Source organism: Brevundimonas sp. UBA4553 (assembly GCF_002387245.1).
Taxonomy (GTDB): Bacteria; Pseudomonadota; Alphaproteobacteria; order Caulobacterales; family Caulobacteraceae; genus Brevundimonas.
The window spans coordinates 1-112,474 of sequence record NZ_DGLD01000010.1 but is presented as its reverse complement, the minus strand read 5'-3'; the positions used below and the strand labels follow the sequence as shown (position 1 = coordinate 112,474).

The 112,474-nt window shown below is 68.6% G+C and carries 108 protein-coding genes and 1 pseudogene (1 of these 109 cut by a window edge); 71 read left to right on the top strand and 38 right to left on the bottom strand.

The window, feature by feature from the left end; all coding sequences use genetic code 11:
* Positions 1–622 carry the 3' portion of a ribokinase gene (locus B4A39_RS06505; RefSeq protein ID WP_292034534.1) on the top strand. It extends 221 nt beyond the left edge of the window, so the window shows 622 of its 843 coding nt (coding positions 222–843); the start codon falls outside the window, past its left edge; its stop codon occupies positions 620–622.
* A 184-nt stretch (positions 623–806) separates the two neighbouring features.
* Here the strand turns inward: B4A39_RS06505 and B4A39_RS06500 are convergent, their stop codons facing one another.
* Positions 807–1,166, bottom strand: a complete 360-nt coding sequence (locus B4A39_RS06500) for an endonuclease domain-containing protein (protein WP_292034532.1) — start codon at positions 1,164–1,166, stop codon at positions 807–809.
* A gap of 8 nt (positions 1,167–1,174) precedes the next feature.
* Positions 1,175–2,314, bottom strand: a complete 1,140-nt coding sequence (locus B4A39_RS06495; protein WP_292034530.1) for a zinc-dependent alcohol dehydrogenase family protein — start codon at positions 2,312–2,314, stop codon at positions 1,175–1,177.
* 62 nt (positions 2,315–2,376) lie between these two features.
* Here B4A39_RS06495 and B4A39_RS06490 point away from each other — a divergent pair, with 62 nt between their 5' ends.
* Positions 2,377–2,805: an acyl-CoA thioesterase gene (locus tag B4A39_RS06490; RefSeq protein WP_292034528.1), complete on the top strand. Its 429-nt coding sequence runs from the start codon at positions 2,377–2,379 to the stop codon at positions 2,803–2,805.
* A 3-nt stretch (positions 2,806–2,808) separates the two neighbouring features.
* Here the strand turns inward: B4A39_RS06490 and B4A39_RS06485 are convergent, their stop codons facing one another.
* Entirely contained in the window at positions 2,809–3,015 is a 207-nt protein-coding gene (locus tag B4A39_RS06485; RefSeq protein WP_233190139.1) for a hypothetical protein, read from the bottom strand.
* Between the two features lie 126 nt (positions 3,016–3,141).
* Between B4A39_RS06485 and B4A39_RS06480 the strand changes: the two genes are divergently transcribed.
* The gene (locus B4A39_RS06480; protein ID WP_292034521.1) at positions 3,142–3,915 is read left to right on the top strand and encodes a YebC/PmpR family DNA-binding transcriptional regulator; all 774 of its coding nucleotides are present in this window, start codon (positions 3,142–3,144) and stop codon (positions 3,913–3,915) included.
* Between the two features lie 18 nt (positions 3,916–3,933).
* Here B4A39_RS06480 and B4A39_RS06475 read toward each other — a convergent pair whose 3' ends face one another.
* A complete protein-coding gene (locus B4A39_RS06475; RefSeq protein WP_292034518.1) occupies positions 3,934–4,596 on the bottom strand; it encodes a hypothetical protein in 663 nt (220 codons plus the stop codon).
* 127 nt (positions 4,597–4,723) lie between these two features.
* Between B4A39_RS06475 and B4A39_RS06470 the strand changes: the two genes are divergently transcribed.
* From B4A39_RS06470 to B4A39_RS06365, 22 genes are all read left to right on the top strand, one after another.
* Positions 4,724–5,242, top strand: a complete 519-nt coding sequence (locus B4A39_RS06470; RefSeq protein ID WP_292034516.1) for a hemerythrin domain-containing protein — start codon at positions 4,724–4,726, stop codon at positions 5,240–5,242.
* Between the two features lie 59 nt (positions 5,243–5,301).
* On the top strand, positions 5,302–5,853 hold the full coding sequence (locus B4A39_RS06465; protein WP_292034514.1) for an energy transducer TonB: 552 nt from the start codon (positions 5,302–5,304) through the stop codon (positions 5,851–5,853).
* Positions 5,854–5,888: 35 nt separating this feature from the next.
* Positions 5,889–6,587 carry an MgtC/SapB family protein gene (locus tag B4A39_RS06460; RefSeq protein ID WP_292034512.1) on the top strand — a complete coding sequence of 233 codons (699 nt, stop codon included), beginning with the start codon at positions 5,889–5,891 and terminating at the stop codon, positions 6,585–6,587.
* A 74-nt stretch (positions 6,588–6,661) separates the two neighbouring features.
* Entirely contained in the window at positions 6,662–7,378 is a 717-nt protein-coding gene (locus B4A39_RS06455) for an MgtC/SapB family protein (protein ID WP_292034511.1), read from the top strand.
* Positions 7,379–7,531: 153 nt separating this feature from the next.
* Positions 7,532–8,368 carry an outer membrane protein gene (locus B4A39_RS06450; protein WP_292034510.1) on the top strand — a complete coding sequence of 279 codons (837 nt, stop codon included), beginning with the start codon at positions 7,532–7,534 and terminating at the stop codon, positions 8,366–8,368.
* A gap of 118 nt (positions 8,369–8,486) precedes the next feature.
* Positions 8,487–9,005: a crossover junction endodeoxyribonuclease RuvC gene (ruvC, locus tag B4A39_RS06445; protein ID WP_292034508.1), complete on the top strand. Its 519-nt coding sequence runs from the start codon at positions 8,487–8,489 to the stop codon at positions 9,003–9,005.
* A complete protein-coding gene (ruvA, locus tag B4A39_RS06440; protein WP_292034506.1) occupies positions 9,002–9,625 on the top strand; it encodes a Holliday junction branch migration protein RuvA in 624 nt (207 codons plus the stop codon). Before ruvC ends, ruvA begins: the two co-directional genes overlap by 4 nt.
* A gap of 148 nt (positions 9,626–9,773) precedes the next feature.
* Positions 9,774–10,802, top strand: coding sequence for a Holliday junction branch migration DNA helicase RuvB (gene ruvB, locus B4A39_RS06435; RefSeq protein ID WP_292034504.1), 1,029 nt, complete (start codon positions 9,774–9,776; stop codon positions 10,800–10,802).
* Between the two features lie 69 nt (positions 10,803–10,871).
* Positions 10,872–11,273, top strand: a complete 402-nt coding sequence (locus tag B4A39_RS06430) for a hypothetical protein (RefSeq protein WP_292034502.1) — start codon at positions 10,872–10,874, stop codon at positions 11,271–11,273.
* A 2-nt stretch (positions 11,274–11,275) separates the two neighbouring features.
* On the top strand, positions 11,276–11,731 hold the full coding sequence (gene ybgC, locus B4A39_RS06425) for a tol-pal system-associated acyl-CoA thioesterase (RefSeq protein ID WP_292034500.1): 456 nt from the start codon (positions 11,276–11,278) through the stop codon (positions 11,729–11,731).
* Between the two features lie 124 nt (positions 11,732–11,855).
* A complete protein-coding gene (tolQ, locus tag B4A39_RS06420; RefSeq protein ID WP_292034497.1) occupies positions 11,856–12,608 on the top strand; it encodes a protein TolQ in 753 nt (250 codons plus the stop codon).
* Positions 12,609–12,611: 3 nt separating this feature from the next.
* A complete protein-coding gene (locus tag B4A39_RS06415; RefSeq protein ID WP_292034495.1) occupies positions 12,612–13,076 on the top strand; it encodes an ExbD/TolR family protein in 465 nt (154 codons plus the stop codon).
* A 4-nt stretch (positions 13,077–13,080) separates the two neighbouring features.
* The gene (locus B4A39_RS06410) at positions 13,081–13,953 is read left to right on the top strand and encodes a hypothetical protein (RefSeq protein ID WP_292034494.1); all 873 of its coding nucleotides are present in this window, start codon (positions 13,081–13,083) and stop codon (positions 13,951–13,953) included.
* 344 nt (positions 13,954–14,297) lie between these two features.
* Complete coding sequence (tolB, locus tag B4A39_RS06405; RefSeq protein WP_292034492.1) at positions 14,298–15,686, top strand: Tol-Pal system beta propeller repeat protein TolB; 1,389 nt, start codon at positions 14,298–14,300, stop codon at positions 15,684–15,686.
* Between the two features lie 154 nt (positions 15,687–15,840).
* A complete protein-coding gene (gene pal, locus B4A39_RS06400) occupies positions 15,841–16,395 on the top strand; it encodes a peptidoglycan-associated lipoprotein Pal (RefSeq protein ID WP_292034489.1) in 555 nt (184 codons plus the stop codon).
* Positions 16,396–16,504: 109 nt separating this feature from the next.
* Positions 16,505–17,656, top strand: a complete 1,152-nt coding sequence (locus B4A39_RS06395; RefSeq protein WP_292034488.1) for a DUF3667 domain-containing protein — start codon at positions 16,505–16,507, stop codon at positions 17,654–17,656.
* Between the two features lie 56 nt (positions 17,657–17,712).
* Entirely contained in the window at positions 17,713–18,555 is an 843-nt protein-coding gene (locus tag B4A39_RS06390; RefSeq protein ID WP_292034486.1) for a tol-pal system protein, read from the top strand.
* A gap of 80 nt (positions 18,556–18,635) precedes the next feature.
* Positions 18,636–19,862, top strand: a complete 1,227-nt coding sequence (gene tilS / locus B4A39_RS06385; protein WP_292034484.1) for a tRNA lysidine(34) synthetase TilS — start codon at positions 18,636–18,638, stop codon at positions 19,860–19,862.
* A gap of 54 nt (positions 19,863–19,916) precedes the next feature.
* A complete protein-coding gene (gene ftsH, locus B4A39_RS06380; RefSeq protein WP_292034483.1) occupies positions 19,917–21,893 on the top strand; it encodes an ATP-dependent zinc metalloprotease FtsH in 1,977 nt (658 codons plus the stop codon).
* A 150-nt stretch (positions 21,894–22,043) separates the two neighbouring features.
* The gene (locus B4A39_RS06375) at positions 22,044–23,258 is read left to right on the top strand and encodes an acyltransferase family protein (RefSeq protein ID WP_292034481.1); all 1,215 of its coding nucleotides are present in this window, start codon (positions 22,044–22,046) and stop codon (positions 23,256–23,258) included.
* Between the two features lie 64 nt (positions 23,259–23,322).
* On the top strand, positions 23,323–23,961 hold the full coding sequence (locus B4A39_RS06370) for a hypothetical protein (RefSeq protein WP_292034479.1): 639 nt from the start codon (positions 23,323–23,325) through the stop codon (positions 23,959–23,961).
* A 4-nt stretch (positions 23,962–23,965) separates the two neighbouring features.
* On the top strand, positions 23,966–24,268 hold the full coding sequence (locus B4A39_RS06365) for a winged helix-turn-helix domain-containing protein (RefSeq protein ID WP_292034477.1): 303 nt from the start codon (positions 23,966–23,968) through the stop codon (positions 24,266–24,268).
* A 48-nt stretch (positions 24,269–24,316) separates the two neighbouring features.
* Here the strand turns inward: B4A39_RS06365 and B4A39_RS06360 are convergent, their stop codons facing one another.
* Both B4A39_RS06360 and B4A39_RS06355 read right to left on the bottom strand, forming a co-directional pair.
* On the bottom strand, positions 24,317–24,748 hold the full coding sequence (locus B4A39_RS06360) for a GreA/GreB family elongation factor (protein ID WP_292034475.1): 432 nt from the start codon (positions 24,746–24,748) through the stop codon (positions 24,317–24,319).
* A gap of 33 nt (positions 24,749–24,781) precedes the next feature.
* On the bottom strand, positions 24,782–24,934 hold the full coding sequence (locus B4A39_RS06355) for a hypothetical protein (RefSeq protein WP_292034473.1): 153 nt from the start codon (positions 24,932–24,934) through the stop codon (positions 24,782–24,784).
* A 244-nt stretch (positions 24,935–25,178) separates the two neighbouring features.
* Between B4A39_RS06355 and folP the strand changes: the two genes are divergently transcribed.
* Positions 25,179–26,003: a dihydropteroate synthase gene (gene folP, locus B4A39_RS06350; protein ID WP_292034472.1), complete on the top strand. Its 825-nt coding sequence runs from the start codon at positions 25,179–25,181 to the stop codon at positions 26,001–26,003.
* Between the two features lie 60 nt (positions 26,004–26,063).
* Here the strand turns inward: folP and B4A39_RS06345 are convergent, their stop codons facing one another.
* The 4 genes from B4A39_RS06345 to B4A39_RS06330 are packed head-to-tail and all read right to left on the bottom strand — an operon-like array spanning position 26,064 to position 27,815.
* Entirely contained in the window at positions 26,064–26,498 is a 435-nt protein-coding gene (locus B4A39_RS06345; RefSeq protein ID WP_292034470.1) for an SRPBCC family protein, read from the bottom strand.
* Complete coding sequence (locus tag B4A39_RS06340; RefSeq protein WP_292034468.1) at positions 26,495–26,974, bottom strand: SRPBCC family protein; 480 nt, start codon at positions 26,972–26,974, stop codon at positions 26,495–26,497. The genes B4A39_RS06345 and B4A39_RS06340 overlap by 4 nt, the downstream gene beginning before the upstream one ends.
* Positions 26,971–27,507 (bottom strand): SRPBCC family protein, encoded by a 537-nt coding sequence (locus B4A39_RS06335; RefSeq protein WP_292034465.1) that lies wholly within the window; start codon positions 27,505–27,507, stop codon positions 26,971–26,973. Before B4A39_RS06335 ends, B4A39_RS06340 begins: the two co-directional genes overlap by 4 nt.
* Positions 27,504–27,815 carry an ArsR/SmtB family transcription factor gene (locus tag B4A39_RS06330; RefSeq protein ID WP_292034463.1) on the bottom strand — a complete coding sequence of 104 codons (312 nt, stop codon included), beginning with the start codon at positions 27,813–27,815 and terminating at the stop codon, positions 27,504–27,506. Before B4A39_RS06330 ends, B4A39_RS06335 begins: the two co-directional genes overlap by 4 nt.
* Positions 27,816–27,896: 81 nt before the next feature.
* Between B4A39_RS06330 and B4A39_RS06325 the strand changes: the two genes are divergently transcribed.
* From B4A39_RS06325 to B4A39_RS06310, 4 genes are all read left to right on the top strand, one after another.
* Positions 27,897–28,241 carry a DMT family transporter gene (locus B4A39_RS06325; RefSeq protein WP_292034461.1) on the top strand — a complete coding sequence of 115 codons (345 nt, stop codon included), beginning with the start codon at positions 27,897–27,899 and terminating at the stop codon, positions 28,239–28,241.
* Positions 28,238–29,038 (top strand): bifunctional hydroxymethylpyrimidine kinase/phosphomethylpyrimidine kinase, encoded by an 801-nt coding sequence (gene thiD, locus B4A39_RS06320; protein ID WP_292034459.1) that lies wholly within the window; start codon positions 28,238–28,240, stop codon positions 29,036–29,038. Before B4A39_RS06325 ends, thiD begins: the two co-directional genes overlap by 4 nt.
* Positions 29,039–29,141: 103 nt before the next feature.
* Positions 29,142–30,953, top strand: a complete 1,812-nt coding sequence (locus B4A39_RS06315) for a sensor domain-containing diguanylate cyclase (protein WP_292034457.1) — start codon at positions 29,142–29,144, stop codon at positions 30,951–30,953.
* Between the two features lie 25 nt (positions 30,954–30,978).
* Positions 30,979–31,551 (top strand): nucleotidyltransferase family protein, encoded by a 573-nt coding sequence (locus B4A39_RS06310; protein WP_292034456.1) that lies wholly within the window; start codon positions 30,979–30,981, stop codon positions 31,549–31,551.
* An 83-nt stretch (positions 31,552–31,634) separates the two neighbouring features.
* Here B4A39_RS06310 and B4A39_RS06305 read toward each other — a convergent pair whose 3' ends face one another.
* Positions 31,635–32,009: a hypothetical protein gene (locus tag B4A39_RS06305; RefSeq protein ID WP_292034455.1), complete on the bottom strand. Its 375-nt coding sequence runs from the start codon at positions 32,007–32,009 to the stop codon at positions 31,635–31,637.
* Between the two features lie 264 nt (positions 32,010–32,273).
* On the opposite strand from B4A39_RS06305, the gene B4A39_RS06300 reads away from it, so the two are divergent.
* From B4A39_RS06300 to B4A39_RS06285, 4 genes are all read left to right on the top strand, one after another.
* A complete protein-coding gene (locus B4A39_RS06300) occupies positions 32,274–32,612 on the top strand; it encodes a hypothetical protein (protein WP_292034454.1) in 339 nt (112 codons plus the stop codon).
* Positions 32,613–33,293 carry a response regulator transcription factor gene (locus B4A39_RS06295; protein ID WP_292034452.1) on the top strand — a complete coding sequence of 227 codons (681 nt, stop codon included), beginning with the start codon at positions 32,613–32,615 and terminating at the stop codon, positions 33,291–33,293. It abuts the gene before it with no gap.
* A 6-nt stretch (positions 33,294–33,299) separates the two neighbouring features.
* Entirely contained in the window at positions 33,300–34,748 is a 1,449-nt protein-coding gene (locus B4A39_RS06290; RefSeq protein ID WP_292034450.1) for an ATP-binding protein, read from the top strand.
* A gap of 80 nt (positions 34,749–34,828) precedes the next feature.
* Entirely contained in the window at positions 34,829–35,002 is a 174-nt protein-coding gene (locus tag B4A39_RS06285) for a hypothetical protein (protein WP_292034447.1), read from the top strand.
* Between the two features lie 183 nt (positions 35,003–35,185).
* On the opposite strand, the gene B4A39_RS06280 is transcribed toward B4A39_RS06285, so the two are convergent.
* Positions 35,186–36,709 (bottom strand): arylsulfatase, encoded by a 1,524-nt coding sequence (locus tag B4A39_RS06280; protein ID WP_292034446.1) that lies wholly within the window; start codon positions 36,707–36,709, stop codon positions 35,186–35,188.
* Between the two features lie 263 nt (positions 36,710–36,972).
* Between B4A39_RS06280 and B4A39_RS06275 the strand changes: the two genes are divergently transcribed.
* The 13 genes from B4A39_RS06275 to B4A39_RS06215 all read left to right on the top strand — a co-directional run bounded on the left by B4A39_RS06275 (position 36,973) and on the right by B4A39_RS06215 (position 51,248).
* Positions 36,973–38,337, top strand: a complete 1,365-nt coding sequence (locus tag B4A39_RS06275; RefSeq protein WP_292034444.1) for a hypothetical protein — start codon at positions 36,973–36,975, stop codon at positions 38,335–38,337.
* A 17-nt stretch (positions 38,338–38,354) separates the two neighbouring features.
* Positions 38,355–39,170 (top strand): c-type cytochrome biogenesis protein CcmI, encoded by an 816-nt coding sequence (ccmI, locus tag B4A39_RS06270; protein WP_292034443.1) that lies wholly within the window; start codon positions 38,355–38,357, stop codon positions 39,168–39,170.
* A gap of 33 nt (positions 39,171–39,203) precedes the next feature.
* Positions 39,204–39,695 carry a cytochrome c maturation protein CcmE gene (gene ccmE, locus B4A39_RS06265; RefSeq protein WP_292034440.1) on the top strand — a complete coding sequence of 164 codons (492 nt, stop codon included), beginning with the start codon at positions 39,204–39,206 and terminating at the stop codon, positions 39,693–39,695.
* Complete coding sequence (locus tag B4A39_RS06260) at positions 39,692–41,680, top strand: heme lyase CcmF/NrfE family subunit (protein WP_292034723.1); 1,989 nt, start codon at positions 39,692–39,694, stop codon at positions 41,678–41,680. Before ccmE ends, B4A39_RS06260 begins: the two co-directional genes overlap by 4 nt.
* A complete protein-coding gene (locus B4A39_RS06255; protein WP_292034438.1) occupies positions 41,677–42,180 on the top strand; it encodes a cytochrome c-type biogenesis protein in 504 nt (167 codons plus the stop codon). The genes B4A39_RS06260 and B4A39_RS06255 overlap by 4 nt, the downstream gene beginning before the upstream one ends.
* A 136-nt stretch (positions 42,181–42,316) precedes the next feature.
* Positions 42,317–43,882, top strand: a complete 1,566-nt coding sequence (locus B4A39_RS06250; protein ID WP_292034437.1) for a Do family serine endopeptidase — start codon at positions 42,317–42,319, stop codon at positions 43,880–43,882.
* Between the two features lie 66 nt (positions 43,883–43,948).
* A complete protein-coding gene (locus tag B4A39_RS06245) occupies positions 43,949–44,620 on the top strand; it encodes a response regulator transcription factor (protein ID WP_248117903.1) in 672 nt (223 codons plus the stop codon).
* A gap of 21 nt (positions 44,621–44,641) precedes the next feature.
* Positions 44,642–46,057, top strand: coding sequence for a sensor histidine kinase (locus tag B4A39_RS06240; protein WP_292034435.1), 1,416 nt, complete (start codon positions 44,642–44,644; stop codon positions 46,055–46,057).
* Complete coding sequence (locus tag B4A39_RS06235) at positions 46,057–48,954, top strand: bifunctional [glutamine synthetase] adenylyltransferase/[glutamine synthetase]-adenylyl-L-tyrosine phosphorylase (RefSeq protein ID WP_292034434.1); 2,898 nt, start codon at positions 46,057–46,059, stop codon at positions 48,952–48,954. Before B4A39_RS06240 ends, B4A39_RS06235 begins: the two co-directional genes overlap by 1 nt.
* A gap of 65 nt (positions 48,955–49,019) precedes the next feature.
* On the top strand, positions 49,020–49,652 hold the full coding sequence (locus B4A39_RS06230; protein ID WP_292034432.1) for an EF-hand domain-containing protein: 633 nt from the start codon (positions 49,020–49,022) through the stop codon (positions 49,650–49,652).
* A gap of 63 nt (positions 49,653–49,715) precedes the next feature.
* Positions 49,716–50,288, top strand: coding sequence for an RNA polymerase sigma factor (locus tag B4A39_RS06225; RefSeq protein WP_292034430.1), 573 nt, complete (start codon positions 49,716–49,718; stop codon positions 50,286–50,288).
* Between the two features lie 16 nt (positions 50,289–50,304).
* The gene (locus B4A39_RS06220; protein ID WP_292034427.1) at positions 50,305–50,733 is read left to right on the top strand and encodes a hypothetical protein; all 429 of its coding nucleotides are present in this window, start codon (positions 50,305–50,307) and stop codon (positions 50,731–50,733) included.
* A complete protein-coding gene (locus tag B4A39_RS06215) occupies positions 50,730–51,248 on the top strand; it encodes a periplasmic heavy metal sensor (RefSeq protein WP_292034426.1) in 519 nt (172 codons plus the stop codon). Before B4A39_RS06220 ends, B4A39_RS06215 begins: the two co-directional genes overlap by 4 nt.
* A 162-nt stretch (positions 51,249–51,410) precedes the next feature.
* Here the strand turns inward: B4A39_RS06215 and B4A39_RS06210 are convergent, their stop codons facing one another.
* From B4A39_RS06210 to B4A39_RS06190, 5 genes are all read right to left on the bottom strand, one after another.
* Positions 51,411–52,043, bottom strand: coding sequence for a hypothetical protein (locus B4A39_RS06210; protein ID WP_292034424.1), 633 nt, complete (start codon positions 52,041–52,043; stop codon positions 51,411–51,413).
* 577 nt (positions 52,044–52,620) lie between these two features.
* Entirely contained in the window at positions 52,621–52,947 is a 327-nt protein-coding gene (locus B4A39_RS06205; protein ID WP_292034423.1) for an energy transducer TonB, read from the bottom strand.
* A gap of 1 nt (position 52,948) precedes the next feature.
* Positions 52,949–55,339: a PAS domain-containing sensor histidine kinase gene (locus tag B4A39_RS06200; RefSeq protein ID WP_292034421.1), complete on the bottom strand. Its 2,391-nt coding sequence runs from the start codon at positions 55,337–55,339 to the stop codon at positions 52,949–52,951.
* A gap of 113 nt (positions 55,340–55,452) precedes the next feature.
* Positions 55,453–56,031 carry a hypothetical protein gene (locus B4A39_RS06195; protein WP_292034419.1) on the bottom strand — a complete coding sequence of 193 codons (579 nt, stop codon included), beginning with the start codon at positions 56,029–56,031 and terminating at the stop codon, positions 55,453–55,455.
* 90 nt (positions 56,032–56,121) lie between these two features.
* Positions 56,122–56,535, bottom strand: a complete 414-nt coding sequence (locus tag B4A39_RS06190; RefSeq protein WP_292034417.1) for a CBS domain-containing protein — start codon at positions 56,533–56,535, stop codon at positions 56,122–56,124.
* Between the two features lie 140 nt (positions 56,536–56,675).
* Between B4A39_RS06190 and B4A39_RS06185 the strand changes: the two genes are divergently transcribed.
* Positions 56,676–57,764 carry a flavodoxin family protein gene (locus tag B4A39_RS06185; RefSeq protein WP_292034415.1) on the top strand — a complete coding sequence of 363 codons (1,089 nt, stop codon included), beginning with the start codon at positions 56,676–56,678 and terminating at the stop codon, positions 57,762–57,764.
* 1 nt (position 57,765) lies between these two features.
* On the opposite strand, the gene B4A39_RS06180 is transcribed toward B4A39_RS06185, so the two are convergent.
* The gene (locus B4A39_RS06180; protein WP_292034413.1) at positions 57,766–59,676 is read right to left on the bottom strand and encodes a vWA domain-containing protein; all 1,911 of its coding nucleotides are present in this window, start codon (positions 59,674–59,676) and stop codon (positions 57,766–57,768) included.
* A gap of 185 nt (positions 59,677–59,861) precedes the next feature.
* Between B4A39_RS06180 and B4A39_RS06175 the strand changes: the two genes are divergently transcribed.
* The 3 genes from B4A39_RS06175 (at position 59,862) to B4A39_RS06165 (ending at position 63,680) form a co-directional block, all read left to right on the top strand.
* Positions 59,862–61,718, top strand: coding sequence for a monovalent cation:proton antiporter-2 (CPA2) family protein (locus B4A39_RS06175; RefSeq protein ID WP_292034412.1), 1,857 nt, complete (start codon positions 59,862–59,864; stop codon positions 61,716–61,718).
* A 2-nt stretch (positions 61,719–61,720) separates the two neighbouring features.
* Entirely contained in the window at positions 61,721–63,031 is a 1,311-nt protein-coding gene (locus B4A39_RS06170) for a nicotinate phosphoribosyltransferase (protein WP_292034410.1), read from the top strand.
* Between the two features lie 76 nt (positions 63,032–63,107).
* Positions 63,108–63,680, top strand: a complete 573-nt coding sequence (locus B4A39_RS06165) for an NADPH-dependent FMN reductase (protein WP_292034408.1) — start codon at positions 63,108–63,110, stop codon at positions 63,678–63,680.
* 6 nt (positions 63,681–63,686) lie between these two features.
* Here B4A39_RS06165 and B4A39_RS06160 read toward each other — a convergent pair whose 3' ends face one another.
* Positions 63,687–64,343, bottom strand: a complete 657-nt coding sequence (locus B4A39_RS06160) for a class I SAM-dependent methyltransferase (protein ID WP_292034406.1) — start codon at positions 64,341–64,343, stop codon at positions 63,687–63,689.
* A 133-nt stretch (positions 64,344–64,476) separates the two neighbouring features.
* On the opposite strand from B4A39_RS06160, the gene B4A39_RS06155 reads away from it, so the two are divergent.
* From B4A39_RS06155 to B4A39_RS06145, 3 genes are read left to right on the top strand one after another with little or no spacing between them, the layout of a single operon-like run.
* Entirely contained in the window at positions 64,477–64,881 is a 405-nt protein-coding gene (locus tag B4A39_RS06155; RefSeq protein ID WP_292034404.1) for a hypothetical protein, read from the top strand.
* The gene (locus B4A39_RS06150) at positions 64,881–65,078 is read left to right on the top strand and encodes a helix-turn-helix transcriptional regulator (RefSeq protein ID WP_105562402.1); all 198 of its coding nucleotides are present in this window, start codon (positions 64,881–64,883) and stop codon (positions 65,076–65,078) included. The genes B4A39_RS06155 and B4A39_RS06150 overlap by 1 nt, the downstream gene beginning before the upstream one ends.
* A 35-nt stretch (positions 65,079–65,113) precedes the next feature.
* Positions 65,114–66,037 (top strand): alpha/beta fold hydrolase, encoded by a 924-nt coding sequence (locus B4A39_RS06145; RefSeq protein WP_292034394.1) that lies wholly within the window; start codon positions 65,114–65,116, stop codon positions 66,035–66,037.
* Between the two features lie 40 nt (positions 66,038–66,077).
* On the opposite strand, the gene B4A39_RS06140 is transcribed toward B4A39_RS06145, so the two are convergent.
* Positions 66,078–66,908, bottom strand: coding sequence for an RsiV family protein (locus B4A39_RS06140; protein ID WP_292034392.1), 831 nt, complete (start codon positions 66,906–66,908; stop codon positions 66,078–66,080).
* A gap of 20 nt (positions 66,909–66,928) precedes the next feature.
* The gene (locus B4A39_RS06135; protein ID WP_292034390.1) at positions 66,929–67,948 is read right to left on the bottom strand and encodes a UbiA family prenyltransferase; all 1,020 of its coding nucleotides are present in this window, start codon (positions 67,946–67,948) and stop codon (positions 66,929–66,931) included.
* 127 nt (positions 67,949–68,075) lie between these two features.
* Here B4A39_RS06135 and B4A39_RS06130 point away from each other — a divergent pair, with 127 nt between their 5' ends.
* Positions 68,076–68,291 (top strand): DUF4287 domain-containing protein, encoded by a 216-nt coding sequence (locus tag B4A39_RS06130; RefSeq protein WP_292034389.1) that lies wholly within the window; start codon positions 68,076–68,078, stop codon positions 68,289–68,291.
* Between the two features lie 3 nt (positions 68,292–68,294).
* Here B4A39_RS06130 and nagA read toward each other — a convergent pair whose 3' ends face one another.
* From nagA to B4A39_RS06115, 3 genes are read right to left on the bottom strand one after another with little or no spacing between them, the layout of a single operon-like run.
* Positions 68,295–69,452: an N-acetylglucosamine-6-phosphate deacetylase gene (gene nagA, locus B4A39_RS06125; RefSeq protein WP_292034387.1), complete on the bottom strand. Its 1,158-nt coding sequence runs from the start codon at positions 69,450–69,452 to the stop codon at positions 68,295–68,297.
* Positions 69,452–70,483 carry an SIS domain-containing protein gene (locus tag B4A39_RS06120; RefSeq protein ID WP_292034385.1) on the bottom strand — a complete coding sequence of 344 codons (1,032 nt, stop codon included), beginning with the start codon at positions 70,481–70,483 and terminating at the stop codon, positions 69,452–69,454. The genes nagA and B4A39_RS06120 overlap by 1 nt, the downstream gene beginning before the upstream one ends.
* Complete coding sequence (locus tag B4A39_RS06115) at positions 70,483–71,223, bottom strand: GntR family transcriptional regulator (protein ID WP_292034382.1); 741 nt, start codon at positions 71,221–71,223, stop codon at positions 70,483–70,485. The genes B4A39_RS06120 and B4A39_RS06115 overlap by 1 nt, the downstream gene beginning before the upstream one ends.
* Before the next feature lie 249 nt (positions 71,224–71,472).
* Here B4A39_RS06115 and B4A39_RS06110 point away from each other — a divergent pair, with 249 nt between their 5' ends.
* The 6 genes from B4A39_RS06110 (at position 71,473) to B4A39_RS06085 (ending at position 82,260) form a co-directional block, all read left to right on the top strand.
* Positions 71,473–74,217, top strand: coding sequence for a TonB-dependent receptor (locus B4A39_RS06110; protein ID WP_292034380.1), 2,745 nt, complete (start codon positions 71,473–71,475; stop codon positions 74,215–74,217).
* Positions 74,218–74,341: 124 nt separating this feature from the next.
* Positions 74,342–76,480, top strand: coding sequence for a family 20 glycosylhydrolase (locus B4A39_RS06105; RefSeq protein WP_292034379.1), 2,139 nt, complete (start codon positions 74,342–74,344; stop codon positions 76,478–76,480).
* Positions 76,480–79,020 carry a phosphoenolpyruvate--protein phosphotransferase gene (gene ptsP, locus B4A39_RS06100; RefSeq protein WP_292034376.1) on the top strand — a complete coding sequence of 847 codons (2,541 nt, stop codon included), beginning with the start codon at positions 76,480–76,482 and terminating at the stop codon, positions 79,018–79,020. The genes B4A39_RS06105 and ptsP overlap by 1 nt, the downstream gene beginning before the upstream one ends.
* Positions 79,017–80,693, top strand: coding sequence for an N-acetylglucosamine-specific PTS transporter subunit IIBC (nagE, locus tag B4A39_RS06095; RefSeq protein WP_292034374.1), 1,677 nt, complete (start codon positions 79,017–79,019; stop codon positions 80,691–80,693). The genes ptsP and nagE overlap by 4 nt, the downstream gene beginning before the upstream one ends.
* 131 nt (positions 80,694–80,824) lie before the next feature.
* Positions 80,825–81,544 (top strand): cytochrome c oxidase assembly protein, encoded by a 720-nt coding sequence (locus tag B4A39_RS06090; RefSeq protein ID WP_292034372.1) that lies wholly within the window; start codon positions 80,825–80,827, stop codon positions 81,542–81,544.
* On the top strand, positions 81,541–82,260 hold the full coding sequence (locus B4A39_RS06085; protein WP_292034371.1) for a cytochrome b: 720 nt from the start codon (positions 81,541–81,543) through the stop codon (positions 82,258–82,260). The genes B4A39_RS06090 and B4A39_RS06085 overlap by 4 nt, the downstream gene beginning before the upstream one ends.
* Before the next feature lie 10 nt (positions 82,261–82,270).
* Here B4A39_RS06085 and B4A39_RS06080 read toward each other — a convergent pair.
* Positions 82,271–82,729, bottom strand: a pseudogene (locus B4A39_RS06080) (c-type cytochrome); the annotation flags it as partial.
* 243 nt (positions 82,730–82,972) lie between these two features.
* Here B4A39_RS06080 and B4A39_RS06075 point away from each other — a divergent pair.
* The 6 genes from B4A39_RS06075 (at position 82,973) to B4A39_RS06050 (ending at position 88,996) form a co-directional block, all read left to right on the top strand.
* Positions 82,973–83,371 (top strand): c-type cytochrome, encoded by a 399-nt coding sequence (locus B4A39_RS06075; protein WP_292034369.1) that lies wholly within the window; start codon positions 82,973–82,975, stop codon positions 83,369–83,371.
* Entirely contained in the window at positions 83,361–84,338 is a 978-nt protein-coding gene (coxB, locus tag B4A39_RS06070; protein WP_292034366.1) for a cytochrome c oxidase subunit II, read from the top strand. Before B4A39_RS06075 ends, coxB begins: the two co-directional genes overlap by 11 nt.
* Positions 84,335–86,881 (top strand): cytochrome c oxidase subunit I, encoded by a 2,547-nt coding sequence (gene ctaD / locus B4A39_RS06065; RefSeq protein ID WP_292034364.1) that lies wholly within the window; start codon positions 84,335–84,337, stop codon positions 86,879–86,881. Before coxB ends, ctaD begins: the two co-directional genes overlap by 4 nt.
* A complete protein-coding gene (locus B4A39_RS06060; RefSeq protein WP_292034362.1) occupies positions 86,878–87,186 on the top strand; it encodes a hypothetical protein in 309 nt (102 codons plus the stop codon). Before ctaD ends, B4A39_RS06060 begins: the two co-directional genes overlap by 4 nt.
* A gap of 92 nt (positions 87,187–87,278) precedes the next feature.
* Positions 87,279–87,704 carry a DUF2231 domain-containing protein gene (locus tag B4A39_RS06055; protein ID WP_292034361.1) on the top strand — a complete coding sequence of 142 codons (426 nt, stop codon included), beginning with the start codon at positions 87,279–87,281 and terminating at the stop codon, positions 87,702–87,704.
* On the top strand, positions 87,701–88,996 hold the full coding sequence (locus B4A39_RS06050) for a PQQ-dependent sugar dehydrogenase (RefSeq protein WP_292034359.1): 1,296 nt from the start codon (positions 87,701–87,703) through the stop codon (positions 88,994–88,996). Before B4A39_RS06055 ends, B4A39_RS06050 begins: the two co-directional genes overlap by 4 nt.
* Positions 88,997–89,017: 21 nt before the next feature.
* Here the strand turns inward: B4A39_RS06050 and B4A39_RS06045 are convergent, their stop codons facing one another.
* Positions 89,018–91,267 (bottom strand): glycoside hydrolase family 88 protein, encoded by a 2,250-nt coding sequence (locus B4A39_RS06045; RefSeq protein ID WP_292034357.1) that lies wholly within the window; start codon positions 91,265–91,267, stop codon positions 89,018–89,020.
* Positions 91,268–91,418: 151 nt separating this feature from the next.
* On the opposite strand from B4A39_RS06045, the gene B4A39_RS06040 reads away from it, so the two are divergent.
* Positions 91,419–92,795 (top strand): glycoside hydrolase family 28 protein, encoded by a 1,377-nt coding sequence (locus tag B4A39_RS06040; protein WP_292034355.1) that lies wholly within the window; start codon positions 91,419–91,421, stop codon positions 92,793–92,795.
* A gap of 150 nt (positions 92,796–92,945) precedes the next feature.
* Here the strand turns inward: B4A39_RS06040 and B4A39_RS06035 are convergent, their stop codons facing one another.
* The 8 genes from B4A39_RS06035 to rhmD all read right to left on the bottom strand — a co-directional run bounded on the left by B4A39_RS06035 (position 92,946) and on the right by rhmD (position 104,888).
* Positions 92,946–95,675 (bottom strand): TonB-dependent receptor, encoded by a 2,730-nt coding sequence (locus B4A39_RS06035; protein WP_292034354.1) that lies wholly within the window; start codon positions 95,673–95,675, stop codon positions 92,946–92,948.
* Positions 95,676–96,036: 361 nt separating this feature from the next.
* Positions 96,037–97,515 carry an oligogalacturonate lyase family protein gene (locus tag B4A39_RS06030; protein WP_292034352.1) on the bottom strand — a complete coding sequence of 493 codons (1,479 nt, stop codon included), beginning with the start codon at positions 97,513–97,515 and terminating at the stop codon, positions 96,037–96,039.
* 25 nt (positions 97,516–97,540) lie between these two features.
* Positions 97,541–99,835: a hypothetical protein gene (locus tag B4A39_RS06025; protein ID WP_292034351.1), complete on the bottom strand. Its 2,295-nt coding sequence runs from the start codon at positions 99,833–99,835 to the stop codon at positions 97,541–97,543.
* The gene (locus tag B4A39_RS06020) at positions 99,835–101,097 is read right to left on the bottom strand and encodes a sugar MFS transporter (RefSeq protein ID WP_292034349.1); all 1,263 of its coding nucleotides are present in this window, start codon (positions 101,095–101,097) and stop codon (positions 99,835–99,837) included. The genes B4A39_RS06025 and B4A39_RS06020 overlap by 1 nt, the downstream gene beginning before the upstream one ends.
* A gap of 62 nt (positions 101,098–101,159) precedes the next feature.
* Complete coding sequence (locus B4A39_RS06015; protein WP_292034348.1) at positions 101,160–102,062, bottom strand: amidohydrolase family protein; 903 nt, start codon at positions 102,060–102,062, stop codon at positions 101,160–101,162.
* 10 nt (positions 102,063–102,072) lie between these two features.
* Positions 102,073–102,822, bottom strand: coding sequence for an SDR family NAD(P)-dependent oxidoreductase (locus B4A39_RS06010; protein WP_292034347.1), 750 nt, complete (start codon positions 102,820–102,822; stop codon positions 102,073–102,075).
* A complete protein-coding gene (locus tag B4A39_RS06005; RefSeq protein ID WP_292034346.1) occupies positions 102,819–103,682 on the bottom strand; it encodes a fumarylacetoacetate hydrolase family protein in 864 nt (287 codons plus the stop codon). The genes B4A39_RS06010 and B4A39_RS06005 overlap by 4 nt, the downstream gene beginning before the upstream one ends.
* A 12-nt stretch (positions 103,683–103,694) precedes the next feature.
* Positions 103,695–104,888, bottom strand: coding sequence for an L-rhamnonate dehydratase (rhmD, locus tag B4A39_RS06000; protein WP_292034344.1), 1,194 nt, complete (start codon positions 104,886–104,888; stop codon positions 103,695–103,697).
* 150 nt (positions 104,889–105,038) lie between these two features.
* Between rhmD and B4A39_RS05995 the strand changes: the two genes are divergently transcribed.
* The 3 genes from B4A39_RS05995 to lldD are packed head-to-tail and all read left to right on the top strand — an operon-like array spanning position 105,039 to position 107,772.
* Entirely contained in the window at positions 105,039–105,836 is a 798-nt protein-coding gene (locus tag B4A39_RS05995) for an IclR family transcriptional regulator (protein WP_292034343.1), read from the top strand.
* 24 nt (positions 105,837–105,860) lie between these two features.
* The gene (locus B4A39_RS05990) at positions 105,861–106,622 is read left to right on the top strand and encodes an SDR family NAD(P)-dependent oxidoreductase (protein WP_292034342.1); all 762 of its coding nucleotides are present in this window, start codon (positions 105,861–105,863) and stop codon (positions 106,620–106,622) included.
* 10 nt (positions 106,623–106,632) lie between these two features.
* Complete coding sequence (gene lldD, locus B4A39_RS05985) at positions 106,633–107,772, top strand: FMN-dependent L-lactate dehydrogenase LldD (RefSeq protein WP_292034340.1); 1,140 nt, start codon at positions 106,633–106,635, stop codon at positions 107,770–107,772.
* A 9-nt stretch (positions 107,773–107,781) separates the two neighbouring features.
* Here lldD and B4A39_RS05980 read toward each other — a convergent pair whose 3' ends face one another.
* The 4 genes from B4A39_RS05980 to B4A39_RS05965 form a co-directional block, all read right to left on the bottom strand.
* A complete protein-coding gene (locus B4A39_RS05980) occupies positions 107,782–109,197 on the bottom strand; it encodes an amino acid permease (RefSeq protein WP_292034339.1) in 1,416 nt (471 codons plus the stop codon).
* Between the two features lie 110 nt (positions 109,198–109,307).
* Positions 109,308–109,841: a PadR family transcriptional regulator gene (locus B4A39_RS05975; protein WP_292034338.1), complete on the bottom strand. Its 534-nt coding sequence runs from the start codon at positions 109,839–109,841 to the stop codon at positions 109,308–109,310.
* Between the two features lie 20 nt (positions 109,842–109,861).
* The gene (locus tag B4A39_RS05970; RefSeq protein WP_292034337.1) at positions 109,862–110,293 is read right to left on the bottom strand and encodes a nuclear transport factor 2 family protein; all 432 of its coding nucleotides are present in this window, start codon (positions 110,291–110,293) and stop codon (positions 109,862–109,864) included.
* A gap of 13 nt (positions 110,294–110,306) precedes the next feature.
* Entirely contained in the window at positions 110,307–112,319 is a 2,013-nt protein-coding gene (locus B4A39_RS05965; RefSeq protein WP_292034335.1) for an NADPH-dependent 2,4-dienoyl-CoA reductase, read from the bottom strand.
* Between the last annotated feature and the right edge of the window lie 155 nt (positions 112,320–112,474).

The following is a 112,474-nucleotide window of genomic DNA, read 5'->3' as shown; positions in this document are numbered from 1 at the left end:
GGCGCACGGGGTGGATCTATCGGGGCTTGAGACGGACATCGCGGCGCCGACGGGGGTGGCCCTGATCGCGGTCGATCCCTCGGGCGAAAACCAGATCGTGGTCGCCGCCGGGGCCAATCACTTCGTCACGCCTGAGCAGCTGCCCTCGCGCATCGAGACGCCGCTGATCGTCCAGCTGGAGCTGCCGATCGAGACGGTCGAGGCGGCGGTGGGGCGGGCGACGGACTTCGTCTGCGCCAACCTGGCGCCGGCCGCTCCGGTGTCGGAGGCCCTGCTGCGACGGGCCGACCTGATCGTGGTCAATGAGACGGAGGCCGCCTTCTATGGCGACGCCCTGCACGTCGGCGGCGGACTGGTGGCGGTGACCAAGGGGGCGCGTGGGGCGGTCATGTACCGGCGCGGCGTCGAGATGGCCTGGGCCACGCCGCCGCGCGTCGAGGCGGTCGATGCGACGGGGGCGGGCGACGCCTTCGTCGGGGCCGTCACCGTCGCCCTGCTGGACGGGATGACGCCGGACGCCGCCCTGCACTTCGCCTGCGCGGCGGGGGCGCTGGCGGCGACGCGGCCCGGCGCGCAGTCGTCGCTGGGCACGCGGGAAGAGGTTCAGGACCTGCTGGCCTAGTCCGATCCTCCCCTGCGAAGCGGGGAAGGGGGACCATCCGAAGGATGGTGGAGGGGGCGAGGCCGGGCGTTGCGGTTTGAAGCTCGGTAGGCGGTCGAGAGGGTCTTTGAAGGCTGGCGGATGTGCCCGCCCCCTCCACCGCTGCGCGGTCCCCCTCCCCCGTGAACGGGGGAGGATTGAGGGCTCAGCGGGTTCGGGACATGACCAGGGTCCAGATAGAGCCCGCCACTTCATCGGCGTCGGACAGGACATCAGCGGCAGGGTAGCGGAGGATTTCGAGGCCCTGTGAGCGCAGCCACGCGTCACGACGGGCGTCATGAGCGGGCGCGTCGCAAGTGCCGTGGATCAGAACGTCGATCTCGACCGCCAGACCCAGGCGGGCGCAATAGAAGTCGAGAACATAGGGACCGAAAGGGTGCTGGCGCCGAAACGCAGGCAAACTGGGTCGCCTACCGCGCAACCGCACCCAGAGCGCCGCCTCGGGCGGGGTCATGGCGCGGCGCAGATGGCGAGCGCGTTTCGAGGTGAGGACTGAGGCTCTCATCGGCGCTTCTAGAACCGGATCACCTGCCGCACCGCCTGACCGTCGGCGAGGGCGTCGAAGGCGGCGTTGATGTCGTCCAGCGCCAGGGTTCCGCTGAGCAGGCGGTCGACAGGCAGGCGGCCCTGACGGAAGAGGGCGACGTAGCGGGGGATGTCGCGGGTCGGGACGCAGGTTCCGATGTAGGAGCCCTTCAGCGTGCGCTCCTCGCCGACCAGGGACACGACGTTGACGGCCAGGGCGGCCTCTGGCGGGGGCAGGCCGGCGGTGACGGTGGTCCCGCCGCGCCGGGTCATGCGCCAGGCGCTGTCGAGGGCGCGGACGGAGCCGGCCATCTCGAAGACGAAGTCGGCGCCGCCTCCGGTCAGGGCGCGGACCTGATCGACGGCGTCGGGATCGGCGGCGTTGACGGTCTGGACCACGCCCTGCGGCCCGAGCGTGCGGGCGAGGGCCAGCTTGTCCTCCGACAGGTCGACGGCGACGATGGGCGAGGCACCCGAGGCCAGGGCGCCAAGGACGCTGGCCAGACCCACGCCGCCGAGGCCGACGACCACCATCGACTGGCCCGCGCGGACGCCCGCCGTGTTCACCACGGCCCCCACGCCGGTCAGGACGGCGCAGCCGAACAGGGCGGCATGCTCGAACGACAGAGCGGGGTCGATCTTCACCAGGGAGCGGCGCGAGACCACGGCGTGCTCGGCGAAGGCGGAGCAGCCGAGGTGGTGGTTGAGGGGTTCGGGTCCGGCGTGCAGGGCGCGACGGCCGGTCAGAAGCTCGCCCTTGCCGTTGGCGGCGGCGCCCGGTTCGCACAGGGCGGGACGACCCTCGGCGCAAGGGTTGCAGTGGCCGCAGGACGGCATGAAGACCATGACGACGTGGTCGCCGACGGCCAGATCGGCGACGCCCTCGCCCAGGGCCTCGACCACACCCGCCGCCTCGTGCCCCAGGGCCATGGGCAGGGGGCGGGGGCGGTCGCCGTTGATGACGGAGAGATCCGAATGGCACAGACCCGCCGCCTTGACGGCGACCCGCACCTCGCCCGGACCAGGGTCGTCGAGGGTGACGGTCTCGAGGCTGAGCGGGCGGCTGTCGGCGTAGGGGCGGGCGGCGCCCGTGTGGCGCAGGACGGCGGCGCGGGTGGCGGTCGGCATGGTCAGGGCTCCCATCTGCTGGCAGGCTAGGCGCATGACGTAGCGGAGGCCAAGGGGCGAGGATGGCGGAGCGAAGCAGGGGGAGGCGCGGCGACTATCGGCGGTTCGTGCGGCTGACGACGCGCTGGGCGGACAACGACGCCTATGGCCACGTCAACAACGTCGCCTATTACGCCTTCATCGACACCGCGGTGAATCAGGTGCTGATCGAGGCTGGCCTGCTGGACGTGACGGGGTCGGAAGTGATCGGGGTGGCGGCGGAATCGGGCTGCCGGTTTCACGCCTCGGCCGCCTATCCGGACGTGATCCACGCCGGGGTGCGGGTCGGGCGGCTGGGATCGTCCAGCATCCGCTACGAGGTCGGGCTGTTCCGCAACGACGAGGACGAGGCGACGGCCGAGGGATTCTTCGTCCACGTCATGGTGAGGCGCGACACGATGCGGCCCGCAGCCATCCCCGAGGCGCTGCGGGCGTTTCTGGAAGGGCTCTGAGCCCTAGCGTTCGTCGTACTGGCGCAGCAGGAACAGGGTTCCGACGGCGGTCAGGGCGCCCAGGGCGAAGGCGGCGACGATGGAGCCGGTGGCGGCGGCGGTGGACACCGTGACGGGGCGTTTGGCGTACCATTCGACGATCTCGCCAGCGTGGGCGTGGTCGAGGCCTTCGTCATAGGCGTCGTCCAGATAGGTGTCGTCGGCGGCCATCTGCGTCTCCCGATATTTGGTCTGCGCTAAATCCCCGGCGCAGTCGGGCGGTTCCCTGTCGTGACAGAGGATCGCACATCCAGTAAAGGCCTCGCCTCACGTTTCAGAAATCTGGCAGCGAGATTCATGGCCGGCCACTCGAAATTCAAGAACATCATGCACCGCAAGGGGCGCGCCGACGCCCAGCGGTCGAAGCTGTTCTCCAAACTGTCCCGCGACATCACCGTCGCCGCAAAGTCCGGCATGCCCGACGTGGCGCTGAACCCGCGCCTGCGTCTGGCGGTCAACAACGCCAAGGCCGAAAGCCTGCCCAAGGACGTCATCCAGCGCGCCATCAACAAGGCCGCAGGCGGCGACGTCGATACGATGGAAGAGGTCCGTTACGAGGGCCGGGGTCCGGGCGGCGTGGGCATCATCGTCGAGGCCCTGACCGACAACCGCAACCGCGCGGCGTCGAACATCGGCGCGGCCTTCAAGAAGAACGGCGGCGCCCTGAGCGAGATGAACTCGGTCGCCTTCATGTGGGATAAGGTCGGCCAGATCATCTACAAGGCCGAGGCCGGCACCGAAGACGCCGTCATGGAAGCCGCCATCGAGGCCGGCGCTCAGGACGTCGAGAGCGATCTGGTCAAGCCGGACATCTATGAGGACGCTCCGGGCCACACCATCTGGACCGCCTTCGAGGACCTGAACGAGGTGGCCGAGGCCATGTCCAAGGTTCTGGGCGACCCGAAGTCGACCGCCATCGTGTGGAAGCCGCAGTCGGAAGTGCCGGTCACCGGCGAGGCCGTCGGCACCCTGTTCAAGCTGCTGGACGCGCTGGACGCCGAGGACGACGTGTCGTCGGTCTATTCCAACGAAGACATCTCGGACGAAGACGCCGCCAAGTACGCGGGCTGATCGTCCTGACCGGTCCCTCTAGCGGGGGCAGGTCTCCATCCAGTCCTGATCCGGCTCGGCGGCCCTGAGGTCGCCGAGCGCGGGGATGTTGCGTTCCGCATCCGCGCTGACGGTGATGTAGGAGAGGGCTGAAGCCGTGGGCGCCTCGCGGTTGTAGACGCTCAATGCGAAGGGCGCATGGCCCGGGGCCTCGACACGCCAGACGCTGTTGCTCTCGCCTGCGCCATAGGCGTAGCAGCCGATGGGATCGACGCGGGCGCCGCGCACGCGCAGACCCTCGACCGGATCAAAGGGCACAGGCTCGCCGGTCGCCGACCAGTTGAAGATGATCCGGGTGGTCGGGACGCGCGTCGTCTCGACGTTCAGATCCGCCAACTGGCCCTGCGAGGCCGAACGCCAGCGGACCATGGAGGCGCGACGCTGGACGTCGGCCGGATCGAGCGCCGCAGGGGTGTCCGCGACAAACACCGACAGCAGCGCGTCGATCATCTGGTTGGCGCGCGTGATCTTCGGCCACTGTTCGAGGCAGGCGCCTTCGGCGTAGCTGGCCATGTTGGCGGTTTCGGCCAGGTCCCGGGTGCAGCGCTCCATGAACTGGGCCTGGGTTTCCTGGGCGGCGGCGGGCGTCGCGGCGAGCGGCCACAGGCCGACCAGAGAGGCAACGAAGAGGGCGGCGCGCATGGCGGCTTCCTTTCGGAGATCACGGATCGGCAAAATGCGCCCGATGGCCGGCGCGGGCAAGCGGGAACCCGTCCCGCCGGGGCGGGTTGAGGCGAAACCCCGCCATTGCCGAAAGCAAGCCTGACTGATGGACATCACCCAGCTGATCCTTGACGACCACGCCGAGCAACGGCGGCTGTTCTCGATCATCGAGCAGATCGACCCGGCCGAGGTGGAGGCGCTGGATGCGGTGTGGGGGCGGCTGTCGGCCTTTCTGGACGCCCACGCCGAAGCCGAGGAGCAGCATTTCTATCCGCAGCTGCTGAAGCTGGGCGAAGGCGCCAACGACGCCGAGGACGGAACCGTCGAGGGCGAGACCGAGGACGCGATCGAGGATCACAACAAGCTGCGCGACGCGGTCAAGGCGGTGGCGGGCCATCGGGTGGGATCCCCGGAGTGGTTCGCCGCCGTGGGCGAGGCCAATGTGGTCAATTCCAAGCATATGGGCGAGGAGGAGCGGCAGGGCCTGACGGACTTCCGGCTGAACGCCGACCTGGCGACACGTCATGCGCTGGGCGTGCGCTTCGCCGCCTTCACCGCGCGACACATCACAGGGGTCAAGCCTGTGAACAAGGACCCGGAAGCCTATGTCGAGAAGCATGGCTGACGTTCAGCTTCCTCCACGGTCCTGCTAGGCTGTCGACGCGCGACGCCGGGGAGGGCTGGATGACGGACGATATGGACCCGCGGCTTGATCTGCCGGGCGCGACGACGCCGCCGGTCGAGGGTCGCCGCTGGCTGTGGGTGAAGCTGGGCGTCTGGGGCGTGGCCCTGGCGCTGATCATCGGCGCGGCCTGGAGCGTGGCCTGGGTGTTGTCGAACGTCAGGGTGCGGCTGGACCTGCCGCCGGCGGCCGAGGCGCCGCCGGCCGAGACCCTGCCGTCCTACACCGCGCCGCCGGAGGCCGCGCCGGCGTCCTATGAGACTGACGAGGGAGAGGTGATCACCCGCCCCGTCTGGCTGCAGGCGCCCCGGCCTGAGTATCCGGAGAGGGCCCAGCGGGCCGGGGCGGAGCGCGGCATGGCGCGACTGGAGTGCCAGGCGGGCGCCGACGGCCACATCCGAAGCTGCCGGATCGTCGAGGAGTCGCCGGTCGGCGTCGGTTTCGGCCAGCAGGCGGTGGCGGCGACGATGAGGGCGCGGGTCCAGCCAAGACTCGTCGACGGCCATCCTGTCGAAAGCCGGGTGGCCTTCACCGCTCGCTACCGTCTGGAATAGGGGAACGGGGCGGCGGGCCTGACCGTTGCCGTGGGATGAATCTGTCCGAGATCGAGAGTTTCGCCCTGCCGATCGTGGGCGCGGTCGTCGCCGGCGGCCTGATCGGGCTGGAGCGGGAGTGGCGGGGGCGTGCGGCCGGGTTTCGCACCCACATCCTGGTCAGTCTGGCCTCGGCCCTGCTGATGCTGGCGGCCATGGGGCAGGCGGACTGGGCGTTTCGCGCTCTGCCGGATGAGAACATCGTCACCGACCCGACGCGTATGGCGCACGGGGTGCTGACGGGCATTGGCTTTCTGTGCGCGGGAGTGATCTTCCGAACCGGCTTTTCCATCCACGGCCTGACGACGGCCGCCAGTCTGTGGATCACCTCCGCGCTGGGGCTGCTGTTCGGAGCGGGGCTGTTCACCCTGGGCGTGGTGGGGACGGTGGTGACCGGGGTGATCCTGATCGCATTGCGACTGGTGAGCGTGAGGCTGCCGGCGCGGGTGCTGACGGACGTGGAGGTGCGCTGGCGCCGCGACGGACCCTCGCCCGAGGCCGAGGTCGAGGCGGCGCTGAAGGCGATTGATCCCTCGCCCCGGCATGACCGCTTCGAGCTGATCGACGGCGGGGCGGTGGTGCGGCGCAGCTGGCGCATCAAGGCGGGCGGCGAGGTCGAGCTGAAGGGACTGGCGGCGCGGCTGTGCGCCCTGCCGGGGGTCACCGACTATGTGCTGGACCCGCGCGACGACTGAGGCGGGCCGGGCCTCTTGTCCCCAGGCGCGGCGCGGTCCACCGTGAACGGTCCTGTGCAGCTTGAGGGTCGGACATGACGGTAGGCGGGGCGTTGGCCGGAACACTGGATCTGGCCCTGATCGGGCCGGTGGCGGCTGCGATGGTCGCGGGCGGCCTGATCGGGATCGAGCGGACCTATCACGGCCATCCGGCGGGGTTCCGCACCCATATACTGGTCTGCATGACCTCGTGCGTGCTGATGCTGGCGGCCATGCACCAGGCGACCTGGGCTTTTGTCGCCCTGCCGGACCAGCGGCTGGTGATCGACCCGACGCGGATGTCGCACGGCATCCTGACCGGCATCGGCTTCCTGTGCGCGGGGGTGATCTTCCGCGAGGGCTTCTCGGTGCATGGGCTGACCACGGCGGCTTCGTTGTGGACCACCTCGGCGGTGGGGGTGATGTTCGGGATCGGGATGTGGGACCTCGGCTTCATCGCCGGCGGGGCCACCCTGCTGGTGCTGGCCATCCTGCGCTTTCTGGACGCCCGCCTGCCGCACGTCGGGGTGGTGGACGTCACCCTGCGCTGGACGCGGGCCTCGGTCCCGGGCGAGGCGACCTTACGCGACCTGCTCTCGGACAGCGGGTTGAAGCCGGTGCGCATCGGCCATGTGGTCAGCCACGACGGCCAGATTCACGAACACCACATCAAGGCGCGCGGGCCGATGCCGCTGAACGTCGCCGGCCTGTCGACACGCCTGGCGGAGCAGGGCGGGCTGGCCGGTTTTTCAGTCATGCCGAGGGACGACTGAGGCAAGGCGCAACCGGTATTTTGGCCGCCGGTACGTTCCAGATGCGGTTCTGGATGTGCGGCATCTGGCCGCCCGGTGCGGCCGGAACGTCGGGGAGGCTGGAGGCTTTTCGGGGACAGGCGGCCTGGCCGCGTCATCCGAAAAGGTCGCTTCATGATCCGCACAGCCCTGCTTTCCGCCGTCGCCCTGACGGCGCTGGCCGCCACCCCCACGCTGGCCCAGTCGGACCGGGAGGCCTGGACCGGTCCCTATGTCGGGATCTTCGGCGGCTACGCCACGGCCAATGACGACGATGACGAGCGGTTGGGCTTCGACCGCAATCTGGACGGTCGCTACGGCGACACGGTCGCCACGGCGGCGGGGGCGGACGCCTTCAGCCCCGGCTTCTGCGGCGGCGCCGCCAACAATCCCACGGCGGCCGGCGGTTGCGACAAGGATTCCGGCGGGGCCGAGGCCGGCGTGCGCGTGGGCTACGACTGGCGCTTCGGCAACATCGTCGCCGGCGTCCTGGGCGAATACAGCGTGACCAGCGTCGAGGACTCGGCGACCGGGTTCAGCACAACCCCCGCCAACTACACCTTCACCCGCGATCTGGAGCAGGTGGCCGCGGCGCGCCTGCGGCTCGGCTACGCCATGGGGCCGACCCTGATCTATGGCACGGGCGGCTATGCCTACGGCAAGTTCGACAACCGCTTCCGCAGCAGCAACACCGCCAACAGCTTCACCGTCACCTCGGACGCCGATGACGGCGACGGCTGGCAGGCCGGGGGCGGCGTTGAATACGCCCTGGGCGGCGGTCTGACGGTCAACGGCGAATACCTCTACACCTCGTTGGAAGCCGACAGCCCCGTGGTCCGCGTGGGCCAGGGCACGGCCCCGGCGACCAATCCCTTTGTCCTGGCGCCCAATACGACGGGCACGGACATGATCCGCAGCAACGGCCGCTTCGGCGCGCACCAGGTGCGGATCGGGATGAACTACCGCTTCTGATCGTCCTCACCGGAAGCGGTGGAGCAGCGAAGGCCGGTCGCCCTGCGATCGGCCTTTTCCGCGCGTCGGGCGGTCCGGTCATTGTTCGTCAACCTCGTTTGGGGCATGACTGGAACGAATGACGAACGTAACGACTCGAATCCTGGGCCTGGACCCCGGTTTGCGGCGCACCGGCTGGGGCGTGATCGAAAGCGAGGGCAGTCGCCTGCGCTGGATCGCGCACGGGGTGGTGACGCCTGCCGAGAAGGCGCCCTTCTCGGAACGGCTGTTGCATCTGCTGGAGGAGGTGGGCTCGATCTGCGCCTCATATTCCTGTGACGAGGCGGCGATCGAGGAGGTCTTCGTCAACATGAACGGGGCCTCGACGCTGAAGCTGGGCCATGCGCGGGCGGCGGTCATGCTGGCCCCGGCAAGAGCGGGCTTGAGCGTGGCGGAATACGCCCCCAGCCTGGTCAAGAAGGCGGTCGTCGGCGCCGGGCAGGCGGACAAGAGCCAGGTGGCCTTCATGATCAAGCGGCTGCTGCCGGCGGCGGGCGAGGTGAAGGCGGACGCGGCGGACGCCCTGGCGGTGGCCGTCACCCACGCGCACCATCGGCGTTCCCTGAGTCTGGGTGCGAGCCTGAGGGGGGCGGCATGATCGGTCGTTTGCGCGGGGTTCTGGCCGAGGTCGGGGAGGCGGAATGCCTGATCGACTGCGGCGGGGTGGGCTATGTGGCGGCCTGCGGGGCGCGGACCTTGGGGCGGTTGCCGGCGCCGGGCGACGAGACGACCCTCTATATCCATAGCCAGTGGAGCGAGGACGCGGGGCCGCGTCTGTATGGCTTCCTGTCCCGCGACGAGCGGCGGGCCTTCACCCTGCTGCTGGCCATTCAGGGCGTGGGGCCGAAGGCGGCGCTGGCCGTGCTGGACGTCCTGCCGCCGGGGGAACTGGCCAGCGCCGTGGCGCGTGAAGACAAGGCGGCGGTGGCGCGCGCCAATATGGTGGGACCGAAACTGGCGCTGCGCATCGTCACCGAACTGAAGGGCAAGGCCCTGGGCGACGGGCATTTCGCGCCGAGCGCGCCGGGCGTCCACGCCGAGGTCGCCGCCGCCCCGCCGCCGCCGAGCGTGACGGGCGAGGCGGTCGCCGCCCTGCTGGGGCTGGGCATAGCCGAGGTCAATGCGCGCCGGGCGGTGGATCAGGCGCTGATCCGGCTGGGGGATGAGGCGGAGCTGTCGGCGGTCATCCGCGCGGCGCTGCAGGAGCTGGGGCGGTGACTTTTCACATCCGCTCATCCCCGCGGAGGCGGGGACCCAGTGCTTTGGCTTTCGGCGCCGTCGCCCGGTATGAAGATGCAATGACTGTGACCGTGCGTCGTGTTGCTCAAACCTGGGTCCCCGCCTCCGCGGGGATGAGCGGTCAATCATGAGCGAGCGTCTGGTGACCGGCGACGCCGCGCCGGGCGAGCAGCACGACCGCGCGCTGCGCCCGCAGACGCTGAACGAGTTCGTCGGTCAGTCGGCGGCCAAGGGCAATCTGAAGGTCTTCATCGACGCGGCGCGCGGGCGCTCGGAGGCGCTGGACCACGTCCTGCTGTTCGGGCCGCCGGGGCTGGGCAAGACGACGCTGGCGCAGATCGTGTCGCGCGAGCTGGGCGTGGGGTTCCGGGCGACGTCGGGGCCGATCCTGGCCAAGGCGGGCGATCTGGCGGCGATCCTGACCAATCTGGAGCCGCGCGACGTCCTGTTCATCGACGAGATTCACCGCATGTCGCCGCTGGTGGAGGAGATCCTCTATCCGGCGATGGAGGATCATGTGCTGGACCTGATCATCGGCGAGGGGCCGTCGGCGCGCAGCGTGCGCATCGACCTGGCGCCCTTCACCCTGGTCGGGGCGACGACGCGGGCGGGGCTGCTGGCCACGCCGCTGCGGGACCGGTTCGGCATTCCGCTGCGGCTTGAGTTCTATTCGCCCGAGGAACTGACGGCGGTGATCCGGGGCGCGGCGCGCAAGATGGGCGCGGCCATCACCGAGGACGGGGCGATGGAGATCGCGCGCCGGGCGCGGGGCACGCCGCGCATCGCAGGGCGTCTGTTGCGGCGGGTGCGCGATTTCGCCGACGCCGAGGGCGGCACGATCGACCGGCTGGCGGCGGCGCGGGCGCTGGCGCGGCTGGAGGTCGACGAGGCGGGGCTGGACAGTCTGGACCGGCGCTTCCTCAAGGCCCTGATCGAGAACTACGGCGGTGGGCCGGTGGGCATGGACACGCTGGCGGCTGCGATCGCCGAGGCGCGCGACGCGGTCGAGGACGTGATCGAACCCTATCTGCTGCAACAGGGCTTCATCATGCGCACGCCGCGCGGGCGGGTGGCCTGCGCGCGGGCCTATGAGCATCTGGGACTGGAGGCGCCGAAGGTTCAGGCCGCGCCGCCGCCGGACCTGTTCGGGCCGTAGGAGGGGCTCGCAAAGGGACTTCACCCGTGCGCCAAACCCGGCCATGCTCGCGCCTGAAGGAGACGGGCGATGGCGCGACGCGGGATCGGGACGGACCAGAAGATCGCGGTGCTGGGCGCAGCCGTGCTGCTGCTCGGTGCGCTGAGCCTGGTCGCCTTGAACCAGGGCGCGCGTTTCGGGCCGAAGCAGGCGACGCCGGCGGAACGGGCGCTGAGCCAGGTGAAGGCGCAGATGGGGCCGGGCGCCGAGGTGCGCTATCTGGAGACGGGCAAGCGCCGCGCCGTCTGCGGCTATGCCGGGATCGCCGGACAGAAGCCGGCCGTGGCCTTCGTCTCGCGCCCCAACCGCATTCTGATGGGCGACGATCCCCTGGGCGCCGAGTTCGCGGAAATGAAGGCGCAGTTCTGTCCCGGCTTCAATGCGGCCGCATCGACGGCTAAGGCTTCGGTGACGACGACCGTTCAGGGCTGACGATGACCGATCAACCGACCGCCGGCCGATTCGACGGGCTGGATCACCTGCTGCCCGTGCGGGTCTATTACGAGGACACCGACTTCACCGGGCTGGTCTATCACGCCAACTATGTCCGTTATTTCGAGCGCGGGCGGTCGGACTTCCTGCGGCTGGCCGGGGTGGGTCACGCCGAACTGCTGGAGCAGGACGAGCCGCTGGCCTTCGTGGTGGCCACGCTGAACCTGACCTACGTCAAGCCGGCCCGGATCGACGACGCCCTGGTGGTGCGGACCCGCTATGAGGCGATCAGGGGGCCGCGCCTGATCATTCGCCAGACGGTCGAGCGCGACGGCGAGGTCCTGTGCCGGGCCGATGTGGTCGCGGTCTGCATCCATCTGGACGGCCGACCTCGACGACCGACAAAGCGGCTGGTCGAGCTGGTGACGCCGTGGCTCTCCGGTGAAGCTTCGCAATAACGAGGTTGTCAGATGCGGCCCCCGTGACGCGGGACGCGACGACGGCTAGACCCGCCGCCATGAAACCGCCACGTCCGCCCGCTCGAAAAGGGTAGACGACACCGGACCCATCCAAGGACGCCGCATGACCGCCCCAGTCGACGCTTCGCTACTGAATCCCATCGCCCTGTTCAACCAGGCGGATCTGGTCGTGAAGGTGGTGATGATCGGCCTGGCCGCGGCCTCGGTCTGGTCGTGGACCATCATCATCGACAAGGCCGTGCGCTTCACCCGCATGAACGCCCGCGCGACTGAGTTCGAGAAGCAGGTCGAGAGCGGCCGGTCGCTGGAAGATGTCGCGGCGCAGGCCGGGGCGCAGCCGGTCGATCCCCTGCCGCGCATGCTGGTGCTGACCTTGCAGGACTGGCGCGAGGCGCGGTCGCGCGGGGCCATGACCGACACCCAGGGTAATATGCTGATCGCCCGCATCGACCGCGCCCTGGATTCGGTCATCGCCCGCGAGAGCCAGAAGATCGAGAACGGCCTGGGCGTGCTGTCGGTGGTAGCCACGGCCTCGCCCTTCATCGGCCTGTTCGGCACGGTCTGGGGCATCATGAACGCTTTCGGCAACATCGCTAAGGCGGGCAACACCAATCTGACGACCGTGGCGCCGGCCATCGCCGAGGCCCTGTTCGCCACGGCTATCGGTTTGGCGGCGGCCATCCCGGCCTACATCGCCTTCAACGCCTTCTCGGTGTCGGCGGGCAAGTTCACGGGCCGTCTGGAAGCCTTTGCCGACGATCTGCAATCGGCCATCGCCCGGCGCCTGGGCGCGCCCTCGGCTCCGCCGCCGCCGCCGGTCCCTTCGTCCGACCTGAACCTGCGTCGGGGCGCCTGATCCATGGCCCTGGGTGGAGGAGGGGGCGGAAGCGCGGGCGGGCGCGGTCGTCGCCGCGCGCGCAAGCGGCCGCTGAGTGAAATCAACGTCACGCCGCTGGTCGACGTCATGCTGGTCCTGCTGATCATCTTCATGATCTCGGCGCCGCTGCTGACGGTCGGCGTCCCGGTGGAGCTGCCCAAGACCGAGGCCAGCGCGGTCGAGACGACCGACAAGCCGATCACGGTCTCGATCGATCAGAACGGGGCCATCTTCATCGGCGAGGGCGAGGTCCGCTGGGAACAGCTGGCGATCCGCGTGGCCGAAGAGGGCGGGGCGGATGCGCGCGACAAGGCGGTCTTCATCCGCGCCGACGGCCGCGCGCCCTATCAGGCCGTGGCCCGCGTGATGGCCCGCCTGTCGGCCTCGGGCTTCACCAAGCTGAACCTGATCACCGACACGGCCGCCGACGAGACGGCGGAGGGCTGACGGCTTGCGTCGACCCAGTCCCGCCATCGCCGGATCGCTCGCGCTGCACGCCGGCGTGGTGGCGCTCGCGCTTGTGTCGTGGTCGTCGAAGGACGAGCCCAAGCCGCTGGTGAACTCGGTGCCGGTGTCGATCGTCTCGGACATCGAGATCGCCGCCGCGCCAGCCGACAATCCGCAACCGGAGCCCTCGCCCGAGGACGGGGCGACGGCGCCGGTCGAGACGCCGCCGGAAACGGTCCCGCCGGAGCCGACGCCGTCTCCGCCGCCGCCCGCCCCGCGTCCGACGCCGCCGGCCCCGCGTCCCACGCCGAGGCCGCCGGAAAAGGCGCCCGCGCCGCGCCCGACGCCTGCGCCGACGCCGCGTCCGACCCCGCCGCGTCCGACCCCGCCCGCGCCCGAGAAGGCGCGCCCCACGCCGCCGGCCCCCGCGCGGCCGACTCCGCCCGCACCGGCCCGTCCGGCGCCCGCCAAGCCTGCGCCCGGTCTGGACCTGGACGCTCTGGCGGGCCCGCCGCGCCCGACCCCGAACCGGGGCCGTCCGGCCACGGGGCAGCAGGGATCGGGGACAGCCTCGCGCGCCACCGGCCCGCAGTTGGCGGCCCTAGGCGGACAGGTGACGCCGAACTGGAACCTGAATTGCGATATGCCGGGGATGGATGATCTGGTGATCCGCGTCACCGTGCGGTTGAGCGCCGACGGGGACATCGTCGGGTCGCCGCGCCTGCAGGACACGCGCAGCGACCCGACCTGGCGGGCGGCTTCGGAAGCCATGTTGCGGGCGCTGCGGGCGACGTCGCCGTTCACGGTTCCTGCCGGTTTCCAAGCTCAGGACGTGCCGTTCCGATTTGAAACCGCGCGTCAGTGCGGCGGCCGCTAAGGCAGGGGCGAGAACTGGACAATGAACCCTCTCCCGGCGGGAGAGGGCTTGAGCCTCCAAGAGCGAAGCGATTGGGTCAGGCGAAAGGGTGAGGGGCTAATGACTGCCTTCGGCGTAAGCCGTTGCGCGGCGCCTGTCGCCGACTTCAACGAACGACCCTCATCCGGCCCTTCGGGCCACCTTCTCCCATCGGAGAAGGGATCGAGGGGGCAGCGCCGCAGGAAAGCGTGCCTCCAAGTCTGAAAGTCGCCCCATTCCGGGGCAAGCTTGTCTTTCACAAGCTGGTTTTTGTCATACGGTCTGGCGATAAGGACCGACGATCCGTCCAACTCTGGGAGCCCTTCATGCGTCTGCACCTTCTCCTCGCCTCGGCCGCGGCGGTCGTCATGGCGGCCCCGGCGATGGTTCAGCCCGCTTCGGCCCAGACCCAGCCACAGGCGACGGCGGCGGCTGCGCCGATGCAGGATGTGGTGGTGGACGAGGGCGTGCTGCGGCCGCTGCAGATCGCCGTGGTGCCCTTCGCCGGGCAGAACGGGCCGCAGATCTCGAACGTCATCAGCGGCAACCTGAAGCGCTCGGGCTTCTTTGACCCGCTGAACCCGGCGAGCTTCATCGAGACGGGGCTGACCCTCGCCAATGCGCCGAACTTCCCGCAGTGGACCTCGATCGGGGCGCAGGCGGTGCTGTACGGCGGCGTCACGCCGCGCGCCGATGGGCGGGTGGACGTGGGCTTCCGCCTGTACGACCCGTACCGCCAGTGCCAGCTGGTCAGCTATCAGTTCACCGCCACGAGCGAACAGTGGCGTCGGATCGCGCACAAGATTTCGGACGTCATCTATCAGCGCATGACGGGCGAGGCGGGCTTCTTTGATTCGCGCGTCCTGTTCGTGTCCGAGAGCGGCACCCAGTTGAACAAGCTGTCGCGCCTGACCATCGTCGATCAAGACGGCTACAACCCCGTCTTCCTGACCCAGGGCGACGAGATCATCATGTCGCCGCGCTTCTCGGCGTCCAACCCGGACGAGGTCACCTATGTGGCCCTGGGCAAGGACTACAGCCGCATCTACCTCTACAACCTGTCGACGGGCCGCCGCGAGAGCCTGGGCGAGTTCGACGGGCAGGTGCTGGCGCCGCGCTTCTCGAACGACGGGTCCAAGATCGCCTTCTCGATCATTCGCGGCGGCAACACCGACGTCTATGTGATGAACCTGCGCACGCGTCAGCTGTCGCGTCTGACCAGCGACCCCGGCATCGACACCTCGCCGTCGTTCAGCCCGGACGGCAACCAGATCGTCTTCACCTCCGACCGCTCGGGTTCGGCGCGCCTTTACACCATGCGGGCGGACGGCTCGGGCCAGCGCCCGATCTCGCGTGGCGGCGGCATCTATACGGCCCCGGCCTGGAGCCCGCGCGGCGACATGATCGCCTTCACCAAGCAGTCGGGCGGCCGCTTCCACATCGGAGTGATGAAGTCGGACGGGACAGGCGAGCGCATCCTGTCGTCCAGCTATTTCGAGGAAGGCCCGTCCTGGGCGCCGAACGGCCGCTACATCGCCTTCGCGCGCCAGAGCCCGGGCGGCGACACCCGCCTGTGGACCGTCGACCTGTCGGGTCGCGTGGTGGCGCAGGCGGGCTATGACGGACGCGGTTCGGACCCGGCGTGGTCGGGTCTGCTGGACGCCCCGCCGGCCAGCCTGGGCATCGGTCAGGGCGCGGATTCCTGCCCCGCCTGACGGGGGTTACGGCTTCGTGAGATCACGAGCGGAGCCATTCCCATAAACTGTGCGTTATCGCGTCTGGCGCGGCTGGATGCCGCGGTCTAGCAGAGCCGGATAAAGCCAAGCTTGAGGCCGCCGTCCTCAGACTAGAATACAAGGAGACGACCCAATGAATTCCTCGACCCTGATCAAGCTGGCCGCCGTCAGCGCCGCCGTCGCCGCCCTGGCCGCCTGCGCGCCCAAGCCCAAGGTGGAGCCGGCCGTGCCGGTGGAACCGGCCCAGCCCACCGGCCCGCAATACCCGACCGCCCCGACCGGCCCCGTGACCGGCGGCAACGTCGGCGCCGCCGCGCCGGGCTCGGAGCAGGACTTCGTCGTCAACGTCGGCGATCGCATCTACTTCGATCTGGACTCCTATTCGGTGCGCCCGGAAGCCCAGCCGCGTCTGGACGCCCAGGCCGCCTGGCTGCAGCGCTATCCGCAGGTCACGGTTCGCATCGAGGGCAACGCCGACGAACGCGGCACCCGTGAATACAACCTGGCCCTGGGCGCCCGTCGCGCCGAGGCCGTCCGCACCTATCTGATCCAGCGCGGCGTGCCGGCTGGCCGTATCGACACCATCAGCTTCGGCAAGGAGCGTCCGATCGCCGAGGGTTCGAACGAGTCCGCCTGGGCCCAGAACCGCAACGCCCACACCGCGATCGTGTCGGGCGCCCCCCGCTAAACCGGGCGACAGCGTCAGAATGACGGGAGGCGTCGGCTTTGCAGCCGGCGCCTCTTTTCTTTGCGGGCGCAGCGGATCAAAGTCCGCGCCGAATCCGGGGGGAAGCGGAATGATTGATCTGGAAGCAGCGGGCGGCGCCATGACGGGCGGCATCATCGCAGGGGCCATCGAGAAGCCGACCGGAAAGTCGGGCGAGCATCATGCGGTCTGCGCCGACTGCGGCGCCGAGGTGACGGGCCGCTTCTGCGCCAACTGCGGTCAGGCGGCCCATGTGCACCGCACCCTGCTGCATCTGGGCGAGGAACTGCTGCACGGGGTCATGCATTTCGACGGCCGCTTCTGGCGGACCCTGCCGCTGCTGATCGTCAACCCCGGGCGGCTGACGCGTGAATGGGTGCAGGGCAAGCGGACGCGCTACGTCTCGCCTCTGGCCATGTTCCTGTTCACCCTGTTCGTCATGTTCTTCGCCCTGAGCTTCATGCCGCATTCGGAGATGAAGCTGCAGGGGCTGCCGGAGCAGATCGCCGCCCAGCGCGAGGCGATCGCGGAGGCCGAGGTGGTCGTCGCCGCCGCCCAGAGGGAGGTCGATGCGGCCACGGCGGCGATGGAGCCGGCCGGCGACGCGCCTCCGCCGGTCAACAGCGGCGCGCGGGCGGGCGTGTCCGCCGGCGTTCTGGCCGCGGCCCAGGCCGGAGTGATCAACGAAAAGGCCAAGCTGGCGCGGCTGGAGCACGACGCTCTCGAGGGGCGCAAGGACGGGCTGTCGCCGGGCTCCTGGCAGGCGCAGGTGGCCGATATCGCCGCCGACGTGGGCAAGAACGGCGAGACCAACGGCCTGACCAAGACCGTGGCCAAGAAGCTGAAGAACCCGGACCTGGCGCTCTACAAGCTGCAGCAGACCATCTACAAGTTCGCCTTCCTGCTGGTGCCGCTGTCGATCCCCTTCGTGGCCCTGATGTTCCTGTGGAAGCGGGGCTTCACCCTGTATGATCACGGGGTCTTCGTGCTGTATTCGCTGACCTTCATGTCGCTGCTGCTGATGGCGGTGGTGGTGCTGGCGACGACGGTGAAGGGGGCGGGGGCTGTCGCGGGACTGGTGGCGAGTTTGATTGTCCCGGTCCACATGTTCGCCCAGTTGAAGGGCGCCTACAGCCTGAAGATCTTCTCGACCCTGTGGCGGACGGTGGCCCTGCTGATCTTCTGCGAGATCGCCGCCACCCTGTTCATCGTGTCGATCATCTACCTGGGGCTGGGACACTGACCCGGGCCTGGATCTCGGCCTTGCGAGCGCCGCAAATCGGTGGGACGACTTGAGACATGCTTAAGCTGACTTTTTCCAAATCCGCCGCCATGACGGCCATCGGTCTGACCCTGATCGGAGGCGCGGTCGTCGCCCAGGTCGCGCCGATGGAGCCAGTCCAGTGGGACAAGCGCCGTCTGGACCAGCTGGACCGCAATGTCCGCCGTCTGGAACGCGCTCTTACCCAGAGGAACGCCGCCGGCCAGCCGGTGCTGGTCGAACCCGATCCCGAGGTCGTGGCCATGCAGGGCCAGCTTCAGATCATGGAGCGTCGCTTGTCGGATCTGGAGCAGACCTTCCAGCGGGTGAACGCGGACGGCGAGCGCCTGACCTTCCAGCTGGACGAGGCCACGCGCGACAACGCCGCCCTGAGCCGTCGCCTGCGCGATCTGGAAGGCCGGGTCGAGCGCGCCGAGAAGGCGGCCGAGGAAGAGGCGGAGTTGAACGGGCCGATCGTCGCCCACTCGCCGACCGGCGACGCCGCCCAGGACTTGACGGCGGCGCTGCGTTTGTTGGGGACCGACGGCGTGCGCGGGCAGCGCGCGCTGGAGACGGTGATCGTCACCTGGCCCAATACGCCGCAGTCGCGTGAAGCGAATTCGCGCCTGGGCGACGTCTATGTCGCCGCGCGCGAAAACGCCGCCGCCGTGCCGGCCTACGCCGCCGCCCTGAACGGCTGGCCGCGCACGCCCTGGGCGCCGGAGACGACGCTGAAACTGGCCGAGGCCCTGCGCGCCACCGACCGGGCCACCCAGGCCTGCGGCGCGCTGACCGAGTTCACCCGCCGCTACGCCGAGACGGCGACGGCGGCGCAGAAGACCCGCGCCACGCAGCTGCGCACGCGGGCGAACTGCAGCTGACGCCAGCCGACGCCGACGGCCTGACCGGCCGGGCGTTCGCCCGGCTGGATGCGCGGCTGGATGCGGAAAGGGCCGAGCCGGTGGCGGTGGCCCTGTCGGGCGGGGGCGACTCCATGGCCCTGCTGCATCTCGCCGCCGACTGGACCAAGGCCCACGGACGGCGGCTGCTGGCCCTGACAGTGGATCACAATCTCAACGCTCTGAGCGCGGACTGGACCCGGTTCGCGGGCGAGGCGGCGCGGGCGGTCGGGGCTGACTGGCGATCCCTTCGCTGGAACGATGCGGCGAGCGGGCCAGGGCTGACGGCGCGGGCGCGGGCGGCGCGACATGGATTGATCGCCGAGGCGGCCCGCGACGCGGGCGCGCGGGTAGTGCTGCTGGCCCATACCGCCGACGACGTGGCCGAGGCTGACTGGATGCGGGCGCGGGGCTCGACCCTGGGCCGCGTGCGCGAGTGGTCGCCGTCGCCGGTCTGGCCCGAGGGGCGGGGGCTGATGCTGTTGCGGCCGCTATTGAACGAGCGGCGCGAGGTCCTGCGGGACTATCTGACCGGGCGGGGGCAGGCCTGGATCGAGGATCCGGCTAATGCGGATGCGCGGTTCGGGCGCAGTCGGGCGCGGGCGGCGTTGGCGAGCGCCTTGGCGGGAGACGTGGATCGCGCGGCCTTCCCCCCCCGGTTGCTGCGCGACCACCCTCCCCAGCAAGGGGAGGGTGAGGCAGGGCTGATGGCCTGGGCCGGCGTGCTGGAAATCCCGCGGGGCGCTCCGGCGGCCAGGTTGGCGGCGGCGCTGGTTTGCGCAGGCGGCGGGGCGGTTCCGCCGCGCGGGGATCGGCTGGCGGGACTGATGGCGCGTCTAACGGCGGGCGAAGACTTCACGGCGGGACTGACGGGAGCGCGGATCGAGGCGGAGGGGACGAGAGTCCTGCTGATGCGCGAGCCCGGCGAGATGCGTAGGCGAGCGCCCGAGGCGATGATGCTGACGCCGGGCGTGGGGGCCGTCTGGGACGGTCGGTTCGAGATCACGGCGCGCGCTGCCGGCTGGCGCGTGACGGTGGCGGAAGGACGTCTGGCGCGGCTGTCGGCCGGGGATCGGCGGGTGCTGGCGGGACTTCCGCCCGCGGCGCGGGGCGGGCTGCCCGTGCTGATCCGAGACGGCGAGGATGCGCCGGTTCTTGCATGGCGAGCGGCGACGGTGCGGATGTTGGCGCCGCAGCGTCTGAGGCTGGCCTTGGGCGAAACGACGCAGGAAGCCGACCTCTTTCACCCCATGCATGGCGAAACGCCGCCGACTGACCTATTTTCGTAGAAAGACTGCCGATCGGCGGAGCCCGAGGGCGTTCGCCGAGAAACCGAGGATCGAATGAATCTGCGTAATTTCGCCATCTGGGGCGTGATCCTGCTGGGCCTGGTCGCGGTCTACGCCGCCATCGGGCCGAACGCAGGCGGGGCCATGCCGGGCGCCAAGGCCGCGGCGGCGGGCCGTCCCGACCCCATCACCTATTCGCAGTTGATCACGGCCATCAACGGTCAGGAGATCAAGACGGCGACGGTGCGCGGCGACACGGTGAACGGCGTCTACAAGAACGACACCAAGTTCACGACCGTGACGCCCCTGCCCAACGCCGACATCATCGACAAGATGCAGGCCGCCGGCGCGACGGTGGACGTCAAGAGCACGCGCCAGCCCTGGTGGTCAGGCCTGCTGGGCCTGCTTCTGCCGGTGGCCCTGATCATCGCCTTCTGGTTCTTCATCATGAACCGGATGCAGGGCGGGGCGAAGGGCGCCATGGGCTTCGGCAAGTCCAAGGCCAAGCTGCTGACCGAGCACAAGGGCCGCAAGACCTTCGAGGACGTCGCCGGCGTGGACGAGGCCAAGGAAGAGCTGCAGGAGGTCGTCGACTTCCTGAAAGATCCGGGCAAGTTCCAGCGTCTGGGCGGCAAGATCCCCAAGGGCGCCCTGCTGGTGGGGCCTCCGGGCACCGGCAAGACCCTGCTGGCGCGCGCGGTGGCGGGCGAGGCGGGCGTGCCCTTCTTCTCGATCTCGGGTTCGGACTTCGTCGAGATGTTCGTCGGCGTCGGCGCCAGCCGCGTGCGCGACATGTTCGAGCAAGCCAAGAAGAATGCTCCGTGCATCATCTTCATCGATGAAATCGACGCCGTGGGTCGCCATCGTGGCGCGGGACTCGGCGGCGGCAACGACGAGCGCGAGCAGACCCTGAACCAGCTGCTGGTCGAGATGGATGGCTTTGAGTCCAACGAAGGCATCATCCTGATCGCAGCGACCAACCGTCCCGACGTTCTGGACCCGGCCCTGCTGCGTCCCGGCCGCTTCGACCGTCAGGTCGTAGTGCCGAACCCCGACGTTTCAGGCCGCGAGCGTATTCTGCGCGTGCACATGAAGGACGTGCCGCTGGCCGCCGACGTGAATGTGAAGACGATCGCGCGCGGCACGCCGGGCTTCTCGGGCGCCGACCTGGCCAACCTGGTCAACGAAGCCGCCCTGATGGCCGCCCGCAAGGACCGCCGCATGGTCACGCACCGCGACTTCGAGGACGCCAAGGACAAGGTCATGATGGGCGCCGAGCGCAAGTCCATGGCCATGAACGAGGAAGAGAAGCGCCTGACCGCCTATCACGAAGGCGGCCACGCCATCGTCGCCATCAACGTCAAGATGGCCGACCCGGTGCACAAGGCGACCATCGTCCCGCGCGGACAGGCTCTGGGCATGGTGATGCAGCTGCCGGAAGGCGACCGCTATTCCATGAAGTACCAGCAGATGGTCGACCGCATCGCCATCATGGCGGGCGGCCGCGTGGCCGAGGAGCTGATCTTCGGCAAGGAGAACATCACCTCGGGCGCCAGCTCCGACATCCAGCAGGCGACCAAGCTGGCCCGCCGCATGGTGACGCAGTGGGGCTTCTCGGACGTGCTGGGCACCGTGGCCTATGGCGAGAACGAGCAGGAGGTCTTCCTGGGCCACTCGGTCGCGCGCAGCCAGAACATCTCCGAGGAGACCGCCCGCCTGATCGACAGCGAGGTCAAGAAGCTGGTCACCTCCGGCTGGGACGAGGCGCGCCAGATCCTGACCGACAAGGCCGACGATCTGGAGAAGCTGGCCCAGGCCCTGCTGGAATACGAGACCCTGTCGGGTCACGAGATCACCGACCTGCTGGAAAAGGGCGTGACCCCGAACCGCGACGACGCCAACTCGCCCGTGCCGGGACCGTCGGTGTCCGTGCCGGTGACGCCGGTGTCCGACGGCACCGACATCGAGACCGGCAAGGCTTCGGAGCCGGAGCCGGCGGCTGCGCCGTCGACCAGCGTGCCGACCGTCTGATCCGTTCAGGCAGGCCGAAATAAAAGGAGGGGCGGGCCGCAGGGTCCGCCCCTTTTTCGTGGTCGCAACGGGCGCGCGACATTCTGGCAGACAAGTTTGTATTTTAGACTAGTCTGTGCGATATGGCGTTATCCGAAACAGGAGGGCGCCATGACGGCATCCGCATTCGATCAAAACGAGCGACTGCACGGCCTTGACGGCCTGCGGGGCGCGGCCCTGTTGCTGGGGGTGGTGCTGCACGCGACCCTGTCCTTTTTCCCGAGCCAGATCTGGATCGTGGGCGATGATCAGACCTCGGTCTGGGCCAGCGGCCTCTTCTTCGTCATCCACCTGTTTCGCATGGTCAGCTTCTTCCTGATCGCCGGCCTGTTCGGCCACATGATGCTGAAACGGCGCGGGGCGGTGGGCTTCCTCAAGAACCGGCTGGTCCGCATTGCTGCGCCTCTGGCGGTCTTCTGGGGGCCGGTGATGGCGGGGATCGTGGCGGTGCTGGTGTGGAACGCCTCGCTGCATGGCCTGACCGCGGCCGATGCGCCGCCGCCGCCGACCTATGACTGGACCAATATCCCGCTGACCCATCTGTGGTTTCTCTGGGTGCTGCTGTGGTTCTATGCGGCCCTGGTGATCGGGGGCGCTGTCGTCACGCGGCTGGACAGGGCGGGGCGTCTGGGGCGAGGGCTGGACCGATTGGCGGGCGGACTGGTCGGGCCGTTGGGGCCGCTGGTGCTGGGCGCGCCTTTGGCCCTGGCTCTGTGGTTCGAACCCAACTGGATCGCCTTCTTCGGCATTCCGACGCCGGATGCGGGACTGATCCCCGAGGCCTCGGCCCTGGTCGGTTTCGGGCTGGCCTTTGGCATGGGGGGGCTGCTGGACCGTCGCCGCGACCTGCTGGCGCGCATTGCAGCCTGGACGCCTGTCTATCTGGGGCTGGCGCTGGGAGCGGGGACGACGGCGCTGATGTTGTCGGGCGGGCCGACGCCGGTGCTGACGCCGATGACCGATCCCGCGGCCAAGGCCATGGCGGCGGCGGCCTTTGGCGTGGCCACCTATGCCTCGATGTTCGCCGTCGTCGGGCTGGCGCTGAGGTTCTGGTCGGGCCACAGCGCGGTGCGGCGCTATCTGGCCGACGCCTCCTACTGGATCTACATCGTTCACCTGCCGCTGGTGATGGCGGCGCAGGTGGTGGTGCAGGACTGGGCCCTGGCCTGGCCGGTCAAGCTGGCTATCGTCGTGGTCGGCGTCAGCGCCGTGTGCCTGGCCAGCTACGAGCTGATGGTCCGTCACGGCTTCATGGGGCGCTGGCTGAACGGGCGTCGCACGCCGTGGCGTCGGGCCCGCGTCAACGTCCCCGTCGCCGCCGAATAGCTTGCCAACCTTGGCGGCTGCGTCCATCCGAAGGGGGCAGCCGCGTCGCGCCAGGAATCACCCGATGACCGACAAGTCCCGCACGCCCGAAGCCGACCTCGCCTTCATGCGCTCCATCGTCGAGGGCGGCGGGCGACCGCCGATGACCCTGGCGATCTGCTATCTGGCGGGCGGGTTGCTGTATGGCCTGCAGTGCCTGTTCCATGTCGGGCAGGTGATCGGACTGATCCGCTGGCCCGATCTGGCCAATCTGGTGTTTGTGGTCGGGATCACCGTGGCCTTTCTGGCGATCCTGACCTGGGCCATCCTGACGGACCGCAAGGCCGGGCCGTCCAACCGGGGGCCGCTGGCGACGCGGGTGACGAACGCCGCCTTCAGCGCCACCGGCATGGCCAACGCCGCGGTGGTCATCGTCTTCGCCGTAGGGGCGATGCGGGATCAGGATTTCGCCGTCTGGCTCTATTACGCCGCCATCGTCTTCGCGCTGCAGGCGGCGGCCTGGTATGTGGCGTGGGTGCTGAAGAAAAAGGGTTGGATGCTGGCGGTGTCGCTGGGCGGATGGGTCACGGCGGTGGCGCTGGGTCTGCTGGTTCGCCAGCCGGTCGCCTATCTGGGCGTCTGTACCGTGGCGCTGTTCCTGCTGTTCGCCCTGCCGGGCTGGGTGATGTTCCGCGACGCCCGAGCGGGCGGGAAGGCCGGCTGACGCCATGGGTCTGGCGGACGATTTTGGACGGATCGACGAGGTTATCCACGGCCGCATGCGGCTGGGGATCATGGTCTATCTGGCCGATGTCGAGGCGGCGGACTTCACCGAGCTGAAGACGGTGCTGGAGGCGACCCAGGGCAACCTGTCGGTCCATCTGAAGAAGCTGGAAGAGGCGGGCTATGTCGCCATCAGCAAGAGCTTCGTGAACAACAAGCCCCTGACCCGCATCGCCATCACGCCCGAGGGGCGGGCGGCGTTTGCAGCCTATCTGGACGCCCTGGGCGGATTGATCGGGCGGAAGTAGCCGCCCTTCTCCCGGAAGGGGAGAAGGGGGTTACCAGCGCAGCAGCTTTCAGTGGGCGACAGCCGCGATGGGGTCTTCGTCCTCGATCAGGACGGCCGTCAGCTTGCGGGTCTCGCCTGCGGGGTCGGGCCAGGCGATGGACTCGCCTTCCTTGAGGCCGATCAGGCCGGCGCCGACGTGCGACAGGATGGAGACGCGGCCCGCGTCGATGTCGGCCTCGCGCGGCAGGACCAACTGGACACGACGGACCTCGGGGTGACGGTCGTCGGCGTAATGCAGCCAGCGGTTCAGACCGACCACGTCGCGGGGCATTTTGGCGTCGTCGCAGACCTCGGCGCGATCCAGCTCCTGTTGCAGCAGGCCGGCGGGGCCGGTTCCCGGCAGGTCGCCGACCAAGCGGTCCAGGGCGTCGAAGTCGGCGCGGCTGAGGAGGATGGCGGGCAGGGCCGGAGGGCGGCCGCGAGGCTTGGCGGTGGTCATGTCGGTTCTCGATGTGAAGGAAGGAAAAAGGGGTCAGGCGGCCGAGGGGCCGTCGTCGTCGTCCTCGCCGTCGTCGGCAGGCGACGCGGGATCGGGCGCGGGCGCTGTCAGGGGGCGTCGGCTCGGGAAGGGGATGATGTCGGCGCCGCGGTCGGGCGTGCGGGTATCGTCAGAAGGAAGGGTCATGGCAGGCGTGTTCACGGGCGCCGGTGCGGCGAACGCGATCCTGATGCGAGGAAACTGGGGAAAAAGCGAAGCGACGCGCCCCGTAGCGGACGACAGCAAGCTGGCCGCTACGGGTTAGATGCCTTCGACGCGGCGACCCGCGTGGGTGAGGCGTCGAGCCTGGCTGACGAAACGTTCCATAGTGGGTAGAGGCTGAGCCTCGGCGCGCGGAAAGTCAAACCGGCGCTCTGGGAGTTCTTGTCGCATGAACCTTCAATCCCTCGTGAAGCCGCCTCTGGTGATGGGCATCGTCAATGTGACGCCGGACAGCTTTTCCGACGGCGGCCGGCACGACACGCGCGAGGCGGCGCTGGCTCATGCGATGCGGCTGATCGCCGAGGGGGCGGACGTGCTGGACATCGGCGGCGAGAGCACGCGGCCGGGGGCGGCTCCGGTGAGCGAGGCGGCGGAGATCGCGCGGACTCTGCCGCTGATCGCGGCGATCCGGGCGCGCTGGGACGGGGTGATCAGCATCGACACCATGAAGCCCGGCGTGGCGCGGGCGGCCGTGCAGGCGGGCGCGACGATGTGGAACGACGTGACGGCGCTGACGCATGAAGCCGAGAGCCCGAAGACCGCCGCCGACCTGGGCTGCGAGGTGGTGCTGATGCACATGAAGGGCGAGCCCAGGACCATGCAGGACGATCCGCGCTATGACGACGTGGTCGGCGAGGTGGTCGCGCATCTGGCGGCGCGGGCCGAGGCGGCGATGGCGGCGGGGGTGGCGCGCGACAAGATCTGGCTGGACCCCGGCATCGGCTTCGCCAAGACGACGGCGCACAATCTGGCGCTGACGGCGCGGCTGCAGGTCCTGGTCGATCTGGGGTTTCCGGTGCTTTACGCCGCCAGCCGCAAGCGGACGATCCTGGGGGTCGATGAAGGCGCGGTCGAGGCCACGGATCGGCTAGGCGGCTCGCTGGCCCTGGTGCTGGAGGGGGCGCGGCGCGGGGCGCGGATGGTGCGGGTCCACGACGTGCGCGAAACCGTGCAGGCGCTGAAGCTGCAGGCGGCGGTGGCGAACGCCGGCTGACCTGCTCCAGTTTCAGCCGGGAGGAGGCGCTGAAGCGGTCGCTGGCTTCTGACGGTTGGTTCAGACCTCGGTCAGGCGATGCAGGTTGTCGAGGATCAGGGTCCAGCCCGCCGTGGTGCGCTCGGCGTAGTCCGCCCATTCGGGCGCCAGGACGTGGGTCAGGACAAGGCGACAGGCGTCGCCCGCAGCCTCGAACTCGACGGTGACGCGCGTCCTGTCGTCGGGGGCTTCGTCGACCCAGAAGTCGAAGACGATGCGATCAGGCCGGGCGATTTCGACGAAGCGGCCGAAGTGGTGGGCGAGGGCGTCGCCGCGTTTTTCGACGATGGTGAATTCGCCGCCGGGACGGGGATCGAAATCGGCGCGTTCCAACAGGCCGCCGGGGGTGCGGAAGAGCCACTGACCGGCGCGCGCCGGATCAAGGAAGGCGTCGAAGACCCGTTCGCGCGGGTGGCGAAAGACGCGTTCGACGCGGATGCCGACGGGCCCAGTCATGGGCGCGGCTCCCAGTTTTCGACGTGGTGATCGGGGTGCCGATCGACGACGAAACGGGGGTCCAAGCCATGCTCCAGCCAGATCTTGGCGCCGGCCAGGACCAGAGCGAAGCCGCCTGTGGAATCGAGAGCGGCGGCGAGGCCCTTTGCGTCATCCGGGAAGCCGCGGTTCTCGACCGTGACCCAGGTGTCGTCGCCGCGAGCGTCGAAGCGCCATTCGACCTCGGTGGGATCGGCGGCCAGGTCCCAGTCGATGAGAATGCGGCGGTTCGGCTCCAGCGCCTTGACCTGAACCGTGGTGGTTGCGCCGTACATGGCCCAGGTCCAGGTCACGCGAGCGCCGGGCGTCAGGGGCGCGTCGCTGTGGGTGAACCAGAAGCGGGCGGTGACGGCGGGATCGACGAAGGCGGCGAAAACCTCGGCCGCCGGGCGACGGATCAACATGCCGGCAGAGGCGGCGGGCGTGACGACGGTCATCGGGCGGCCTCCTGCGCATAGCTGTCGCGCAGGGCGGTCCACCGGGGCCAGCTCCACGGATGGGCGACGCCCTGGGCAGCCGCGTCCAGCCCCTCCATGTGATGGTGCCAGCCGGCCAGGGTGTTGGCGACGTTGCTTTCCCAGTCGCGGCCCATGCGGTGGATCAGGGTCAGATGCGTGCCGTCGCCGTCGGCCGACAGTCGCCAGCAGACGACCGAGTCGACGGCGCCGAAGGTGTGCTCGAACCGGGTGAAGGGCTGGAAGACCAGGACCTCGTTGGCCTGTTCGCGGACGCCGGGCGTGTCGGGGAATTTCTCGGTCGCCGGCTGACGGAAGTCGAGGCTCATGCGGCCGCCGGAGACCGGCTCGATCTCGGCCTCGGCCAGCCAGCATGCGAGGCCTTCGGGCGTGGTCAGGGCCGCCCAGACGCGCTCGGGTGAATGGCGCAGGCGACGTTCGAAGCGCACCTCCCAGCCGCCGTCGATCTCGGTCGCCCGGCCCAGCTCATGGGCCGGCGTCAGGGTGTCGGTCATTGCGGAAACTCCTTGTCGAGGTGGCGTTCAAGGGCGTCGAGACGATCAACCCAGAAGCGGCGATAGGGCTGCAGCCAGGCGTCCAGTTCGGCCAGGGGGGCGGGGTTGAGGCGATAGAGCCGGCGCTGGGCGTCCTTGCGGACCGTGACCAGACCCGCCTCACGCAGGACAGACAGGTGTTTCGACACGGTCGGCTGGCTGATGGGCAGGGCGTCGACGAAGTCCCCGGCGGGGCGTTCGCCCTCGGCCAGCATGGCGACGATGGCCATGCGGTGCGGTTCGGACAGGGCTTGCAGGGCGAGGTTCATGAGTATCGTCTATCAACAATATAGCTATATGTCTATATAAAGGACATTGCCTCAATCGGCGCCTTGGGTCATGCAGCCGTCATGTCCGGGCTTCTGTCTCTCAATCCGTGGTTGGTGCTCGTCGTGGCGGGCCTGTTCGAGGTCATGTGGGCTTCGGGGATCAAGTATGTGGGCGTGCAGCGGCCGCTGATCTCGCTGGGCGTGGTCGTCGCTCTGATCGCCAGCATGGTCGGACTGTGGATCGCCACGCAGAAGCTGCCGGTGGGCACGGCCTATGCGGTGTGGACCGGCATCGGCGCCGTGGGCGCGGCGGCGGTCGGGATCGTTGCTTATGGCGAGCCGGCGACGGCGGTGCGGGCGGTCTGCATCCTGCTGATCGTGGCGGGCATTGTCGGGCTGAAGCTGTTTTCGGGAGCGGCGGCGTGAGCGGGCGCAAGGGCAGGGTATTGATTCTCGCCGGATCGGATTCCGGCGGCGGCGCGGGCATCCAGGCCGACATCAAGGCGGTGACCATGCTGGGCGGGTTCGCCGCTACGGCGATCACCGCGATCACGGTCCAGAACACGCTCGGCGTTCACGGCGTCCATCCCTTGCCGCTCGACGTGATCGAGGCTCAGGCCAAGGCGGTGCTGGACGACATCGGCGCCGACGCGCTGAAGACCGGGATGCTGGGCTCGGTCGAGGTGGTCGAGGCGGTGGCGGGGCTGATCGACTACGCCGACGGCGTGCCGACGGTGGTGGACCCGGTGATGATCGCCAAGGGCGGCTCGCCCCTGCTGGAAGATCGCGCGGTCGAGGCGGTGCGGCGGCTGATGGTCCCTCGCGCGGCCCTGCTGACGCCCAATGCGCCAGAGGCCGAGGCCCTGACCGGGGTCGCGGTGGCCGATCTGGACGGACAGCGCCGGGCGGGCGAGGCCTTGCTGGAGATGGGCGCCCGGGCGGTGCTGATGAAGGGCGGTCACGTGCCGGGCGAGACGGTCATCGACCTGTTGATGACTCGTGACGGCGAGACGGTGCTGGAAAGTGAAAGGGTGGAGACGCGCCACACCCACGGCACCGGCTGCACCCTGGCCAGCGCCTGCGCCGCCGGGATCGCCAAGGGGCTGCCCCTGCAGACGGCGGTGGCCGAAGCCTGGGCCTATGTCGCCGAGGCTATCCGTCGCGCGCCGGGTTTGGGTCAGGGGCATGGACCGCTGGATCACGGCTGGCCGATCCGGAGATGACCCAGGGGCGGGCTTAACGGCCTGCTAAGAAGGGCGGGCCTAGCCGTGGGGGCTGGCCTGGCTCGGCGGATGTGCGCGCGAGCGGGCCGACTGGACCGACGAAATGCGTATCGCCACGATCACCAACTGGGCCTATGGCGCGACCGTCCTGCTGACGATCGTGTCGGGCGCGACCATGCTGATGGCCTCGCGAGCTGAGGAGGGCGAGCGCGCTGCGGTCCAGCAGAGGACGCGTTTCGACCATCTGACCGAAGCCCTGATCGAGGACACCTATCGGCTGACCGAGCAGGCGCGGTTGTTCACCATCAGCGGCGATCCCAGCCACCTGATCGTCTATCAGCGCGAGGCGGCGAACCTCGACAGCGTCGAGGCCAGCCTGGCCAAGCTTGAGGACGCGGGCGCGCAGCCGGCGGAGCTGAAGGCGCTGGAGGACGGCCTGCGCTGGGCCGACACCCTGCGCGAGGAGCAGGCCGCCGCCATCCAGGCCAAGCAGGCGGGGCAGGATCAGACGGCGCAGAAGATCATCTTCGGCCCGGAATACGAGCGCGAGCTGGAGCGGGTGTCCAACCTGATCGGGCGTTTCCGCTACATGCTGGACGAACGGACCCAGGATGCGGTCGAGCAGGCGGAGCGGGCGTCGCGGCTGTTCCGCCTGACGTCGGAGATCATGCTGGCGATCACCGCCCTGCTGTTCCTGTTCGTGCTCTATTTCATCTTCATGCGGCGCGTGCTGCGGCCCGTGGGACGGCTGAGCGACGTAGTGACGCGCCTGGCCGCGCAGGACTTCGCGGTCGAGCCGCCGGAATATTCGCGCATCGACGAGATCGGGGACATGACCCAGGCGATCCGCATCTTCCGCGAGAACGCGCTGGAGCGGCAAAGGCTGGAGGCCCTGCGCGACGCCGATCTGAACATGCGCGAACTGCTGGCGCGCATGACGCAGCGGCTGCAGGGCTGCGACGCCATAGACGACGTGATGAACGTGGTGCGGCTGTTCGCGCCTCAGATCGCCCCGGCCTTCGCCGGGCGGCTCTATGTTCACGACGAGGCCACGGGGACGATGACCTCGGCGTGCGAGTGGCGGTCGCCGCAGGGTTCGACCGCGCAGTTCCGCTTCACCGACTGCTGGGCGCTGCGACGGGGGCAGATGCACCGGCCCGACGGCGCCATGATCGACGTGCCGTGCGGTCATCTGCAGGCCGACCAGGCTGTAGGCTCCATCTGCATTCCGCTGATCGGGCAGGGCGAGACGATCGGCCTGATCTATTTCGAACAGGCGGCGGGGACAGAGGGACCGCTGTCGGAGAGTGAAGAGGTGTATCTGGTGCTGCTGGCCGAGCGGGTCGGCCTGGCGCTGGCCAATCTGCGGCTGCACGAGGCCTTGCGCGAACTGGCCCTGGTCGATCCGCTGACGGGCCTGTCGAACCGGCGTCAGCTGGACACCATGATGAAGCTGCACTTCGAGCACGCGGAGCAGAGCGGGCGGCCCGTAAGCTGCCTGCTGCTGGATGTGGACCATTTCAAGAAGTTCAACGACGATTTCGGCCATGACGCCGGCGATGCGGTGCTGCGCGCGGTAGGCGGCGTTCTGTCGAGCAGCGTGCGCGGCGAGGGCAACGCCTTCCGCTATGGCGGCGAGGAGTTTCTGCTGCTGATGCCGGGGATGGGCATGGAACAGGCGCGCGAACGCGCCGAGACGATCCGCCAGAAGATTTCGGCGCTGCAGCTGCAACATGAAGGACGGCCGCTGGGCCGGATCACCGCCTCCTTCGGGCTGTCGACCTATCCGGACCACGGCGGGGCCGGAAGCCTGGTGTCCGTGGCCGACGCGGCCCTGCTGCGCGCCAAGGCCGAAGGGCGCGATCGGATCGTCGTGGCGGCGGTGCGCGAGGCTGACGCGCCGGGTGTCCGTTAGGGCCGAATCGGCGTCAGACGACCTCATGACCCTGGAAAACCGACTGATCGAGATCGTCCGCGCCGACCCGGCGTTGATGCACGTGCTGACCGTGATGCGGGATCTGGACCTGCCGGACTGGCGGCTGTTTTCCGGCGCCGTCTATCAGGGCGTGTGGAACGACCGGACCGGGCGGCCGGTCGGCTATGGCATCAAGGACTACGACATCGGCTATTTCGACCCCGATGTGTCGTGGGACGCCGAGGACGTGATCATCAAGCGGGTGGCCGCCGCCTTCGAACCGCCGTTCCGCGATCTGGTCGAGGTGCGCAATCAAGCGCGGGTTCATCTGTGGTTCGAGAGCAAGTTCGGGGAGCCCTATGCGCCTCTGACCTGCACCGACGACGCCCCGGCCCAGTTCGTGGCGCCGGCCTTCGCCCTGGCCGTGCGGCTGGAGAAGGACGACGCCATCAGCGTGGCGGCGCCCTATGGGCTGGAGGACGTCTTCGACATGGTGATCCGGCCCAATCCTGTGCGAGGCCTGGCCAGGGGCTGGGACAAGGTGGTCGCCAGCGCACGGGGGCGGTGGCCGGAGCTTACGGTGGTCGATCCCGCATAGGGCAAAGGGCGCGACCCTTGCGGATCGCGCCCCTCGGTCGGGCCTCGGACAGGGAGGGATGAGGCCCGGTTCTCGGTCAGCCGTTAGTGGCGGCGGCCGTTGTAGTCGTTGCGCTCGTAGCGGACCTTGGACGACAGGCTGTCATAGCGACGGTCCAGGTCCTGGCGCTCCCAGCGGGTCAGGCCGCCGCGCATATAGCTGCGCTCCAGACGGACCAGGCTGTTCAGCTCGTCCTTCAGGCGCGAGGCCTCGCGGTAGCTGAGCTGGCGGTTGCGGACGCCCTGGTCGATACGGCGGTCCAGGTTGTGCTTGCGCTGGGAGATGGCGTTCCAGCCGTTGTAGTTCTGCTCATAGGACGGGCCGCGCGAGGGACCGTGGCGGTCATACGACTGGGCGGCGGCGGGCAGGGCGGCCGAGGCGACAGCGACGGCCAGGGCGGGGATCAGCAGCTTCTTCATGGTCTTGCTCCTTTGGATCGTCGCAACCGGGTGGGCTGCGTTGATCCCAAAAGACCACCCGGCGGCTGAGCCGCACCTGAACACCGCGTTTCAGACAGCGTTCATCTGCATGAGAAGTTCTTCATCTTCATGCTCATGAGCTCCGCAAGTCTCAAAAGAGCGACAGCGACGGAGAATCCGCGCGCATGCGTTCCTTGTCCGGATGAACGGCGGTAGACTATCCGTTCAGCCGCTGTTCAGAGGCCCCTGTCTAGAAGACGACCCATGATGCGTATTCGAGCCCTCCTGCTGGCCGGCCTGATCGCCCTCGTCCCCGTTGCGGACGCGGCGGCCCAGTCGCGCGGCCGTGACCGGGATCGCGATGAAGACCGCCGCGAGCAGCCCCGGACCTATCCGGGCCAGGGGCTGCGCGACGCGCCCCGCTCGGCCCCTCGCGCCGATCCTGGCGATGTCGCCCGACGGGTCCAGTCCAACCGTCCCGGCCGAATGCTGGGCGTGCGCGAGCGCGGCGGCGACTATGTGGTGCGCTGGGAGTATCCGGGCGGGCGCGTGTCGGACATACAGGTTGACGGCCAGTCCGGCCGGGTTCGCGGAGACGACTGAATGCGGGTGCTGCTTGTCGAGGACGACGTCGATCTGTCGCGCCAACTGAAGACCGCCCTGGGCGACGCCGGCTACGCCGTGGATCACGCGCCCGACGGCGAGGAGGCCTGGTTCCTGGGCGACACCGAGCCCTATGACGTGGTGGTTCTGGACCTGGGCCTGCCCAAGATCGACGGCGTCTCGGTGCTGGAGCGCTGGCGCCGCGAAGGCAAGACCACGCCGGTGCTGATCCTGACGGCGCGCGGCGCCTGGTCGGACAAGGTGGCGGGCTTCGACGCCGGGGCCGACGACTACCTGACCAAGCCCTTCCACACCGAGGAACTGCTGGCCCGTCTGCGCGCCCTGCTGCGCCGCTCGGCCGGTCATGCGGCGGCGACCCTGACCTGCGGCGGCCTGCGCCTGGACCCGCGTGCGGCGCGGGCGACGGTCAACGGCGAGCCGCTGCGGCTGACCAGTCTGGAATACCGGCTGCTGCACTACATGATGATGCATCAGGGCCGGGTCATCAGCCGCACTGAGCTGGTCGAGCACCTGTATGATCAGGACTTTGATCGCGACTCCAACACCATCGAGGTGTTTGTCGGACGCCTGCGCAAGAAGATCGGATCGGATCGAATCGAGACGGTGCGGGGTCTGGGCTATCGCCTGTCGCCGCTGGCCGGCGAGAGCGAAGCGGCCTGATTTCGGATGAGCGACGCCGGGGCGGCTGAGACGCCCGCCAAGCCTGACAGCAAGGAATGGGGCCGCTGGTTCGGCCGACCGGGCAAGTCGCTGACGCGGCGCCTGATCTGGCTGGCCTCGGCCTGGATCCTGGTGGCCCTGCTGGTGACGGGCGTGGTGCTGACCTCGGTGTTCCAGGAATCGGCGCTGCGGCGGCTGGGCAACATGCTGGGCGACACCATCGACGAGGCGGTGGTCGCCGCCAGCATCACGCCTGAAGGCGAGGTCTTTGTCGGCGAAATCCAGGATGCGCGCACCCAGCGCCTGCTGTCAGGCAAATACTGGATGGTGGCCGAGCCCACCGCCGAGGGACGCCTGCAGGTGCTGGCGCGCTCGGCCTCCCTGGGGCGGGCCGATCTGGAGCACGCGGACGACCTGGACGACCGGCTGAAGGCCGCTTTTGGCCAGACGATCAGCTATAACGCCGAGGACGGTCCCAAAGGCGAGCCGCTGCGCATCGCCGCCAGCATGAAGCAACTGCCCGGGCGGGCCGAGCCCGTGGTCTTCTTCGCCGGGGTCGACCGCTCCGACATCGACGCCGACACGCGCCAGTTCGCGACGGTGACCTGGGTGGCCATGCTGCTGCTGGGCGCCGGTCTGGTCTCGGCGGTCTTCATCCAGGTGCGGGTCGGCCTGCGTCCGCTGTTTGATCTGCGCAACGAGATTTCGGACGTCCGCAAGGGCCGCTCGCACCGGATCGAGCGCAACTATCCGCTGGAGATCCAGCCCCTGGCCGAACAGGTCAACCGGCTGCTGGCCCACAATCAGGAAACGGTCGAGCGTCAGCGCACCCACGTCGGCAACCTGGCCCATGCGCTGAAGACGCCGCTGGCGGTGATGCAGGCCGAGGCGGGGAGCCGCGACGGCGTCCTGCCTGACATGGTGCGCAAGCAGACCAGGGTCATGCAGGACCAGGTCGATCACCACCTGCGCCGCGCCCGCGCCGCCGCCCGCGCCGCCCACGGCCTGGGCGAACGCACCCCGGTGGCCGAGGTGCTGGACGAACTGGCCGTCATGCTGGAGCGCGTGTTCGAGACGAAGAACGTCGAGATCGACTGGCGCGCGCCCGACGACCTGGGCTTCCTGGGCGAGCGTCAGGACCTGCAGGAAATCTTCGGCAACCTGATCGAGAACGCCGCCAAGTGGTGCCGGCGCCGGGTGCGGATTTCGGCGGGCGTCTCCTTGCCCGGCCAGATGATCGTGGTGGTCGAGGACGATGGTCCTGGCCTGCCCGCCGAGCAGCGCGACGCCGCCCTGAAACGCGGCACCCGGATGGACGAGGACACGCCGGGCACCGGTCTGGGCCTGTCCATCGTCGAGGAACTGACCCGCGCCTACGGCGGCCGCGTCACCCTGGCCGACAGCGACATGGGCGGGCTGAAGGTCCTGCTGGAACTGCCGGCGGCCGAAGGCTGAGGGACGCCCGCGAACTATAGCCGCATCTCCGAAGTCGCGCTCCAGGCGTTCCTGTCCAACTGCCATTCAGGGAGCCAAGAATGATCGACTACAATGATGCCGTCTATGTCGAGTGGGACAAGGCGCTGGAGGGTCTGCGGGCCGCGCATGAGAACTACCGCAGGAAGCTTGACGACCCAGAAAAGGCGCAAGCTCGCGAGGTCCTTGCACGCGCACAAGCCGCCTATGAGAAAGCACTCGACCAGGTTGGCTGACGGCCTTTCGCAAGGCCTGTCAGCGAGATGTTTCAGGCTTGGCGCCTTCGCGGAAATCGGTTGCCGGAGCAGAGTGGAGGTCGGGCCTGTTGGCCGGTAGATGCAGAAACCCGCTCCGGGACACGATAGATATCGTCCCGGAGCGGGCCTGGTCGGACGGGAGAAGGTTGGGGGAACCGCCCGTCAACCTCCGCGCGGATCCGCCAGCGCGGCCATGGCCTTCTCGAGCGCCACGTGCATCGAGAGGGTGTCTGCAGCCTGCCTCGGCGGATACTTCTTCAGGCTCTCGAGGTGTTCGGCGATGAAGGGCGAGCCGGCGTTCGGGGCCCACAGCTTCGAGGCGAAGAACTTGCGCCCGATGTAGCCCCACTCCTCGCTCTCGGGATCCATCTTCTCCATGGGGTCCATGCGCAAATGGAAGAGGTAGGGGATGCTGGGGTAGGCCTTTTCGGTGAACCAGCTGCCGTTCTTCTTGACGCCGATGTGCATCTTCCAGTTGTTCACCCGGATCGCCATCAGGTCGGTCTCGTCGTAGTAGTAGTGCGCCGTGCGAGCCGATTTCTCGGACTTGCCGCTCCACATGTCGATCTGGTTGAAGCCGTCCAGATGGCAGGTGTATTTGACGCCGTTCATCGTGTGGCCGTTCAGGAGCTTTTCCTTGACGCCCGTGGCGCCGCCGGCCTCGGCCAGCGTCAGATAAAGGTCTTCGTGGTTCTGGATGCCGTTGGAGGCGCTGCCCGCGGGGATCACGCCGGGCCACTTGATCAGACAGGGCACGCGCACGCCGCCCTCCCAGGTCGTGCCCTTTTCGCCGCGGAACGGGGCGTAGCCGCCGTCGGGCCACAGCATCAGCTCATTGCCGTTGTCGGTCGAGTAGATGACGATGGTGTTGTCGTCGACGCCGAGTTCTTTCAGCTTGTCCAGCAGGGCGCCGACGTGTTCGTCGTGCTCCAGCATCTTGGCGCGGACCACGTCTTCCTCGGCCCGACCCTCGTCCACCGCCTGTTGCAGGTACTTCTTCTGCGGGTGGCTGAAGATGTGGATGGCCGTGGTGTTGAACCAGCAGAAGAAGGGCTTGTCGTCCTTGCCGGCGCGGTCGAGCCAGTCGAGCGTCTTGTCCAGCACCTCCTTGTCGAAGGTCTCCATCCGCTTGCGGGTCAGAAGGCCGGTGTTCTCGATCTTCTGCTTGCCGCGCTTGCCGAAGATGCCGTCGTCGGTTTCGTCGAATTCATCGGTCGCCCAGGCGTGGAGCACGCCGCGCGGGCCGAATTTCTTCTGATATTCAGGGTTCTTCTGGCCGGGATAGTCCAGCTCTTCAGGCTCTTCCTCGGCGTTCAGGTGGTAGAGGTTGCCGAACCATTCGTCGAAGCCGTGCGAGGTCGGCAGGAACTCGTTGCGGTCGCCCAGGTGGTTCTTGCCGAACTGGGCGGTGGCGTAGCCCTGATCCTTGAGGACCTCGGCCAGGGTGGGATCTTCCTTCTGGATGCCGCGCGCCGAGCCGGGGATGCCGATCGTCGTCATGCCCGTCCGCACGGGCATCTGGCCGGTGATGAAGGCGGCGCGTCCGGCGGTGCAACTGGGCTGGCCATAGTGATCCGTGAACAGGCAGCCGTCGCTCGCGATGCTGTCGATGTTCGGCGTCCTGCCCATCATGCCGTGGGTGTAGGCACCGACATTCCAGTAACCGATATCGTCACCCCAAATCACGAGGATGTTAGGTTTTCCCTTGGGCATTGGGTCAAGCTCCGGTTGAGGTTCGACTTGAGCTTAGATTCCGCCCTGTTCTCGATCACCGGGGGGAAACCCTAGGTCCGGCGGTCGAAGACCCGGACTACCGATCTCAGTGTCGTCAGCGCAGATGGATGGCGCGGGCGCGGCCGTTCTGTGGGCAGCGGCCAAAAGGCCCTGTTAACCCGAAGGGGCCACCCTCGGCCCCATGGCCGGGATTCGGATCGGCCGAAGGAGTGTGGATGGCGGACCTGTCGGTCGCGCAAAGGGCCGCCCTGGCCCAGCTGATCGCCGCTTGCCCGGATCATCTGCTGTCCCAGCTGGAAGCGCTGGCGGCGGCGATGACGGGGGATCGCGCGTGGGCGCTGCGCGACATGGTCGAGGCCGAGGGTCTGGACCGGCGCCGGCGGGATGCGGCCTTCGCGCCGCTGACGCCCCTGTTCCGGCCACGCGAGGACGGGCTGGAGGGCCTGGGCTTTCCGGCGGGCGCGCCGGCGCGGCTGTGGCGGTTGGCCACGCGCAATGAGCCAGAGCTGCTGCCGCAACTGGATCGCGACGACGAGCTGTCGCGGATGGTGGCTGACCGTCTGTGCCTGAGCGCAGCCTCGGCGGTGCGGGATAAGGGCGAAACCCTGTGGGCCGGCGCCGGCCCGGACGAATTGGCGGAACTGGCGGCCTGTTTCGATCTGGCGGGACTGGCGCGGCGCAGTCTGGCGTTTCTGGAGACCTGGCTGGGACGACCGGGGCCGGAGGCGACGGCGGAGTTGAAGCTGGCGTTGCGGCAGGCCGCCTCGATCGCGCCGGACGGAGCCGCGCGGCTGATGGAGATCTATTTCGCCCATCTGACGGACGCGCGGATGATGCTGCGGCTGGTGGCCCTGGCCACGCCCGCGGCCGGGCGCGAAACGGTGGTCAGCGAAAGCGAACTGGCGGTCTTCGTCGACCGGGTGGTGACGGCCCTGGCCCACCGCGCGGCGGAGGCGGCGGCCTTCGACCCGACGGCGCCGGGGGCGGACGCGGGGCTGCTGAAGGCCGACCTGGACTGGTGCGCCGAGACCCTGTCGGAGATCGACATGACCCTGCCGCTGCGAGCTGACAGCGCTTGGGGCAAGGCGGTGCGGCAGGCGCGGCTGAAGATCGCTCTGCGGCTGTCGGAACTGTTCAGCGCGGCGGAGAAGGCGACGGGCAAGGTCCTGCCGGTCGAGCGCACGGCCATGGCGGGACGGATGACGCGCCCGGCGCCGCGTCTGGACGAGGCGGTCGAGGCCCCCGCGGCGGAGAAGGCCAGGGCCCTGGCGGCGGTGATCGGCCTGGTGCGCGGTCCGGCCACGGTGTTCGGCTGCGAGGCCGAGCGGAGGCAGACGGCGGAGGGCCTGACCGGAAGGCTGGCGACCTGGGCCGACGAGGCGATCGAGCGGCTGAACGACGGCGAGGCGCCCGACGAGGGGACGGCCCGCAAGCGAATTGGCCTGACCGCCGAACTGCTGGGCCTGATCGGCGCCAAGGAGGCGGCGCGGACGGTGCGGCGACGTCTGGGCGTGGCGGGAACCATTCCCAGCGTTTTGACGCCCGGTGCGACCTCGCGAGCCTCGCGTCAGGTCGCCTGATCCGCTAGAGCGGCGGCATGACGATCTTCTGGATCATGACGGGACTGGCCACGGCCCTGGCCGGGCTGCTGGTGCTGGCCGGCGCGCGGCGCGGGGCGGACGCCGAAGTCGTGGTCGACCGCGACGCCGCCGGGCGAGAGCTGGCCGAGCTGGACCGACTGAAGACGCGCGGCCTGCTGGACGAGGCGGGCTGGACCGCTGCGCGGGCCGAGGCCGGGCGCCGGCTGCTGGCGGCCCGCCGCGATGCGCGCGCGCCCACGGTGGGCGCGAAGGATAGGGTCTGGGTTCTGGGCGGGATCGGCCTGACGGCGGTGGTCTCGCTGGCGCTCTATCTGGGGCTGGCGGCGCCGGGCATGGCGGATCAGGCCTATGAGACGCGGGTGCGCGACTGGGCCTCTTCGCCCGAGACGTTGGAACCGGCCCAGGCGGCGGCGGTGATCGGCCGCATCGTCAAGGATCGCCCTGATGATCACCAGGCCCTGACCATGCTGGGCGCGGCCCGGTTCGAGGCGGGCGACCCCATCGGGGCGGCCTCGGCCTTCCGTCGGGCGCTGGCGATCCAGCCGGACGACGCCCAGAGCTGGGCGCGGCTGGGCGAAAGCCTGGTGCGGGCCAATGAGGGCGCGGTCGGCGGCGACGCCGAGGCCGCCTTCGTCGAGGCGCTGAAGCACGACCCGGATCAACTGGGCGCGCGCTACTTCCTGGGCGAGGCGGCGCTGAAGCGCGGCGACCGGGCTGGCGCGGCGGCGGCCTGGGGACCGCTGATCGCGGCGCTGCAGCCGAACGATCCGCGCCGCGCCGAACTGCAACAAAGACTGGGCGGGGCCGGATGAGCCCGCGCTGCAACCCTTCCGTGATGTCCTGAGATGAGCTGGCTTCCCAAATCGCCCAAGGCGCGGCGGCGTCTGTGGATCGTGGCTGCGGCGGCGCCGGTGCTGGCGCTGGCGGTCGGCCTGTCGCTGTGGGCGATGAAGGACAACGTCACCTACTTCTTCTCGCCGTCCGAAGTGACCGAGGAGGCCGCGCCGGCGGGCCGGGTCATCCGTCTGGGCGGGCTGGTCGAGGCCGGTAGCGTGGTCAAGGGCGCGGACGGGACGGTGGTCTTCGTCGTCACCGACAACGCCGGGACGGCCAAGGTCAGCTATCACGGCGACCTGCCCGACCTGTTCCGCGAGGGGCAGGGGATCGTGGCGCAGGGGGCGTTTCGGCCCGACCGCGTGTTTGAAGCCAGTCAGGTGCTGGCCAAACACGACGAGACCTATATGCCGCGCGAAGTCGCCGACCGCCTGAAGGAAAAGGGCGAGTGGCGGCCGGAGACGGGCGAAGCCCCGCCGGCAACCGCGAGCCGCAGCCTGTGATCGTCGAACTGGGGGCGTTCGCCCTGATCCTGGCCCTGGTGCTGTCGGCGCTGACGACGGGGCTGGCGGCGGCGGGGCGGCTGAGGCTCAGCCCTGTGCTGGCGGGGGCGGGCGGCGGGGCGCTGATCGCCTCGGCGGCGGCGACGGCGCTGGCCTTCGCGGCCCTGATCTACGCCTTTGCGGTGTCGGACTTCTCCGTGTCGAACGTGGCGCTGAACAGCCACACCGACAAGCCCATGCTCTACAAGGTGGCCGCCGCCTGGGGCAGCCACGAGGGCTCGCTGGTGCTGTGGTGTCTGGTCATGACCGGCTTTGGCGGGGCGCTGGCCCTGGCGCGCGGTCTGCCGTTCGGGCTGAAGACCTCGAGCGTGGCGGTGCAGGGCGCGCTGTCGACCATGTTCCTGGCCTTCGCCGTCTTCACCTCCAATCCGTTTGCGCGGCTCGACCCGGCGCCGGTGCAGGGGGCGTCGCTGAATCCCTTGCTGCAGGACCCGGCGCTCGCCTTCCACCCGCCGCTGCTCTACGCGGGCTATGTCGGATTTTCAGTCTGTTTTTCGCTGGCGGTCGCGGCCCTGATCGAGAAGCGGGTCGATCCGGCCTGGGGGCGCTGGGTGCGGCCGTGGGCGCTGGCGTCGTGGGCCTTCTTGACGGTCGGCATCACCCTGGGGTCCTTCTGGGCCTACTACGAACTGGGCTGGGGCGGCTGGTGGTTCTGGGACCCGGTCGAGAATGCGTCCTTCATGCCGTGGCTGGCGGGCGCGGCCCTGCTGCACTCGGCCATCGTCACCGAGCGGCGCGGGGCGCTGGCGGGGTGGACGGTCTTCCTCGCCATCCTGGCCTTCACCTTCTCCATGCTGGGGGCCTTCCTGGTGCGCTCGGGCGTGCTGACGAGCGTTCACGCCTTCGCTGTGGACCCCGAGCGCGGGATGATGCTGCTGGCCATCCTGGGCGTGGCGGCCGGCGCGGCCTTCATCCTGTTCGCGTTCCGGGCGCCGGCGATCCGGTCTGGCGCGGCCTTTGCGCCGATCAGCCGTGAAGGCGCGCTGGTGCTGAACAATCTGTTCCTGACGGCGGCGGCGGCGACGGTGCTGCTGGGGACCCTCTATCCGCTGATCCTCGAGGGGATTTCAGGGGCGACCATCTCGGTGGGGCCGCCCTATTTCAACGCGACCTTTGTCCCTCTGCTGCTGGTGGCCTGTCTGATCCTGCCCGCCGGGCCCTTGCTGGCGTGGAAGCGCGGCGACCTGAAAGGGGCCTTGCAGCGGCTGTGGCTGGCGGCGGGTCTGGCGGTCCTGGCGGCGTTTGCGGCCTTCCTGCTGTTCGAGCCGAAGAAGGCGCTGGCGGCGGCGGGGCTGGGCGTCGGGGCCTGGCTGATTCTTGGCGCTCTGGCCGAGCTGGCGACGCGGACCAAGGCGTTCCGGGCGCCGCTGGGCGAGACCCTGCGTCGGGCCAGGGGCCTGCCGCTGGGAGCCTGGGGCATGACCCTGGCTCATGCGGGGCTGGGGGTCTTCATCCTGGGGGCCGTGGTCGAGACCAGCTTCAAGGCCGAGGCCGCAGCGGCGGTTCCTCTGGGCGGCGTGGTGGCGTCGGGGCCCTGGAAGGTTCGACTGGACGCCGTCGAGGTGATCGAGGGGCCGAACTATCTGGCCGAGCAGGGGCGGATGACCGTCATGCCGGTCGATGGGAAAGCGGTCGAGCGCATCGTCACCGCCGAGCGCCGCTTCTTCCCGGCGGGGGGCCAGACGACGACAGAGGTCGGGCTGGATTTCCGCGGGCTGGACGACGTCTATGTGGTCATGGGCGAGCGGGCGCGGTCCGAGGATGGGCGGCAGGCGTGGACGGTGCGGGTCTATTACAATCCCTGGGCGCGGCTGATCTTCCTCGGCCCGATGATCATGGCTCTGGGCGGCGTGCTGTCCTTGCTGGACCGGCGGCTGCGGGTCGGGGTGGGATCGCGCAAGAAGACCGTGGAGGCCGGGGCATGAGACGCCTTGCGGCCTTGGCGGGGGCGCTGAGCCTGATGGCGGGCGCGGCCCCGAGCATGGTTTTGGCTGAACCGCCCCCGGCGCCGGATCGACCCCTGCCGGACGCAGGCCAGGAGGCGCGGGCGCGGGCCCTGTTCGGCGACATCCGCTGCGTGGTCTGCCAGCACGAATCCATCGCCGACAGCCCGGCGGGCATCGCCGCCGACATGCGCCGCCTGGTCCGCGAAGAGATCGCGGCCGGCAAGAGCGACGCGGCGGTGCGCGCCGATCTGGTGCGGCGCTACGGCGACTACGTCCTGTTCCAGCCGCCGGTGCGGGCGGGGACCTGGCTGCTGTGGTTCGGACCGTTCGCCCTGGTGCTGGGGGCGGGGACGGTCTTCGTCTGGCGTTCGCGACGGAAACGGGCCGAGGCGCCGCCCCTGACGCCCGAGGAAGAACAGGCGCTGGCGCAACTGACCGCCGAACCTGACGAAAGCGAGAGCGTTTCGCCGCGATCCTGACGCAAGCGCGCCTCACGGCGAACGCGGATCAGGACCAACCATCGCGAGGGCGTGCATTGGCTTTGGCCATAAGCCCCTATATCCATGGGCGAACGGAGCTTTTGGAGCTCCGGCTTTCAGGACTGCAAGGACGACGATGCTGAAGCGCAAGGAGTTCATTCTGGGGGCCGCGGTCGGCCTGACCTTCGCCGCCGCCGCGACGGCGGGCGGGGTCATCAGCTGGCCGGGCGCGCACGCCGCGCCTGCGGCGCAGGCCGTCGGACAGCTGGTTCCCTCGGCCGGGGCGGCGGGTCTGGCCTTTGCGCCTCCGCAGGGCGCGCCGCTGAGCTTCGCCGACATCTTCCAGCAGGTCGCGCCCGCCGTGGTGCAGATCGACGTCAAGACGCGGGTCCAGCGCCCGGCCGGCGTGCTGCAGATTCCCGGCTTCGGCGCCGTGCCCATCCCCGGCCAGCCGCGCGGCGGCGGCTCGGGTGAAGAGGGCGAGGACGACAACTCGACCACGGCCCTGGGCACGGGATCCGGTTTCTTCATCTCGGCCGACGGCTTCATCGTCACCAACAACCATGTCGTCGAGAACGCCGAGGAGATCAACGTCAAGCTGAGCGACGGTCGTGAGCTGAAGGCGCGTCTGATCGGTCGCGATCCCCTGACCGATCTGGCGGTGATCAAGGTGGAAGGTTCGACCTTCCCCTTCGTCTCGTTCGAGGACAAGGCCGAGCCGCGTGTCGGCGACTGGGTCATCGCGGTCGGCAACCCCTTCGGTCTGGGCGGCACCGCCACGGCGGGCATCGTTTCGGCCAAGGCGCGCGATATCGGCGGTAACGAAAACCCCTATACCGACTTCATCCAGATCGACGCGGCGATCAACCGGGGCAACTCGGGCGGGCCGACCTTTGACATCTATGGTCGGGTGATCGGCGTGAACACGGCGATCTTCTCGCCCACCGGCGGATCGGTCGGCATCGGCTTCGCCATCCCGGCCGGAATCGCCAAGGAGACGACGGATCGGCTGATGCGCGGCGAGAAGATCGAGCGCGGCTATCTGGGCGTGACGATCGGCAATCTGACCAACGAATACCGCGAGAGCCTGGGCCTGCCCGAGAACACCAAGGGCGCCTACATCACCGACGTGACGGCCGGCGCGCCGGGCGATCAGGGCGGTCTGCAGGCGGGCGACGTGGTCGTCAGCCTGAACGGGCGCCCCATCGAGGGCAGCAATGAGCTGACGCGCGCGGTCGGAGCGGTCCAGCCAGGCGAAACCCTGCGTCTGGAACTGCTGCGTGAAGGTCGTCGCCAGACGATCACCCTGCGCGCAGGCACCCGCCCGGCCAATCTCGGCGCGGCGGAGGTCGAAGGCGGCGACGAGGCGACGCCGGACGCCCCGGCCGCCGTGGCGGGGGAAAAGGTCGAAGGTCTGACGGTGGCGCCGATCAGCGCCGCCCTGCGCAGTCGCTATGACCTGCCTGAGAGCGCGCGTGGCGTGGTGGTGACGGCGGTGGAGGCTCGCTCCGAGGCTGGCCGCCTGCGTTTCCAGCCGGGGATGGTGATCGTGCAGGCCAACGGCCGCAACCTGACCTCGGTCAAGGATCTGCGGGATGCGGTCGAGGCGGTGCGAGCGGCGCGGCGGCCCGGAGTGTTGCTGCTGGTGCGAACCCCCGGCGGCAATGCACCGATCGTCTTGCCCTTCGCCAAGTCTGAATAAGGCGTAACTCACGAGATCGGCGGCGATGCGCTAACATCGCCGCCGAATCTTTTTCTGGAGGGGCCCATGCGTATTCTGGTGGTCGAGGACGATGCCGAGGCGGCGACCGCGATGGTGCGAGGCCTGAGCGAGGCCGGGCACGAGGTGACGCACGCCGTGGACGGCGCCTTCGGCCTGCTTGAGTCGCAGAAGGGCGGCTACGACGTCTATGTCGTGGACCGCATGATGCCGCGTCTGGACGGCGTCGGCATGGTCGAGACGGTGCGCAAGGGCGGCGATCAGACGCCGGTCCTGTTCCTGTCGGCGCTCGGCGAAGTCGAGGACCGGGTGACGGGCCTGAAGGCCGGCGCCGACGACTACCTTGTGAAACCCTACGCCTTCGCCGAGCTGATCGCGCGGGTCGAGGCCCTGGCCCGTCGTCGCGAGACGGGCGGAGTGCAGACCGTGCTCAAGGTCGGCGACTTGGAGATGAACCTGATCGGCCGCACCGTGCATCGCGGAACGACCGAGATCGACCTGCAGCCGCGCGAGTTCCAGCTGCTGGAGTTCCTGATGCGCCACGCTGGCCAGTCGGTGACGCGCACCATGCTGCTCGAGAAGGTGTGGGAATACCACTTCGACCCCCAGACCAACGTCATCGACGTCCACATCAGCCGCCTGCGCTCCAAGATCGACAAGGGCTTCGACAAGGCCATGCTGCAGACCGTGCGCGGCGCGGGATATCGGCTGGAGGCGTAAGCCTCTGGCTGCGCGCCTGACGTGAAACTCCCCTCTCTCTTCCGGCGGACGCCGTTTCGGCTGACGCTGCTGTTTCTGGCGCTGTTCGTGGCCACGGCCAGCGCTGTGCTGGCCTATGTCTATGTCGCTTCGGCGTCCGAGGCGCGGGCGCGGGCCGAGGCGGGGGTGCGCAACGAGGTCGAGGCTCTGACGGCGGTCTATCGCACGCGGGGCGTCAACGCCCTGAACCAGGCGCTGGTGGACCGGACGCTGCGGGGCGGCTCCTATCTCTATCTGCTGATGGACAAGGATCGGCAGACGATCACCGGCAATATCTCGACCTCGCCGCTGGAGCCAGGCGAGGCGGTGCAGGGCGGGCGCTGGGACGACTTCCGACTGACCGACACCGACGAGGAGGGGCGCGTGCGCAAGCGCCAGGCCATCGGCGTGGAGATGCCCCTGTCGGGGGGCGAGCAGTTGTTCGTCGGCGAGGACATCGGCGACATCGAAGCCTATCTGGCGCGGCTGACCCAGGCCCTGTGGGGAGCCATGATCATGGTCCTGGTGCTGGGCGTGGGCGGCGGGCTGTGGATCAGCCGAGGCGTGGAGCGGGCCATGGGCGGGCTGAACCGCGTGGTCACGGCGGTGCAGGAGGGCGATCTGAAGGCGCGGGCGCCGATCCGCCATTCCGGCGACGAACTGGACGAACTGGGCCAGGGGCTGAACACCATGCTGGATCGGCTGGAGGCTTCTATGGCCTCGATCCGCCACGCGGGGGACGCCATCGCCCACGACCTGCGCTCGCCGCTGACGCGGATGCGGGCCAAGCTGGAGGTGGCGTTGATCGACGCCGAAGCGGGCAAGGTGTCCGGCGTGGACGCGCTCGGCGTCGCCCTGGACGAGGCCGACCTGTTGCTGAAGACCTTCAACACGGTTCTGGCCATCGCCCGGCTGCAGGCGGGCGGGGCGCCCGATCCCAAGGTGTTCGACGCCGCCGAGCTGGCGACAGACATGGCCGAGCTTTACGAACCGTCGGGCGAGGACAAGGGATTGGAGTTCTCGGCCGAGATCGAGAGAGGGTTGATGGTCGAGGGCAACCAGCCCTTCCTGGCCCAGGCCCTGGCCAACATCATCGACAACGCCATCAAATACACCCCTGAGGGCGGGGCGGTGAAGTTCCGAGCGCGGCGGCGCTCGTCGGGCGAGATCGAGTTTTCGGTCACCGACACCGGGCCGGGCGTGCCGGACAAGGACCGCGAGCGGGTGCTGCAACGCTTCGTGCGGCTGGACAACAGCCGCACCGAGCCGGGCTCGGGCCTGGGTCTGTCGCTGGTGACGGCGGTGGCCGAGGCGCACGGCGGCCGGGTGCAACTGGATGAAGGGCCGGGTGCCTATGGCGGGCAGGGGCCGGGTCTGCGGGTGGCGCTGGTCCTGCCGCCGGCGAGCGGGGCGGCCTGATGAACGGGGCGCTGGGCGCGCAGTTGAGGCCATGCGGGCCCTTGCGCGACGTCGAAGCCGCCCGGCGTATCCACGAGCGGCTGGCGGAGGCGGCGGACGAGTACGGCTGGCGCGCGACGCTGGTTGGAGCCTGGGAGGCGCTGGAGCCGGTGTTTGCGGCCTCGCCCTATCTGGCCGGACTGGCGCGGCGCTGGCCCGAACGGCTGCGGCAGATCCTGGAAACGTCGCCCGAGACGCGGCTGGCCGAGATTCTGACCGCGACCCAAGCCATCGATGGACCGGCGGATGAGGCCAGGGCGCCGTTGCGCTGGCTGAAGGCTGAACTGCATCTGCTGACCGCCCTGTGCGATCTCGGCGGGGTCTGGGACCTGGACGCGGTGACGGGCGCTCTGTCGCGGTTCGCGGACGCCACGACCCAGGCGGCCCTGCGGTGTCTGGCGCATGACCAGCGGCGGCGCGGCAAGCTGACCTCGACGGCGGACGATCCGCGCGGTCCGGTCCCTGGCCTGTTCGTCCTGGCCATGGGCAAGGGCGGGGCGTTCGAACTGAACTATTCGTCGGATATCGATCTGTCGCTCTTCTTCGAGCCGGAGACGCTGGAGAGCGCCTTGGGCGAGGGGGTGGAGGCGCAGGGTTTCGTCAATCGGCTGGCCCAGGGTCTGGCGACCCTGCTGAGCGAACGGACGGCGGACGGCTATGTCTTCCGGGTCGATCTGCGGTTGCGGCCCGATCCGTCCTCGACTCCGCCGGTGGTCGCGGCGCCCATGGCGCTGGCCTATTACGAATCCGTGGGTCAGAACTGGGAGCGGGCGGCCTTCATCAAGGCGCGGGTCTGCGCCGGGGATGCGGCCGAGGGCGCGGAATTCCTGAAGGCCCTGATCCCCTTCGTCTGGCGTCGCAGTCTGGACTATCAGGCGGTGCTCGACATCCAGTCGATCAAGAAGCAAATCCACGTCCACAAGACCGGCGAGGGGCTGGAGGCCGCGGGCGCCAATCTGAAGCTGGGCCGTGGCGGCATTCGCGAGATTGAATTCTACGTCCAGACCCAGCAGTTGATCCTGGGCGGACGCGATCCGGGCCTGCGCTCGTCGCGGACGTTGGAGGCGCTGGGCGCCCTGACCGAGCGCGGCCATGTGGCGGTCGAAGCGCGCGACGAATTGGCCGCCGCCTATGTCGAGCTGCGCGGTCTGGAACACCGGGTGCAGATGCTGGCCGACGAGCAGAGCCACGTCCTGCCGGTCGATCCCGAGCGCCGGGCCGATGTCGCGGCGCTGGCGGGAGAAGGGGACCTGTCTGCGTTCGATGCGGCGGTCGAGGCCCTGCTGGTCGGGGTCAACCAGCGCTATGGCGAATTGTTCGAGGGGGGCGAGGAGCTGTCGTCGCCCTATGGCAGTCTGGTCTTCACCGGCGTCGAGAACGATCCGGGCACGCTGGAGACCCTGAAGCGGATGGGCTTCTCCGAGCCGGCGACCGTGTCGGACACGATCCGCAGCTGGCACCACGGCCGCATTCCGGCGACGCGGACGGCGCGGGGACGCGAGCTGTTCACGCGACTGGCCCCGCAACTGCTGACGGCGGTGGCGAAGACGGGGGCGCCGGACGCGGCCTTCCGGCGGTTCGCCGTGTTCTTTTCCGGGCTGAGCGCCGGAGTTCAGGTGCAGGCCCTGTTCCTGAACCAGCCGGGGCTGTTCGACCTGGTGGTCGGGGTCATGGCCTTTGCGCCGCGTCTGGCGCGCGCCCTGGGGCGGCAGCCGCAGGCGCTGGACGGGGTGCTGGATGCCCGCTTCCTGACGGCGCTGGGCACCGATACGGGTCTGGCCGATCAGGTGGTGCGCGAGGCGCAGGAAGCCGGTGACTTCGAAGGGGCCATGAACGCCGTGCGCCGCCTGCATCGCGAGCAGGTGTTCCGCATCGGCATGCATGTCGTCACCGGCCGGACCACAGCCGAGCAGGCCGGGTTGACCAACACCTCGCTGGCCGACGCCTGCATGCGGGGGTTGGCGCCGGCGGCCCTGGCCGAGGCCGAGCGGATGGGGGGTGCGTTCGAGGGGGCGGTCGCCGTGGTCGCCCTGGGCAAGGCCGGGTCGCGCGAGATGACGGCGGGGTCGGATCTGGATCTGATGACGGTTTACGCCGCGGCGCCCGAGGCCGCCTCGGCGGGCAAGGGCTGGAGCGCGGACCTTTTCTACGGGCGCTTCACCCAGAGGTTGATCGCCGCCCTGTCGGCCCACACCGCCGAGGGCGGGCTGTACGAGGTGGACATGCGGCTGCGGCCGACCGGGTCCAAGGGGCCGGTGTCGGTGCGGCTGGAGGCGCTGGAGGAATATTACGCCACGGAGGCCGAGACCTGGGAGTTCATGGCCCTGACGCGCGGGCGGCTGGTCTGGGCCAGCGACGCGGCCTTCGGCGCGCGGGTCGAGGCGACGCTGGAGGCGGCGCTGCGGCGACCGCGACCGGGCGTGGACGTGGCGCGCGACGTGCGGGCCATGCGCGACCTGATGGATCGCGAGCGGCGGCCGAAGGGGTTCTGGGACCTGAAGCTGTCGGCGGGGGCGCAGGTGGACGCCGAGTTTGTCGCCCAGTATCGCCAGCTGTGCGCGGCGGCGGCGGGCGAGGCGCTGACCGTTTCGACGCTGGAGGCGCTGAAGGCGGACTCCGTCCTGGCCGAGACCTGGCGGACGCATCAGCAGCTGGGGCAACTGATGGCCTGCGCCTTTGACGGACGCGGCGACCCCGACGCGGAGCCGGCGGGCTTCCAGCGGCGGCTGGCGGCGACGGTGGGGGCGTCGGACTTCGAGACCCTGAAGGCGCGGTTGACCGACTTGCGCCAAAGGGCGCGGCGGGCCTTTGAAGACGCGCTGCCGGGCGGTCTGGATTCTCCTCGCGACGGAAACTGATCCGGGCGGCGTTCCATTTCTCGACAGGGAGTTTTTCGGGCTTCGGCCCGTGGAGACCATTCGAGATGAACAAGACCCTAGGCGGCGTCGCCGCTATCGCCTTTCTGACCGCCTTTGGCGGCGTGGCCGCAGCCCAGACCGCAGCGCCGGCCGGGCCGCAACGTCAGGCGCGGGCCGCCATGGCCCAGCCGGTGACGCAGGCCGACTTCGTCGCGCGCCGGGTCGAGCGCCTGCGCGCCGCCGACGCCAATCAGGACGGCACGGTCACGGCCGAGGAAATGCGCGCCGCCGGCCAGGCCAAGCGGGCCGAACGCCGCACCGCCATGTTCGACCGTCTGGACGCGAACAAGGACGGCTCGATCAGCCGCGCCGAGTTCGACGCGCCGCGCGCGCAAGGCCAAGGCGGCCAGCGGGCTGAACAGCGCGCCGGTCGCGGCCATCGCGGCGGGATGCATCGGGGCGTCGCGCGCATCGGTCGGAGCGGCGAGGGCCGCGCGCCCATCGTCATCGCCGAAGCCGAGCAGAAGGCGACCGAGGCCTTCACGCGTCTGGACGCCAACCGCGACGGGACGCTGACGGGTGAGGAACGCCGCGCGGGCATGGAGGCGCGCCGCGCCGAGATGCGCCAGAAGCGTCAGGAGCGCCGCCAGGCGACGCCGGCCGCTGCGGCGTCGCCTTCGACGCCCGCTTCGGAGTAAGGAAGATGTCGGGGAAGGCGGCTGGACCGTCGGCCCGTTTCGTGAACGGCGAAAGAGGCTGGCTTGGCGAAGATCGCCGACCCCGACGAGGATCTGGTGCGGCGCGTGGGTCAGGGCGACCCCGCGGCGATCCAGGCCATGGTCGCTCGCAAGCTGCCGCGCATGCTGACGCTGGCGCAGCGGATGCTGGGCGACGCGACGGAGGCTGAGGACGTGGCGCAGGAAGCGATGCTGAGAGCCTGGCGACAGGCGCCGCGCTGGACGCCGGGCCAGGCCAAGTTCGACACCTGGCTGCACCGGGTGGGACTGAACCTCTGCTACGACCGGCTGCGGCGTCGGCGCGAGATCGCGACGGAGACGCCGCCGGATCGGCCCGACGACGGGCCGGCCCCGGACCGGGGCCTGCTGGCCATGGAGACCGGGGCGCGGGTCGAGGCGGCGCTGTCCAGGCTGCCCGAGCGGCAGCGCGAAGCCATCGTCCTGTGTCACTATCAGGAACTGGGAAACATCGAGGCGGCGGGGCTGATGAACGTCAGCGTCGAGGCCCTGGAGAGCCTGCTGTCGCGTGGACGGCGGGCGTTGCGGGCGGCGCTGGCCGATATGGCGCCCAATGCGGTGAGAGCGGCGAATGGGTAAGGCGGGGGCTGGAACCATGACGATGACGTACGAGCGTTTTGACTATCTGGCCGACGCCTATGGCGGCGATCTGCGGCGCTGGCCCGAGGCCGAGCGCGAGGCGGCGCGCGCCTTGATAGCGGCGGACCCGCGCGCGGCCGCCCTTCTGCGCGAGGCCGACGGGCTGGACGCCCTGCTGGACGCCGCGCCGCGACCGGCGCCGTCGCACGCCCTGCGCGAGGCGGTGATCGCCAGCGCGGCGGGGGCGGGGCTGAAGGCGCGGCGTCGCGGCGCCATCGGGCCGCTGGCCTGGCTGTCGGGCGCCGGATGGGCGGCGGCGGCCTGCGCCGGGGTGGTGTTCGGGATCAATCTGACCAGCCACATGACCGCTGACGTCCAGGCGGATGCGGTGCTCTATCAGGCCAGTCTGACCAGTGCGGACGACACGGAGGTTCTGGGCGGATGACGTCGCGTAGCTTGAAGATCGCCCTGGCCGTCTCGGTCGCCCTGAACGTCTTCGCCGTGGCCGCCGGCGGCGCGGTCTGGGTGGCGCGCGAGAAGGTCGAGCAAAGGGTGGCCGAGGCGCAGCGCCCGGGCCGCGGCGAGCCGGTCTGGGACGTCATCGAACGGATGGATCCGGCGGTGCGCGATCAGGTCAAGGCGCAGTTGCGGGCGGCCGCCATGCAGGCGCGGCCCGACTTCGACGAGGCGCGCGCGGCGCGACGCGAGGCTATCGCCCTGACCGGAGCCGAGACCTTTGATCCCGTGGCGGTCGCCGCCCTGCTGGAACGCTCGCGCGCGTCCGAGGCGCGCGGACGCTCGCGGCTGGAGGCCGGGGCTGTCGCCACCCTGAGCCAGCTTAGCCCGGCGGACCGCAAGGCCCTGGCCCCCATCCTGTCGCGCCACAAACCGAGACGCGACGCCCGCAAGCCCGAGAAGGCCGAGAAGGCAGCGCCGCCCGAGGCGGCGACCCGCCCGTAATCCTGCCGGTCATCCCGGACGACCGCCAGGCTGATCCGGGATGACCGGCATCGGCGGCACGGCCGATCATCAAATACGGAGGCTGAAAGCTGACGTGCTGAACGACGTCAGCTAAGGGGGGGCGGACCTAGGCTTGCAGCCTTAGCGAGGCCCCGTGGACGGCTACAGAACGGGTGTGAACGGTTCGACTGACCACTCTGTAACGCGCCATTCCTGGCCGGCGGTGCGCCGCCAAACCTGACGATAGTTGGCGTATAGCGAGCCACTGTTTGGTTCGGCGGACTTGGACGCATGCCCGCTCACCTCCACGACCGTGGCCGACACACCATTGAAGGCAACCGGATGGAACCTTAGGCTGGGGGCTTCCTCCGACCTGGCGATCAGGAAATCCGTGGCTCCCCCTGCGTCGCGTCCGCCCGAGTTCGGCGGAACATCTTCACCGGCCCACCGCAGCCGGGTCCAAGGATTCACGCCCGTGGCGCGAGCCCACTCCGCTCGCTTGCGGCCTACGGAGTCATCCTCCCGGACGCTCGCCTCACGGTGCGCCAAACCCATGACTTCGGCGGCGGCTATTTGGTCGCCAGTTAGCCGCCGGCAATAATAAAGTCGCGTGACTGCATCCGAAAGGAAATCGTGAGGGATCGCTGCACAACCGGGGAGCAGCCGCTCTGCCAGTTGAGCCAGAAGTCGGGAGAAAAACAGTGTTCCACTGTCCTGGCAGTTGCTCGCCGCCCGCTGCCGATTGATCGCCGGGCTTCGCGAGTTGGCAGCCGGCAGGCCAATTTCGGCAAACACCGCCCCGCCGTCCATGCATGCGCCCTCTGACCCCTGTCTTGGAACAACGGCTAGGTCGGCGACCTGACCTGCGGCTTGGACTAGGCTCCAGACGTCTAGGGGGACATCGGCCTGCATAGAGCTGCCGACGCCCGCCGTTACCTCGACTGACGGGTTCTGTCCCGGACGGCGAACGAAGGCGACCGCTGGCCGTGCTCCGCCCCCCTCAAGGTAGAACGCACGATAGACTTCGAACCCTTGCGCCGTCTCCACCTCTAATGGCTGAAGCCCCAGTTGTTGCCGAAGCTCAGCCCGGCCCGTTTCCGTGCATACCTCATTTCGCCGCGCGCCCGTGCAGTGCGCGGTAGGCGATACAACCACTTGGATCGCAAAGGCGAGCAACAGGGACATCCGCTATTTGCCCATCCCTTCACCCAGTTGTCGAGGCAGACCAGGAAGGCCTCGTCAAACTGCGCACCAAATCGCGGACGGCATCTTCCGGCCAAAGCCGCAGCTCATCTAAGGTCCGCAACGGGTCGATTGCAGTCCGAGGCTTTCGCGCCGAAGTCAGGCGTTGGTGGCCAAGCCGGGCAGCCGGTCAGTTTGCGTTGGGCTGCGCCTCGGCGTCGCTGGGTGGCGGCGGGGCGGGCGGGGCGCCTCCGTCATCGAGGCGGAAGTTGATCTTAATCCGGAAGGCTTGACCCACCGCGACGCCCTGACGCTGGCCGATCCGCCCACGACTGACCGCCGCAATAGCCGCGCTCTCGAAGCCTTGGCCGGGGTGGCTGGCTTCGAGCGCGCGGCAGTCACGGGCCGCGTTGTTCGGCCCGGCGACACATTGCACTGTGACGAAAGCGCCTCTGGGAAAATCCTCCTGGGGCGTGTCGGTCTGCAAGACCGCTATCGCCAGCATCGCAATCAGCATTTCAGGCCGCCTGCGCCTGAACCCGCTGGGGGGCGGCGCCGAGCGGGGCCATGGCGCCCTCGGGGGCGCGGATGGGGAGGTCGAACCAGACGGTGGTGCCGTGGCCGGGTTCGCTTTCGATAGTCATGTGGCCGCGGTGAAGTTCGATCAGCGACTTGGTCAGGGCCAGGCCGAGACCGGTGCCCTGTGTCGTCTTGGAGTGCTGGCCCTCGACCTGCTCGAAGGGCTGGGCCAGGCGGTCCAGGTCGGCGGCGGCGATGCCGATGCCCGTGTCGGTCACCGAAACGCGCACGTGATCGGCGTCGTGGGGGGCGAGCGTGACGGTGACGGCGCCGCCCTCTGGCGTGAACTTCACCGCGTTGGAGATCAGGTTCAGCATCACCTGTTTCAGGCCGCGATGGTCGGCCTCGATCTGCACCGCCTCGGGAGCGACGAGGCCCAGAGTCAGGCCGGACTCCATCGCCTTGCCGCGCATCAGGCGGATGGCGTCGTTGCACAGGCTGTTCAGGGACACGGATTCATAGTGCAGGGTCAGCTTGCCGGCTTCGATCTTGGCCATGTCGAGGATGTCGTTGATCAGGCTGAGCAGATGCTGGCCCGACTGGTGGATATCGGCGGCGTAGCCCTTGTAGCGGCGGTCGCCGAGGGGGCCGAACATCTCGCCGGCCATGATCTCGGAGAAGCCGTTGATGGCGTTCAGCGGGGTGCGCAGTTCGTGACTCATATTGGCCAGGAACTCGGACTTGGCCTGATTGGCGGCCTCGGCGCGGGTCATGGCGACTTCATACTTGCGGGCCAGCAGGGACAGCCTGGCCTCACGGTCCTCCAGCGCCGCCACCATGCCGCGCAGTTCATCGGCGGCGCGGCGGCGTTCGGCCTCCTGGCGACGGATGACGGTGATGTCGGCGGCGATGACCACGGTGCCGCCGTCGCCGGTGAAGCGCTCGGCCATCTGCAGCCAGCGGCCGTCCTTTAGCTCCACCTCGCGCACGCCCGCGCGGCCGCTGGCGGAAGGGTGCTCGGCCTTGACGGCCTCGGCGGCGATGAGGTTCAGGGCGTCCTTCTGGGCTCCGCGCCGGACGACGCCGGCAGGGAAGGCGAAGGCGTCCTGGAAGGCCTGGTTCCACAGGATCAGGCGACCCTGACGGTCAAACAGGACGAAGGCGTCGGACACGCTCTCGATGCCGTCGCGCAGGCGGTTCTCGGCGGCCTGGGCCTGGGCCTTGGAGCGGCGGGCCTCGGTGATGTCGAGGGCCACGCCCAGCAGGCTGGTGAAGCCGGCGTCTCGACGGGACTGGCGCGACTGGCCGCGCGCGTCGATCCAGCGGACGCCCCCCGATTTCAGAGGCACGGGGAAGGTGACGTCGAAGACGCCGTCGGCGGCGGCCCGGTCCAGAGCGTCGACCAGGGTCTCGCGATAGCGGGGGTGGACCTTCTCGATCAGGGCCTGGGTGGTCAGGGCCTGGCCCGGCTCGACCTCGAGCATCGCGGCCATGTAGTCGGACAGGACCACCTCGCCGCGCGCCAGATCCCATTCCCAGACGCCGCAACGGGCGGCTTCTACGGCGACGCGGAAGCGACGCTCGGTGTCGGCCCATTGGCGACCGGCGCGGGTCTGACGCCAGTTCTGCACCGCCAGAACGGCCAGCATCAGCAGGACCAGCAGCAGCGGCCCGGCCACCATCCAGGCGTCGTCCAGCCAGGCGGACAGGCCGCCCGCGACGGGCATGGAGGCGACGACGGCATGACCGGAGGCGCCGACGGGGGCCGAGGCGGTCAGGCGCAGGCGCCCCTCGGCGTCCCGGGTCGGCCGGTCGGCGTCGGCGGGGGCCTGGCCGGCGGGGACGAGGCTGAGGCCGGCGCCGCCCAGATCGGCCTTGAGCGACGGCAAGGGGGTGCGGGCCGACAGGGCGCGGCCATCCCCCAGCGGGCGACGGGTCAGGAGGGCGTTGTCGTGTAGCGCATAGCCGGAGGCGGCGCGCGTCGAGGCCTCCGCCTTGCCGCCGGCGGCGGCCACGACACCCCCGGCGGCGTCGCTGACCACGAAGCCGGCGTCGGGGGCGACGATACGTGCGCGGTCCAGGGCCTCGACCGCCTGCGCAGGCTGCTCGGCCAGATCGCGGGCGATGAGATCGAGGGCGCGGTCTGTCAGGGCGAGGCGGGCGGTGATCTGGCCGGCGGCGCGCTGGGCCTCCAGTCTCAGGGCCTCAAGGCGGACCGCCTGGGCCTCGCGGCGGGGGCGGCCGTCGTCCCGGACGACCAGCAGGGCGTAGGCGGTGATGACCAGGGCGATGGCGAGCAGCAGGACGCGCACCCACGGCAGGCTCCCGCGCGTGGTCTGATCCGAAGCCCGGCGGCCCGGCTGATAGCTGCGGCGCTCCTTGCCCTGCAAGCCGATCCTCTCATCCTGAACAGCAGAGGGGAATCTAGGCTGCGTCGCGGATTCCTGTCGAGGCCCGGCGTGGCGGGCTTTTCACCTTGCAGGCGAACAGATGCAGGAATGACTCAGGCGGCTTCTTCGGCGGCGCCGGCCGGGGTGCGCGGGGCGTCCACGGGCGGGGCCAGGACGTCGGTGATCTGGCGCAGGATATCGCGCGCACGACGCGCCATGCGAACACTTTCCGGCGGCGCGTCCTCGGGCGATTCCGACACGGTCTCCACCAGCTCGCGAGCCAGCTCCATCAGGTCGGGCGCGGCGGCGATCAGGCGGGACTGGAACTCGATGCGTTCGGGGTCGCGGTCGTATTCGGCGCCGGGCACCCGCCAGCCGCCCCAGTCGGCCTTGTCGGTGACGACGACCGGATAGCTGCCCGGGAAGGGGTGGTGGGCGCAGTCGGCCGGCTCCTGCCACTTGTTGCGGGCGCGCAGGATGCGCCAGTCGCCCAGGGCGGTCGCTGCAGCGTCCTCGGCCGGCATCTGCAGTTCGGCGGCGGTGAACTCCCGGCCCAGACCCACATCGTAGGTGATACGGACCGGCTCATCGAACCCCTTGGCCCAGATGGGCTGGACCTTCTCGATCTGCGCCCAGGCGCCGACGCTTTCGACCCAGACCTTCTGGCCCTTCTGGAACTGCGCGCGCGCCATGCGGATTCTCCTTGCGAAGGGTCAGCTTGGCGCACGAGCCGTTATCGTCGGGTTCCGCGACGTAGTTAGCGGGGTATGAACGGCCGAAGGTCAGGAAGGGCGGGAGATCTCTTCGAGCGCCTCGCCGGCGTAGCGTTCCTTGACCCGCGTCGACAGGTCGCCCAGCGACACCACGCCGACCAGACGGCCGTCCTTGTCGACCACGGGCAGACGGCGCACCTGACGCGAACTCATCAGATCCAGCGCGGCCTTCAGATCGTCGTCGGCGCGGACGACCAGGGCGTCGCGGCTGAGGAATTCGACCACGCGCGCGTTCGGGGCGGCGCCGGACGCCACAGCGCGCACCGCGATGTCGCGGTCGGTGATGGCCCCGACCAGGTTCTCGCCGTCGGCCACGGGAATGAAGCCGAAATCGCCCGCCGCCATGCGGGCGGCCACCTCCTGAATGGTGTCGTTGGGACGGGCCACCTGCACGTCCTTGCTCATCACGTCGCGGATTTTCATGCGTCTCTCCCTTGCCGACGGTTTGTCAGGCTTGACGGGAGGAACCCGCACGGGCGGGCCCGGTTCCGGCGGGCCATCGTCGCGGAACGGCGCCCAGCGCCTGTCGTTAGGCCAGAAGCCGATCGTCCGGAGAACCGCCCATGACCGATGCCGTGAAGACGCCCGAACCGCGCAAGGGGATGCCCTCGCCGGAACTGTCGCGGGAGGACTTCATCACGCGCTATCTGAGCCAGTATCAGGACCCGGCCTTCGACAAGATGCGCGACGCCCTTGATCAAGTCGCCGCCGTGGCCTGGGACGGCTACATAGAGGGTCGCAAGAGCCCGGTGACGCAGAAGGCCGGCGCCGGCTACGCCGATCCCGATTATGACCTGTCGATCGACTGGATCAACGCTCATGCGGCGATCGAGGCGGCGCAGGGGCGGCACGACGACGCCAAGGGCCCGCTGCGCGCCTTGCTGATCAACGGCTCGTCGCGGTCGGAGCACACCTGTCCTGGCGAAATGTCCAAGAGCTGGCGGCTGACCCAGATTGCTGAGGCGGCGCTGAAGTCGGCCGGGATCGAGACGACGGTGCTGGACCTGTCGCGTCTGGCCTCGGAGTACGGACGCGAAATCCATCCCTGCAAGGCCTGCTTCTCAACGGCGGCGGCGCTGTGTCACTGGCCATGCAGTTGCTATCCCAACTATTCCCTGGGGCAGGTTCATGACTGGATGAACGACATCTATCCCCTGTGGGTCGAGGCGCATGGGGTTTTCATCGTCACCCCGGTCAACTGGTATCAGACCTCCAGCTCGCTGAAGCTGATGATTGACCGGCTGGTCTGCGCCGACGGCGGCAATCCCGATCCGACCCTGACCCACGGCAAGGACGCCAGTAAGGCCAAGGCGGTGGAGCTGGAGGGCTGGGACTATCCCCGGCATCTGGCGGGCCGCACCTTTGCGGTGGTGGCGCACGGCGACGTAGAGGGGGCCGAGAACGTGCGCCGCTCGGTGGCCGACTGGCTGAAGTCGATGAAGCTGATCCCCGCCGGACCCGACGCCGAGATCGACCGCTACATCGGCTATTTCGAGCCCTACGCCACAAGCCACGATGCTCTGGACAAGGATCGTGACATCCAGGCCGAGGTGAGGATAGCCGCCGAGGAACTGGCGCGGTCGATGCGGGCCCGCCGCGCCGGTCGACTGGAATCGACCGACGAGGGGCTGGACGGCCCGCGCCAGAAATAGGTCAGGGCGTGGATCGCTCGGGCAGGGTCCGCGCGGCCCGGACCAGTTGCACGAACTCGGCCCGGTCGCCGTAGAGGTCGTCGCCGCGCGCGCCCTGCGCCTGTTCAAGGATGGCGTCCCAGCCGTAGTCGGCGCTCATCCACGGATCGCCGCGCAGTTTCTGGGCGAAGGCGGCGACGGCGATGGCCCAGCGCGTCGCCTCGGGCGGCTGGGCGCTGACGTGGTCGCCCGCGGGGTTGGCCAGGACCTGCTGGATCAGTTCGGACCGGGCGGCGCCGGGCTGCTTGTAGCGGACCTGGATGAAACCGATCTCGCCGTTCGGATCGCCCCCGCCGGTGGTGATGCGGTTATCGGGATAGCGACGCTCCGGAATTTGCGTCGGTCCGCCGACCGGGGTGATTTCATAAAGGGCGGTGACCGACGCGCCCGAGCCGACCTCGCCGGCGTCCACGGCGTCGTTGTTGAAGTCTTCCTCGTTAAGCAGACGGGTTTCGTAACCGATCAGCCGCCATTCGGCGACGCGGGCGGGGTTGAACTCGACCTGGATCTTGACGTCGTCGGCGATGGGGAAGGCGCCCTTGTCGAACTGCGGGCCGAACAGGCGGCGGGCTTCGTTCAGGTCGTCGACGTAGGCGGCGGTTCCGTTGCCAGCCTGGGCGATAGCCTGCATCCGCGCGTCCTGATAGTTGCCGCGCCCGAAGCCGTAGACGGACAGGTAGATCCCCGTCCTGCGCTTGTCCGCGACATAGTCTTCGAGCCGTTTGTCGTCGGTGACGCCGACGTTGAAGTCGCCGTCGGTGAACATCAGGATGCGGTTGACCTTGTCGCGGCCGAAGCTGGACTGGGCCTGATCATAGGCGTTGGTCATGCCGGTGGCGCCCGCCGTGCCGCCGGAGGCTCGCAGCGAGGCGACGGCGCAGCGCAGCTGCAGCTTCTCATTGCCCGAGGTGGGGGCCAGGGTCGTGCCGGCCCCCTCGGCGTAATAGGCCACGGCGACGCGATCCTGGGGCCGCAGACGGTCGATGATCAGGTTCATCGACTGCTTGGCGAGGTCCAGCTTGTCCGGGCTGCGCATGGAGCCGGAGACGTCGACGAGGAAGGTGAGGTTCAGCGGACGGCGCTGGCCCTCGGGCAGTTCGTAGCCCTGGAGCCCGACATGGACGATCTGGCGGCCCGGCGACCAGGGCGAGGCGGCGACCGCGGTGGAGACGGCGAACGGACGCGCCGCCGAGGTGGGGCGGGCGTAGCCGTAGTCGAAGTAGTTGACCATTTCCTCGACGCGAACGGCGTCGCGCGGCGGGGTCTGACCCTGATCGATGAAGCGGCGGACATTGGCGTAGGCGGCGGTGTCCACGTCGATGGAGAAGGTCGAGACGGGCTGTTCCGCCGTGCGCTTGACCGGGTTCGGCGTGGCGTCGGGATAGCGCTCGGTTGGGGCTGGAGCAGGGGCGGGGGCGGGGACGGGCCGAACCCGCGAACCGGCCGTTTGGGATACGATGCGGGAGCCGCTGACGACCGCGCCGTCCACGGTGGTTCGGCCGTCCGGCGTGGTCGAGATGACCGCGGGGCGCGGCGGCGCCGGGGGGGCGGGCGGAGGCGGGGGCGGTGGAGGCGGCGGTCCGGGCAGGATGACCGGCGGGCCGCTGTATTCGACCCGGTCCTGCTTCCGGGCCGGCGGGATCGCGACAGATGGGGCGGGCGACGGCGAAGTCCGGTGCAGGAGGGGCGGCGGCGCGGGCGGCGTCAGGCTGAACCCGAACTCGCGACAGGCGGCGTCGGTCGGGGCTCCGTCTCTGACAGATTGGGGGAAGGGCGCGGCCATGACCGGCGCGGGCGCGGCGGTCATCAGGGCGGCGACGGCGGCCAGGGTCATCGGCGCCGGGTGGCGTCTGGGCGGTTTGCGGTTGGGCATCGAACGATCTCCTCCATCCCTGCAATGACAACTAGCATGACGATGTTCGGCGGAACTGTGGCGAAGCTTTCGCGGGGACGTCGACTGGGGGCAGGTGTGGCACCGACGTCTCGACAGCTTCGCCCCTCGCAATCGCGACGCTTCGCCCCCACAATGGAGGTTCAAGCTTGAGACAAGGGTAAGCGATGGCCGACGCGGCGACGGGACTGGATCTGGGCCATGTGGCGGCTCTGCTGGCGGCGGGGGTCGTGGCGGTGCCGGTCTTTCGCAAGATCGGGCTGGGCTCGGTGCTGGGCTATCTGGCGGCGGGCGCGGCCATCGGCCCGTTCGGTCTGGCCCTGTTCCGCGAGCCGGAGACCATCCTGCACGTCGCCGAGTTCGGCGTGGTCATCTTCCTGTTCATCATCGGTCTGGAGATGCGGCCCAAGCGCCTGTGGGGGATGAGGAACGAGATTTTCGGCCTGGGCGCGGCCCAGGTCGGGCTGGCGGGTCTGGCCCTGACCCTGGTGGCCATGGCGGCGGGGGTGTCGGCGCCGGTGGCCTTCGTCGGGGCCATGGGCTTCGTCATGTCCTCGACCGCCGTCATCGTGCAGATGCTGGAGGAGCGGGGCGACCTGCCGACGCCGCAGGGTCAGAGGGCGGTCAGCATCCTGCTGTTCGAAGACCTGGCCATCGTGCCGCTGCTGGCTATCGTCGCCATCCTGGCCGCCTCGGTCGGGACGGCGAGCGAGAGCGCCACGCCGCTGTGGCAGACCATCGGCCTGGCGGTCGCGGCGGTGGCCGGGGTGCTGGTCGCCGGGCGTTACGCCATCAATCCGGCCTTCCGCTTCCTGGCGCGCAACGGCGGGCGCGAAGTGATGACGGCGGCCGCTCTGCTGGTGGTGGCGGGCACGGCCTGGATCATGAACGAGGTCGGCCTGTCGATGGCCATGGGCGCCTTCCTGGCCGGGGTGCTGTTGTCAGATTCGACCTTCCGGCACCAGTTGGAAGCGGACGTCGAGCCGTTCCGCGCCATCCTGCTGGGGCTCTTCTTCCTGTCGGTCGGCATGGCGCTGGACATCGGGGTGGTGATTGCTGACTGGCGCGTCGTGGTGGCGGGCCTGCTGGCCTTCATGCTGGTCAAGGCCCTGGTGATCTACATCGTGGCGCGGGTGTTCAAGGCGCGTCATCACGAGGCGATCGAGCGGGCGGCCCTGTTCGCTCAGGGCGGCGAGTTCGCCTTTGTCCTGTATGGCGCGGCGGCGGCGGGCGGGGTGATCGACGGTCAGGCCAGCGCGGCCCTGACGGCCATCGTCATCCTGTCCATGGCCCTGACCCCGCTGACGACGCTGGCCATGAAGCGCTGGCTGCCGAAGGAGGCAGGGCTGTCGCCTGAAGACGCCGAGGGCGTGGACTCGGCGGACGGTCTGCGCGGCCAGGTGCTGATCATCGGCTTCGGCCGCTTCGCCCAGGTGGTGTCGCAGCCCCTGCTGGCGCGCGACGTGGACGTGTCGATCATCGAGAACGACGTGGAGATGATCCAGGCGGCCGGCAATTTCGGCTTCAAGGTCTACTACGGCGACGGCACGCGTCTGGATACCTTGCGAGCCTCGGGGGCGGGCAAGGCCGAGGCGGTCCTGGTCTGCGTCGACAAGCCTGAGGCCGCCGATCGCATCGTGCAGTTGGTGAAGTCGGAGTTTCCGGGCGTGAAGCTGTTCGTGCGGGCCTTTGACCGGGGGCATTCGCTGCGCCTGATCGAGGCGGGGGTCGACTATCACATCCGCGAGACGTTCGAGTCGGCGCTGAAATTCGGCGAAGCGGTGCTGGTGGATCTGGGCGTGTCCGAGGACGAGGCGGCGGACACGGTGGCTGAGGTGCGTCGCCGCGACGCCGCACGCCTGGACCTGCAACTCACCGGGGGGCTGACCGCGGGGCGGGCGCTGATGCGCGGCAACGCCGTGACGCCGCAGCCCGAACCCTACATCAAGCCGGCGCGCGAAGGGCGGCTGGTCAATGAGGACGAAGCCCCGCGCGAAGCCGTGATCGAGCGCGAGGCCGACTGAGCATGGCGGGCGTCGATCTGGCCAAGCGGGCCTTTGATCACGGTTGGCGGCTGGATCCCATAGTCCGCAGCCTGCTGGATACGGACTTCTACAAGCTGCTGATGCTGCAACTGATCTGGCGCCGGCATCGCGACACGCCAGTGACGTTCAGCGTCATTAACCGCACCGCCAGCGTGCGCCTGGCCGACGAGGTGGACGAAGGGGAGCTGCGGGCGCAACTGGATCATGCGCGGACGCTGCGGTTCTCAAACCGGGAGCTGATCTGGCTGGGCGGCAACACCTTCTATGGCGTGAAGTCGATCTTCAGCCCCGACTTTCTGGCCTGGCTGGCGGACTATCGCCTGCCCGAATACGACCTTTCGCGCGGGGCCGACGGACAGTTCAGGCTGGAGTTTTCTGGACCCTGGTCCGAGGTCACGCTGTGGGAAATTCCGGCGCTGTCGATCCTGAATGAGCTGCGCAGCCGACGGGCGTTGCGGCGGCTGGGACGGTTCGAGCTGGACGTTCTCTATGCGCGGGCCAAGACCAAGCTGTGGGGCAAGGTCGAGCGGTTGCGGAAGTTGGAGCCCCTGTCGATCTCGGACTTCGGCACGCGGCGGCGGCACGGCTTCCTGTGGCAGGGCTGGTGCGTCGAGGCGTTGAAAGAGGGGCTGGGGAGCGCCTTCATCGGCACGTCCAACGTCCTCCTGGCCATGAACAATGATCTGGAGGCGGTCGGCACCAACGGCCACGAACTGCCGATGGTGCTGGCGGCGCTGGCGGGGGACGACGACGCGGCCTTGCGGCGGGCGCCCTATCAGGTGCTGGAGGAGTGGCGCGCGACCTATGACGGCAACCTGCTGATCGCGCTGCCGGACGCGTTCGGGACCCGAGCTTTTCTGGCCGATGCGCCCGACTGGCTGGCGGATTGGAAGGGGTTCCGCCCGGACTCGGCGCCCCCGATCGAGGGCGGGGAGGAGATCCTGGACTGGTGGGCGGCGCAGGGGCGTGACCCCCGTGAACGGCTGCTGGTCTTCGCCGATGGGATGGACGTGGATACGATCGAGGCGACCCACGCCCACTTCAAGGGCCGGGTGCGGACCAGCTTCGGCTGGGGCACCAATCTGACCAACGACTTCCGCGACTGCGCTCCGGCGCCCATGCCGGAACTGACGCCCATCTCTCTCGTCTGCAAGGTGATCCGCGCGGGCGGGCGTTCGGCGGTCAAGCTGTCGGACAATGTCGAGAAGGCCACCGGCGACCCGGCCGAGATCGCGCGTTATCTGCGGGTCTTCGGCGAGGCGGGACGAGGGCGGCAGGCGGTCGTCGTCTGAGGGAACCGCAAAGCTTGGTGACGCATTTCGCCAGAGGCGACGGACGGCGTCGTCTCAATCCAGCGGGATGCGCGTCATGACCACCTACAACGTCGGCTATATCGTCGGCAGTCTGGCCAAGGGTTCGATCAACCGCAAACTGGCCAAGGCCCTGATCAGGGTCGCGCCTGAGAAGTTGAAGTTTCACGAGATTTCGTTCGCGGACCTGCCGCTCTATTCCTACGATTACGACGCCGACTATCCGGCCGTGGCGACGGACTTCAAGGCGGCGATCAAGGGTTCCGACGCCATCCTGTTCGTGACGCCGGAATACAACCGCTCCATTCCCGGCGGGCTGAAGAACGCCATCGACTGGGCCAGCCGCCCCTACGGAACCAATAGCTTCGCCAACAAGCCGACGGCGGTGATCGGGACCTCGCCGGGAGCGATCGGCACGGCGGTGGGCCAGCAGGTGTTGCGGCCGATTCTGGGCTTCCTGCAGGCGCCGCAGATGAACGCGCCCGAAGCCTATATCCAGTTCAAGAAGGACCTGATCGACGACGACGGCAAGGTCAGCGTGCCCGAGACCGAGCAGTTCCTGCGCGACTACATGGAGGCCTTCCACCAGTTCATGGCGCGGGTGCTGACGGTCCTGCCGCGCGACGCCTGATCGCGATCAGTCCAGCGACCAGACCCGCGAGCGCTTGACCTCCTGATCCTCCAGCTCGCGGGTGGTGGGGACGGTGTATTCCGCCAGCAGGGTGAGGCCAGATTTGGGAAAATAGGTGCGGCCGGGATCGCCGACGATGACGCGGGTTCCGTTGGCCTGCGCCTGTTTCAGCCACGTCAGCACCGCCTCGGCCATGGGCTTTTCATAGAAGACGTCGCCGGCGCAGATCAGGTCGGCGGGCGGTGGCGGGGCGTCCAGCAGGTTGGCGTCGGTGAAGGCGATCTCGACGCCGTTGGCCTGGGCGTTGGCGGCGACGGCGGCGGCGCAGAACGGGTCGATATCGGCGGCCAGGACGCTGGCCGCGCCCGCCTTCATCGCCGCCACCGCGACAAGGCCGGAACCCGTGGCGAGATCGACGACACGCCGGCCCGCGACCTCGGCCGGGTGATCCAGCAGCCAGCGCGCCAGCGCCTGCCCGCCCGCCCAGGCGAAGGCCCAGAAGGGCGGGGGCAGACCCATTGCGCCCAGCTCTTCCTCGGTCAGGCGCCACAGGGGCGTGATCTCGTCCGCCAGCCACAGAGAAATCTCGGGCGCGTGCGGCACGGCCTGCAGCCGGGTGTTGGCGGCGATGAAGTCGGGAGCGTTGGCGGGGGTCAGGCGCATGAAGGGTGTCTAGGGCAGAAGGGCGCCCGGCGCGAGGCGGGATTGAAGGTCAGGCGCGCCTGACGAAAAGTCAGGTTGACATGACATTTTTGTGGAGTAAGGTAAGCCTTACATTCAGTCAGGAGCGCCTGTCATGTTGACGATGAGCAAGCAGAACACCCCCGCCGGTCGCCGTTATGTGGTCCGCACCATGGCCTTCATGGGCGGCTATGTCGCCGTCATGCTGGCGACCATCGGCGGGGCTTTCGACACCATCCAGAACACCCCCGCCGCCTGGGCCCTGGCCCTGACGGTCTCTGCGCCCATCGCGGGTCAGATCTGGGCCACCCTGAGCTTCATGCGCGACAGCGACGAGTTCGTGCGCGCCGTCTCCGCCAAGCAGTTCATCGTCGCGGCGGGCGTGGCCATGGCCCTGTTCAGCGCCTGGGGCTTTGGCGAGAGCTTCGCCGGAGCGCCCCACGCCGAGGGCTGGCTGATCTATCCGCTGTTCTGGGCCGTGTTCGGCGTGGTCTCGCCCTTCATCCGGTCGTCGAACTGATGAAGAACAGGTTGAAGCTGCTGCGCGTCGAGCGCAACTGGACCCAGGAGCAGCTGGGGCAGGCGCTGGGGGTCTCGCGTCAGGCCGTCAACGCCCTGGAGACCGAGAAGCACGACCCGTCGCTGGACCTCGCCTATCGTATCGCCGCCCTGTTCGCGCGACCGGTGGAAGAGGTTTTCGAGAACCCGCACGGCTGACGTTTTTGTCAGCTTAACCTTACAAGGATATCGCCATGCTGCATCACCGTCTGAACGGGCGTTCGACCCTGCGCGCCCTCCTGCTGGCCTCGGTCGTGGGGCTGGCCGCCGGCAGCGTCTTCACGGCCGCCCATGCTGAACCCGCGCGGATCGAAGCGCCCGCCTTCACCTCGGACCGGCTGTCGGTCGAGGTGATCGGGCAGGGACCGGACGTGATCCTGATCCCTGGCTTCGCGTCTTCGCGCGAGGTGTGGCGACCGCTGGCCGAACGCCTGGCGGCGACGCATCGGGTGCATCTGGTGCAGTTGTCCGGGTTTGCGGGCGAGCCCTGGACGCATGGCGACGGGGCCTTTGTGCAGCCTGCGGTCGATGAACTGGCGCGCTATGCGGCGACGCTGAACCGGCCTGCCGTGATCGGCCATTCCATGGGCGGACTGGCTGGGTTGATGCTGGCGCAGCAGCGCCCCGAGGCGGTTGAACGGGTGATGAGTGTCGACAGCCTGCCCTTCTTCAGCGCCATGTTCGGGCCGGCGGCCACGGCGGAAGGCGCCCGCCCCTTCGCCGATCAGGCGGCGGCCGCGATCCTGGGCGCGGATGCGGCGAGCTTCCGTCGGCAGCAGGAACAGACGGCGGTCGGCATGATGAAGACCGAGGCCGCGCGCGCAGTCATGGTGGAATGGTCGATGGCGTCTGACCGTCACGCCATGGCCTCGGCCATCCGGGAAGTGATGACGACCGACGTGCGGCCCGGTCTGGCGGCCATGACGACGCCGGTCTGGGCTGTCTACGCGGCGGACGCCGGGGGCGGTGCGCCTGCCGCGATGGCGGACGGTTTGTGGGGACGGGAGTATGCAGCCCTGCCGGGTGTGAAGCTGGTGCGGGTGGATGACGCGCGGCACTTCATCATGGTGGATCAGCCGGAGCGGCTGGGCGTGCTGATGGATGAGTTTTTGAGGTGAGACGATCCTCCCCCGCGAACGGGGGAGGATGAGCGTGCTCCTACTTCGGGCGCAGGTCGTTGGTGACGTCGCCGGTCTTCAGCGGCTTGCCGCCGAACTCGGCGGCGTAGGCCGGGGCGAGCAGGCCCTGGAAGCTGGCCGCAGGCAGGGTGAGGTAATAGGCGCCCTCGACGTAGGGCCCGACCGCATAGGCGTCGAGCAGGAAGGTCAGGCCGCCGGCCTTGCCGGCTGCATCGCCGGGAGCGAGGACCACAGCCACGTCCTTCAGCTTGGGGCAGGACCAGGTGTCGCCGCCGACCTTGACCGGCGTCGCGCCGGGGCGGGCCCTCTTGGCGGTGTTGACGGCGTCGCACAGGGCGCGTTCCAGCGAGGCCGTATCCGCGCCCTTGGCGAAGAGGTCGGCCGGGGTGATCCGTCGGCGCTCGGTCTTGTCCCACAGCAGGGCCGTGGCGACCGTGTTGGGGTGGGCGCCGCCGGAGTAGTCGAAGTCGGTGCGCATGGCGCTGAACAGACGGCCGGTCTGGACCGGATCGCCGTAGACGATGGTCTTCTCATAGGGGCCCATGGCGCTGTCGCCGCCGGCCTCGGTGCGGTCGGCCTGGGCGCCCTCGGCGTACTTGCCCAGGTCGGCGACCTCCTGACGATAGAGGCTGGCGTAGAGCTCAGGCTGGGTCTTGATCGCTTCCGGCAGGGTCAGGCTGACCTTGGCCCACGGCGTGGCGCTGTCGTATTTCAGCGGGCCGTCGGCGGCGACCGCAGCGGCGGCTTTCGAGGCCTCGGGCGCCTTCTGCTCGTTGCGCTGGCACGCGGCGAGGGAGGCCGCGACGGCGACGGTGACAAGCAGAATGCGAGCGGGACGCGAGGGGATCATGCCGGACTCCTATGGCGAGATCAGAAAGCTAGGCCGTTGAACGCTATGGCGGCCAGAAGGATCAATCCCGCCTCGCGATTTGATTTGAACAGGCGCAGGGCGAGAGACGCGTCGTCGGGCTGCAGGCGCTTCACCTGCCAGGCCAGGTGCAGCGCGTAGGCGGCCAGACCGACGTAGAAGACGGGACCTAGACCGGCGGCGAACCCCGCCGCGCCCGCCAGCAGGACGGCGAGGGCGTAGAAGACGGCCACGCCCGGCTTGACCTGGGCGCCCAGTCGGCGGGCCGAGGACTTGATCCCCGCCATGGCGTCGTCCTCGATGTCCTGAAGCGCGTAGATGGTGTCGTAGCCGAGGGTCCAGAACAGGCCGCCCGCGTAGAGAAGGCCTGCCGACAGGGCGAGGTGGCCCATCTGGTTCAGGCCCTCGGCCATCCAGTAGGCGTCGCCGCTGGCGCGCACCTCCAGCACATAGAGCCAGCCCAGAGAGAACAGACCGCCGGTCGCCGCGGCGAAGCCCAGCAGGGCGCCCCAGTTGAAGGTCAGGCCCAGCCAGGCCTGGGGCCACCAGGTGATGCGCTTCATGAAGGGATAGGCCGCGACCAGACCCAGCGACAGGGCGCCGAGCAGCACCGAGGTCAGGTTCATGGTCAGCAGGATGCACAGGCTGATCAGGCTGAGGCCGGCCACGAAGGCCCAGGCCTGCTTGACGCTGATCTGGCCCGCTGGAATGGGGCGCAGGGCGGTGCGGGCGACTTGGGCGTCGAAGTCGCGGTCGATGATGTCGTTCACGGCGCAGCCGGCGCCGCGCATCAGGCAGGCTCCGATGGCGAAGCCGATGATCAGCCACAGCTCATAGCCGCCAAAGGGCCGGTCATACTGGTTCAGGGCCAGCATGATGCCTTGCCAGCCGGGCAGAAGCAGCAGCCATGTGCCGATGGGGCGGTCGAACCGGCCCAGCTTCAGCCACGGCTTCAGCCCCTCGGGGGCGTAGCGGTCCACCCAGTTCTGGCGGGCGGCGTCGGGAAGCGGGGCTGTGCTCATGCAATGGGTCTTAGACCCTGAGGCGGGCGGGGGTGAAGGGCTTGCGTCCGACCGGCGCCATGCGAGCCCCATTGCGCGACGCGGCGATGCTGCGTTTAGTGGCGCCTCAACCGGGAGGGAGCCGCCGATGACTGACGAGCCGATCAAGGGCCCTGCGTCCTATTTCCCTTCCATCGAGAAGAAATACGGACGGCCCATTGCGGAGTGGAAGGCCGAGGTCCGCGCCCGCTATCCGGCCAAGCACATGGAACTGGTGACCCTGCTCAAGGACGAGCACGACATGGGCCACGGCCACGCCAACGCCATCGTCGCCCACACCCTGGCGGAAGACGGGCTGAAGTAGGCCTCAGCCGGCGTGTGACAGCGGGCGTCCGTCGATCCAGGTCTCCACCGCATTCAGGTCGTGGTCCAGACGGACCAGATCAGCGGCGTAGCCGGGGGCGATGCGGCCGCGTTCGCTGTCCAGACCGAGGAAGGCCGCGGGGGCGCTGGACGCCATCATGACGGCCTGGGGCAGGTCGAGGTCGAGCATGTCGCGCGCATTCCGGACGGCGGCGGCCATGTCGAGATCGGACCCGGCCAGGACGCCACGCTCATCCATGCAGGCGCCGTCCCTGACCGAGATGCGGCGGCCCTGCAGATAGAAGTGGTCGCCCTCGGCGTTGACGCTGGGCATGGCGTCGGTGACCAGCATGAAGCGGTCGGCCGGGCGGCAACGAAGGGCCAGCTTCAGCACCACCGGATCGACATGGTGGCCGTCTACGATGATTCCGCACCAGGCTGTGGCGCTCTCCAGCGCCGCGCCGACCACGCCAGGCGCTCGGCTCTTCAGCGGCGACATGGCGTTGAACAGGTGGGTGAATCCGGTCACGCCTGCAGCCAAAGCGGACCGCATGGTTGGATAGTCGGCGTCGGAATGACCCGCGGCCACCACGGCCCCGCCCTCGACCAGGGCCGCGATCATGGCCGGCGTCGTCATTTCGGGGGCCAAGGTGATCAGGGTGCGCCCGGTCTTCATCCGCGTCAGCAGGCGCACGGCCTCAAGGTCCAGAGTGCGGAACTTGGTCGGATCATGGATGCCCTTGCGGGCGACGTTCAGGAAGGGGCCTTCGATGTGAATCCCAAGCACCCCGGGCACGCCTTCGGCCATGGCCTGCTCCACCGCGTCAATGGCGCGGTCGATGACGGAAAGGTCGTCGCTGATCAGGGTGGGCAGGAAGCCCGTGGTGCCGAAGCGGCGGTGAGCCGCGCCGATGCGGGCGATGGTTTCCACTGTGGGCGCGTCGTTGAACAGGACGCCGCCGCCGCCGTTGACCTGGGTGTCGATGTAGCCCGGGACGAGACGGTCGCCGTTCAGATCATGAGCCTGCGCCTCGGGGAAAACGGCGCGCAGGGCCGCCTCGGGGCCGACGGCGGCGATCCGATCACCGTCGACCACGAGGGCCAGACCCTCCTGGAAGGCGTCGTCGACCAGAATCCGTCCGTTGTGCAGCAGGCTGGGCATCAAACCGTCTCGGTCACCTTGTTGAGGTAGGGCGGGTGGTCGGGATCGAACCCGCGCGCCGTGGAAAGCGTGGCGGCCAGACGGTAGAAACTCTGGATCAGCAGGATAGGCTCCAGCGCCGGGTGGCTGCTGACGGTGGGCAGCGAGATCACCCCCGGCGCGGTGGCAAGGCCGGCGAAGAAGACCTGCGCCCCGCGTCGGGCGAAGTCGGCGGCCAGATCCTCGGCGTCGTCGCGCGTCACGTCCGCCTGGGGCAGAAGCAGGACGGGGAAACCGGTCTTGACCAGGGCCATGGGGCCGTGGCGGACCTCGGCGGTCGAAAAGGCCTCGGCGTGCAGGCCGCACGTTTCCTTGAGCTTGAGCGCCGCCTCTCGCGCCACGCCGAAGCCGACCCCGCGTCCGACGACGTAGAGGCTGGCGGCGCTGGTCAAGGCGGGAAGGGCCGCGGACCAGTCCTGCGCCCAGGCGGCGTCCAGCAGGCGCGGCAGGTCGTTCAGGGCGGCCGACAGTTCGGCGTCGCCGCTCCATTCCGCCACCAGATGGGCGATGGCGCTGAGGCTGGCGATGAAACTCTTGGTCGCGGCGACCGACAACTCCGGACCGGCGCGCAGGGGGATGGTCAGGTCGGCCACCTGGCTCAGGGGCGATCCCTCGACATTGACCAGGGCGATGACGAAGGCCCCGCCGGCCTTGGCGGCGGCCGCCGCCGCGACCAGGTCGGGGCTCTTGCCCGACTGGGAGACAGCCAGGCACAGGCCGCCCGGGATGGACGGGGTGCGGCCATAGACCGAACTGACCGCCAGCGGCATGGGACTGGTCAGCACGCCGACCTCGGTCTCGATCAGATATCGGGCGAAGACGCCGGCGTTGTCCGAACTGCCGCGTCCGCAGATCAGGGCGGCGGTGGGGGGCTGCATCCGCAGGCGCTTGGCGGCGCGGGCGACAAGACCGGCGTTGGCGGCCAGCTGGGCGGCGACGATGCGTCCCGAGTCCGCAGCTTCGGCGAACATCCTGGTGTCTTCGGCGCGCATCAGGCGGGTCCGTCGTTCAGTTCGGCGACGAAGTCGTAGGCGTCGCCCCGATAATAGGACTGGGTCACCTCCACGGCCTCGCCGTTGTGGAAGGCGCGACGCTCGATAAGCAGGCCCGGCGCGCCGGGGGCTATGCCCAGGAGCTGGCACTGCTCGGCGTTGAACAGTACGGCGCGCAGACGTTGTAGCGCGCGGTTGGGCCGGTGGCCGCTGACGGCGAGGGCCTGATAGAGCGAGGTGGTCACCGCCTCGACGCCCGAGAGGCACGACGCCGGGACGGTCGAATACTCCAGCGCCATCGGCGCGCCGTCGGCGTAGCGAATGCGGTGGAAGCGATAGACCGGCGCGCCGGGGCTGAGGCCCAGCGTCAGCGATTCCTCCGGCGTGACGGTGCCCTCGCTACGGCTCAGCCAGGAACTGGTGGCTTTGCGTCCGCGCGCCGCCATGTCCTCTGAAAAGGAGGTCAGCTTGGAGAAGCTCTTCTCGACCCGTGCAGCGACGAAGGTGCCGGCGCCCTGACGTCGTGTCAGCAGGCCCTCGGCCACCAGGCCGTCGAACGCCTTGCGGATGGTGATGCGGGACACCGATAGTTCGTTGGCCAGATCGCGCTCGGGCGGCAGGGCGTCGTCGGGCTTCAGCGCGCGGCGCTCGATGGCCTGCCGCACGGCCTGTTGCAGCTGTTGGTACAGAGGCGCGGGGCGTTGGGCGTCCAGCGATCCGATGGCTTCAAGAAACGGCATGACGTCCTCCCCCCGAGTGCATCCCCGACGCCTCATGAGAGCCCATGTTACGCAACCAATCAAGGACCAATATTGAGAAAGTTTAGGCCCAATGTGAATTTTGGTCTTGCGAGATACGACGCTTTGGTGAAACTCTCCCGTCAATTCCCATGTTCTCTCGATCTGGTCGAAAGAGGGGCGGGCCAGATTGGTCTTGAATTGGGTAGGTCAGGCCTGCGGGGGCAGGTCTCTGGAGGGGAGTCCAGCGCTATGAATATCCTTCACGCCTTGCTTGCCGGCTCTGTCAGCGCCCTGGCGCTGATCGCCGGCGCCGCCGCCGCCCAGGACGCCAGCGGCCCGGTCACGACCGTGGACGAAGTGGTCGTCACCGGCATCCGCGCCTCGCTGCAGCAGTCCATCGCCACCAAGCGCAACGCCAACGCCATCATCGATGTCGTCACCGCCGAGGATGTGGGCAAGTTCCCCAGCTCGAACGTGGCCGAGGCCATCACCATCATTCCCGGCGTCACCGTCGATCGCGCGTTTGGCCAAGGCGAAAAGGTTTCGATCCTGGGCACCGACCCGGCGCTGAACCGGACCCTGCTGAACGGCCAGACGGTGGCCTCGGCGGACTGGTTCATTCTCGATCAGCCGGGACGAACCTTCAACTACGCCCTGCTGGCTCCGCAGATCGTCGGCAAGGTCGAGGTCTACAAGACGCCTGAGGCCCGTATCGACGAGGGCAGCATCGGCGGCACCGTCGACGTCCTGACCCGCCGTCCGCTGGACCTGGATCGCTACACCCTCTCGGGGGCCGTGACCTATCTCTACAATGATCGGTCCGAGAGCGGTGATGCCCAGCTCTCGCTCCTTGGCGGCTGGCGTAACGAGGACCGCACCTTCGGCGTCATCGTGTCGGCCCAGCGCGCCAGCGACGAACTGCGGCGTGACGGGCTGGAGGCCTATGGCACCATTCCAGCGAGCTACTACAACGGCGGCAACGCCGAGAACCCGGGCGGCAATTCCATCGCCAACGGCAACTGCGTCGGGGCCTGCGCCACCACCCTGCTGGCCAACCCGAACGCCAAGGGCCTGAACTCCTTCGGCACGCACTTCTTCGAGCAGCAACGCGAGCGCAACAGCTATACCGTGGCGCTGCAGTATCGTCCCAACGACAGCCTGGACCTGAACTTCGACTGGCTGCGCGTCGACGCCACCTATGACAACATCAACCAGGCCCTGTTCGCCTTCCAGGGCAACACCTGGAACAGCCTGGGCGCGCTGACCGACATCCAGGTCGACGACAACGTCATCACCAAGGCCTCGTTCAAGAACGCGTTGAGCGTGCTGGACATCCAGTATCGCGAGGCGGCGATGACCTCGGACAGCTACCATCTGGACGGCAAGTACACCGGCGCTGGTTGGGACTTGTCAGGCGACATCGGCTACACCAAGGCCGACGGCGGCACGCAGCGCCAGCTGTTCGGAGAGTTCCTGAACTGGGCGGATTACACGGTCGACTTCACCGGGGCGCCGGGTTCGCCGGGCGTTCTGAGCTACGCCAACGGCAATGTCCTGAACGACGCTTCGAAGTTCTCGTTCGACGGCGGCTGGGGCGGCGGCGATCCGTCGGTCGGACCGACGGGCTACAACGCCGGCTGGGGCGGCAACATCGTCTCAAAGCCGACCATGGATGAGGAAACCTACGCCCAGGCTGACCTCGGCTTCGATCGCGACGGCTTCTTCAGCCGACTTCAGTTCGGCTACAAATACCGCAAGCACGAGACCGATCAGAAGATGTCGGGCGTGACGGTCCAGATTTACGGCGCGCCTGACAGCGCCTCGATGTTCAGCCCCAGCCAGGTGCCGGGCAACTATCTGGACGGCTTCGACGGCGCCAACGATCAGATGAAGACCCGTTTCCGCATCGATGGCGCGGCCCTGGCCGACTATATCGAGAACGGCGAATATCTGCGCCCCTGGCAGCCCGCGCCGGTGCCGACCATCTTCGGCAACGCCGAGTTCACGGCTCAGAACTGGAACGTCCAGGAGACGATCAACGCCCTCTACGGCCAGGCCGATTTCGAGAATGATCGGGTGCGCGGCAACGTGGGCCTGCGCTACGTTCGCACCGAGTCCGAGAGCGGCGGCTATGTCTGCGTCAACCAGACCGCCAGCGGTTGCGGCACCACCGCGGCCGACTGGGAATGGAACGTCCGCACCAAGGAATACGACGACTTCCTGCCCAGCGTGAACCTGGCGATCAATGCGACGGACGACGTGATCGTCCGCCTGGCGGCGGCGAAGGTGATCGCCCGTCCCAACTACGCCGACATGTCCAACTACTTCTGGCTGTCGGATCAGATCCTGACCGGCGGCGGCGGCAACCCGGACCTGGACCCGTACAAGTCGACCAACCTGAACGCCGCGGTCGAATGGTATTTCGCGCCTGACGCCATTCTGTCGGGCGAGATCTTCTACAAGGACATCGACAACTACATCCTGCAGGCGACGGCGCCCGAGACCCACTTCAACCAGGCGCAGAACAAGCCCACCACCTATCAGATCAGCCGTCCGACCAACGCCGGTTCGGCCGAGCTGAAGGGGCTGTCCGTCGCCTATCAGCAAACCTACGCCTATGGTCTGGGGCTGCTGGCCAACTACACCCTGGTGGACGGCAGCGCCGACAACGGCAGCGATCTGCCCTTCAACTCGAAGCACCAGGTCAACATCAGCCCCTTCTTCGAGTCGGGTCCCTTCTCGGTGCGGGCGACCTACACCTGGCGGTCCAAGTATTTCACTGGCCTGGATCGTGGCGACCAGATGTACGTCCGGGCCTACACGGGTCTGGATGCGACGGCGGGCTACGCCTTCAACGAGAAGGTCAGCCTGACGGTGTCCGGCCAGAACCTGCTGGACAGCGAATACTACGCCTACGCCAATACGGTCAGCCTGCCGCGGGGCGTCTATCGCACCGGCCGCAAGCTGATGGCGACGCTGAGCGTCGCCTTCTGAGGACGCCGCGTTCGGAGGGCGGCGTTCGTCGTCCTCCGTTCCGCCTATCGCCAAGGCCTTCTCCTGAGGCCAGACTGGCGCGGGGCGTTTACGTCCCGCGCGCTTCTTTGATGCGAGACTGCGTATGATCCAGGTCGTTCGATCGGCGAAGGCGTTCGCCCCGGTGCTGACGCTCATGCTGACCCTGGCCGTGGCGCCGGCCGTCATGGCCGAGGCGCCGGTCGGGTCCGTGATCCCGCGTCCCGCCACCGTAACCCCGGCGGCGGGCGCTTTCGTGCTGATCGACGGCGCCGCCCTGATCGTGCCGCGCGGCGACGCCGAGGCGATGCGCGCCGCGACCTATTTCGCCGACCTGATGCAGCGTACGCGCGGCCTGCGCCTAGCGGTGCGCGAGGGAGACGAAACGCCGGGAGCCGTGGTCTTTCGTCGCGCTGACGGGTCGGCCGCCGACGCCTACCGGCTGGACGTCGGCCCGCGCGGAGCGGTCATCACCGCCAGCGATTTCGGCGGGCTTCTCTACGGCTCCATCAGCCTGTGGCAACTGGCCACCGCCGAGGCGGGCCAGGGGGATGCGACCATACCCGCCGTCGCCATCGCCGACGCGCCGCGCTTTGGCTGGCGCGGCGTCATGCTGGATTCAGCCCGCCACTATCAGTCGCCGGCCTTCATCAAGGGTTTCATCGACTGGATGGCCCTGCACAAGCTGAACGTCTTCCACTGGCACCTGACCGACGACCAGGCCTGGCGGTTGGAGATCAAGCGCTACCCCAAACTGACGGAGGTCGGCGGCTGGCGTGTCCACGCCGGTGCGGCGGCGCAGAAGGACATCGATCCGGCGACCGGGCGCCCCCGCCTGTACGGCGGAATCTATACCCAGGACGAAGTGCGCGACATCGTCGCCTATGCCGCCGCCCGCAACATCGTCGTGGTGCCGGAGGTCGACGTGCCCGGCCACGCCAGCGCGGCGATCGCCGCCTATCCCGAACTGGGCGTGACCGACGTGCCCGGCGCAGCCGTTCCGGCCGTGCCCGCCGACTGGGGCGTCTATCCGACCCTGTTCAACGTCGAGGAAGCGACCCTGGTCTTCTTCGAAAACGTCATGGACGAGGTGGTCGATCTCTTCCCCTCGGAATACGTCCACATCGGCGGCGACGAAGCGGTCAAGGATCAGTGGAAGGCCTCGCCTCGCGTGCAGGAAAGGATGCGCGAACTGGGTCTGGCGGACGAAGAGAAGCTGCAGTCCTGGTTCGTGGCGCGTCTGGAGAAGCGCCTGAACGACCACGGTCGCCGCATGATCGGATGGGATGAAATCCTGGAGGGCGGCATCAATCCGAACGCCAGCGTCATGTCCTGGCGCGGCGTCGAGGGCGCCATCGAGGCGGCGCGTCTGGGCCACGACACGGTGATGTCGCCGGCGCCGGTTCTGTATCTGGATAACCGCCAGAGCGCGGACGACGGGGCGCCCGGGCGCGGCTTCACTTCGACCCTTCGCGACGTCTACAGCTTCGATCCGACGCCGGACGTGCTGACCCCGGAACAGGCGCGTCGCGTCCTGGGGGTGCAGGGCAACCTTTTCACGGAACACATGCGGACCGAGGACCGGGTCGAGTATCAGGCCTTCCCGCGCATCTCGGCCCTGGCGGAAATGGCCTGGACCCCGCACGAGCGGATGGACTTCGCCGATTTCCGTGTCCGACTGGACCCGCAACTGGCCCGCTATCGCATGCTGGGCATCGACTATGCGACCAGCGGGCTGACCGAAGTTCCCGCCGCGCCGCCCGCCGACGGCCAGCGACGCTATGACCATCAGATGAAGCTGTGCACCGCGGCTCTGCCGCTGTCGCTGATCGATGACGCCCCGCTGGAAGGCGAGCGTCCGGCTCTGCTGATGGACATCCTGAACCCTTGCTGGATCTATCAGTCGGCGGATCTGACCCGGGGGCTGCGTTTCGAGGCCGCCGTCGGCCAGGTTCCTTTCAACTTCCAGATCGGCGCCGACCGCGACAAGATCCGGCTGGGGACGCCGCGGACGCCGCACGGCGAACTGGAGGTGCGCATCGATGGCTGCGAGGGCGAACCGGCTCTGGTCATTCCTCTGGCCGAGGCGGCGGGCGACGACGGGATCACCGTGCTCTTGGGCCGGCTTCCGGCCCGCGCCGGCCAGCACGACCTGTGTCTGAAGTTCACTCAGAAAGAGCTGGACCCGATGTGGGGCGTCGACTGGGTGCGCGTGTCCGACGCCGTCCAGCGCGAGAACGACTGATGACGGCTGAACTGATCGTCCACGCCCCGATCGACGGCTGGGTGTGTTCGCTGGACGAGGTTCCGGACGCCGCCTTCGCCGGGCGCATGGTCGGCGAAGGCCTGGCTATCGATCCGACGGGCATGACGGTGCGAGCGCCGTTTGACGGCGTGGTGTCGAGCCTGGCCCGCACCGGTCACGCGATCAGCGTGCGCGCGGACGCGGGGCCTGAAATCCTGATCCACCTTGGGCTGGATACGGTGGCTTTGGAGGGGGCGGGCTTCACCGCCCATGTCGTCGAGGGCGCGCGGGTGACGACCGGCGATCCGCTCCTGACGATGGATCTTGAGGTCGTCGCGGCGGCTGCCAAGAGCCTGATCTCGCCGATCCTCCTGGTCAGCGAGGGCGAGGTTCGACTGTCGCCGCTGAGTCGCCTGGTCGAGGCGGGGGAGCCGATCATGAGCGTGCGGGCGGCGAAAGCCGCCGCCGTCACGGCCGGCGGCGGCGCGGCGGTGCTGACCCGAACGGTGCGCGCCCCCTTGCCGCACGGCCTGCACGCGCGCCCGGCCTCGCGTATCGTCGCCTGCGCCAGGAGCTTTGACGCCAGGGTGAGCCTGACGCTCGGTGATCGCAGCGCCGACGCCGCCAGCCTGACGGCCATGATGACCCTGGGGCTCAAGGACGGCGACGCTCTTACCGTCAGCGCCAGCGGGCCAAAGGCTGAGGCGGCGCTGGACGCCGTCGCCGCCCTGATCGCGTCCGGGCTGGGCGAGGGCGGGGAAGCCGCCCACGCCGCGCCCGCCGTCGAAACGCCGGTCGCGCAGGCCGGCCCCGCCTCGGGCGAGGACGGCGAACTGATCTTTTCGGGCGTCACCGCGGCGCCGGGGCTGGCGGTCGGTCGCGCGGTGCATCTGCGTCAGGCCGAGATCGTCACGCCTGAACATGGTCGCGGCGTCAGGCTGGAACAGGCGGCGCTGCAACAGGCCCTGGGCGCCGTGCGCAGCCGGATCGAAGCCTCGGTCGCGTCAGGCGGCGCCCATCGCCGCGCCATTCTGGCCGCCCATCTGGCCTTCCTCGATGATCCCGGCCTGCTGGCCACGGCGCAGGAAGCGATCGAGGCGGGCCGCAGCGCGAGCTTCGCCTGGCGCACGGCGACCCAAGGCGGCGTGGCCCTGTTCCGGTCGCTGGGCGACGCCCGCACGGCCGAACGCGCCGACGACCTGATGGATCTGGAGCGTCAGGTTCTGGTCGAGCTGTCGGGCGAGGCTGCGGCCGCGCCTGTGGTGCTGGGGGCCGGGTCGGTCATCCTGGCCGACGACCTTCTGCCGTCGCAACTGATCGCGCTGGACGCGGTCAAGGTGGCGGGGCTGTGCACCGCACGCGGCGGGCCGACGTCGCACGTCGCCATCCTGGCCGCCGCCATGGGCGTGCCGGCGCTGGTCGCCGTCGGATCGGGTCTGGACCGCATTGAGGACGGCGCCCTGGTGGTTCTGGACGCCGACGGCCGGCGCCTGGTCGCCAATCCATCCGCCGCACGGCAGGCCCGGGCCCAGAGCGCCGCCGCCGCGCGCGACCGCCGTCGCGCCGAGGCCCGCGCCCTGGCCGCCGAGGATTGCCGCACCGCCGATGGTGTTCGGATCGAGGTCTTCGCCAATCTGGGCGACGTGTCAGAGGCCGCGCCCGCCGTGGCCGGGGGCGCCGAGGGATGCGGCTTGCTGCGCACCGAATTCCTTTTCCTGGAGCGGCAGAGCGCCCCGACCGAGGACGAGCAACTGGCCCAGTATCAGGCCATCGCCGACGCTCTGGACGGGCGGCCTCTGGTCATCCGCACTCTGGATGCGGGCGGCGACAAGCCCTTGCCCTACCTGCCCATGCCGCATGAGGACAATCCGGCGCTGGGTCTGCGTGGTATACGCACGGGCCTGCACCGACCAGACCTTCTGCTGACCCAGTTGCGGGCTGTCTGCCGGGTGCGGTCCAGCGGAACAGTCGCCGTCATGTTGCCGATGATCGCCTCGGCGTCCGAGGTGCGTCAGGTTCGCGCCCTGCTGGACATCGCAGCCTCCGAGACGGGCTGGGCCGCGCCCCTGCTGGGGGTGATGATCGAGACCCCGGCGGCGGCCATGACCGCCGATCTGCTGGCCCCACACATCGACTTCATCTCGATCGGCACCAATGACCTGACCCAGTATGCGCTGGCCATGGATCGGCAGAACGCCCATCTGGCCGCGCAGTTGGACAGCCTGCATCCGGCGGTGCTGCGCCTGATCGCCCAGGCGGCGACGGGCGCCGCCGATACGCGCTGGATCGGCGTCTGCGGCGGGCTGGCCTCGGACCTGCTGGCTGCGCCCATCCTGATCGGTCTCGGCGTCACCGAGCTGTCGGCCACGCCGTCCATGGTGGCGGAGATCAAGGCAGCGGTGCGCGGCCTGACCCTGGCCGACTGTCGCCAGCTGGCGGGACAGGCCCTGACGCTGGACAGCGCCGAGGCCGTGCGCGCCCTGGCCGACGACCGTCTGGCCGCACTGTTGAAATCTCGCGTCGTCGGAGCGGTCGCATGAAGATCGGACTGTCCAGCCTGCAGCCGCTCGGCCGGGCCCTGATGCTGCCTATCGCCGTCCTGCCGGTTGCGGGGCTGTTGTTGCGTCTGGGGCAGCCGGACCTGCTCGACATCGCCTTCATCTCGGCGGCGGGGCAGGCGGTGTTCGCCAACCTGGGTCTGCTGTTCGCGGTCGGCGTGGCGGTCGGTCTGGCCAGGGACAACAACGGGGCGGCCGGCCTGGCGGGCGTGGTCTGCTTCCTGATCTCGGTCGAGGCGTCCAAGGTGCTGCTGGCGGTCCCGCCCGAGGTGGTCGCCGGTCTGACCGGCGACGCGGCGGACGCGGCGTCCAAGGCCTTCAAGGACCAGGCCCTGGCGCGGCTGGGTGTACCCATAGGCATCGTCGCCGGCCTGATCGCCGGAGCCTGCTACAACCGCTTTTCGACCTTCAAGCTGCCCGACTACCTGGCCTTCTTCGCCGGGCGCCGCTTCGTCCCGATCGTGGCGGGGGTGGCGGGGCTGGCGGTGGCGGCGGCGGTGGGCCTGACGTTCGCGGGCATCGACCACGCCATCGACGTCTTCAGTCGCGCCGTGGTCGGCTCGGGCGAGTTCGGCCTGTTCGTCTATGGCGCGCTGAACCGACTGCTGATCGTCACCGGTCTGCACCATATCCTGAACAACGTCGCCTGGTTCATCGTCGGCGACTACAACGGCGCGACCGGAGACCTGAACCGCTTCTTCGCGGGCGATCCCAGTGCGGGCGTCTTCATGAGCGGCTTCTTCCCCGTCATGATGTTCGGACTGCCCGCCGCCTGCCTGGCCATGTACCACGCCGCCCGGCCCGAGCGTCGCAAGGAGGTCGGGGGGATGCTCTTCTCCCTGGCGCTGACCGCCTTTCTGACCGGGGTGACCGAGCCGATCGAGTTCACCTTCATGTTCCTGGCGCCCGTCCTCTACGCCATCCACGCGGTGCTGACCGGCGTGTCGATGGTGGTGATGGATTTGTTGGGATCGCGGCTGGGCTTCACCTTTTCGGCGGGCCTGTTCGACTATGTGCTGAACTATGGTCGTTCGACGCGTCCCTGGGTGCTGCTGCCGGTCGGCCTGATCTACGCCGGGCTCTATTACGGCCTGTTCCGCGTCGCCATCTCGGTCCTGAACCTGAAGACACCTGGGCGTGAAGACGAGCCGGCCGTCGCAGTCGGGACCGGGGAGGTCGCGGGCGGCCGGGCCGGCGGCTTCGTCGCGGCGCTGGGCGGGGCGGGCAATCTGAAGGCCGTCGCCGCCTGCACCACGCGTCTGCGGCTGGAGATACGCTCGCGCGAAGCGATCGACGAGGCGGGGCTGAAGCGGCTGGGCGCGCGCGGCGTCATCGCCCCCGGCCCCAATCAGTTGCAGGTCGTGCTGGGACCGATCGCCGACGCTGTGGCCGACGAGATCAGACACCTGATCGCCGTCCCCGGCGCACGGACGGAAGCCCCTGCCAGCGGTCAAGAGCGCCGCCCGACCCTGTCACGTCCGCTGATGGACGCCCTCGGCGGCGCCGACAATGTCGCCGAGGTCAGCGCCAGGGCGGGGCGCCTGTGTGTTCGACTGGCCTCATCCGATCCGATCGATCTGGCGGCCTTGCGGACCCTGGCCCCCCGCGGCTTCGCCCGCACCGGCGATCGCAGCCTGCAACTGCTGGGTTTCTAGCGCCGCGTCTTCTGCTTCGGCCTGGCGCTGCACAGGGCGCCAAGACTCGCCGCCGGGAACCGCACGGCGTCCGAACCCTTTCCAACAGGGAAGCGTGAGGGGACCTACGTGCTGAACGGAACAAGGCGATGGTGAGCCCGGCTTTGACCTGGGTGCCCTACTGCGGCCCGGCGCCGGATTTCGGCGAGTGGCGCTGGAATCTCGACCCGGTGCTGTTCCTGCTTTTGGTCGCCGTCACCGCCGTGATCGGATTGCGGCTTCAGGGGCAGCGGCGCGCGCTGGGTCTGGCCGCCATGGCGGTTCTGGCGATCGGTTTCGTCTCGCCGCTCTGCGCGCTGAGTTCGGCCCTCTTCTCCGCGCGAACCGTGCATCACGTTCTGTTGGTGGCCGTGGCGGCGCCGCTGCTTGCCGGCGCCTTGCCTGGACGGTTCCGTGGTCTGGTTCTGGCGACAGCGACGCAGGCGCTGGTCTTCTGGGGCTGGCACGCCCCGGCCGCCTACGCCGCCGCCCTGTCGAGCGACCTCGTCTACTGGATCATGCAGGCCAGCCTGCTGGCCAGCGCCGTCTGGTTCTGGGGCGCGGCGCGTGCGGCCTCCGCTCCGGCGGCGGTCGTGGCTCTGTTGGCGGCGATGCTGGCCATGGGGTTGCTGGGCGCGGTGCTGACCTTCGCCGGCCAGGCCGTCTATGAGCCGCATGCCTATTCGACGCTGGCCTGGGGCCTGACGCCGCTGGAGGATCAGCAGGCGGCGGGACTGATCATGTGGGCGCCGGCGGCGGCCCTTTATCTGGCGGCGGCGCTGTGGCGGCTGGGCGGACTCCTGGGCCCGGACGCGGAGGCCCGGACGGCGTGATCGAACGGCTGTTCAGGCAACTGCTCGAGTGGGCGGCGGGTCACCACGACGAAGGACATTATTCGCCGGTCGGCATCCTGTTTCATTGGAGCATGGCGGGTCTGGTCGTCTTTCAGCTGGGGTGGGGCTGGTGGATGGGGCGTCAGCCGGTCGGCGGCGCCATGATCGCGGCCTATGAGCTGCACTTCGCCGTCGGCTTGCTGATGCTGGTCCTGGTGATCGGGCGTCTGTCCTGGCGCATGATGGCGCCGGATCTGATCAACGACGCCGACAAGCCAGGGTGGGAGAGCATGGCGGCCCATGTCACCCACTATGTCTTCTACATCTGCCTGTTCGGTTTGCCCTTGTCAGGCTGGGCCATGATTTCGGCGACGGACCGCACGCGACAGCTCGAAGTCCTGGGCTTCATCAAATGGCCGCTGCTGCCGTTGCAGGAGCTGTCGAACACCCAGTTGTGGGCCGTCGAGGCAGCGGCGGAATGGCTGCACTGGGGCCTGGTGGTTACGCTGTTGTTGATGATTCCGATCCACGCGGGCGCTGCGCTCAAGCACCATCTGATCGATCGGGACGACGTGTTTCACGCGATGCTGCCGGTCTTGCCGCCGCTGCCGCCGAAGCGGACACGCTGGCAGAGGCGCTGGCGGGCGCTGGAGAAGCGGGTTGCCTCGACAGCCAAAGCGCTATGGCGCGGGCTTCTTGGTCTGAAAGCGGTTTGACGGCGGCGGCCATGACGCCGCGCGGGTCGTTGCGCCGCTTGCCGGACTTCCAGCGGTCGATCTGCTCCAGCGTGTAGGCGGCGGGCTGACCCGCGATGGCCGGAGCGCCCCCCAAGCCCGAACCCTGGCCTTCGGCGCCATGGCAGGACGCGCAGGCCACGACGCCGCGAGACCCGTCGCCGTTCAGATAAAGGCCGGGAGCCTGCTGGCCGGAGGACGGCGCGGGTAGCGGTAAGGGCAGGGCGGCGTAGTAGGCTGAAACCTTCTGCCGATCCTGATGATCCAGCGCCCTGGCGATCCGGGTCATGGCGTCGTCGGGGCGGATGCCCAACGCGTAGTCGTCGAGCTGCTTCTGGAGATAGCCGGCGTCCAGGCCCGCCAGTCGGGGCGCCGCCCCGCCGTCGCCGCCGCCGTCCAGGCCGTGACAGGTGAAGCAGGCGTTTGCCGCCCCGCCGGCGCCGCCGCTCATGGCGATGACGTGGCCGTTGGCCGTGAAGGCGCGATCCGTCCGTCCGGGCGAGGAATCGCAGGCGGCGAGCAGGGCCGTCACGCAGAGCGCGGGCAGGAGCTGGGCTGGAGCGGTGACGCGCACGGGGGTCCAACACCTGCTTACGGCGGAGGTTCCTGAATGCTCAGCGCGGAGGCTGGATGTCGCATCCGTGGAACCTCCGTCCGCAGAGAGGATTGCGTGTGATGAAGCTTCGGGGGGCGGATGGATTATCGACAGACGGGCGCGACGGCGGCAAGGCAGGCCATGGTCTGCGTGCTGGGTTTCGCCGCGAGCGCCTGCGTGGACAAGGCGGATTTGCCGCGTCCTGTGGCCCAGGCGGATCCGGCGGCGGGCCTGGCTGTGATCCGCGAGGTCGGCTGCGCCGCCTGTCACGCCATACCGGGCGTCGCCTGGCCGCAGGGCCGTACGGGCGGCAGCCTTGCGGGTGTCGGCGCGCGCCCGCTGATCGCCGGGCGACTGCCTAACCAGCCTGACGTCCTGATCCAGTGGCTGATCGATGCGCCTTCGCTGGACCCCGACACCGCCATGCCGCCCATGCCCCTGACCCAAGACCAAGCCCGCGATGTCGCGGCCTATCTGTATACGCTCGATGACGACTGAAGCTGTGCCCGGAACCGCCGGTTGGCCGCCCCCCGTGCTGGATCCGGCGGGGCCCTTCGCGGGACCGATCGAGACGGTCGCCTGGGTCTTGTTTGTCATGTCGGCTGTGGTGATGGCGGTGGTGCTGGTCGCCCTTGGGCTGGCCCTGTTTGGACCGCGCGAGTGGAAGAAGCGCGTCGGGGGCGAGCGTCTGGTCTGGGCGGCGGGTCTGGTGTTTCCGACTGTCGTTCTGACCGGTCTGCTGATCTACGGCCTGACCACGACGGCGCGCGTGTCCGAGGCGCCCAGGCCGGGCGAGATGCGGATCCGGGTGACCGGCGAGATGTGGTGGTGGCGCGTCGCCTACCTGGACGCCCAGGGCCGAGAAATCGTTCAGGACGCCAACGAGGTGCATATTCCGACCGGCCAGCCGGTGGTGTTCGAGCTGGAAAGCGCGGACGTGATCCACAGCTTCTGGGTCCCGCGGCTGGGCGGCAAGACCGACATGATTCCGGGGCGGCGCAACTTCATGCGGCTGCAGGCGGACACGCCCGGGACCTATGGGGGGCAGTGCGCCGAATACTGCGGCGGAGCGCACGCCTTGATGGGGCTGGTGGTCATCGCCCACACGCCCGGTGACTACGCAGACTGGCGGGCGCGGCAAGCGCGCCCGGCGGCGTCCGTGCCGTCGGCCGAGACATCAGTGGCCTTGATCGATCAGGGGCGGGATGTCTTCGCCGCCTCGGGCTGTGGAGCCTGCCACACCATTCGCGGCACCGAGGCCAACGGGCTAGCGGGGCCCGATCTGACCCACGTCGGATCGCGCCAGACCCTGGGCGCCGGCATTCTTCCGAATAATCAGGGCACGATGGCGGGCTGGATTTCCGACAGCCAGAGCCTGAAGCCCGGCAATCGCATGCCGTCCTATCCGGTGCTCACGGGTCGCGATCTGCGCGCCACGGCGGCCTATCTGGAAAGCCTGAAATGAGTTCGGAGACGGGATTCGATCCCGAGCTCTACAAACGCTTTCCCACCGAGGAGCCACGGCCCGACGGCGAGCTGGAAAAGCTGGAGGAGGTCTGGTGCGGACCCCGCAGGCCGTGGGAGTGGATCACCGCGATCAACAACAACTACATCGGCGTCTATTACGTCGGCGCGGCCATGTTGTTCTTCGTGCTTGCAGGCGTGCTGGCGCTGCTGATGCGCACGCAACTGGCCCTGCCGATGACGGGCTTTCTGGCTCAGGAAACCTACAACCAGATCTTCACCATGCATGGCACGGTGATGATGTTCCTGTTCGCGGTGCCGGCGGTCGAGGCCCTGGGCGTGCTGTTGCTGCCCCAGATGCTGGGCGCGCGAGATCTGCCGTTCCCCCGTCTGTCGGCCTACGCCTTCTGGGCCTATCTGATCGGCGGGCTGTGCTTCTTTGCGTCGCTGTTCTTCGGCCTGGCCCCCGACGGCGGCTGGTACATGTACCCGCCCCTGACCTCGACCACCTATTCGCCAGGGATCAACGCCGACTTCTGGTTGCTGGGCATCGGCTTCATCGAAATTTCGGCGATCGCGGGCGCCATCGAGATCATCGTCGGCGTTTTGAAGACCCGAGCGCCCGGCATGACGCTGGACAAGCTGCCCATCTTCGCCTGGGCCATGCTGATCTTCGCCTGCATGATCATCATCGCCTTCCCCTCGATCATCCTGTCGACCCTGCTGCTGGAACTGGAACGGGCGCTGGGCTGGCCCTTCTTCGATCCTGCCAAGGGCGGGGACCCCATGTTGTGGCAGCACCTGTTTTGGTTCTTCGGCCACCCCGAGGTCTACATCATCTTCCTGCCGGCGGCGGGCGCGATGTCGACCATCATCCCGGCCATCGCCCAGACGAAGCTGGTCGGCTATCGGCTGGTCGTCCTGGCCATGCTGGCGACCGGCTTCATCAGTTTCGGAGTCTGGGCGCACCACATGTTCACGACGGGCATGCCGCAGATTTCGATCAACTATTTCAGCGCCGCCTCCATGGCCGTCAGCGTGCCTGCGGGGGTGCAGGTCTTCGCCTGGATCGCCACCCTGGCGGCGGGAAGGATGCGCTTCAACACGCCTGGACTGTTTGCCGTGGGCGGGCTGGTCATCTTCGTCATGGGCGGATTGACCGGTGTCATGGTGGCCATGGTGCCGTTCGACTGGCAGGCCCACGACAGCTATTTCATCGTCGCCCACCTGCACTACGTGCTGATCGGCGGCATGGTGTTTCCACTCTTCGCCGCCATCTATTACTGGACGCCGATGTCCAGCCGCCGACCGCTTAGCGAGCGCTGGGGCAAGTGGATATTCTGGCTGATGTTCGTGGGTCACAACGTGACCTTCATGCCCATGCACCTGACCGGACTGATGGGCATGCCGCGGCGGGTCTACACCTACCTGCCGGACCGGGGCTGGGAGCTGCCCAACATGATCTCGACGGCGGGATCCTTTCTGTTCGGGCTGGCCGTTCTGCTGTGGATGGTCGACATGATCCGCAACTTCCGTCCCTTCGGCGACAAGGACGCCGGCAATGTCTTCGACGGACCCGGCCTGGAGTGGCTGCCGTCGGGTCGCTATTCGCTGCGCTCCATTCCCGTGATCCAGAGCCTGTATCCGGTCTGGGACCAGCCGAACCTGGCGCGAGACGTGCCCGCGGGCCGCTACTTCCTGCCGGGCGCGCCCAGGGGGCATCGTGAAACCATCATCACCAGTCCGATAAACGCCGAGCCCCAGTATCTTCAGCGGATGCCCCGGCCTTCGAGCTGGTATGTCTGGGGCGCCGTCTTCACCGCCGGCTTCTTCCTGATTTTGACCATCCAGGCCTACGCCGTGTCGGTTGTAAGCGGGGTGCTGGCCGTCTTCTGCATTCTGAAATGGTGCTGGACCCTGGATAGACCCAGCGGGCCGGCCACCGTGGCGGTCGGCGGGGGCGTGAGGCTGCCCACCTATGTTTCAGGGTCGAGCAGCCACGGCTGGTGGGCCATGGTCATCACCCTGATCGTGTCCGGCATGGTCGCGATCATGGCCTGTTTCTCCTACGTCTTCCTGTGGAGCCGCCGACCCGACCTGTGGCAGGCGCCGCCGGATCTGGCGACGCTTCCCGTGACGGCCGGCCTGCTCGTCGCGGCGGGTGTCGGCGGCTGGATGGCGCAGGGCCTGCTCAAGCGGGGGCGTCCGCGCAGCGCCGGCCTGGCCGCCGTTCTGATGCTGTCCGCGACGCTCGCGGCGGGCGGCGCCTTCGCCAACGAGGCGACGGCGTGGTGGGGAACCGGACTGCGGCCCGACGCATCCAGCCAGGGCGCGACCGTTTACGCCTTGCTGGCCTGGCAGGGGACGTTCGTGGGTATCGCCCTCCTGATGGGGCCGTTCGCCCTGTTGCGCTGGCTTTTCGGCCACCTGTCGCCGCGCCATCCGGCCACGTTCGAAGTCATCGCCCTGTTCGTCGCCTTCACGGCGGTTCAGGGCACGGCGACGAGCCTGCTCGTTCGCTTGCTGCCCGGCGTGGGCGCATGAGGCTCTGGGCCATGATGACGGGCGGGCTGCTGATCTGGGCCGTGCACTTTTTGGGTCTCTACCTGCTGGCCAGCGCCGCCGACGTCGCGAAAGGCGACGCCGCAGCGTGGAATGCGGCCGGTCTGGTCGTCAGCCTGGTCTGCCTGCTCTCCGTGATCGGCTTCTGCTGGCGCGGGGCGGCGGCGTTGAAGGCCCGGCCAGCCGATGACACCGGCGCCTTCGGCCTTCGTCTGGCGATCGCCGGCGGGCTGCTGGGCGGGATCGGCGTGGTGTTCCAGAGCCTGGTGCTGCTGACGCCCGCCTGACGTTGAGCGGAAGTGACCAGCCTGAACGCGACTGAGTGATGAACCATTTCGCAATCAGGAAGTTAGCCAAAGCCAGACAGGAGGAGGGCCAGATGAAGAGTTACGGATCGGCAGGCGCGTTGGCGCGGCCGCTGCACGGGATATTGCTGGCGTTTCCCATCGCCCTGTTCACGATCGCCCTGTTTACCGACATCGCCTATCTGCAGACGGCCGAGATGCAGTGGAGCAACTTCTCCGCCTGGCTGATCACTGGGGCGCTCGTCTTCGGCGGCGTCGCCGGCGCCTTCTCGATCGTCGATCTGGTGTTTGCGCTCCGTCGCGGCGGATCGCGTCGCGTCATCGTTCATGTCGTCGCGCTTGCATTGGCCTGGGTGCTGGGTCTGGTGAACGCGTTCAAGCACAGTCAGGACGCCTGGAGTTCGGTAGGCGGCTTTGGTCTGACCCTCTCCATCCTCTGCACGCTTCTGGTCCTTGTGGCGGGCTGGACCGCCTATTCCGCTGGGGAGACCGCTCGATGATCAAGCACCTTCTGACCGCCAGCGCCGTCGCTTTGACGGTCGCGGCCTGCGGAAACGCCAGCGATCCGAAACTGAACCAGACCGGCGTCAATCCCGACCTGCCCAAGCCGAACGAAACCTTGGCGCCGGCCATGAAGATCAGCCCACCCGCAGGCTGGAACGGCGAGACGCCGACCGCGCCCCGGGGCTTCGCCGTCACCGCCTTCGCCACCGGCCTGAAGATTCCGCGGCAGATGCTGATCCTGCCCAATGGCGACGTCCTGGTTGCTGAAGGGCGAGGCGGCGGCGCGCCGCGACTTCGACCCAAGGACGTGGTGGCTGGCGCGATCAAGAAGAAGGGCAACACCCAGATCGAGGGGGGCGACCGCATCACCCTGCTGCGCGACGCCGACAACGACGGCGTTCCCGAACTGCGCACCGTCCTGGTCGAGAACCTGAACGCGCCCTATGGCCTGGCCTATGTCGACGGCTACCTCTACGTCGCGGAACAGGACGCGCTGACGCGCTTCGCCTTCCAGCCGGGCCAGACCGGAATCGCGACGCCGGCCGAGACGGTGACCGAGTTGCCGTCGCGCCTGAACCATCACTGGACCAAGGCCATGACGGCCAGCGCGGACGGAGCAAAGCTCTATGTCGGCATCGGCTCCAACTCCAACATTGGCGAGCGCGGTATGGCGGTCGAGGAGGAGCGGGCCGTGGTCTGGGAGATCGACCGCGCGACCGGCGCGCGGCGCACCATCGCCACCGGCATTCGCAACCCGACCGCTCTGGCCATCGAACCCGGCACCAATCTGCTGTGGTCAGTCGTCAACGAGCGTGACGAACTGGGTCCGCAACTGGTGCCGGACTACCTGACCCAGGTCCGAGACGGCGCCTTCTATGGTTGGCCCTATAGTTACTGGGGGCGCAACATCGACCCGCGGGTCATGCCGCAGAAGCCCGATCTGGTAGCCAAGGCCATCAAGCCGGACTACGCCCTGGGCTCCCACGTCGCGGCCCTGGGACTGGACTTCGCCCGTGACGGCGGTTTTGGCGGCGCGTTCGCGAACGGCGCCTTCATTGGCATGCACGGCAGTTGGAACCGGCAGGATCCGTCCGGCTACAAGGTCGTCTGGGTACCGTTCGCCAACGGTCGTCCCGCCGGGCAGCCGGTCGATTTCGTGACCGGCTTCCTCAAGGACGGCGGCGCGCGCGGGCGACCCGTGGGGGTGGCGTTCGATCCCGCGAAACGAATCCTGCTGGTGGCGGACGACCTGTCCAACACGGTCTGGCGGATCGCCCCGGCGGCCTGACGCCGCGCGGGGCATGGCGCGTTAGAACCGGAAGGTCTGGCCTTGGGCGAAGGCTTCCCACGCCTCGCGCGACTTGAAGTCCAGGCCGCCGTCCCAGGCCGAGCCCATGTAGTAGGTGAAGGGCCGGCCCGGCGTGACGCGGACCAGGATCAGATAGTTGTCGGCATCCTCGGCGAAGCCCTCCACCAGGGCCGGGTCGACGGCGATGGCGATGCCGATCGAGCCATGCTCGGGGTTGGCGGGCTCCCAGAACATCAGGCGGCCGTTGGCGGCGTCGCGCGTGACCGCGCCCGCGCCGGCGGCGTTACGGCGCTTGGAGATGCCGATGCCGACGATCAGGGGCTCGGCCGTGTCCGAGTTCAGGGTCGAGGTCATGCGGGTGAAGTTCGAGCCCAGCGGCAGGGAGAAGTCGCGCGTCTCCCAGACCTTGCGGGCCACATCGACGGGCCAGGGGCGGTAGTCGACACTGAAGCGGGCCTCGTCGCCGCCCGTTTCGTCGATGCGGTAGGTTGAGAAGTTGCGGCTGGTCCACAGCTTGTTCTCGTACCAGACGCCCAGCCCTCCGGAACCGCGCCCACGACCGACGTCGTAGTAGTCCAGGCCCTCGCCGCGATCGACGTGGTAGTTGGGGAAGCGCAGTTGGCGGTCCATGTAGGGATAGCGGACGCGCTTGGCCCAGACGTCGATGCCTGACCCCGACGGCGCCTCGCGCGCCTCCAGCGCCGGGCCGTAGATGCGGTGGGCGACGCGGTCGTTCTCCCACAGCAGGTCGTCGAGACGGTCGGGCGCGAAGCGGACCACGGCGCGCGGTTGCTGCTGGTCGGCGGGCGGCGGGGTCAGGCGCTCGACCTCGGCGGGGCGGTCAAGAGCGGTCGGGTCATAGGAGAGGGCGCGGGTAGCGTGCATCTCCTCGGCGCGGCGCTTGATCTCGGCCTCGCCGACGACGGTGACGGGGGCGGGGGGCGTCGGCGTGGTGGCGGCGATGACCTCGGGCGCATCACGCGCAGGCTCGGCCAGGGGCAGGCTCTTTTGCGCGCCGTTCAGGTCGGCGACCTCCAGCCCTGCCAGCAGATAGGTCCCGGTGGTGTAGAGGCCGACTTCGTTCGGATCGGTCGGCACCGGCATGTCGCCGGTCTTCTGCGTCGCGCCGATCAGGCCGCTGGGCAGGACGTGGCGGTTCAGCGCGGCCCAGCCCTTGAGCACGGCGGGCTCATAGGTCGCGCGGTCCAGCAGGCCGTGGTTGACGCCCCAGGCCATGGCGTAGACGTAGAAGACCGAACCCGAGGTCTCGGCTTGCGGATAAAGCTCGGGGGCCAGCAGGCTGGCGCGCCACAGGCCGTCGTCCTGCTGCAACTCGCGGATGCGCCCGGCCATGGCCTGGAAGATCTCGATATAGTCCTGGCGACCCTCGAAGTCGGCCGGCATGGCTTCCAGCGTGCGGGCCAGACCGCCCATGACCCAGCCGTTGGCGCGGCTCCAGTAGATGGGCTGACCGTTGGCCTCGGTGCGGCCCTCGAAGCGCTGGTCGCGCAGGAAGAGGCGCTGCTCGGGCACCCACAGGCGGTCGATGGTGCGGCGGAACTCCTTGTCCATGCCGCGGATGTATTTGGGATCGCCAGTCACCGCTGACATGCGCGCCAGCACCGGCGGCGCCATGTAGAGGGCGTCGGCCCACCACCAGATCGAGGCCTCGGTCTCGGCCGTGCGGTTCAGGTGCGGGACCATGTAGTCCAGCCGCTGGCGCAGGGGCATCAGCACCCCGTCCTGGCCCCGGCGCGAATAGAGCTCCAGATAGAGGTCGCCGATGGTCTGGTCGTCAGCGTTCAGCATGGTCGGGCCGGAGCGGGCGCCGCGCAGGCTGTAGTTGTAGTGCTCGGCCACAGCCGTCAGGAAGCGCAGGGTCTCGGGATCGTCGGACACGCGGGCTAGGCGCGCTGCGCCGATGTAGAAGGTGGCGGCGACCCAGTTGGACGACATCTGCGTCAGGTTGCTGCCGGTCGACAGGGCTAGCGGACGCTGCGCCATGTCCTTGATCTGCGAAGCGGCGACGTATTCGACGGCCGCCATGGTCTGCTCGCGCGAGGGGCGGGCGTCGGCGCGGAAGTTCAGGTCGGGACGCGGCTTGGCGGTCAGCCACTCGGCCTCGACGCCGGGGTTCGACTGCGGCGCCCAGGGCTGGCCGGCGGCCGATTGGGCCAGGGCGGGAGAGGTCAGGACGGTGCTGGCCAGCAGGAAGGCGGCAATCGTCGGCACGGCGCGGCGTAGCGTCACAGGCGTTCTCTCCGGTACGAACCCCGATGGGTTTGGGGTTTCACTATTTGCTTATGCGTACCATAAAATGGTGATCGAGCAGCGCAAGTCGGAATGACACCGCGCGACAAGACGCCGTCGTCCAAGGCGGCCCGTAGATTGAGGAACGCCCATGCACCGCCGCTCCCTGCTGCAACTCGGCCTGACCGGGGCCTTCGCCACCGCCGCGCCCCCCGCCTTCGCACAGACAACGGGGCGCACCTTCGACGCCGCAGACTTTGGCGCCGTGGGCGACGGCGAGACCATCAACACCCGCCCGATCCAGGCCGCCATTGACGCGGCGGCGGGCGCGGGCGGCGGGACGGTGGTGCTGAAGCCCGGCGTCTACATGTCCGGCTCGCTGTTCGTGAAGTCGAACGTCACCCTGTTGATCGGGCGCGGCGCGACGCTGAAGGGGCTGCGCGATCTGGCCGCCTATCCCATGGTCCGCACCCGTGTGGCCGGTATCGAGATGGAATGGCCGGCGGGCCTGCTGAACATCTACCAGCAGAAGAACGCCAAGATCACCGGCGAGGGTCTGGTGGACGGCGACGGCAAGGTCTTCTGGGACGCCTACTGGGCGCTGCGCCGCGAGTATGATCCCAAGGGTCTGCGCTGGGCCGCCGACTACGACTGCCGCCGCCCGCGCCTGATCCACGTCTACGACGCCGACGCGGTCGAGGTGTCGGGGCTGAACCTGGCGCGGTCGGGCTTCTGGACCGTGCATATCTGCTATTCGCGCGACGTGAAGGTGTCGGACCTGATCATCCGCAACAACCTGGGCGGACGCGGGCCATCGACCGACGGCATCGACATCGACTCCTCGGAACGGGTGCTTGTCGAGCGCTGCGACCTGTCGGTCAACGACGACGCCATCTGCATCAAGGCCGGGCGCGACTGGGACGGCCTGCGCGTGGCGCGGCCTTGTCGTCAGGTGAAGGTGCGCGACTGCATCGTGCGCGACGCCCTGGCCGGCATGACCTTCGGCAGCGAGACCTCGGGCGGGTTCGAGGACATCGAGGTGTCGGGGCTGAGGATCGAATATCCGGTGCCGCTGGGCATCTTCTTCAAGTCGGGCCACACGCGTGGCGGAGTGATCAACAACATCGCCCTGAAGAACATCCACCTGCAGGACGTGGCGACCCTGTTCCGCGTCAATCTGAACTGGTATCCGAACTACTCCTACGCCGAGATCCCGGCAGGGATCACCGACATTCCCGACTATTGGCGCGCTCTGGCGACGCCGGTGCCGCGCGAGCAGGGCATTCCGCGGATTCGCGACGTGCGCCTGTCGGACATCAAGGCGGTGGGCGGCAAGATCGGCTTCGAGGCCGCCGCCTATGAGGAGGCGCCGCTGCGCGACTTCACCTTCGACCGTTTGGACTGGGACGTGCGCGAGGCGGGCAGCATCGCCAACGCCGAGAACTGGCGCTTCAGCGACTGCAATATCGACACCCTGGACGGCACGGGGCCGAAGGTGACGGCGTCGCGGGGCGTCGTCGGCCTCTAGGGCACGCAGCAGTCGAGAAGGCGGGAGCCCCGGCGCGCAGGCGTCGGGGCTTTTTTCTGGGCCTTGGGTGTCTGGACGGCAGGCAAAAAAAGAGGCCCGGAGCGCGAAGCTCCGGGCCCAGTGATGCACTGGAAGGTTCAGGGAGGAAGATCAGTATTTCCAGCGCAATCCGATGGAGATCTCACGGCCGGTGTGACGGTAGTCGGACACGCGGTCCGTCACGTCGACGTAGCGATCATTGTATTCGTCGGTCAGGTTGATGCCTTCCAGCGAGACGGTCAGGTTGTCGGTGAAGGCGTAGGACATCGAGGCGTCGATGTTGGTCGTCGCGTTCATGCCTTCTTCCGAGTTGCCGTTGCTGCCCGGGAAGGACATCAGATAGTTGCTGCGATAGGCGGCCGAGACACGGGCCTGGAAGGGACCGTCCTCGTAATACAGCGTGGTGTTCACGGTGTTCTTCGACGAACCCGTCAGGCGGTTCTTGCCGGCGGCGCCGTAGTCGACCTCAGAGTCGACATAGGTGAAGTTGCCGATGAAGCCGAAGTTCGACCACAGGCCGGGCAGGAAGGTGAAGGGCTGCTGATACTGGACTTCCAGACCATGCAGCGAACCACCCTGACCATTGAGCTTGCGCGTGACCTGGAAGACGTCGGTCGGACGCGCGGCGCCTTGCAGCAGGTCGTCGGGCAGGCCCAGGTCGCTCCACACCACCGATTCCGTCACCGAAGTGATGAAGCTGTCGATGTCCTTGTAGAAGACGGCGGCGGCCAGCAGGCCTTCGTTCTGGAAGTACCACTCGACCGAAAGGTCGTAGTTGGTGGCGCGGAACGGATCCAGCAGGGGGTTGCCGTAGGACACGGTGCGCGTCGTCGGCGACACGCCGCCGCCCGGGGTCAGATCGCCCAGGGTCGGACGCGACATGACCTTGGCGGCGCCCAGGCGGACGACCAGGTCGTCGCGCGGCTCGATCGCCAGGTTGAACGACGGCAGGACGTCGTCGTAGTCGTTGTTGGCCGTGACGTAGCTGTAGCTCGGGCCCGTCGGCGTGGTGACCGTCTGCCAGCCCTTGGACTCGACCTCGGTCTTGGCGTAGCGGACGCCGACATTGCCGCGCACCGTCATGTTGGCGACGTCGGTGTTGAAGTCGGCCTGGACGAAGACGCCCTTGTCCGTTTCGTCCACTTCCCGTTCGCTGCGGTTCGAGACCAGCGGATCGTCGTAGACGCTGAGGAAGTCGTTGATCTTCGAAATGTCGGGCACGATGAAGTTCATGCTCGAGCCGGCCGGGACGCCGATCTTGCCGTCGATGCTGACGATCTTGCCCAGGGCGTCGACGCCGGTGATCCGGTCGGCGCCCGTGGTGTTGGTGGACGCGCGCGCCACGCCCCAGGTGCTGAAGCCATAGGTGCGGTACTCACCGCCGGCCTTGAAGGTCAGCGAGGGGTTCCAGTCGTATTCCATGGCGCCAGCCACGACGCTGTTGTCGAAGTCGCCGCCGCTGGTGCTGCGGGTGCCCTGGACCAGGGTGAAGTTCTGGCCCGAGGTGATGTCGTAGCCGTAGTTGATCATCGGCAGGCGGTCATTGCCGCGGAAGTCGATGGTGTAGCCGTTCACGCCAGCCTGTTCGAAGGCATAGGTGACGTTGATCGGGGTGCGGGCTTCCGACTTGTTGAGGCCCATCTTCAGGTTGCCGCGCAGGCGGTCGGTGAAGTCATGGCGGACGTTCAGCGAAGCCTGGGCGAAGGTGCTCTCGTTGCGGGTGAAGCCGTTTTCCGAGCGCACCAGCATGTTGTCGAAGACGCCGTAGGACAGGGCGTTCTTGTCGGTGTCGATGGCGTAGTCGCGCACGATGACGTTGTTGACCGCCGCGCGGCTGAAGGCCCAGGCCTCGACGTTGGGGCTTTCCAGTTCCGAGTTCAGGCGCGACCAGAGCAGGTCCAGGACGACTTCGGTGCGGTCGCTGGGGCGCCATTGAATGGCGCCGGTCAGGCCCAGGCGATCTTCCTGGGTGTTGCCGAAGGTGTAGCGCGGAATGCGCGGGTAGAAGGCGTTCAGCAGTTCCGTGCGTTCAGCCGTGGTGGTGCAGGGAACGCAGCCGCCAAAATTCTGACCGACGCCGTAGGCCTGGGCCGGATTACCCTTCTGCCAGCGCGTGGTGTTGAAGCTTTCGAGGATCGGGGCGCGCTCGGAATAGGCGATCGAGCCCAGGATGCCGAAGGTCTTGCTGTCGTTCGACCAGCTCAGCAGGCCGGCCGTGCGCGGCACGGTCTTTTCCGAAAGGTCGTTGTAGGAGGCCTGCACCGACAGGGCCGAGTTGAAGCCGCTGTTGGCGAAGTCCAGCGGACGGCCGGTCTGCAGGTCGACGGTCGAGCCCAGCGAACCTTCTTCGATCTCAGCCGACTGGGTCTTGCGGACCTTGATGCTGTTGAACAGCTCGGACGCAAACATCGAGAAGTCGAAGCTGCGGTTACGGTTGCCGCCCGAGGCGGCCTGGGCTTCCAGGCCGTTGATGCGGGTGCGGGTGAAGTCGCCGCCCAGGCCGCGCACCGAGATGGTGGTGCCCTGGCCGTTGACGCGGTCGATGGTCACGCCGGGCAGGCGCTGGATGGCTTCGGCCAGGTTCTGGTCGGGGAAGTCGGCCATGTCTTCGGCGAAGATGGCGTCCACGGCGCCGGCCTCACGACGCTTGACGTTCAGGGCCTGCTGCAGGCTGGAGCGGAAGCCGGTGACGACGATCTCGTCCACCGTGGTGGCTTCGGGCTCGGCGGCCGGTTGCGGAGCGGCCTCCTGAGCGACGGCGGCGGGCGCGGCCCACAGCAGGGCGGTCGCCGAAACGCCGGCGATGCACAGAGTCCGGGCGTTGTAGAAGGGCCGTTCCATGTTCTCTCCCCGCACCGAGGCCAGTGGCACCGGTGTCATTTGTTGGTATGATGTTGCGCATAGTTGGACGTCAGCGCGTGCCACTTCTTGCAACAGCTTCCCGTCTTTTGCAACAGGATGGTGTCAGGCGGTGTCACCGGGCGACTGAGGGCCGTCAAAATCCTATTCCGTGCAATGAGATAGTGGCGCTTTATGATTGATGCTGGTGGCCAGACGCTCTGACTGCGAGCGGTGTGAAGCCCTTGCCATCGTGATGGGATGCAGTCTCGAACTGCGAAACGCGGTTATGCGAGAACCGCCGAACAGCAGAAAGGCCCCGGGGGCGAACCGGGGCCTTGCGCAGACTTGCACGGTGCGGAAATCAGGCCGTGCGTGCGACCTCGACCGCATAGACGTGGTTCTTGCCGTGCATGTTCGAGACGAAGACGATCCACTGGCCGTCGGGCGTGAAGGTCAGGTTGGGCTCCAGCCGATAATCGTGGTTGGACAGGTCCACCAGGCGTTCCGAGCGCAGGTATTCGACGCTGATCTGGTCGTCCTTGTCGCTGGAGGGGTCCTCGTCGACGATGGGTTCGGGACGCAGCAGGACGATCCATTTGCCGTCCGGGGCGTGGGCCACCATGTCGCCGTCGCCGCCGTCACCGGCGAACATCTTGCCGTCCGGCGAGACGTTGAAATGCACCGACCAGTCGTTCTGCTCGACCCGACGATAGACACGCTTGCCGGTCTCCAGATCCACCGAGGCGACCCAGAAGACCTGGCCGCGCGGGGTCTGCAGGTCATAGAGGACTTGCTTGCCGTCGGGGCTGAACCACTCATGGCCGAAGATTTCGAAGTTCATGGTGCGGGTGTGGGTCTTGCGCAGGTCCGAACCGTCGACCTTCATCGTCCACATCCGATCGACGCGGTGCCAGGGGCCCTCGTGGCAGAAGATGATGCGGTCGGGATCGGTCGGCGAGAACTGGGTGTGGCCGATCCACTCGTTGGTCGAATGGATGACGCGGCGTTCGCCGGTCGCCATGTCGATCACAAAGATCTCCATCGGATAGCGGGCGGCCCAGCGCTGCAGCATCCGCACGCCCTTGGCGCGGGCGAAGTTCAGCGGCTTTCCGTCCGGGCCGTTGGCGGCGTATTCGGCCTGGTCGAAGCGGCGGTTGCGCGGGTCGCCGACATTCGGCTGCAACGGCTCTGATCCATAGGCGACGAAGCCGAGCAGCAGGGTCTCGTCCGCATTGACCGAGTTGATGTTGCCGTTGGGAACGCGGGCGATCCGGCGCACGCGTTTGGTGTCCACGTCGATGACATAGATCGTCTTGGCGCGGTCCATCAACTGGGCCTCGCCGGGTTCGGTGACCGAGTAGTAGACGTTGCGGCCCTTGCGGCCGGTGAACATCAGGTCGGCGTGGGTGTCCGGCACCAGGACGTCGCGCGCCCAGGTGGACAGGTTGACCGTTGAAATGCCCTGAGGGGTCGAGATGACCATCAGGTCCGGCTGTCCGGCCTTCGAGGGCAGGAACATGTTCTTGTAGAAGTAGGGCTTGCCGCCGCCGCCATCGGGCGACAGGCGACGGATGCGGTGACCGGTGTGCGGGTCCACCCAGTCCGTCGGCACAGGGCCGGACCAGGTCGGCGTCTGGTGGGGCGCCTCCTGGGTCGAGGGCGGGGCGGTGTTGGGCGCTGGCCAGGCCGGGACCTGCCCGGCGGGCGGCAGGGCGGGCTGAAGGCCGTTCGCCGCGCGCGGCGCCGGCGTGGCGCTCTGAGCATGGGCGGCGCTGGCGACGCCCACGGCGGCGGGGGCGGCCAGCAGGGCCTTAAGGGCGGATCGGCGGGAGGTCGTCATGGGGCGGTCCTCTTTATTCTACTGGTCAGGGCGCAGGCGTCAGGCCTTCGACCCGCACGGTCCAGCCGTCACGGGGGAAGCCGGGCGCATGGCCGGTCGAGCCGTCCCAGCCGCCGGCCATCAGGCCCACCGCCATCAGCAGCGAGCCGTTGGAGGGGAAGTAGGTCTCGGCCGCGCGACGGTAGCCGGCGCCGTCGGGATTGACCGACATCTCCACGCCGCCAGCGCCGGCCGAGACCGGCACCAGTTCGTCGGCGTGCTCGTCCAGATGGACGCGCGGGGTCATGCCGGTGACGCCCCACTGATTGTTCTTCAGATCGGCGAACAGCCAGTCGACGGCCTTTGCCGGCTCGCCGATGCGGGCCGCCGTCATGGCCATCATGGGGAAGTCCCAGCCCCAGGTTTGGCGCACGTCCCAGTTCTGCTCCACCGCCTCGAAGGTTCGGCGCATGGCGTCGGGGTCGATCCGCGCGCCCGGAATGAAGCCGTAGGCCATCAGGAAGGAGGGGTGGTCGCGGTTCTTGCACTGGGCCGCAGCTGCGTGCTTGCGGCAGGCGTCTGACATGGCCGTCTCCCAGAAGTCCGGCACGCTCTCTACCGGCAGGTAGAGGCCGCCCTTCATCGCCGGCGGAGCGATCTTCGCCAGAGCCTGATCCCAGTCGGCGCGGCGGGGCTGGCCCTGACGGACGCGCCACTGCTGCGCGGTTTCGAGCGCCCAGCGGAAATACTCGACCTCGAAGGTCGGATTGATGGTGGTCAGGGGATCATAGTTCTCCTGCGCCGGGATCAGGGGCGTGCCGAGGTTCAGGCGGCCGTTCGCCTCGATCGGCCAGGAGGCCAGCAGGTCGGCAGTGGTCTCGACCAGCTCGGCATAACGGCCCAGCACAGCGGGGTCTTTCTCGGACCGCCAGACCAGCTCGGCCAGCAGGATGGGGTGCGGCTGCTGCCACATGATGAAGGGGGAGACGAGGCTGGGGCTGTTGCGGCCCTCCGGCCCGACCATCTTGGGCCACCAGGCGCCCTTGACCCCGTGGCGCGCGGCCTCGGTGCGAGCGTTGTCGAGGTTGCCGAGATACCAGGGCAGGCTGCGCTCCAGCATGTCGGGGCGACCCCACATGGCCTGCCAGCCGGCGTGCCAGGGGTGCATCTCCAGATGGAACTTGCCGTACCAGGAGTTGGAGAAGAGGCCTTCTTCCTGAGGCGGCAGTTCGCCCGCGCCGTTCACCGCCGACAGGTATTGCGACAGCACCACGCGGCGTTCCAGTTCGGCGGCGCGCGGGTCGGTCGAGCCGGTGAAGTCGACGGCGCCGCCTTGGGTCCAGAAGGAGTTCCAGTGCGCAGTCACGGCCTGAACGCTGGCGGAATAGGCGGGGGCGGGCGTCTTGTCGGCCTGTTGATCGAAGCGGACCATGACGGTCAGCCGGTCGCGACCGTTCGCCACGACGCTGAACCTGTCGGCGCCGCTCTGCTCGATCTTACCCGATGCTGTGATGCCGGAATAATATGTGGTGTCGTCCAGGCTGCGGCGGATGCGGACGTCGCCCGTGTCGAAGGCGATAACCTCCAGGCTCTGGGCGCCCGTGGCGTCGAAGCTGGTCGGGTCCGGGTTGATGGCCGGGTTCACGCCGGGATAGCGGACCTGAACGCCCAGCCCCTGCGACGCGACCAGGGGCGAGGCGATCTCGACCATCACCATGTCCAGGGTCGGGTGGACCCGCGTGACGACCTCGACCGACTGGCCGTCATAGGTGAAGCGGCTGGTCAGGGCGCCCGACCAGAGGTCCAGGGTCTGGCGCGTGTTCGCCACCTTGGCGAAGTCCAGCGGGCGGCCGTCGTCGAAAGTCAGGCCGATGCGGCTCAGCGAGATGCGGTGGGGGTTGGCCCGCAGCCAGGTGTAGGCGGGGTTGGTCTCGGCGTCGGCCCAGGACTTCATCCAGGCGTAGGGCTGTTCCCCGCGACCGGGGACGGGCACGTTCACCAGCCCGTTCTGCTCGGTGTAGCCCTCGGGATTGGGGAAGCTGTGCCAGGCCCACTGGGCCATGGTCAGCAGGGGGGCCAGTTCCGAATACTGTTCGGGAAAGGTCTGCAGACCGGTGATGTCGGGGGTGAACCCCAGGTCGCCGTTGCCCAGCTGGATGGGGGCGTGGCGGTCGATGGCGTTCAGCGTCACATTGTGGCGCTGGGCCAGGGCCTGCCGGTCGATGGGGGCCGCCGGGACGCCCGCGGAGACGGGCTGAACCGTCTGGGCGCAGGCGCCCAGCGGCAGAGCGACCGGGCCGGCCAGCAGGGTGAAGGCGAGCAGGGCGGAACGCAGGCGCATCAGTTGGCCTCCGTCTTCAGGCCCAGGCCAGCGCCCTTCCAGCCGTACCAGGCGACGACCACGAAGCAGGCGGCGGGCAGGAGGAAGGCGACGTTGGCCCCGTAAAGGTCGGAGATCTTGCCCATCGGCCAGGGCAGCAGCACGCCGCCGCCGATGGCCATGACCATGAGGGACGAGGCCTTCTTCGTCGCGGCGCCCAGGCCCGTCGTGCCAAGCGCGAAGATGGTGGCGAACATGGTGGACATGAAGAAGAAGACGGCGATCAGGGCGATGGGCGAAATCTTGTCGATGCCGGCGGCCACGATCAGGGTCAGGATGACGTTGACGACGCCGTAGGCGGTCAGCAGGGCGCGCGGCTTGATCTTCAGCAGAAGAGCGGTCGCGGCGAAGCGGCCGACCAGATAGCCGATGGCGGCCAGCGACAGCATGAAGGCGCCGGTCTGGCTGCTCAGACCCTGCCAGTTCTGGGTGACCAGATTGATGAAGAAGGCGCCGATGCCGACCTGGGCGCCGATGTAGAGGGCCTGGGTGATGACGCCTGCGACGAAGTGCGGCTGCTGCGACAGCGGCTTGGCGACAGCGCTGGATTCATCGCCGCCGTGGTCGGCCAGTCCCGTCTCGGGCAGTCGGGCGCGCCAGACCACCAGGGCGAACAGCACGACGCCAAGGGCGATCAGGCCATAGACGATCTGGATCGAGCGGGTGGCGCCGCCCAGGGCCTCGGTCGTGGTCGGGCTGAAGAAGACCGCGCCGCCGATCAGGGGGCCGAAGAAGACGCCCAGGGCGTTGAAGGACTGGGCCAGGTTCAGGCGCTGCGGCGCCTTGGCCGGGTCGCCGAGCACGTTCACATAGGTGTCGGCGCTGGTTTCCAGGATGCAGAGACCCGCCGCCAGAACGAACATCGAGCCGACGAAGGGCAGGAAGGCGCCGGCGCTGGCCGCAGGAATGAAGAGCAGGGCGCCGACCGCCGCGACCATCAGGCCGGTGACGATGCCGAACTTGTACCCGCGTGCGTTCAGCAGCATGCCGGCGGGCACGCTGAGCAGCAGATAGGCGCCGAAGTAGGCGATCTGCAGCCAGGCGCTGTCAGCGTGGCTGATGCTGAGCGTGTCCTGAAAATGCTTGTTCAGAACGTCCAGCAGACCGTAGGCCAGGCCCCAGATCAGGAAGCAGGCGATGGCGAAGGCCAGCGGTCCGCGCAGGTTTCCGGCGGGCACGGCCAGGCCACCGGGAGTGTGGGCGGCGTCGGTTTCGATACTCATGTCGTCCTCTTGAGCTTCCTCAGGGCCGGCGCCGTCTTGATGCGGGCTCGGCGAATGATGGGTCAGATGCGGTAGATCGCCTCGGCGTTGGCGGCGAACAGGCGATCGCGTTCGTCGGCGCTGAAGTGGCGCGTGATGTCGTCGAAGGCGGAATAGAAGGCGTCGAACGCGCCGTGAACCCGTTCGACCGGGAAGTCGCTGGCGAACATGGCGCGCCGGGTTCCGAACGTTTCGATGCACTCCAGCACGATCGGCTGGATGGAATGCAGGGTCCAGGCGCGGTCGGTGATGCCCAGGCCGGATATCTTGATGGAGACTTGGGGGCGTTCGGCGAGGGCCTTCAGCCCGGCGCGCCAGACCGCCAGACCTTCGGCGTCGCGATCGGTCGGCAGGCCCGCATGGTTGATGATCAGGGGCGTATCGGGATGAGCGTCGGCCAGTTCGACGGCGGTCGCCATCTGCGACGGATAAAGCTGCAGGTCGAAGGAAAGGCCGTGCTGCGCCAGCTTGCCAAAGCCTGCACGCCAGACCGGGTCGAGCAGGGGATCGGCGGGATTATAGGTCTTCTTCGGATCGGCGTGCCAGCAGACGATCTGGCGCACGCCCCGAACGTTGGGCCGTGCGGCGTGGGCTTCCAGCAGGGCGTCCAGATCGGGATCGGTCAGGTCGGCGCCGGCGACGATGCCGTGCGGATAGCCGTAGTCGTCGGCCATGGCCTGCAGCCAGTCGGTCTCGGCCAACTGTTGACCGCGCGGCTGGCCGGCCTCGACGTGGACGATCTTGTCCACGCGCCAGTTCGCCGTATCGGTCAGATAGTCCTTCAGCAGGTAGTCGCGATGCGCGATCGAGGACATGTCCCCTGCCGGATTGTTCGGCAGGGGATCGTCCTGCAGCCAGCCGTAGCGGGCGCGTGACAGGTCCCACAGGTGGACGTGGCTATCGACGATGCGAAGGTCGCGGCCCACCTGAAGCTCCCTAGTAGGTCGTGCGTCCGCCCGACGTATCGAACGTCGAGGCGGTGGTGAAGCTGCATTCCTCGGACGCCATGAAGCAGACCATGGCGGCGCTTTCGTCGACCTCGCCCAGACGGCCCATGGGGATCTTGGAACGCATGTAGTCGACCTGGCTCTGGGGCAGTTGCGCCAGGATGGGGCTCTCGAAGGTGGCGGGGGTCAGGCTGTTGGCGATGACGCCCTTGCCGGCCAGTTCCTTGCCCAGCGACTTGGTGAAGCCGATCACGCCGGCCTTGGACGCCGAATAGGCCGAGGCGTTCGGGTTGCCTTCCTTGCCGGCGACCGAGGCCACGTTGACGATGCGGCCGTAACCCTCGGCCAGCATATAGGGGGTCACGGCGCGGCAGCAGTAGAAGACGCCGTTCAGATTGATGTCGACGACGCGCTTCCAGCTGTCGAGCGGGAACTCCTGCACCGGCACCGTGGCGCCGGTGATGCCGGCCGAGGCGACCAGGATGTCGATGCGGCCCAGGGCCTCATGCGAGGTCCTCGCGGCGGCCTCGACCGCTTCGGGGTCGGACACGTCCAGAGCCACGACAGCGGTGGCGCCCACTTCCTCGGCGGCGGCCTTCAAGGTCTCGGGGTTCAGGTCCCAGAGCACGACCTTGCCGCCCTCGGCTACGATACGGGCGGCCGAGGCCTTGCCCAGACCGGAGGCGCCGCCGGTGACGATGGCGGTGCGGCCGGTGAAACGTCCCTGATAGGCGCTCATGCCACCACATCCTTCGACCAGGCGACGACCGACTGGCGCTGGCTGCCCAGCTTCTCGATGCCCAGTTCCATCACGTCGCCGGCCTTGAGGTAGAAGGGCTCGGGTTTCTGGCCCAGGCCGACGCCGGGCGGGGTGCCGGTGGTGATCAGGTCGCCGGGCTCCAGCGTCATGAACTGGCTGACGTAGGAGACGATCTCGGCCACGCCGAAGATCATGGTCTGGGTGTTGCCGGTCTGCATGCGCTTGCCGTTGAGGTCCAGCCACATGTCCAGCTTCTGCACGTCGCCGACCTCGTCGGGGGTGACGATCCAGGGACCGACCGGGCCGAAGGTGTCGCAACCCTTGCCCTTGTCCCAGGTGCCGCCGCGTTCGGTCTGGAAGGCGCGCTCGGACACGTCGTTGATCAGAACATAGCCCGCGACATGGTCCAGGGCATCGGCCTGTTCGACGTAGGAGGCGCGCTGGCCGATGACGATGCCCAGCTCGACTTCCCAGTCGGTCTTTTCGGAACCGCGCGGAATGACAACGGTATCATTCGGGCCCGTCAGGCAGGAAACCGCCTTGGTGAAGACCACGGGCTCAGCCGGGATCGGCAGGTTGGACTCGGCGGCGTGGTCGGCGAAGTTCAGGCCGATGGCGATGAATTTGCGAACCCCGTTGACCGGCACGCCGTAGCGCGGCTGGCCCTCGACCAGAGGCAGGGACGCCGGATCGATCGCCTTCAGCGCGGCGAGGCCTTCGCCCCACAGCTCGTTCGGGGTGATGTCGGCCACAACGCCCGAGAGGTCGCGGATGCGGCCTTCAGAGTCCAGGACGCCGGGTTTTTCCTGGCCCACAGGGCCATAACGCAACAGTTTCATAGGGAGGCCTTCTTAGCGGGCGTAGGGGCGATGCAGGGCGATGTCGCGGTTCAGCTCGACGCCGAAACCGGGGGTGTCAGGCACCTTCAGCTTGCCGTTCACCGGAACGGGTTCGCCAATCAGCTGCGGATGGAACATGGGCACGACCTCGTCGGCGCCGGGGGCCATCATCAGGAACTCGGCGAACGGGCTGTTATGGCGCGTCACGACGAAGTGGTAGGAATAGACGGATGAGCCGTGCGGGATCATCAGCACGCCCTTGGAATCAGCCAGGGCGGAGATCTTCTGCAACTCGGTCACGCCGCCGCACCAGCCCACGTCCGGCTGGATGATGTCGCAGCATTCCATTTCCAGCAGCATGCGGAAGCCCCAGCGGGTGGCCTCGTGCTCGCCGGTGGTGACCAGCATGCCCTTGGGCGCGTTCTTCTTCAGCGCCTGGTAGCCCCAGTAGTCGTCGGGGCTGAGGGCCTCCTCGATCCACTTCAGGCCCAGGTTGTGGGCTTCATGGGCCAGGCGGGTGGCGTAGTTCAGATCCAGCGCCATCCAGCAGTCGAACATCAGCCAGAAGTCGTCGCCGCAGGCGTTCCGCATGGCCTCCAGCTCGGCCAGGTTCTTGCGCAGGCCTTCCTCACCTTCGGCCGGGCCGTGGTGCAGGGGCATCTTGCCGCCGATGAAGCCCAGTTCCTTGGCTTTGTCGGGACGCGCACCGGTGGCGTAGAAGGTCAGCTCGTCGCGCACCGCTCCGCCCAGCATGGCGAAGACCGGCTCCTGACGCAGACGGCCCAGCAGGTCCCACAGGGCCAGATCGACGCCGGAGATGGCGTTCACCACCAGGCCCTTGCGGCCGTAATACTGGGTCGAGAAATACATCTGGTCCCAGATCTTCTCGACCTCGGACGGGTCGCGGCCCTCCAGGAAGCGGGCCAGGTGCTTTTCGACGATATAGGCGGCGGGCTCGCCACCGGTGGTCACCGCGAAGCCGACGACGCCGTTCTCAGCCTCGATCTCGACGACCAGGGTGCCCAGCACGTTGATGCCGAAGCTGCGGCGGCTCTGGCGGTACTCGGGATATTTGGCCATCGGGGTGGCGATGTGGTCGTCGATCCAGTGGCCATCGCCCTGGTCGTGATAGTCGGCGCCGCCGCCAGCGCCGTCGTTCTTCACAACAAAAGCGCGGACGTGTTTGATTTTCGGCAGGCGGCTCATTGGCAAATCACCGAGATACGGTAATCCGCTCCCATAATGCGGGATTTCACTGGCGTTCCTCCGTGCGACCCGTCAAACTTGCCAACCATTTGAGCGGCCCGCTTGCGTGTTTTGCTACATTCTGGGAATGAGGATTACGAGATGGGACGAATGACGTCAATCAAGACCGAACACGGCGAGGGCGAAGAGGAAACCGGGGCCAAGGCCTCCGGCAGCCAGACCCTGCTGCGTGGCCTGGACGTCATCGACGCGCTGATCGACGGCTCGCTGCCTCTGGCCGAACTGTCCGAGAAGCTGGAGCTGACGCGCAGCACGACCCACCGACTGGCCTCGGCCCTGGTCGATCGCCGCCTGCTGTCGTTCCGCCCGCGCGAAGGCTATTCCCTCGGTCCCAAGCTGCTGGAGCTGGGTCACGCCGCCAGCCAGCAGATGCATCTGCCCCGCGTGGCGCGGCCCTGGCTGGAGCATCTGTCTTCGGTGACGGATGACACGGTGCACCTGGGCGTGCTGGACGGCCGTCACGCCCTCTATCTGGACAAGGTGGCCGGGCGTCGCCGGGTCAATATCGGCTCGCGGCTGGGCGAACGGCACCCGATCGCCTCGACCGGCCTGGGCAAGGCGCTGATCCTCGACAAGTCGGAACCGGAGTGGAGCGACTTCTACGCCCCCGAAGGCACGACCTTCGATTCCGCCGCCCGCGCCGTCTGGATGGAGCGGATGCGCGGCTATGCGCAGAAGGGCTATGCCTTCGACTTGGAAGAGAACGAGGATCAGGTCCGCTGCGTCGCCGCGCCGATCCGCTCGGTCGACGGGCATATCGTGGCCGCGATCAGCGTCTCCTCCGCCGCACAATATATGTCCGACGCCCGGATGGCCGAGCTGACCAAGACGGTCACCGACGCCGCCAACGCCATCAGCGGCGACCTGGGCTGGACCCCGAAACCCTGAAGTAACTGACTGTACGGAGCCCCCATGCTGCTTAAAGACAAGGTCGTCCTCATCACCGGAGGATCGCGAGGCATCGGGGCGGCCGTGGCCGTGGAAATGGCCAAGCAGGGCGCGGACGTGGCCATCAACAGCCACTCGGGCGGCGAAGCCGCCGCGGAAGTGATCGCGGCGGTAGAGGCCCATGGCCGGCGCTGCATTTCGGTCGAGGGCGACGTGGCCCTGCCGGAAACGGCGGCCGCCTTTGTCAGTTCGGCGGTCGAGGCCTTCGGCAAGGTGGACGTCTTTGTCTCCAACGCCGGCATCTGCCCCTTCCACGCCTTCCTCGACATGCCGGCCGAGACGCTGAAGCGGACGATGGAGGTCAACCTGCACGGCGCCTACTTCATGACGCAGGCTGCGGCGAACCAGATGGTCAAGCAGGGCAATGGCGGGGCCATTGTGGCGATCAGCTCGATTTCGGCCCTGGTCGGGGGCGAGTTCCAGACTCACTACACCCCGACCAAGGCGGGCGTGCACAGCCTGATGCAGTCCTGCGCTATCGCCCTGGGGCGTCACGGCATTCGCTGCAACTCGGTGCTGCCGGGCACCATCCTGACCGACATCAACAAGGACGACCTGTCCGATCCGGCCAAGCGCGAATACATGGAAGGCCGTATCCCGCTGGGCCGTCTGGGCCAGCCCGAGGACATCGGCGGCGCGGTCGCCTTCCTGGCTTCGGACATGGCGGCCTATGTCACCGGCGCGGCCCTGCTGGTCGACGGCGGCGCCTTTGTGAACCTGCAATAGGTCGCCCGGCGTGAAGGCGGCATCCATCACCGACTATCGCGAGTTGGCGCGCCGCCGCCTGCCGCGCTTCCTGTTCGAATACATCGACGGCGGCTCCTACGCGGAGACGACGCTGGGACGAAACACCAGCGACCTGCGCGACGTGGCCTTGCGCCAAAGGGTGCTGCGGGACGTCTCGGACATCGACCTGTCGACGACCCTGTTCGGGCAGAAGCAGAGCCTGCCGGTGGCCCTGGCGCCGGTCGGGCTGGCGGGGATGAATGCGCGGCGCGGCGAGGTGCAGGCTGCGCGCGCCGCCGCCGCCTTCGGCGTGCCCTTCACCCTGTCCACGGTCGGGGCCTGTTCGATCGGAGAGGTGGCGGCGGGCAGCCCGACGCCCTTCTGGTTCCAACTCTACATGATCCGCGACCGCGCCTTCATGGCCGACCTGCTGGATCTGGCCGAGGCGGCCAAGTGCCCGGCCCTGATCTTCACCGTCGACATGCCGGTGCCGGGCTCGCGCTATCGCGACTATCACTCGGGTCTGGCCGGGGCCTCTGGATTCGTAGGCGACATGCGGCGCGCCATGCAGGCCGTGGCGCATCCGGCCTGGGCCTGGGACGTGGGCGTTCGGGGCGGTCCGCATTCGCTGGGCAATGTCGCGCCGGTGCTGAAGGGCAAGACCGGCATCGACGACTTCTTCGCCTGGATGCGCGACAACTTCGATCCCACCGTGACCTGGGATGATCTGGCCTGGGTGCGCGATCGCTGGAAGGGGCCGCTGATCATCAAGGGCGTGCTGGACGCCGACGACGCCAGGCGCGTGGCGGATCTGGGCGCGGACGGTCTGGTGGTGTCGAACCACGGCGGCCGTCAGCTGGATGGGGTCCTGTCCTCGACTCGCGCCCTGCCGCCGATCGCCGACGCGGTTGAAGGGCGGCTGACGGTGCTGGCCGACGGCGGCGTTCGCAGCGGTCTGGACGTGGCGCGCATGCTGGCGCTCGGCGCTGACGGGGTGCTGATCGGTCGAGCCTGGGCCTATGCGCTGGCCGCACGCGGCGAGGCAGGCGTCAGCCATGTCCTCAACCTGATGGCCGCCGAGATGAAGGTGGCCATGGCCCTGACCGGCGTGACGCGCGTCGATCAACTGGACCGCAACGCCCTGGCTTAGTTAGTCCGGCTAGGCGGGATGCTTGCCCGCCAGGCTGTGGCGACGGCCATAGGCCAGATAGACGGCGATGCCGGCCAGGTTCCAGAACAGGAACCACAGGTGCGTCTTCTGCGGCAGGCTGGCCAAGAGATAGAGACAGCCGGCGATGGCGATCGGCCCGATCACCCAGGCCAGCGGTGTGCGGAAGCCGCGCGGAGCGTCGGGCGCACGGCGGCGCATGATCAGCATGCAGGCCGCCACCGCCGTAAAGGCCACCAGCGAGCCGGCGTTGGCCAGGGCGACGATCTCGTCCAGCGGCAGGAACAGGCTGATGGCGCCGACGACGGCGACCGTGAACAGGGTGATGCGGATCGGCCGCCCGCCCTTCGACACCTTCGACAGGCCGTGGGGCAGCAGGCCGTCGCGCGCCATGACGAAGAAGATGCGGCTCTGGCCATAGAAGAAGGCCATGATGACGGTCGGCAGGGTGAGGACCGCGGTCACGGCCAGGAAGCGGGCGGCGCCGGGCTGATTGATCTCGCGCAGGATCAGGGCCAACGGCTCGGGGCTGTTGGCGAAGGCGGTGAACGGCGTGGCGCCCAGGGCCGCGAGAGCGATGATCGTGTAGATGGCGGCGCAGGCGAACATGGAGCCGATGATGCCGATGGCGAGGTCGCGTCTGGGATTGCGGGTCTCCTCGGCGGCGGTGGCGATGGCGTCGAAGCCGTAGAAGGCCGAGAAGATGATGGCGGCGGCGGCCATGATGCCGCGCTCGATCCCGTCCTCGCCCATGTTGCGCGCAAAGCCGTAGGGGCTGAAGGGCTCGAGGTTTGTCGCATCGAAATGCGGCAGGGCGAACCAGACGAAGACGGCCAGGGCCGACAGCTTCACCGCCACCAGGATCATGGTCAGGCTGGCGCTCTTGCGCGTGCCGGCGATCAGAAGGGCGGCGACCAGGGCGATGACGAACAGGGCCGGCAGGTTGGCGATCCCGCCCGCGTGCGGCGCCTGCATCAGGGCCATGGGCACGCCTGCCCAGCCGTTCAGCAAGGGCGCGGCATAGCCGGACCAGCTGACCGCCACGGCGCTGACCACCAGGCTGTATTCCAGGATCAGGCTCCAGCCGATGATCCAGGCGAAAACCTCGCCCATGACCACGTAGCTATAGGTGTAGGCGCTGCCCGAAGCCGGGATCATCGAGGCCATTTCGGCATAGGCCAGCGCGGCGCAGGCGCAGACGAAGCCGGCGATGAGGAAGGACAGCAACACCGCCGGGCCCGCCTTGTCGGCGCCGATGCCGATCAGGGTCAGGATGCCGGTGCCGACGATGGCGCCCACGCCCATGGCGATCAGATGCGGCCAACTCAGGGTGCGGGGCAGGGCTGGCCCGTCCTGCAGCGCCCTTGTGTCGGCGTCGATGCGCTTGCGTGTGTTCCAGCGGCCCATGTGGCTTAACCCGGGAAAAGGCGACCATTTTCGCACGGATCAGGCGATGCGGAAAACGAACGGGGCGGCTGGAAACGGCAACAAGTGGGCGTTTTGTGGGCGAGCGCCGCTCAGGCCGGCCCTTTCAAGATGTCGGCGGCCGCTTCGCAGAGGGCGATGCGCTGGCGTTCAAAGTCGATGCCGGCCTTCAGAACAAGGTGCTGCAGCCCCTGTTCGCGCGATCGCGGCGTGACCGGGAAATCCCGCGCCTCGATGGCCAGATAGGCCGCGAGCTTGTCGCGGTGGCGGTCGGCGAGCGCCTGAAGCTCGTCGCCGAGACCAGTCGGACCGACGACAGCCTCGGCGCGGAGGCGCACCATCAACTCGTCTCGAATAGCGGGCGCGTCCTGCCGGTCATTGACCCAGCGCTGCAATTCCTCGCGCCCGGGGGGCAGGATGCGAAAGCGGCGCTTGCCGCCGCGCGCGCCCTCGACCGGTTCGGCCTCGACCCAGCCGGCGGCCTCGATCCGGGCCAGTTCGCGATAGATCTGCTGATGCGTCGCCTGCCAGAAATAGCCGATCGAGCGGTCAAAGCGGCCGGCCAGCTCGGAGCCCGATCCGGGGCGTTCGGCCAGCGAAGTCAGAAGGGCGTGGGGCAGGGACATGGCGCCTGAATAGCCGAACCTCAGGAGGCCTTGAAGGCGGGCAAAAGCGCGCCGAGGCGCTGGCCCATTTCGGCGGCCAGGGCCTGAACCCCGTTCATGGGGCGCATCATGACCTCGAAGTCGGTGATCAGGCCGTCCTCGTCGAACCGGATGAAGTCGATGCCCTTGACCCCCCGATCGCCGACGCGGGCGCTGAACTCCAGCACCACGTTCAGGCCGTCTGCCGTGGCGGCTTCGCGGTGGTAGGCGAAGTCCTGAAACACGGTGATAACCGTGCCGAGCGCCAGGATCAGCGCGTCGGCGCTATGATAGGCCTTGAACGCCACCGGCGAGCGGAACGTGGCGTCCGGGTGGACGATGGCGCGCAAGGCTCCCAGGTCCTGGGCGGCGATCATGGCGTGCCACTTGGCGAGCGATGCGGCGGCGGCGGGATGCAGGGTCAACGTCGTCATGGGCTTTTCTCCTCTAGATGGCGGCGGCCAGGCGCACGCCCTGGTCGATGGCGCGCTTGGCGTCGAGTTCAGCGGCGACGTCGGCCCCGCCGATCAGATGGACCGAGCAACCGCGCGCGAGCAGGCCGTCGTGCAGCTCTCGCAGGGGCTCCTGCCCGGCGCAGACCACGACGTGATCGACGGGCAGGGTCTTGTCGGCGCCGTCGATGGTGACGTGCAGGCCATCGTCGTCGATGCGGCGATAGGCGACGCCGCTGGCGGTGACGACGCCGTGCATCTTCAGCGCGGCGCGGTGAATCCAGCCGGTCGTCCGGCCCAGACGCTCGCCGACCTTGCCGGTCGAGCGCTGCAGCAGGAAGACCTGACGTTCCGCCGGTTCGACCAGCGGCGCGGTGCGGCCCCCAGCGGTCCTGTAGTCGGGATCGACGCCCCAGGTGCGGAAGAAGCGATCCAGCGACGGGGGCTCGTGACGCTCGACCAGATACTCGCTGACGTCATGGCCGATGCCGCCGGCGCCGATGACGGCCACGGTCTTGCCTACGTGTGCCTCGTCGCGCAGGACGTCGAGGTAGGACAGGGTCTTGGGGTGGTCGACGCCGTCGATCTCGGGCGTGCGCGGGCTGACGCCGGTGGCCAGGACGATGTCGTCGAAGCCCTCGTCGGCCAAGGCGCTGGCCTCGCCGCGGGTGTTGAGGCGGAGCTTGACCCCGGTCAGCTCCAGGTGCTTGCGGAAGTAGCGCAGGGTCTCGCCGAACTCTTCCTTGCCGGGGATCTTCTTGGCGATGTTGAACTGGCCGCCCACGTCGCTGGAGGCCTCGATCAGGGTGACGTCGTGGCCGCGCTCGGCGGCGGTGACGGCGAAGCTGAGGCCGGCGGGACCAGCGCCGACGACGGCGATCTTCTTGGGTGTTTCAGTCGGGGCGATGACCAGTTCGGTCTCGTGGCAGGCGCGCGGATTGACCAGGCAGGAGGTGATCTTGCCCGCAAAGGTGTGGTCCAGACAGGCCTGATTGCAGCCGATGCAGGTGTTGATCTCGTCGGCGCGGTCTTCGCGGGCCTTTTGCACAAAGGCGGCGTCGGCCAGCAGGGGGCGGGCCATCGACACCATGTCGCAATAGCCCTCAGCCAAGAGGTTTTCGGCCACCTCGGGCGTATTGATGCGGTTGGTGGCGACCAGGGGAATGGAGACCTCGCCCTTCAGCCGCTTGGTCACCCAGGCGAAGGCGGCGCGCGGGACGCTGGTGGCGATGGTGGGGATGCGGGCCTCGTGCCAGCCGATGCCGGTGTTGAGGATGGTGGCGCCCGCCGCCTCGATGGCCTTGGCCAGTTGCACCACCTCTTCCGCCGTCGAGCCGCCCTCGACGAGGTCCAGCATCGACAGGCGGTAGATGATGATGAAGTCAGGGCCGACCTTCTCGCGCGTGCGGCGCACGATCTCGACCGGCAGGCGGATGCGGTTCTCGTAAGGGCCGCCCCATTCGTCGTCGCGCTGGTTGGTGCGGGCGGCGATGAATTCGTTGATCAGATAGCCCTCGGACCCCATGACCTCGACGCCGTCATAGCCGGCGAACTGGGCCAGGGCGGCGCAGCGCACGAAGTCGGCGATGGTCTGCTCGACCTCCTCGCCGGTCAGGGCGTGGGGGGCGAAGGGGGTGATCGGGGCCTGAATGGCCGAGGGCGCGACCAGGTCCGGATGATAGGCGTAACGACCGAAATGCAGGATCTGCAGGGCGATCTTGCCGCCCTCGGCGTGGACGGCCTCGGTGACGAGGCGGTGGTGCTCGGCCTCTTCCTCGGTGGTCAGCTTGGCGCCCCAAGGCATGGGGCGACCGCGTTCATTGGGCGAGATACCGCCGGTGACGATCAGGCCCACCTCGCCCCGCGCCCGCTCGGCGTAGAAGGCGGCCATGCGCTCGAAGCCGTTCTCGACCTCCTCCAGCCCGACGTGCATCGAGCCCATCAACACCCGGTTCTTCAGCGTGGTGAAGCCCAGGTCGAGCGGCTGGAGCAACTGCGGGTAGGACATGGCGCGGCCTGTTTTGCAATTTGTTTCAAAACTCTAGCGCTGTTTCGTTTTTATGCAACATGTTGCAAATTGCTTGCTCCGTCGCCGGATCATTCTGATCTGGTGGCGAGGGGCGATAGGCTTTAGCAAGGGTTGAGACAGGCGGGGCGGGGGAT

Coding starts and splice junctions, on each gene's coding strand:
- B4A39_RS06500 (WP_292034532.1), bottom strand. CDS start 1,166: ATGAGAGCCTCAGTCCTCACCTCGAAACGCGCTCGCCATCTGCGCCGC.
- B4A39_RS06495 (WP_292034530.1), bottom strand. CDS start 2,314: ATGCCGACCGCCACCCGCGCCGCCGTCCTGCGCCACACGGGCGCCGCC.
- B4A39_RS06490 (WP_292034528.1), top strand. CDS start 2,377: ATGGCGGAGCGAAGCAGGGGGAGGCGCGGCGACTATCGGCGGTTCGTG.
- B4A39_RS06485 (WP_233190139.1), bottom strand. CDS start 3,015: ATGGCCGCCGACGACACCTATCTGGACGACGCCTATGACGAAGGCCTC.
- B4A39_RS06480 (WP_292034521.1), top strand. CDS start 3,142: ATGGCCGGCCACTCGAAATTCAAGAACATCATGCACCGCAAGGGGCGC.
- B4A39_RS06475 (WP_292034518.1), bottom strand. CDS start 4,596: ATGCGCGCCGCCCTCTTCGTTGCCTCTCTGGTCGGCCTGTGGCCGCTC.
- B4A39_RS06470 (WP_292034516.1), top strand. CDS start 4,724: ATGGACATCACCCAGCTGATCCTTGACGACCACGCCGAGCAACGGCGG.
- B4A39_RS06465 (WP_292034514.1), top strand. CDS start 5,302: ATGACGGACGATATGGACCCGCGGCTTGATCTGCCGGGCGCGACGACG.
- B4A39_RS06460 (WP_292034512.1), top strand. CDS start 5,889: ATGAATCTGTCCGAGATCGAGAGTTTCGCCCTGCCGATCGTGGGCGCG.
- B4A39_RS06455 (WP_292034511.1), top strand. CDS start 6,662: ATGACGGTAGGCGGGGCGTTGGCCGGAACACTGGATCTGGCCCTGATC.
- B4A39_RS06450 (WP_292034510.1), top strand. CDS start 7,532: ATGATCCGCACAGCCCTGCTTTCCGCCGTCGCCCTGACGGCGCTGGCC.
- ruvC (WP_292034508.1), top strand. CDS start 8,487: ATGACGAACGTAACGACTCGAATCCTGGGCCTGGACCCCGGTTTGCGG.
- ruvA (WP_292034506.1), top strand. CDS start 9,002: ATGATCGGTCGTTTGCGCGGGGTTCTGGCCGAGGTCGGGGAGGCGGAA.
- ruvB (WP_292034504.1), top strand. CDS start 9,774: ATGAGCGAGCGTCTGGTGACCGGCGACGCCGCGCCGGGCGAGCAGCAC.
- B4A39_RS06430 (WP_292034502.1), top strand. CDS start 10,872: ATGGCGCGACGCGGGATCGGGACGGACCAGAAGATCGCGGTGCTGGGC.
- ybgC (WP_292034500.1), top strand. CDS start 11,276: ATGACCGATCAACCGACCGCCGGCCGATTCGACGGGCTGGATCACCTG.
- tolQ (WP_292034497.1), top strand. CDS start 11,856: ATGACCGCCCCAGTCGACGCTTCGCTACTGAATCCCATCGCCCTGTTC.
- B4A39_RS06415 (WP_292034495.1), top strand. CDS start 12,612: ATGGCCCTGGGTGGAGGAGGGGGCGGAAGCGCGGGCGGGCGCGGTCGT.
- tolB (WP_292034492.1), top strand. CDS start 14,298: ATGCGTCTGCACCTTCTCCTCGCCTCGGCCGCGGCGGTCGTCATGGCG.
- pal (WP_292034489.1), top strand. CDS start 15,841: ATGAATTCCTCGACCCTGATCAAGCTGGCCGCCGTCAGCGCCGCCGTC.
- B4A39_RS06395 (WP_292034488.1), top strand. CDS start 16,505: ATGATTGATCTGGAAGCAGCGGGCGGCGCCATGACGGGCGGCATCATC.
- B4A39_RS06390 (WP_292034486.1), top strand. CDS start 17,713: ATGCTTAAGCTGACTTTTTCCAAATCCGCCGCCATGACGGCCATCGGT.
- ftsH (WP_292034483.1), top strand. CDS start 19,917: ATGAATCTGCGTAATTTCGCCATCTGGGGCGTGATCCTGCTGGGCCTG.
- B4A39_RS06375 (WP_292034481.1), top strand. CDS start 22,044: ATGACGGCATCCGCATTCGATCAAAACGAGCGACTGCACGGCCTTGAC.
- B4A39_RS06370 (WP_292034479.1), top strand. CDS start 23,323: ATGACCGACAAGTCCCGCACGCCCGAAGCCGACCTCGCCTTCATGCGC.
- B4A39_RS06365 (WP_292034477.1), top strand. CDS start 23,966: ATGGGTCTGGCGGACGATTTTGGACGGATCGACGAGGTTATCCACGGC.
- B4A39_RS06360 (WP_292034475.1), bottom strand. CDS start 24,748: ATGACCACCGCCAAGCCTCGCGGCCGCCCTCCGGCCCTGCCCGCCATC.
- B4A39_RS06355 (WP_292034473.1), bottom strand. CDS start 24,934: ATGACCCTTCCTTCTGACGATACCCGCACGCCCGACCGCGGCGCCGAC.
- folP (WP_292034472.1), top strand. CDS start 25,179: ATGAACCTTCAATCCCTCGTGAAGCCGCCTCTGGTGATGGGCATCGTC.
- B4A39_RS06345 (WP_292034470.1), bottom strand. CDS start 26,498: ATGACTGGGCCCGTCGGCATCCGCGTCGAACGCGTCTTTCGCCACCCG.
- B4A39_RS06340 (WP_292034468.1), bottom strand. CDS start 26,974: ATGACCGTCGTCACGCCCGCCGCCTCTGCCGGCATGTTGATCCGTCGC.
- B4A39_RS06335 (WP_292034465.1), bottom strand. CDS start 27,507: ATGACCGACACCCTGACGCCGGCCCATGAGCTGGGCCGGGCGACCGAG.
- B4A39_RS06330 (WP_292034463.1), bottom strand. CDS start 27,815: ATGAACCTCGCCCTGCAAGCCCTGTCCGAACCGCACCGCATGGCCATC.
- B4A39_RS06325 (WP_292034461.1), top strand. CDS start 27,897: ATGTCCGGGCTTCTGTCTCTCAATCCGTGGTTGGTGCTCGTCGTGGCG.
- B4A39_RS06315 (WP_292034457.1), top strand. CDS start 29,142: ATGCGTATCGCCACGATCACCAACTGGGCCTATGGCGCGACCGTCCTG.
- B4A39_RS06310 (WP_292034456.1), top strand. CDS start 30,979: ATGACCCTGGAAAACCGACTGATCGAGATCGTCCGCGCCGACCCGGCG.
- B4A39_RS06305 (WP_292034455.1), bottom strand. CDS start 32,009: ATGAAGAAGCTGCTGATCCCCGCCCTGGCCGTCGCTGTCGCCTCGGCC.
- B4A39_RS06300 (WP_292034454.1), top strand. CDS start 32,274: ATGATGCGTATTCGAGCCCTCCTGCTGGCCGGCCTGATCGCCCTCGTC.
- B4A39_RS06295 (WP_292034452.1), top strand. CDS start 32,613: ATGCGGGTGCTGCTTGTCGAGGACGACGTCGATCTGTCGCGCCAACTG.
- B4A39_RS06290 (WP_292034450.1), top strand. CDS start 33,300: ATGAGCGACGCCGGGGCGGCTGAGACGCCCGCCAAGCCTGACAGCAAG.
- B4A39_RS06285 (WP_292034447.1), top strand. CDS start 34,829: ATGATCGACTACAATGATGCCGTCTATGTCGAGTGGGACAAGGCGCTG.
- B4A39_RS06275 (WP_292034444.1), top strand. CDS start 36,973: ATGGCGGACCTGTCGGTCGCGCAAAGGGCCGCCCTGGCCCAGCTGATC.
- ccmI (WP_292034443.1), top strand. CDS start 38,355: ATGACGATCTTCTGGATCATGACGGGACTGGCCACGGCCCTGGCCGGG.
- ccmE (WP_292034440.1), top strand. CDS start 39,204: ATGAGCTGGCTTCCCAAATCGCCCAAGGCGCGGCGGCGTCTGTGGATC.
- B4A39_RS06255 (WP_292034438.1), top strand. CDS start 41,677: ATGAGACGCCTTGCGGCCTTGGCGGGGGCGCTGAGCCTGATGGCGGGC.
- B4A39_RS06250 (WP_292034437.1), top strand. CDS start 42,317: ATGCTGAAGCGCAAGGAGTTCATTCTGGGGGCCGCGGTCGGCCTGACC.
- B4A39_RS06245 (WP_248117903.1), top strand. CDS start 43,949: ATGCGTATTCTGGTGGTCGAGGACGATGCCGAGGCGGCGACCGCGATG.
- B4A39_RS06235 (WP_292034434.1), top strand. CDS start 46,057: ATGAACGGGGCGCTGGGCGCGCAGTTGAGGCCATGCGGGCCCTTGCGC.
- B4A39_RS06230 (WP_292034432.1), top strand. CDS start 49,020: ATGAACAAGACCCTAGGCGGCGTCGCCGCTATCGCCTTTCTGACCGCC.
- B4A39_RS06220 (WP_292034427.1), top strand. CDS start 50,305: ATGACGATGACGTACGAGCGTTTTGACTATCTGGCCGACGCCTATGGC.
- B4A39_RS06215 (WP_292034426.1), top strand. CDS start 50,730: ATGACGTCGCGTAGCTTGAAGATCGCCCTGGCCGTCTCGGTCGCCCTG.
- B4A39_RS06205 (WP_292034423.1), bottom strand. CDS start 52,947: ATGCTGATTGCGATGCTGGCGATAGCGGTCTTGCAGACCGACACGCCC.
- B4A39_RS06195 (WP_292034419.1), bottom strand. CDS start 56,031: ATGGCGCGCGCGCAGTTCCAGAAGGGCCAGAAGGTCTGGGTCGAAAGC.
- B4A39_RS06190 (WP_292034417.1), bottom strand. CDS start 56,535: ATGAAAATCCGCGACGTGATGAGCAAGGACGTGCAGGTGGCCCGTCCC.
- B4A39_RS06185 (WP_292034415.1), top strand. CDS start 56,676: ATGACCGATGCCGTGAAGACGCCCGAACCGCGCAAGGGGATGCCCTCG.
- B4A39_RS06180 (WP_292034413.1), bottom strand. CDS start 59,676: ATGCCCAACCGCAAACCGCCCAGACGCCACCCGGCGCCGATGACCCTG.
- B4A39_RS06175 (WP_292034412.1), top strand. CDS start 59,862: ATGGCCGACGCGGCGACGGGACTGGATCTGGGCCATGTGGCGGCTCTG.
- B4A39_RS06170 (WP_292034410.1), top strand. CDS start 61,721: ATGGCGGGCGTCGATCTGGCCAAGCGGGCCTTTGATCACGGTTGGCGG.
- B4A39_RS06165 (WP_292034408.1), top strand. CDS start 63,108: ATGACCACCTACAACGTCGGCTATATCGTCGGCAGTCTGGCCAAGGGT.
- B4A39_RS06160 (WP_292034406.1), bottom strand. CDS start 64,343: ATGCGCCTGACCCCCGCCAACGCTCCCGACTTCATCGCCGCCAACACC.
- B4A39_RS06155 (WP_292034404.1), top strand. CDS start 64,477: ATGTTGACGATGAGCAAGCAGAACACCCCCGCCGGTCGCCGTTATGTG.
- B4A39_RS06150 (WP_105562402.1), top strand. CDS start 64,881: ATGAAGAACAGGTTGAAGCTGCTGCGCGTCGAGCGCAACTGGACCCAG.
- B4A39_RS06145 (WP_292034394.1), top strand. CDS start 65,114: ATGCTGCATCACCGTCTGAACGGGCGTTCGACCCTGCGCGCCCTCCTG.
- B4A39_RS06140 (WP_292034392.1), bottom strand. CDS start 66,908: ATGATCCCCTCGCGTCCCGCTCGCATTCTGCTTGTCACCGTCGCCGTC.
- B4A39_RS06135 (WP_292034390.1), bottom strand. CDS start 67,948: ATGAGCACAGCCCCGCTTCCCGACGCCGCCCGCCAGAACTGGGTGGAC.
- B4A39_RS06130 (WP_292034389.1), top strand. CDS start 68,076: ATGACTGACGAGCCGATCAAGGGCCCTGCGTCCTATTTCCCTTCCATC.
- nagA (WP_292034387.1), bottom strand. CDS start 69,452: ATGCCCAGCCTGCTGCACAACGGACGGATTCTGGTCGACGACGCCTTC.
- B4A39_RS06120 (WP_292034385.1), bottom strand. CDS start 70,483: ATGCGCGCCGAAGACACCAGGATGTTCGCCGAAGCTGCGGACTCGGGA.
- B4A39_RS06115 (WP_292034382.1), bottom strand. CDS start 71,223: ATGCCGTTTCTTGAAGCCATCGGATCGCTGGACGCCCAACGCCCCGCG.
- B4A39_RS06110 (WP_292034380.1), top strand. CDS start 71,473: ATGAATATCCTTCACGCCTTGCTTGCCGGCTCTGTCAGCGCCCTGGCG.
- B4A39_RS06105 (WP_292034379.1), top strand. CDS start 74,342: ATGATCCAGGTCGTTCGATCGGCGAAGGCGTTCGCCCCGGTGCTGACG.
- ptsP (WP_292034376.1), top strand. CDS start 76,480: ATGACGGCTGAACTGATCGTCCACGCCCCGATCGACGGCTGGGTGTGT.
- nagE (WP_292034374.1), top strand. CDS start 79,017: ATGAAGATCGGACTGTCCAGCCTGCAGCCGCTCGGCCGGGCCCTGATG.
- B4A39_RS06075 (WP_292034369.1), top strand. CDS start 82,973: ATGGATTATCGACAGACGGGCGCGACGGCGGCAAGGCAGGCCATGGTC.
- coxB (WP_292034366.1), top strand. CDS start 83,361: ATGACGACTGAAGCTGTGCCCGGAACCGCCGGTTGGCCGCCCCCCGTG.
- ctaD (WP_292034364.1), top strand. CDS start 84,335: ATGAGTTCGGAGACGGGATTCGATCCCGAGCTCTACAAACGCTTTCCC.
- B4A39_RS06060 (WP_292034362.1), top strand. CDS start 86,878: ATGAGGCTCTGGGCCATGATGACGGGCGGGCTGCTGATCTGGGCCGTG.
- B4A39_RS06055 (WP_292034361.1), top strand. CDS start 87,279: ATGAAGAGTTACGGATCGGCAGGCGCGTTGGCGCGGCCGCTGCACGGG.
- B4A39_RS06050 (WP_292034359.1), top strand. CDS start 87,701: ATGATCAAGCACCTTCTGACCGCCAGCGCCGTCGCTTTGACGGTCGCG.
- B4A39_RS06040 (WP_292034355.1), top strand. CDS start 91,419: ATGCACCGCCGCTCCCTGCTGCAACTCGGCCTGACCGGGGCCTTCGCC.
- B4A39_RS06035 (WP_292034354.1), bottom strand. CDS start 95,675: ATGGAACGGCCCTTCTACAACGCCCGGACTCTGTGCATCGCCGGCGTT.
- B4A39_RS06030 (WP_292034352.1), bottom strand. CDS start 97,515: ATGACGACCTCCCGCCGATCCGCCCTTAAGGCCCTGCTGGCCGCCCCC.
- B4A39_RS06025 (WP_292034351.1), bottom strand. CDS start 99,835: ATGCGCCTGCGTTCCGCCCTGCTCGCCTTCACCCTGCTGGCCGGCCCG.
- B4A39_RS06020 (WP_292034349.1), bottom strand. CDS start 101,097: ATGAGTATCGAAACCGACGCCGCCCACACTCCCGGTGGCCTGGCCGTG.
- B4A39_RS06010 (WP_292034347.1), bottom strand. CDS start 102,822: ATGAGCGCCTATCAGGGACGTTTCACCGGCCGCACCGCCATCGTCACC.
- B4A39_RS06005 (WP_292034346.1), bottom strand. CDS start 103,682: ATGAAACTGTTGCGTTATGGCCCTGTGGGCCAGGAAAAACCCGGCGTC.
- rhmD (WP_292034344.1), bottom strand. CDS start 104,888: ATGAGCCGCCTGCCGAAAATCAAACACGTCCGCGCTTTTGTTGTGAAG.
- B4A39_RS05995 (WP_292034343.1), top strand. CDS start 105,039: ATGACGTCAATCAAGACCGAACACGGCGAGGGCGAAGAGGAAACCGGG.
- B4A39_RS05990 (WP_292034342.1), top strand. CDS start 105,861: ATGCTGCTTAAAGACAAGGTCGTCCTCATCACCGGAGGATCGCGAGGC.
- B4A39_RS05980 (WP_292034339.1), bottom strand. CDS start 109,197: ATGGGCCGCTGGAACACACGCAAGCGCATCGACGCCGACACAAGGGCG.
- B4A39_RS05975 (WP_292034338.1), bottom strand. CDS start 109,841: ATGTCCCTGCCCCACGCCCTTCTGACTTCGCTGGCCGAACGCCCCGGA.
- B4A39_RS05970 (WP_292034337.1), bottom strand. CDS start 110,293: ATGACGACGTTGACCCTGCATCCCGCCGCCGCCGCATCGCTCGCCAAG.
- B4A39_RS05965 (WP_292034335.1), bottom strand. CDS start 112,319: ATGTCCTACCCGCAGTTGCTCCAGCCGCTCGACCTGGGCTTCACCACG.